The organism is Geodermatophilus sp. SYSU D00758, from assembly GCF_054049955.1.
In genome coordinates this window covers 1-112867 of sequence record NZ_JBJGYK010000017.1, presented here as the reverse complement: position 1 = coordinate 112867, position 112867 = coordinate 1, and the positions used below count along the sequence as shown (strand labels likewise).

Below are 112867 nucleotides of genomic sequence, written 5' to 3'. Positions count from 1 at the left end.
GATGAGCAGGAACGGCGCCTCGCGCATCAGCCGCTCGATCTCGTACTCCTTCGAGTAGCCGTACCCGCCGTGGATGCGGAAGGCCTGCGTGGTGACCTCGGCGCAGTACTCGCTGGCCAGCAGCTTGGCCATGCCGGCCTCGACGTCGTTGCGCGCCCCGGCGTCCTTGAGCTTGGCGGCGTTGACCATCATCAGGTGCGCCGCCTCCACCTTGGTGGCCATCTCGGCCAGCTGGAACGCGATGGCCTGGTGCTGGGCGATCGGCTTGCCGAAGGTCTCCCGCTGCTGGGCGTAGGCGACGGCCAGCTCGAAGGCGCGGATCGAGATGCCGCAGGCGCGGGCGGCCACGTTGACCCGCCCGACCTCGACGCCGTCCATCATCTGGGCGAAGCCCCGCCCGGGCGTGCCGCCGAGGATCGCGTCGGCGCCGATCCGGAAGCCGTCGAACACCAGCTCCGTGGTGTCCACGCCCTTGTAGCCCATCTTGTCGATCTTGCCCGGGACGGTGAGCCCCGGGAGCACCTCGCCGAAGCCGGCCGGCTTCTCGACCAGGAACGTGGTCAGGTTCTGGTGCGCCTTCTCGGCACCCTCGTCGGTGCGCACCAGCGCGGCGACCAGGGTCGAGGACCCGCCGTTGGTGAGCCACATCTTCTGCCCGTCGATGACGTAGCCGTCGCCGTCCCGCGTGGCCTTCGTGCGGATGCCGGCGACGTCGGAGCCCAGCCCGGGCTCGGACATCGAGAAGGCGCCGCGCACCTCGCCGGTGGCCATCCGCGGCAGCAGGCTCTCCTTCTGCTCCGGGGTGCCGTGCTGCATCACCATGTAGGCGACGATGAAGTGGGTGTTGATCACGCCGGAGACGCTCATCCAGCCCCGGGCGATCTCCTCCACGGCCAGCGCGTAGGTCAGCAGCGACTCGCCGAGCCCGCCGAACTCCTCGGGGATGGTGAGCCCGAAGATGCCCAGTTCCTTGAGGCCGTCGACGATCTCCTGGGGGTAGGCGTCGGCGTGCTCCAGCTCCTGGGCGTGCGGGATGATCTCCTTGTCCACGAACGTGCGGACGGTCGCCAGGATCTCCTGCTGGACGTCGGTCAGGTCGGCGGTCTGCGCCAGGCGGGCCATGGGGGTGCCTCCTCGGGACGGCTCTGTCCGTGGTTACCGGTGAGTATGGGCCACCGCCCCGCCCGACCCCCGGTGTCCCTCGTCACTCCCCCGGCGCGGTTACCGTCGAGCCGGTGGGGGTCCCGCGCGTCGCCGCCGTCGTCACCGCTGCCGTCCTCGCCACCGGGCTGCTCGGCGGCTGCACCGGGAGCGCCGGGGAACCGGCCGCGACCCGCACGGGGGAACCGGCCCCGGCGCGGGCCGAGCAGTCGGCCGCGGCGGCGGCCGACCCCGCGGCCGCCGGCACGGCCGCGGAGGCGGCGCTCGCCGTCGCCCTGCGCGCCTCCGACCTGCCCGAGGGGTGGCGGGTGCAGGCCAACCCCGTGCCGGACGGCGACCTGGCGGGCAGCCCGAGCCTCGCCGGGATCTGCGGCGTTCCCTTCGCCTCCGAGGCACGGCGCACGGCCAAGTTCCCGGTCGTGGGGGTGGATCCCGCCGGCCAGGCCGCGGTGGCCTCGGAGGCGATCGCCTACGACTCGCCCGAGGCCGGGGAGCTGGCCCTCACCGAGCTCCGCGACGCGCTGCGGTCCTGCCCGGCCGACGACCGCACCCTGGTCGAGCCCCCGCCCCTCGACGGGCTGACCGGCACCGTCGTCGCGGCCCGGTGGCAGCTCGAGGACGGCACGACCCAGGACCTCGTCGCCCAGGGGCGTGGCGCGGTGGTGTCCGTGCTGATCGCGGAGGATGCTGCGGCGGGCGCGACGGCGGCCCGGGGCATCGCCGCCCGGCTGGCCGCGCTGCCCACGGCCGCGGTCGGCAGGTGACCGGCGGCCCGGCGACGGGAGGACGGCATGGGCACCCACGACGACCGACGGCACGGCACCCCGCCGCCCGGCTGGGCGCAGGTGCCCGCGTACGGACCCCCGCCGGGGTCCGGCGTCCCGCCGGGGTACCCGTACGGCCCCGGGCCCTACCGGCGCCCGACGAACACCCTCGCCGTCCTGTCGCTGGTCATGGCCTTCGTCTTCGCGCCGGCGGGCCTGGTGCTGGGCATCGTGGCGCGGCGGCAGATCCGGCAGACCGGCGAGGAGGGCGACGGTCTCGCCCTGGCCGGCATCGTCGTCGGGGGCATCGCCTGCGCCCTCGTCGTCCTGCTGGTGGTGCTGTGGGTCGTCGCCCTCGTCGCCCTGGCCGGGGTCTCCTTCGCCCCGTGACGGCCCCCCTCAGGCCTCGGGTGGGGTGAAGGACGACGTCCGGCTCATGCCGGCAGCCCGGCCCTTGCCCGCGATGACCAGCGCCATCTTGCGGCTGGCCTCGTCGATCATCTCGTCGCCGAGCATGGCCGAGCCCTTCTTGCCGCCGGCCTCGGAGGTGTACCAGTCGTAGGCGTCGAGGATGAGCTCGGCGTGGTCGTAGTCCTCCTGGGACGGCGCGTAGATCTCGTTGGCCGCGTCGATCTGGCCCGGGTGCAGCACCCACTTGCCGTCGAAGCCCAGCACCGCCGAGCGCTTGGCCACCTCGCGGAAGGCGTCCACGTCGCGCACCTGGAGGAACGGCCCGTCGATGGCCTGCACGCCACGGGCGCGGGCGGCCATCAGGATCTGCATGAGGATGTAGTGGAACGGGTCGCCCGGGTAGTCCGGGTGCAGCGCACCAACCACCAGCGACTTCATGTTGATGCTGGCCATGAAGTCGGCCGGGCCGAAGATGATCGTCTCGATCCGCGGGCTGGCGAAGGCGATGTCGTTGACGTTGATCAGGCCCTGCGCGGTCTCGATCTGCGCCTCGATGCCGATCCGCCCGACCTCCAGGCCGTTGGCCTTCTCGATCTGGGTGAGCAGCAGGTCCAGCGCCGCGACCTGGGCGGCGTCGGCGACCTTGGGCAGCATGATGCAGTCGAGCTCGGCGCCGGCGCCCTCGACGACCTCGACGACGTCGCGGTAGGTCCACTCCGTCGTCCAGTCGTTGACCCGGACGGTGCGGATCTTCTCGCCCCAGCCGCCCTCGTTGAGCGCCGCGACGATGTTCTTGCGCGCACCGGGCTTGGCCAGCGGGGCGCAGGCGTCCTCCAGGTCGAGGAACACCTGGTCGGCGCCCAGCTCCTTCGCCTTCTCCAGGAACCGGGGGTTGCTGCCCGGCACGGCGAGGTTGGAACGGCGGGATCGGAGCTCGGCCACGGTGCCTCCGCGAGACGTCGACGTTGGGTTACCGGAGGGTAGCGACGGCTCAGGTGGCCGGTTCCACCAGCGTCGAGGGCCGCCCGGCACGCACCACGAGGGCCACCCCCGCCACGACCAGCGCCACCCCCGGCAGCGCCAGCAGCGGCGGCACCTGCTGCAGCAGCACGAGGGCGAACAGCAGCGCGCCGGGCACCTCGAGCAGCACGACCAGGCTCACCACGGTGGGGCCGACGGCGGAGAGCACCAGGTTGAGCAGCGTGTGCCCGAACAGCTGCGCGCAGACGGTGATGCCGGCGATGAGCAGCCAGTCGCGGGCCGGGAAGCCGACGAGCGGGGCGCCGACCACGGCCGCGGCGACGGCCACGACCACCGCGCAGGTGGAGTAGCAGACGACGGCGTAGGCCGACGTGGACAGCCGCTGCCGGGCCCGCGCACCGGCCAGCACGTAGCCGGCGGCGCAGATCGCACCCAGCAGCGCCAGCCCGTCACCGGCCAGGGCGCGCAGGCTCACGCGGACGTCGACGCCGGCGATGAGGACCACCCCCGCGACGGCCAGCACCAGCCCCCACCAGACCGCGGCCGGCAGGCGCACCCCGCCGGCCCGGGCGACCAGGGCGGTCCAGACCGGGGTCGTGGTGACAAGCGCGGTGGAAGCGGCCACCGTGGTCATCGACAGGCTGGGCAGCCACGCGGCGAAGTGCGCGGCGAGGAACAGCCCGGCCACCGCGGAGGTGCGCAGGTCGGCCGCCCGCAGCCCGGCCGGCGCGCGCCGCTCGCGCAGCAGCAGCACCGGCAGCAGCGCGGCGGCCCCCGCGGCGTTGCGCCAGAAGGCCAGCGCCAGCACCGGTGCGGCCAGCAGCGTCGTCAGCGGCGCGGACAGCGAGATGCCGACCACCGCCAGCGACATGACCCCGAGCTCCCGCCCGCCGGGCCGGTGCAGCGCCCACGCGGCGGCGGCGGAGGCGGATGCCGGGGCGGTCACGGGGCCCGACGGTAGCCTCGTCCCCCGTGACCACGGTGACCCGGGCGTACGTCTCACGCGTCGCCGGGCTGCCGGTGTTCGACCCCAACGGCGACCGCGTCGGCAAGGCCCGGGACGTCGTCGTCGCCCTGCGCGTGGGCACCGCCCCGCCGCGGGTCCTCGGCCTGGTGGTGGAGGTGGTCGCCCGCCGGCGCATCTTCGTGCCGATGGGCCGGGTGACCACCCTGGACCCGGGGGCCGTCGTCCTGGCCTCCGGCACCCTCAACCTGCGGCGGTTCGAGCAGCGCGCCGGGGAGACGCTGGTGCTCGGCGAGCTGCTCGACCGGTCGGTGCGGATCGCCGAGTCCGGGCGGCCGGCCACCGTCGTCGACGCGGGCATGGAGCAGACCCGCACCGGTGACTGGCTGCTCTCCCGGCTGGCCGTGCAGGAGCCCGGCCGGCTCGGCCGCCGCGGCCAGCTGCACCAGCTGGCCTGGGACGAGGTGACCGGGCTGGCGCTGCCCGAGACCGGGCAGGGCGCCGAGACGCTCATCGCCACCTACCGCGAGCTCAACGCCGCCGACCTCGCCCACGCGCTGCAGGAGCTGCCGGTCAAGCGGCGGCACGAGGTGGCCGAGGCCCTGGACGACGACCGGCTGGCCGACGTGCTCGGCGAACTGCCCGAGGGCGACCAGCTGTCGATCCTGGGGACGCTCAACGAGGGCCGCGCCGCCGACGTCCTGGAGGTCATGGACCCCGACGACGCCGCCGACCTGCTCGCCGAGCTGTCCAACGTCGACCGCAACCGGCTGCTCGAGCTGATGGAGCCCGACGAGGCCGAGCCGGTGCGCCAGCTGCTGCAGTACTCCGAGGACACCGCCGGCGGCATCATGACCAGCGAGCCGGTGATCCTCACCCCGGACGCGACGATCGCCGAGGCGCTGGCGCGGGTGCGCCAGCCGGAGCTGAGCCCGGCCCTGGCCAGCCAGGTCTACGTGTGCCGCCCGCCCGCGGCCACCCCCACCGGGCGCTACCTGGGCCTGGCGCACATCCAGCGGCTGCTCCGCGAGCCGCCGTCCAGCCTGGTCAGCGGCGTGCTCGACGACATGGACCCGCTGCGCCCCGGGGCGCCGCTGGGCGAGGTCACCCGCTACTTCGCCACCTACAACCTGGTCGCCGCCCCCGTGGTCGACCCGCAGGGCCGGCTGGTCGGCGCGGTCAGCGTCGACGACGTGCTGGACCACCTCCTGCCCGACGACTGGCGCGAGCGGGCCCGCCGTGGCTGAGGGCCGGCGGCTCGACGTCCCCCGCGGCGCGCGGACCTTCGGCAGCTTCCTGCGGCTGGACCCCGACGCGGTGGGCCGCTACGCGGAGGGGATCGCCCGGTTCCTGGGGACCGGCCGCTACCTCGCCGTCCAGACGCTGCTCGTCATCGTCTGGATCGCCCTCAACGTCTTCGCGGTCCGGCTGCGGTGGGACCCGTACCCGTTCATCCTGCTCAACCTGGCGTTCTCCACCCAGGCCGCCTACGCCGCCCCGCTGATCCTGCTGGCGCAGAACCGCCAGGCCGACCGCGACCGGGTGCAGGCCGAGGAGGACCGCGCCCGGGCGGCGGTGACCCGGGCCGACACCGAGTACCTGGCCCGCGAGCTCGCCGCCCTGCGCGTGGCGATCGGCGAGCTGGCCACCCGCGACTTCATCCGCGGCGAGCTCGGCCGGCTGACCGAGGAGACCGCGGAGGAGGCCGAGCGCCGGGAGCGCAAGGCGCGCAGGAAGCGCGAGCGGGAGGCCGCCGCGCAGGAGACCGCCGGCTGACCCCGACCGGTCGGCGACCTCAGCCGGTCAGCACGTGCACCAGGGCGCCGGCCGCCCCCGCGAGCAGGAGGACGACGACGAACGGGGCGCGCAGGGCCAGCGCCACCGCGGCCACGGCGAGCCCGGCCAGCCGGCCGTCGACGACGAGGGCCGCCCCGGCGGTGAGCGCCTGCACGGCGACCAGCGCGGCCAGGAGCGCGGCCGGGACGAAGTCCACCACCCGGGTCACCCACGGGTGCTGCACCCACGCGGCCGGCACCGACAGCCCGGCCAGCTTGAGCAGGTAGCACCCGACCGAGGCGGCGACCACCACGACCCACAGCGCGCCGCCGCTCACGCCCGCCCCCCGGCCGGGCGCGGCCGGCCCGCCAGCAGCACCGCCACCGCGGCGGCGAGGACCTGGACCCCCGGGGGCACGACCGGGGTCAGCAGCAGCGCGACCGCCGCCCCGCCCGCGGCCACCCGGCGCTGCACCGGGGCCTCGGGCGCGCCGCGCTGCAGCCGCGGCCAGAGCAGCGCCAGGAACGCCGCCGGGACGACCGCGTCGAGCGCGGCCCGCGCGGTCTCGCCGAGCGCGGCGGCGCCCAGCACGCCGGCCAGCGTCGCGGCGTTCCAGGTCAGGTACAGCGTGGCGCCGCCGGCCAGGAAGGCCAGCCGGGCCAGCCCGCGGTCGGGGGCGGCGACGGCGAGCGCGGTGGTCTCGTCGATGACCCAGTGCGCGGTGCCGGCGCGACGGAGGAACCCGCGGGGGCGCAGCAGCGGCAGCAGCCGCACGCCGTAGAGGGTGTTGCGGGTGCCCAGCAGGAGGGCCGAGCCGATCGCGGCCGGACCGCTCCCGCCGGCCCCCAGGACGCCGACCAGCGCGAACTGCGAGGCGCCGGTGAACATGACCGCCGAGAGGACGACGGCCTGCCACGGGGACAGCCCGGCCGCGTCGGCCGCCGCCCCGAAGGCGGCGCCGTAGAGACCGACCGCCAGCCCGAGGCCGATCGCGTCGCGCAGGGTCGCGGCACGCTCCGCAGTGGTCACCCGGCGACCCTAGGGAACGCCACCGACGGGCCGTGTGACCTCCCCCGAGCGCGGGCACGGGGACAAGGTCGGCCGGCCGAGACGAGGTGCTGATGACGCTGACGCAGCGGCTGGACCGGTTCCAGCGGCGCCACCGCTGGGCGGGCTTCCCGCTGGCGGTGCTCTACAAGTTCTTCGACGACACGGGGATCTACCTCGCGGCGCTGATGGCGTACTACGCGCTGCTGTCGCTGTTCCCGCTGCTCCTGCTGCTCACCACGGTGCTCGGGTACGTCCTGGCCGGCGACCCCGACCTCCAGGCGGACATCGTCGACACCGCGCTGGCGCAGTTCCCCGTCATCGGCGCGCAGCTGGAGGAGCCGGAGCGGCTCGGTGGCGGCGCGGTGGGCCTCACCATCGGCATCGCCGGCGCCCTGTACGGCGGCCTCGGCGTGGGGCTGGCCCTGCAGAACGCCATGAACACCGCGTGGGCCGTGCCGCGCAACCGCCGTCCCAACCCCTTCGCCGCCCGGGGCCGCAGCCTGCTGCTGCTGTGCACGGTGGGCCTGGCGCTGCTGGCCACCACGGCGCTGTCGACCTTCTCGGGCAACGCGACCGTCTTCGGGGCCGACCTGGGCACCGTCCTCCCGATCGTCATGATCGGCGTCTCGGTGCTGGTCAACGCCGGGTTCCTCGTGCTGGCCTTCCGGCTGGCCACCGCGCGCGACCTGTCGTTCCGCGACGTCGCCCCGGGGGCCCTGGCCGCCGCGGTCGTCTGGCAGCTGCTGCAGTCCTTCGGCGGCATCCTGGTCACCCGGGTGGTGCGCGACTCCAGCGCGACCAACGGGGTCTTCGCCCTCGTCCTGGGCCTGATCGCCTTCCTGTTCGTGGCCGCGATCGCCGTCGTGCTGTGCGTGGAGGTCAACGTGGTGCGGGTCGACCGGCTGTGGCCGCGGGCGCTGCTCACCCCGTTCACCGACGACGTCGAGCTCACCCGCGGCGACGAGCGGGTCTACACCCGCGCGGCCCGCGCGCAGCGCACCAAGGGGTACGAGCGGGTCGAGGTCCGCTTCGACAAGCGGCTCGACGAGGACACCTCCCCGGGTGTTCCGCTGCCGGGGGCGCCGGTGATCCCGGTGCTGCGCGAGCCGGACGACGGGCAGCCGCGGTGAGGGCCGGGTGAGGGGTACCTCACGGCCGCGGCCGCCGGTGCCCTCCGGGGCCGCCGTACAGTGGCGGTGGGCCGAGTGGGCAGGTCGTGGCCCGGATGCGGCCGTCCGCCCCCGGATCCCCCGACGGAGGAGACAGACGAGAACGATGCCCGACCAGCTGACCGGCACCCCCGCGCTGGACGCCGTCAACGCGGCGCTGGCGACCGTCCAGGACCCGGAGATCAACCGCCCGCTGCCCGAGCTGGGCATGGTCAAGGACGTCCAGATCGAGGCCGACGGCACCGTCCGGGTCGAGGTCTACCTCACCGTCGCCGGCTGCCCGATGCGCCAGACCATCACCGACCGGGTCACCGAGGCCGTCTCCAACGTCCCCGGGGTCACCGCGGTGCAGGTGGGCCTGGACGTCATGAGCGACGAGCAGCGCGCCGAGCTGCGCCGCACCGTCCGGGGGGACGCCGCCGACCCCGTGATCCCCTTCGCCCAGCCCGGCTCGCTGACCCGCGTCTACGCGGTCGCCTCCGGGAAGGGCGGCGTCGGCAAGTCCAGCGTCACGGTGAACCTCGCCGCCGCGCTGGCCAAGCGGGGCCTGTCCGTGGGCGTGGTGGACGCCGACATCTACGGCCACTCGGTGCCCCGCATGCTGGGCGTCGAGGACAAGCCGACCCAGGTCGACAACATGATCATGCCGCCGCAGGCCTTCGGCGTGAAGGTCATCTCGATCGGCATGTTCACCCCGGGCAACACCCCGGTCGTGTGGCGCGGACCGATGCTGCACCGGGCGCTGCAGCAGTTCCTCGCCGACGTGTGGTGGGGCGACCTCGACGTCCTGCTGCTGGACCTGCCGCCCGGTACCGGCGACGTCGCCATCTCGATCGCCCAGCTGCTGCCCAACGCCGAGATCCTCGTCGTGACCACCCCGCAGCTGGCCGCCGCCGAGGTCGCCGAGCGGGCCGGGGCGATCGCCACCCAGACGCACCAGCAGGTCGTCGGGGTCATCGAGAACATGAGCTGGATGGACCTGCCCGACGGCTCCCGGGTCGAGGTCTTCGGGTCCGGCGGCGGGCAGACGGTCTCCGACGCGCTGACCCGCACCCTCGGTGCCCGGGTCCCGCTGCTGGGGCAGATCCCGCTGGACACCCGGGTGCGCGAGGCCGGGGACGCCGGCGCCCCCGTCGTCCTGGCCGAGCCGGAGTCGCCGGCCGCGCAGGCGCTGAGCGCGGTGGCCGACGGTCTCGCCGTCCGCCAGCGCGGGCTGTCGGGCATGTCGCTGGGGCTGACCCCGGTCCGCCACTGAGCGCAGACGCCGAGAGGCCGGTCCCCGCGCGGGGGCCGGCCTCTCGTGCTGTCGGGGGTGGTACCGGGGCGTGGTCGGCACCGGCCGCGGCACCCCGCGCCGGCGCGGCATGGGAAGCTCTTCCCCCGTCTGCAGGCCGCGAACGCGGGAAAAGCTTCCTCTGCACTCGGGCCCGGGGCGGCTTCCCACGGCGCTGCCCCCGGCGGGAGCTGCCCGGCGGACCCGCTCGGCGCGGACCGGCGGATCAGGTCGCGTCGACGTCGAACGGCGGCGGGGTGGCGTGGTCGCGGGTGCGGACGGCGTCCCGGGCGGCCACCGCACCGCCGGTCTTGGTCAGCCCGACCGAGCCGGTGGCGCTGCCGCGGCGAGCCGGCGGGGCGTCGTCCTCGGCGAGCAGCTGGGTCCGGATGAAGGTCTTCGGGTGGTACTGGCGCAGGTCGAGGTCGCGCAGCCCGGCCAGGTCCTCCCCCAGCGACTCGTCCACCTGCGCCCGGACGCCGGTCACCGCCGTGCGCACCTTCTTCAGCCCGGCGGCGGCCTCCTTGGCCAGGTCGGGCAGCCGCTCGGGGCCGAAGATGAACAGCGCGGCGAGCGCGAGGACGACGATCTCGCCCCAGCCGATCGAGTCGAACACACCCGCTCCCGTCCTGCCGGCGCACGGACCGGTGCCGCGCGCCCCCAGCGTAGGTCTCCCGCCGCTGCGGGTCACCGCCCCCGAGGTGGTGCGGGGCGGGTCACGCCGCGTCGAGGGTCGCCTCGAGGGTGGTCGACGACCCGTTGCGGACCACCTCGACGGTCACCGTGTCCCCCGGGTCCCGGGAGTCCACGGCGACGACGAGTTCCTCGGAGCTGCCGACGGGCTGGTCGTCCACGGCGATGATGACGTCCTGCTCGCGGATGCCGGCCTCCGCGGCCGCGCTGCCCGGCTCCACGTTGACCACCAGGGCGCCGTCCCGGGTGCCGTCGGTCACCGACCGGGCGTTGACGCCGAGCGAGGCGTGCACGGCGCGGCCGGTGCTGATCAGCTGCTCGGAGACGTCGCGCACGGTGTCGATCGGGATCGCGAAGCCGAGGCCCACGCTGCCGCCGCCCAGCGAGGCGATGGCGGTGTTGATGCCGATGACCTCGCCGGCGCCGTTGACCAGGGCGCCACCGGAGTTGCCGGGGTTGATCGGCGCGTCGGTCTGCACGGCGCTGATGACGGCGTTGGTGTCGCTGCCCTCCCCGGCCAGCCGCACCGGCCGGTCGAGGGCGCTCACGATGCCGCTGGTGACCGTGCTCGCCAGGCCGAGCGGCGACCCGATGGCGACCACCGGGTCGCCGACCACGACGGAGTCCGAGCTGCCGAGCGCGGCGGTCAGCAGACCGGGCCGCTCGACCTTGAGGACGGCGAGGTCGCTGGCCGGGTCGCGCCCGACGATGCGCGCCGCCGAGCCGGTGCCGTCGTCGAACACCGCGCGGATCTCCGCTCCCTCGACGCCGTCGGCGCCGGAGACCACGTGGTTGTTGGTCACGATGTAGCCGTTCTCGCCGTCGATCACCACGCCGGAACCGGTGGCGCCGGCCTGGCCGATGCGCACCTCGACCGACACGACGGCGGGGGTCACCCGGGCGGCGATGTCGGAGACCGATCCGGGCTCGCGGGCGATGCCCTCGTCGGTCTCGTTGAGCTGGGTGCCCGGCGCGAGCAGCGGCGTCTCCTCCGCGGTGCGGGTCAGCAGGTAGCCGATCCCACCGCCGAGGGCGCCGGCGACGAGGACTGCGAGCAGCGCGAGCGCGGACACCCGGACCGACAGGTCACGCAGGCGCAGCCGCCGGCGGCCGCGCGCGTCGACGACCACGGGCCCGGGCTGCTCGGCCAGGTCGTCCTCGAACACGGCCGGCCCGGTGAGCCCGGCGGGGGCGTGGGGATCACGCCAGGGGTCGGTGCGGGCGTCGGGCTTCCACCACGGTCCGGCCGACGTGCGGCGGCGGCCCGGGCGGCCGCCCGGCGGCTCCTGGAGGCCCCGCGCGGCGCCCGGCGGCGGCGCGAAGGCCCGCAGGACCGCCTCCGGCGGCGGGGCCGGCACGGGCGGCGGCGGGGGCGGCGGACGGTCCCGGCCGAAACTGCCGTCGACCGCCGCGGGGCGGGAGAAGGCTGCGTGGTGGGGGGCGTCGGGCCGCGCGGCCCGGGGCAGCACGACGGGCCGGGTCGCGCCCGGCGGCGGGTCGAAGCCGCCCACGCCCTCCCGGGGGCGGGCGAAGGTCTCGTCGGGGACCTGCTCCGGCGCCGGGACGCCGTCCTGCGGGTCGCGCTCGTCCTCGGGGTCGGCGGGCAGCGGGTCCTCCCCGGGAGGTCCGGCGGTGGGGGTGGTCAGGGCGTGCCGCCCGCGGCAGCGGCGGGGGTGGGGGCGGCCGAGCCGTTGCCGGCGACCCGGGCGGCGAACGGCGGCACGATCTCGCTGCGCTGGTCACCGGACGGCCGGGCCACCGACGGGGGTGTCCCCCCGTCGCCCGCCCCGCCGGCCGGCAGGCTGAGCGCCATCAGGGTCACCCCGAGGCCGAGCCCGGCCAGGGCGCCGGTCATCCCGCGGCGCAACCACCGGGCCTGCCCGGGGCGCTCCTCCGGCCGCCGGGCGTCGAGGGGCACCGACCAGGAGCCCGACGCGCCGGAGACGGTGAGCTGCCCGGGGCCCGCGCTCAGCGAGCCGCCGCCGGACCCGGGGACGTCCGCGGTGAACGGGATCGCCTGCAGCCGGCTCAGCAGGTCGCCGGGGATGCAGACGTCGGAGGCCCGGTGCAGCGTCTCCTTGGCCTCGCGCTGCGCCTCCACGGCCATGCGGCACTGGGCGCAGCCGCCGAGGTGGCGGGCGGCCCGGGCGGCGGGGCCGCCCGACAGCTCACCGTCGACCAGGGCGGTGATCGCCTCCTGCGCCAGGTGGCTCTCGGGGATGTTCACCCCGCACTCCCCTCCGGGACCGGCGGCCGACGCGGGGCCAGGTGGGCCAGCGCCTCCCGCAGCTGCACGCGGCCGCGGTGGATGCGGCTGCGCACGGTGCCCAGCTTGATGCCGAGCGTGGCCGCGATCTCCTCGTAGGTCAGGCCCTCGATGTCGCAGAGGACGACGGCGACGCGGAACTCCGGGGAGAGGGCGTCGAGCGCCGCCTGCACCTGCGGGTCGAGGTGGGTGTCGGCGTAGACCTGCTCCGGGCTGGGCGCCGTGCCGGGCAGCCGCTCGGTGTCCTCCGGCAGCGCGTCGAAGCGGATGCGCTGCCGGCGGCGGACCATGTCGAGGAACAGGTTGGTGGTGATGCGGTGCAGCCAGCCCTCGAACGTCCCGGGCGAGAAGTCGGCCAGCGACCGGAACACCCGGACGAAGGTCTCCTGCGTGAGGTCCTCGGCGTCCTGGGCGTTGCCGGAGAGGCGGTAGGCCAGCCGGTAGACCCGGGCGGAGTGGTCGCGGACCACCTGCTCCCAGGTCGGCGCGACCCAGGGCTCGCCGCCCGCGGTGGTCGCGGGGGTGGGCACGTCGGGCTCGGGCACGGCTCCAGTATCGCGGACGGGGGCCGCGCCGGGCCGCCCGGCGTCAGCGGGTCGGGGGACGGTGGCTCGCTCGGGGCGCACGTACGGGTCAACGGGGCGGGATCGGGCCGGTGTTCCCGTTCACAGGGTGTTCACAGCTGCGCGGCGCCGCCGGGCGGAGCACCGCCCGGCCACTACCCTCGCCCGGTGATGACGGACGCGGGGACGACGGGCGGGCGGCCCTCGCCCCGAGGTTGGGCGGGCCGGTGACCGCCGGGGCGCCGCGGCCGGGCGTCGACGCCTGGGCCGACCGCTACGCCACCGAGACCACGGCGGTCGTGGCCGCCCGGTCGCGGGCCGCCCGGCTCGGCGGGCCGCCACCGGTCGAGCCCGCCGTGGGGGCCACGCTGGCCGTGCTGGCCGCCGGCGGGGGGGCCCGCGCCGTGGTGTCGATCGGCAGCGGGGGCGGCGTGGCCGGGCTGTGGCTGCTGCAGGGCATGCGGCCCGACGGCGTCCTCACCGCGCTGGACGCCGACCCCGAGCAGCTGCGCGCCGCCCGGCGTGCCTTCGGCGAGGCCGGGTACCCGGCCGGCCGGACGCGGATGATCTTCGGCACCCCGGCGGAGGTGCTGCCGCGGCTGTCCCCCGGCGCCTACGACATGGTGGTCTGCGCGGGGCCGCCGACCGAGTACGCCGGGCACCTCGCCGCCGTGCTCGACCTGGTGCGCGTCGGCGGCACGGTCACCTGCCACGGGCTGCTGGCGGACGGCCGGATCGCCGACCGCGCGGCCCGTGACGAGCAGACGGTGGCCTGGCGGGAGTTGGCCCGCACGGTGCGCGAGCACGAGGACCTCACCTCCGCCGTCCTCCCCATCGGGGCCGGGCTGCTCGTGGCCACCCGCCGCCGCTGAGCAGTTCGACAGCTCCTACCTGGTTCAACGGTCGCTGCTGGACTGCGCTGAGCCTCGTGAGGTGCTGAGCCTCGTGAGGTGCTGAGCCTCGTGAGGTGCTGAGCCTCGTGAGGTGAGGAGAGCGCATCGACCGTGGCAGCGATCCGTACACGCCGGACGCGGGGGCGCCACCTCGATTCCCGGTAGGACGACGCACCGAGGTCGACGACTTCCGCGTACTCCTGCAGCGACTCGCCCGCGGCTACACCGAGCAGTCCCTCGTGATCACCGGCCTGCGCGGCGTCGGCAAGACCGTGCTCCTCGGTCAGTACCGACGCATCACTGAAGAAAGTCGCGGGTGCCGATCGATGCCGAGGTCTCGAAGGACACGCCGTCCGGCCCCCAGATGGCCAACCTCGCGCGCAGAGCCCGCTTCTCCGTGTCGCCGTGGGCCCGATGGGGGGAGCCGCGCCACCGGGGCCGCGGGCGTTCTCGAGTCGTTGTCACCGACGGTTCACGCGGACGGCACCCTCACCGCGGGGCTGGACGTCGACCCGCAGTGGGGACGGGCGGACACGGGCCACCTCGGCGAGGACCTGGCCGATGTCTTCGCAGCCATGGGAGAGGCCGCCGTCGAACAGGACACCGGCATCGTCTTCCTCTTCGATGAGGTCCAGTTCGATGAGGTCCAGTTCCTGTCGAAAGCGGACTGGAAGCCCTCGGGGCGATCCACCGCACCGTTCAGCGTCAGCTGCCCATCACCTTCGCAGGGGCAGGACTCCCCCAGCTCCCCGGGTGGCCGGTGATGCCGAGTCCTACGCCGAGCGCCTGTTCGAGTTCCCGGTGATCGGGGAGCTGCCCGGCACCGCTGCAGCCGAGGCCTTGACCGCGCCCGCCCGGGCAGAGGGAGTCACCTCCGAGTACGACGCGGTCGGGGAGACCGTGACCTGCACCGAGGGCTGCCCGTACTTCATCCAGGGGTTGGATCTCGAACAGATCCCGCCCGCCTCACCACGGCCTCGCATGCCCGGAACGTCACGCCGATGCCTGCGTCACACCACCGAACGGGAACTCGGCGACCGGGTCCCACGGGCCGCCGGCGTAGCGCCACAACCCGAGGCCCCGCGCGGGCACCCGCTCGGGGACGAACGCGGCCGAGAGGTCGGCCAGCAGGGCGCGGGCGGCGGCCGGCTCCACCTTGTTCTGCACGGTGACGTGCGGCCGGTGCGGCTGCCGGTCCTGCGGGGTGAGCCGGTTCGCCCAGCGGGCGGCCAGCCCCGCACGCAGGGCGGCGAGCTCGGCGGACTCGAGGGTGTAGGCCACGCCGCGGCCCAGCGAGCGCAGCCCGGTGACGGCCACGTCGAAGGCCGGACGCGCCGCGGCGGCGGCGAGGCCGGCGGCGACGGTCTCGGCGTCCTCCCCGGGGAGCGCGTGGAAGAGCGTCACGTGCGCGGCGAGGTGGTTGCGCTCCGGCGGGAAGTGGGCGGCGCGCAGCCGGTCGAAGCGGCCCTGCGCCTCCGCCCCCAGCAGCAAGGTGACGATCAGGGGGCGCACGGCCGCCGTCCCCGAGCGGGCCTCACACGTGGGCCCGGGCTCCCTTGCCGAGGACGGTGACCCCGCCGGGGCTGACGTGGTAGCGGTCGGCGTCGCCGATGACGTCCACGCCGATCCGGGCCCACGCGGGGACGACGACGTTCTTGTCGAGGATCGCCCGCCGGACGTAGGCCCCTTCGCCGATGTGGACGCCGTCCATGAGCACGCTGTCCTCGACCCGCGCGCCCCGCTCCACCCGCACGCCCGGCGAGACGACGGAGTTGTGCACCGACCCGCCGCCGATGATCACCCCGGCGCTGACCATCGACTCCTCGGCGCGCCCGCCGAGGACGAACTTCGCCGGGGGCTGCTGCGGTGGGAGCGTGAGGATCGGCCAGCGGTCGTTGTAGAGGTTGAAGATGGGGGTCACCGACACGAGGTCCATGTGGGCGTCGAAGTAGCTGTCGATGGTCCCGACGTCGCGCCAGTACCCGTGGTCGCGCTCGGTGGCGCCGGGGACGACGTTGGTGGAGAAGTCGTAGACCCAGGCCCGGCCCTGGTCGGACAGCATCGGCATGATCGAGCCGCCCATGTCGTGCACCGAGTGCTGGTCCTCGGCGTCGACCCGCAGGGCCTCGAGCAGCGTGTCGGTGGTGAACACGTAGTTGCCCATCGAGGCGAAGCTCTCCTCGGGCGAGTCCGGCAGCCCGGGCGGGTCGGCGGGCTTCTCGAGGAAGCCGCGCACCCTGCCCTCGGCGTCGGCGTCGATGACCCCGAACCCGGTGGCCTCGGCCCGGGGGACCCGCAGCCCCGCGATGGTGACCCCGGCCCCGGTCTGCAGGTGCTGCTCGATCATCTGCGCCGGGTCCATGCGGTAGACGTGGTCGGCGCCGAAGACCACCACGATGTCGGGCCGGGCGTCGTAGATGAGGTTCAGGCTCTGGAAGATGGCGTCGGCGCTGCCCATGTACCAGCGCGGGCCGAGGCGCTGCTGCGCCGGCACCGGGGTGATGTAGTTGCCCAGCAGCTGCGAGAGCCGCCACGTGGTGGTGATGTGCCGGTCGAGGCTGTGGCTCTTGTACTGGGTGAGGACGGCGATCTGCCGGATGTCGGCGTTGACCAGGTTCGAGAGCACGAAGTCGATGAGCCGGTAGTTGCCCCCGAAGGGCACCGCGGGCTTGGCCCGGTCCTGCGTCAGGGGCGCGAGCCGCTTGCCCTCACCACCGGCGAGGACGATGCCGAGAACCCGAGGACCGCCGCGCATGTCCGCAACCTAGTCCCTGGCCAGGGCCGCCGCGCCCCCGCGGGGGACCAGCGCCCCGTTCAGGGGACTCCCCGGCGACCTGCGACGGGTCCGTGAGGTCCCGCCCCGAGCGTGCGAGGGGTGGGGAGGACGGGCGGCCCCGTCCAGGGCACCGCCCCGAGCGTGCGAGGGGTGGGGAGGACGGGCGGCCCCGTCCAGGGCACCGCCCCGAGCGTGCGAGGGGTGGGGAGGACGGGGTCCTTCTATGGTGACCGCGTGCACATCGGGATCGTGACCCGCGAGTGGCCCCCGGACGTCTACGGCGGGGCCGGCGTCCACGTCGAGCACCTCGCCGCCGCCCTCCGCGGGCTCGAGGGCGGGCCGCGCGTCGACGTCCACTGCTTCGGGGGGGATCGGGCCGACGCGGTCGGGCACGCGGTCCCGGCGGGCCTGCGCGAGGCCAACGGCGCGCTGCAGGCGCTCGGGGTCGACGTGGAGATCGCCGGTGCCCTGGCCGGGATCGACCTGGTGCACAGCCACACCTGGTACGCCAACGGAGCGGGGCTGTTCGCCGGGCTGGTGCACGGCACCCCGCACGTGGTCACCGCGCACTCGCTGGAACCGCGCCGGCCGTGGAAGGCCGACCAGCTCGGCGGCGGCTACCGGCTCTCCTCCTGGGTGGAGCGCACCGCCTACCTCGCCGCCGACGCGGTGATCGCGGTCAGCAACGGCATGCGCGCCGACGTCCTCGACGCCTACCCCGACCTGGACCCGGCGCGGGTGCACGTGGTCGGCAACGGCGTGGACGCCCAGGCCTACCGCCCGGTGGCCGACCCGGACGTCGTCCGGTCGCTGGGCGTGGACCCCGAGCGGCCCTACGCGCTGTTCGTCGGTCGGATCACCCGCCAGAAGGGCGTGGCCCACCTGCTCGCCGCCGCGGAGCAGCTGCCCGCCGAGGCCGGCCTGGTGCTGTGCGCGGGTGCGGCCGACACCCCCGAGGAGCGCCGCCAGGTCGCCGACGCGGTGGCCGCGCTGCAGGAGCGCCGGGACGGCGTGGTGTGGATCGAGGCGATGCTGCCGCGCGAGCAGCTCGTCCCGCTGATCACCGGCGCCACGGTGTTCGTCGTCCCGTCGGTGTACGAGCCGCTGGGCATCGTGAACCTGGAGGCCGCCGCCTGCGGGACCGCCGTGGTCGCCAGCGCGGTCGGGGGCATCCCCGAGGTGGTGGACGACGGCCGCACGGGCCTGCTGGTGCCCTACGACCCCGGGGACACCGCGGCCTTCGAGGCCGGGCTCGCCGCGCGGGTGGCCGAGCTGCTCGCCGACCCGGCGCGGGCCGCGGCGATGGGGGCGGCCGGGCGCGAGCGGGTGCTCGCCGAGTTCGGCTGGCCGGCGATCGCCCGGCAGACGGTGGAGGTCTACGCCGCCGTCCTCGCCGGCCGAGGCTGACCGGCGGCGCTGGTACCGTCGCCTGGCCGGCCCGAGGCCGGTGGCGCACCCGCAGCGAAGTCCGGTGGGAACCCGGCACTGTCCCGCAGCTGTGATGGCCCGAGAGCGGCCCGAGTCAGATCGCCTGCCTGCGCCGTGTTCCGACCCTCGCGGCAGGGGTCGCACACCCGGGCGCCCGGCGTCCGCGTGGGCGGCGCGTGCCGCCCCTCCGGAGAGGCCCCGTTGTCCCGCACCCCCCGCCGGCTCTCCGCCGCCGCGCTGCTCCTGCCCGTCGTGCTCGCCCTCCCCGCCTGCGGGGACGACGCCGAGCCGGGCGCCGTGGTCCCCGAGGCCCCGTCGTCGGGTGACGCCTTCCCCGTCACGGTCACCGGGGACGACGGCGAGCTGGCCCTCGACGAGCGGCCCGAGGACGTCGTGTCGATGTCGGCCACCGCCACCGAGATGCTGTTCGCCGTCGGCGCCGGGGACCAGGTCGAGGCGGTCGACAGCACCTCCGACTTCCCGGCCGAGGCCCCGACGACCGACCTGTCGGCCTTCACCCCGAGCGCCGAGGCGATCGCCGGGTACGAGCCCGACCTCGTCGTCCTCAGCGACGACCTGAACGGCATCGTCGACTCCCTCGACGCGCTGGGGATCCCCACGCTGCTGCTCGGCGCCGCCGACGACCTCGAGGAGGCCTACGACCAGATCCGGACCCTCGGCGCGGCCACCGGGCACCCCGAGGAGGCCGCGGAGGTCGTGGCGGAGGTGCAGGACCGCGTGGAGGCGGCGGTCGCGTCGGTGCCGGACGACGTCGCGGGGCAGCGGGTCTACCACGAGCTGGACCCCGGTTACTACTCCGCGACCAGCGACACCTTCATCGGCAGCGTCTACTCCCTGTTCGGCCTGGAGAACATCGCCGACGGCGCGGCCGGCACCGCCGGTGGCTACCCCCAGCTGTCGGCCGAGTACGTCGTGGGCCGGGCGCCGGACCTCGTGGTGCTCGCCGACACCGTGTGCTGCGGGGAGACCGCCGCGACGCTGGCCCAGCGGCCGGCGTTCGACACCGTCCCCGCCGTCCAGGAGGGCCGCGTGCTCGAGGTGGACGACGCGGTCGCCTCGCGCTGGGGCCCGCGGGTCGCCGACCTCGCCGAGGCGGTGGCCGGCGCGCTGCGGGGCTGAGCCGCGTGACGGCGACCGCCGGCGCCACCCGGGCTCCCGCTGCCCTGGCCGCCACCCGCCGCCACCCCGGGGCGGTGCTCGCCGGGGCCGCCACGGCCGTGGTCGCCGCGGTGCTGGCCGGGGTCTGGGTGGGCGCGCTGCCGCTGCCGCCGGGCGCGGTGGTGGCGACCCTGCTCGACCGTGCCGTGGCCCCGCTGGGGCTCGACGTCCCCGGCGGGCTGACCGGCACGGAGGCCGCGGTGTTGCTGCGGTTGCGGCTGCCGCGCGTGGTGCTGGCCGCGCTGGTGGGCGCGGCCCTCGCGGTCTCGGGGGCGGCCTACCAGGGGGTGTTCCGCAACCCGCTGGCCGACCCGTACCTGCTCGGCGCGGCGGCCGGGGCCGGCCTCGGCGCGACCCTGGTCATCGCCCTGGCGCCGGGCGCCTCGGTCGGCCCGGTCGGCGTGGTGCCGCTGGCCGCGTTCGCCGGGGCGCTGCTCGGCGTCGGGGCCGCGCTGGCGCTGGGGACGGCGGCCGGCGGGTCGCACACCGCCACCCTGCTGCTCGCCGGGGTCGCCGTCGCCTCCTTCCTGGCCGCGGCCCAGACCCTGGTGCAGCAGCAGAACACCGACGACCTGCGCGAGGTGTACGGCTGGCTGCTCGGCCAGCTCGGCCGCGCCACCTGGTCCGACGTCGTCCTCGTGCTGCCCTACCTGGGGGCGGCCGGCCTCGTGCTGCTGCTGTGCGCCCGCGCCCTGGACGTGCTCGCGGTCGGGGACGACGAGGCCCGCGCCCTGGGCGTGCACCCGGCGCGGGTGCGGCTGCTGGTGGTCGCCGCCGCCTCGCTGGCGACGGCCGCGGCGGTGGCGGTCAGCGGCCTGATCGGGTTCGTCGGCCTCGTCGTCCCGCACGTGGCGCGCCGGCTGGTCGGCGGGGCCAACGCCCGGGTGCTGCCGGTGGCGCTGCTGGCGGGCGCGGCGTTCCTGGTGCTGGCCGACCTCGCGGCCCGGGTCGTGCTCGCCCCGGCCGAGCTGCCCCTCGGGGTGGTGACGGCGTTCGTCGGCGCGCCGTTCTTCGCCGGCCTGCTGTGGGCGGGGGCGCGGCGCCGGTGAGCGGGGCCCGCCTGGAGGTGGTCGGGCTGTCGGCCGACCACGGCCGCACCCGCGTCCTCGACGACGTGCGGCTCACCGTCGAGCCCGGCGGTTGGACGGCGGTCATCGGCCCCAACGGTTCGGGGAAGACGACGCTGCTGCGCGCCGTCCTGGGCCTGCACCGGCACGCCGGCGAGGTCCGGGTCGACGGCCTCCCGGCCGCCGGGCTCGGCCGGCGCGGGCGCGCGCTGGTGCTGGCCTACGCCGCCCAGCAGCCAGTGCTGCCCGAGGGCGTCACCACCCGGGACTACGTGGGGCTGGGCCGCACGCCGCACCGCGGCCTGCTCGCCGCGCCCCGTGCCCGCGACGCCGCGGTGGTCGGCGACGTGATGGCGCGGCTCGGGCTCACCGACCTGGCCGACCGCCTGCTGGGGACCCTCTCGGGCGGCGAGCAGCAGCGCGCGGTGCTGGCCCGGGCCCTGGCCCAGCAGCCGCGGGTGCTGCTCCTGGACGAGCCCACGGCCGCCCTCGACCTGGGGCACGCCCAGCAGGTGCTCGACCTCGTCGACCGGCTGCGCCGCCAGGACGGCCTGACGGTCCTCTCGACGCTGCACGACCTCAGCCTGGCCGGGCAGTACGCCGGTCGGCTGGCGCTGCTGGCCGCCGGGCGGGTGGTGGCCGAGGGACCGCCCGCGCAGGTGCTGACCGACGCCGCGCTGGCCGCGCACTACGGCGCCCGCGCCCGGGTGGTCGCCGGCCCCGACGGGCCCGCCGTCCTCCCGCTGCGGCACCCGCCGGCGCCCGCACCGGGGGGTGCCGCGTGAGCGCCCCGCCGGCCACCCCGCTCGTCGAGCTCGGCCTGGTCCGCGGGCCCGGGGTCGCCGCCGACCTGGCCGACCGGCTGGCCGACGAGCTCGGCCGGGCGCTGGCCGAACGGCACCCGCAGGTGCGCTGGTCGGTCCGGACCGTCGAGGACCCGCTGGTCCGCCCGCCGGCCGACGACGACGACCTGGTCGACGCCGCGCGCCGCCGGTCGCTCGCCGAGGACTGGGACCTGGCCGTGGTCCTCACCGACCTGCCGCTCACCGTGGCCCGCCGCCCGGTCGTGGCCCACGCCAGCCCGCTGCACGGCGTGGGCCTGCTGTCGGTGCCGGCGCTGGGCGCGGTCGGCACCCGCCGCCGGGCCCTGGAGGTCGCCGTCGGGCTGGTCCGCACGCTGCTCGGCGACGAGGACGACGGCGACCGGGACGCCGTGGGGCGGCGGCTGCGGGAGCTGGCCACCGACCCGGCCGACGCCGGGGCGGGGGTGCGGTTCACCGCCCGGGTGCTGTCGGGCAACCTCACCCTGCTGCTCGGGATGGTGCGGGCCAACCGTCCCTGGCGGCTGGCGGTCCGGCTCTCCCGGGCCCTGACCGCCGCGGTCGCGGCCGGCGTCTTCGCGCTCATCACGCCCGACGTCTGGGTGCTGTCCGACACCTACGGCGGGGTCCGGCTGACCCTCATCGCCCTCGGGTCGGTGGCGGCGGTGGTCACCGCCCTGGTGGTCGGTGGCGCGCTCTGGGAGCGGGTTCCCCGGGGCCGGGGGCGCAAGCAGGTGCTGCTGTTCGACCTCGCCACGGTGGCGACCGTCGTGCTCGGCGTCCTCACCCTGCACGCGGCGCTGTTCGTGCTCGCCCTGGCCGGGGCGCTTCTCCTGGTGGTCGACCCGGTGCTCGCCGAGGGGCTCGGCCACCCGACCGGGTTCGGTGACCACCTGGCGCTGGCCTGGCTCACCTGCTCGCTGGCGACCGTCGGGGGCGCGCTGGGGGCGGGCCTGGAGTCCGACGACGCGGTCCGGGAGGCCGCCTACACCCGGCGGTCGGAGGCCTCCGGGACCGAGCCGGGCCCACCGGCGGCTGGGATGATTCAGCCGTGACCATCGCCGAGCGCTTCTCCGCCGCCCTGCACGAGGCGGCGGACCCGGGGCTCGGGGCCCCGGCCCTGCTGCCCGAGCGGCTGGCGCGGGTCTGCGCCCGGATCCTGCCCGTCGACGGCGCCGGGCTCAGCGCCGACGACGGCCGGGACCGGCGGCTCCCGCTGGGCGCCAGCGACCCGGTGGCGGCGCTGGCCGAGCGGCTGCAGTTCACCGCCGGCAGCGGCCCGTGCGGCACCGCCCAGCACGAGGAGCAGCCGGTGTTCGCCTCCGCCGACGACCTGGAGCGGAGGTGGCCGGCCTTCGCCGCGCTGCTGCTGGAGCAGACCCCCTACCGCGGGGTCGTGGCACTGCCCTTCGTCCGGACGCTGGCCGGCGCCGGCGCCCTCGACCTGTACTTCGCCGACGACTCCGCCATCCCCTCGCTCGACGTCTTCGAGGCGATGGCGGTCGCCGACCTGGTCGCCACCGAGCTCGCCGAGGCCGCGGTGTGGTCGACGTGGCCGGCCGAGCTGGGCCCGGCCTGGCTGCAGGCACCCCAGGCGCTGCAGCGGTCGGCGGTGTGGGAGGGGCTCGGGCGGCTGTCGCTGGCCCTGGACGTCGACGTCCCGGCGGCGCTCGACCTGCTGCGAGCCGCGGCCTGGTCGGCCGGCCGGCTGGTCGACGACCTCGCCGCCGAGGTCGCCGACGGCCGCCTGGACCCGGCCCGGCTCCGGCCCGCGGACGACGCGGCTGCCGACGGCGACGGGCACCTCGGGGATGGGCACGGTGGCGACCGGCACGGTGGCGACCGGCACGGCGGCGACCGGCACGGCGGCGACCGGCACGGCGGCGACGGGCAGCACGACGACGGGCACCGCGACGGCTGACCGGTCCGCCTTCCGGAACAGCGCGGTCCGGGCCGGTGCTGTACCCGGCGTGCCCGACGCCGTCCCCGCCGCCCCCACCGCCTCCGCGACCGACCCGGGCCGCCTGCTGCAGGTGCGCCGGGTCTACGCCGAGCCGGCTGCGCTGACCTCGACCCGGGGCCGGGAGGTGCTGGCGCGTTTCCCCTCCGCGGAGGTCGTGGAGGTCGACTCGCACTGGCGGATCCCCGAGCTGCACGGCAACGAGGGCAACGTGGACCGCTGGGTCCGGGTGAAGACCGAGACGCTCGTGCTCGGCGTCAAGAAGTCGCTGACCGCCCGCGCCAACGGCCGGTCGGCGGACTGGATCGCCCCGTCGACGGCCAACGGCTGCGCGATGGCCTGCGCCTACTGCTACGTGCCGCGGCAGAAGGGCTACGCCAACCCGATCACGGTCTTCACCAACATCGAGCAGATCACCGGCTACCTGCGCCGGCACGTGGCCCGGCAGGGCGTCAAGGCCGAGCCCGACCAGTGCGACCCGGTCAGCTGGGTGTACGACATCGGCGAGAACAGCGACTGCTCGGTCGACGCCCTGGTCAGCGACAACGTCGCCGACCTGGTGGCCACCTTCCGCGGGCTGCCGACGGCGAAGGCCTCGTTCGCCACCAAGTACGTCAACCGGCAACTGCTGGACCTCGACCCGCAGGGCCGCACGCGCGTCCGGTTCTCGGTGATGCCGGACGCCGACGCCCGGGTCGTCGACGTCCGGACCAGCCGGGTGGCCGAGCGGATCGCCGCCGTGGACGACTTCGTCGCCGCCGGTTACGAGGTCCACCTCAACCTCTCCCCCGTCATCCTCCGGGACGGCTGGGAGGCCGACTGGGCCGCGCTGCTCCGGCAGCTCGACGACGTGCTCGGTCCCGCCGCCAAGGCCCAGGCCGCCGCCGAGGTGATCATGCTGACGCACAACCGCGACCTGCACGCGGTCAACCTCGGCTGGCACCCGCGCGCCGAGGAGCTGCTGTGGCGACCGGAGCTGCAGCAGCCCAAGCGCAGCCAGAACGGCCAGTGGAACGTGCGCTACCGCAACGACGTGAAGCGGGCCGGGGTGGAGCGGCTGCGGGCCCTGGTCGCGGCGCACGCCCCCTGGCTGCGCATCCGGTACGCGTTCTGACGATCGTGTGACCTCGGTGTCCGGGCACTCGCCACCGGATACGGGTCCTCCCATGGCCGAACCCACCCTCGACGACCGCACCCGGGCCGAGCTGGCCGCGCTGGCCCGGGAGGCCGACCTGCCCGGACGCTCGTCCATGAACCGGGCGCAGCTGATCGAGGCGCTGCGCGACCGGGGATCCGGCGACGGGACCGGCCCGGCCGGGGACGGCGCCGGGCCGGCCGGGGACGGCGCAGCCGGACCGGAGCCGCCCGAAGAGGCGGCCCGCAGGACCGGCGAGCGCGGCGGGCGCTCGCCGGTCTCCCGCGTGGCGGCCTTCGAGGCCCTCGCCCGGGCCCGGGCGGAAGGCCAGATGGTGCTGGTCCCCCGCCAGCTCAGCGGCAACGACCGGCGGATGCACGTGCGGGAGACGATCCGCGAGGACCACCGCTTCCGCATCGACCGCAACGCCGAGGGCACGCAGGAGAAGTTCGACGTCCTCGCGGACTCGGCGTACGCCTTCTTCCGCGGCACCGCGCTGCTCTTCTACCGCGACATGGCCGGCGAGGACGCCCGCATGCCCACCGTGCTGGCCCTCGGTGACGTGCACCCGGGCAACTTCGGCGTCATGCCCAGCGCCGACAACGTGCCGATCTTCGGCGTCAACGACTTCGACGAGGCCTCCTACGCCCCCTTCACCTGGGACCTCAAGCGCGGGTCCACCGGGTTCCTGCTGGGCGCGGAGGTCCTGGGCGGCCGCAGCCCGGGGAAGGCCGAGGAGGTCGTGCGCTGCTTCGTGCGCGGCTACCTCGCCGGGATGGCCACCTTCGCCCGCCGCGGCGACGAGACCGACACGCAGGTGCGCCGGGACAACGCCCCGCCGCTGATCGCCGACCTCATCGCCGAGGCGGTCGCCCGGCCGCGCGCCGAGTGGCTCGCCGACAAGCACCTGAACCCGACCCGCACCGGCTTCAAGGTCAGCCGCAAGTGCGTGCCGGTCACCTCGCGGGTCGAGGAGTTCCAGGAGATCGTCGACCGGTACGTGGCCGAGAACGGCATCGACGTCCCGGCCCGCGCGAACGGGATGCGGGTCAAGGACGTCGCCCGCCGGCTCGGCAAGGGCACCGCCTCGATGGGGCTGACCCGCTACCACGTGCTCCTCGCCGGGCCCGCCGGGGACGGCACCGACGACCTGGTGCTGGAGTTCAAGCAGGCGCGGCGGTCGGCCCTGGCCGGGCTCGTCCCACCCTCGAACTTCCGCCTCGACGGGTACGGCGGCCGGATCCGCGACGCCCAGCGGGTCCAGCTCGTCGGCGGCGACGTCTTCTTCGGCGCCGCGGACGTCGACGGGCAGAGCTTCATGGTCCGCGAGCGGGCGCCCTACCGGGACGACCTCGACCTCGAGGACATCTCCGGCAGCGAGTGGCGCGAGTACGCGGGCATCTGCGGGCGGGTGCTGGCGCACACGCACTCGCTGTCCGACGACGCCGGTGAGGTCGACTACGACGTCGAGCCGGCCGTGCTCGAGGCCGCCGGGGAGCCGGAGCTGTTCGTCGACGACATGCTGCGCTTCGCCGGTGAGGCGGTGGACCGGCTGCGCGCCGACCACGCCGCCTTCCGCGCCGACCACGCCCTCGGGGCCTTCCAGCACCTGGAGCTGGTCTACGACTGACCCGCCCGCCGCCCGACCGCGGCGGTCGGCACGGTGGCGGGTCCCCCGGGCCCGCCGGGATACCGTGGCGCCGTGGCGCGGGTGGCGGTGGTCGGCGCCGGCCTGGGCGGGCTCGCCGCAGCCGCCCGGCTCGCCGCGCTGGGCCACGCGGTCACCGTCCTGGAGCAGGCACCGGAGGTCGGCGGCAAGCTGGGCTGGTACGCCCGCGACGGCCACGGCTTCGACACCGGGCCCAGCCTGGTGACCCTGCCGCAGGTGTACCGGGACCTCTTCGCCGCCACCGGCGCACCGCTGGAGGACGCCGTCGACCTGGTGCGCCTCGACCCCGCCGTCGCCTACCGCTTCCCCGACGGCACAGGGCTCGCCGTGCCGGGGGAGGCCGGGCGCATCCCGGCCGCGCTCGACGCCGCCCTCGGTGCGGACGCCGGGGCCCAGTGGGCCCGGCTGACCGCGCGCGCCGAGGCGATGTGGCGGGTCACCGAGCAACCGTTCCTCCGGTCCCCGCTGGCCGGCGCGGGCACCCTGGCGCGGCTAACCCGCAGCCCGCGGGACGTGGCCACCGTCGCGCCGTGGCAGACCCTGCGCGGCCTGGGCGCGGAGCTGCTGGACTCCCCCGCGCTGCGCATGCTGCTGGACCGCTACGCCACCTACTCGGGGTCGGACCCGCGGCGGGCCCCGGCGGTCCTGGCCACCGTGCCGTACGTGGAGCAGCGGTTCGGCTCCTGGTACGTGCGCGGCGGGCTGCGCCGGCTCGCGCTGGCGGTCGCCGACCGGGCCGCCGAGCGGGGAGCGGTGGTCCGCACCGGCTGCACGGTCGAGCGGGTGCTCGTCGAGGGCGGGCGGGCGGCCGGGGTGCGGCTGGCCGGCGGCGAGCTCGTTCCGGCGGACCTCGTCGTCGCCGCCGGGGACGCCGCCGGTCTGTACGCCGAGCTCCTGCCGCCCCGGCGGGCGACCCGCGGGGTGCGCCGCGACCTGGCCCGCAGCACCCCCTCCCTGTCGGGCTTCGTGCTGCTCCTGGCGCTGCGCGGCCGCACCCCCGGGCTGGCCCACCACACCGTGCTCTTCCCCGCCGACTACGACGCCGAGTTCGACGCGGTGTTCGGCGTCGGCCGGTGCGCCGGCGCGCCGCGCCCCGTGCCCGACCCGACGGTCTACGTCTCGGCGCCCGACGACCCCGCCACCCGGCCGGACGACGACAGCGAATCGTGGTTCGTCCTGGTCAACGCCCCGCGGCACGACCCGGCCGGCGGGGTGGACTGGGACGCCCCCGGCCTGGCCGACCGGTACGCCGCACGGGTGCTGGAGGTGCTGGCCGCCCGCGGGCTCGACGTCCGCGGGCGGCTGCGCTGGTCGGTGACCCGCACGCCGGCCGACCTCGAGCGCGCCACCCGCAGCGTCGGCGGCTCGATCTACGGGACGTCGAGCAACGGCGCCCGCGCGGCGTTCCTGCGCCCGGCCAACGCCTCCCCCGTGCCCGGGCTGCTCCTCGTCGGCGGATCGGCGCACCCCGGTGGCGGGCTGCCGCTGGTGACCCTGTCGGCCGAGATCGTGGCCGGTCTCGTCGGCCCGGCCTGACGACCGCGGTACCCCCGCGGCCGGTCGGGTCACCCGCGGGCGGCCCCGTAGCCGAGCAGCGCCGCCAGGCCGAGCGCGCTGCGCGGGGCGTAGGCGGCCCGCCACAGCCCGCCGTGCGCGGCGGCGAACGCCTCGTCCTCCCACGGGTGCGCGTGCGCCGGACCGCCCCCGGTGTGCAGGTCGTGCACGAGCAGGGCGGCCATGAGCACGTTCGACGTGGCCGGCTCGAAGACCTCCACGCCGAACCGGTGCGCCCCCGCGTAGGCCGCCGCCAGCGCGCGGTTGCGGACGACGGAGCGGGTGCGGGTCGGCGGGGCGACGTTCATCGACACCGTCGTCCCGGCGGCCCGGGCGACGGCGGCCCGCCAGCGCTGCAGCCGCTTGGCCAGCGCGTAGTTGGGGCCCTGCTGGGCGACCAGGCTGTCGGCGATGCCGGGCGCGCTGCCCGGCACGTAGGCCCGCTGCAGCAGCCGCCCCGCCGACAGCGTGCGCAGCGGCCGGCCGAGCAGCTTGGCCGTCCGCGAGCGCCCGGCGTAGGCCCGCACGGACTGCTCCACCGCGTCGGCCGGGACGGCGAAGACGTCGGTGGGGGTGGCGAGGAAGGCCAGCGCCAGGTCGGGCCGCTCGGCCGAGAGCCGGGCGGTGAGCGCGTCGACGGCCACCGACACCCGCACGTTGGTGGCGCCGTCGGCGTACACGTAGTTGCCGAGGACCGGCCGGCCCGGCAGCCCGGCCAGCCAGCCGGCCACCGCCGGGACCTCGGTCACCAGGTCGGCGCCGGCCCGCGCGGCGAGGTCGCCGCCGCCCCCGGACGCCGGCACGAGCAGGGTGCCCGCGCCACGGCGGGCGGTGTCGAGCACCCGCTCCCACAGCGGGCGGCGGGGCAGGTCCACCCCGGCCACCCGCGCGCCCCACCGCAGCAGCGCGGTCAGCGGGCCCATCTCCGCGCCCGCCCCGAGGACGGCGACCGTGGTGTCGGGCAGCGACAGCCACTCCGGGTGCGCCGCGACCGTCCGCACCGCCTCCGCGCAGGAGGGCTCGACCACCCCGGCCCCGACCCAGGCGTCGAGCCGGCGCAGCAGGTCGTCCCCGCGCAGCCGGCCGCCGTGGAAGGGCAGCGACAGCTCCCGCTCGGGCTCGGCGGTGCCGGTGACCTCGACGGTCCCCGGCGTGCGGCCGGCCGGTGCGGTGGCCAGCTCGCCGAGCCCGTGCTCGGTGCCGTCGGGCCCGGCCACCCGCATGCGCCGGTGCAGCGAGGCCAGCCCGGCGTCGGCGACGGCCAGCGCGGCCTCGCGGCTGGGCAGCCCCGCCTCGACCAGCCGGCGGAAGTGCACCAGGTACCCGGTCCGCCAGTTGGTCTCCCGCTCGGCGGCCGCGGCCCCGGTCGGGTCGACCGGTCGCAGCGCGTCGGCGACCACCGACCGGCCCAGCGCCGCGGTGCTGCGCCGCCCGTCCGGCCCGGCGGGGAAGACGACCCCGGTGCCCTCGCCGGTCATCGGACGGGGTCCTTCCACGGCGCACCGGCCTCCAGCCAGCGCAGCAGGGTGCGGGCCCCGAACCCGGTGCCGCCCTTGACCAGCTCCGCGTCGTCGGAGCCGGCGCGGGCCGGCCCGGCCACGTCCAGGTGGGCCCAGGGCAGGTCCCCGGCGAAGGGCCGCAGGAACAGCGCCGCCGTCGTCCCGCCGGGGTTGCCGGGGGCGTTGTTCGCGTCGGCGACGGCGCTCTCCAGCAGGTCGGCGTGCTCCTCGGCCAGCGGCATCCGCCAGACCGGCTCGCCGGCGTGCCCGGCGGCGGTGGCCAGCGCGTCGGCCAGCCCGTCGGTGGTGGCGTAGAGCCCCGCGGTGCGGGTGCCGAGGGCCACCTTCATCGCACCGGTGAGCGTGGCGACGTCGACGAGCACGGTGGCGCCGAGGTGCAGCCGGGCATGTGCCAGCCCGTCGGCGATGACCATGCGGCCCTCGGCGTCGGTGTTGAGCACCTCGGTCGTCCGGCCGCCGACGTGCCGCACGACGTCCGAGGGCCGGTAGGAGGAGCCGGAGACGGCGTTCTCCGCGGCCGGGACGACGGCGGTGACCGCGACCGGCAGCGCGAGGCGGGCCGCGGCGTCGACCGCGGCGAGCACGGCCGCCCCGCCGGCCATGTCGGTCTTCATCTCCCGCATGCCGGCGTTCGGCTTGATCGAGATGCCGCCGGTGTCGAACGTGATGCCCTTCCCGACCAGCACGGGGGTGGCCGGCCCGGCCCCGGGCGGCCGGTAGGCGGCCACCACCAGGCGCGGCGGGGACGACGAGCCGCCGCCGACGGCGAGCACACCGCCGAACCCCCCGGCCCGGAGCTCCTCGGGGCCGAGCACGGTGACGGTGACGTGCGCCAGCCCCGCGAGCCGCGCGACCGCCTGGTCGGCCAGCCACGCGGGGTCCTTGGTGTTGCTCGGGGTGTTGACCAGGTCGCGGGCCCAGGCGACCGACCGGCCGGTGACCTCGCCGGCGCGGGCCGCGGCGAGCACGGCCGGGTCGGCGCCGTCGGCGGCGACGACCGCGACGCTCGCCAGCCGGGGCGGGTGCGCCTTCGACGTCTCCCGGTACCGGTAGCCGGCCAGCAGGGCGGCCTCGACGGCGGCGCGGACCTCCTCGGCGCCGGCCGGGGCGGCCGGGTCGTCGACGGGCAGCACCAGCCGGCGGGCGCCGTGCTCGGCGAGGGTCTGCGCGCGGCGGACCGCGACGGCCGTGTAGCTGCGCAGGTCGGGCAGCGTGCCGTCGCCGACGCCCACCGCCACCACGCTGCGGGGGCGGCGGCCGGGCACCGGGAGGTTGGTGATCGTGCCGGGCTTGCCGGTGTTGCCGGTGTCGGCCAGCGCTCCGGCCAGCAGCGCGGCGTCCAGCGGGGCGCCGGGGTTCGACAGCCAGGACGGCAGGGCCGCCCCGGGGCCGACCGGCACCGCGAGGACGTCGTCCTCGGTGAGCGGGGGCAGGGCGGACAGGACCTCGACCCGCGGCAACGGCGCGGCCCCGGTCGCCGGGGAACCGGCGGCCGGGGCCGTGTCGTCCTGCGCGGGGCTGCCCGGGGGCAGGCTCGCGGGGGTGTTCAGCTGGTCGCGCCCTTCAGTGCCTCGGAGAGGGCCGCGGCCTCGTCGGGCGACAGCTCGACGACCAGGCGCCCGCCGCCCTCGAGCGGTACGCGCATGACCAGGCCGCGCCCCTCCTTGGTGACCTCCAGGGGACCTTCACCCGTGCGCGGCTTCATGGCCGCCATGCGTGCCTCCTTCGCAGACCACCCACGGCCGGTCGGCCGCGGTGTCGCTCTCGTCGATGCCGTGAGCTCCGCTCCCATGATCCCGTATCGGGGGTCGCTAGACCAACAGGAGGTCCCCCGCGCGGGGCCCGCGCCGCGGCGGGACCTGCACGGGGACCGGGTCAGCCGGTCGCGCGGAAGCAGTCGGCCACGTGGTCGTCGACCATGCCGGTGGCCTGCATGAGGGCGTAGGCGGTCGTGGGTCCGACGAAGACGAACCCCCGCCGCTTGAGCTCGCGGGCCATCGCCGTCGACTCCCGGCTGGTCGCCGGGACGTCGGCGAGCGTCGCCGGTCGGGGGCGGGGGCCGGCGGGCGCGAAGGACCACAGCAGCGCGTCGAGACCCTCGGGGAGCCGCTGGGCGACGCGCGCGTTGGTGACCGCGGCGCGGATCTTGGCGCGGTTGCGCACGATGCCGGCGTCGGCCAGGAGCCGGGCCTCGTCGTCCTCGGTGAAGGCCGCCACCGCGTCGATCGCGAAGCCGGCGAACGCGGCCCGGAACGCCGGGCGCTTGCGCAGGATGGTGATCCAGGACAGCCCGGACTGGAACGCCTCCAGGCTGAGCCGCTCGAACAGCGCGTCGTCGCCGTGCAGGGGGCGGCCCCACTCCTCGTCGTGGTAGGCCACGTACTCGGGGGCGCTGTCGCCCCAGGCGCACCGGACGAGCCCCGCGCCGGCGGCGGGGGCTGCGCCCGGGACGGGGTCTGCGCTGCGGGTGGGGTCCACGGCCGGCAGGCTAGACCCGCCCGCCGACAGGTCGGCGCCGCTCAGGGGACGGCGGTGTCCACCGGGGGCGGGACCTCGGTGGCCCGGCGGGGCCGGCCCCGCCGGGTGGCCAGCACGCAGCCGAGCACCACGAGCGGGAGGCCGACCGCCAGGCCGAGGGTGAGCGGCTCGTCGAGCAGCAGCACGCCGAGCAGGACGGCCACCGCCGGGTTGAGGAAGGTGATGACCAGCGCGCGCTGCGGCCCGACCTCCCGGATGAGCGCGAAGAACAGCGCGAGCGCGACCGCCGTGCAGAGCACCCCCAGCAGCGCGACCGACGCCAGCGCCGTCGCCGGTGCCCGGGCGGCCTCGTCGAGCCGGGGCAGAGCGAACGGGGCGTAGACCACGGTGGTGACCGTGAGCGCGATCGCGCTGGCGGCCACCCCGGGCACCTCCGCCAGCGCCCGGCTGACGACCAGCGGGGCCGTGGCGTAGCCGATCACGGTGAGCGCGACGGCGAGCAGGGGCAGCAGCGCCACCCGCTCGACGTCCAGGCCGAGCAGGACGGCGATGCCGACCACCCCCACCCCCATGCCCACCAGGCGCACCGGGGTGAGCCGCTCCTCCTCCCCCGCGAGCCGGCCGGCCAGCGCGGCGACGAAGGGCACGCCCGCGACCAGGAGGCCGGTCAGCGAGCTGGAGAGGGTCTGCTCGGCGTAGGAGAGCAGCAGCCACGGCCCGGTCATCTCGAGCACCGTGAACAGCAGGAGGGCCCGCCAGTGCCGCAGCGCCGGCCGCAGCTGCCCGCGGGCGACGGTCCAGGGCAGCAGGAGGGCGGCGCCGAGCAGGCACCGGCCGAAGACGACGGTCACCGGCGAGAGGTCGGTGACGGCGACCTTGATGAGCAGGTAGGGCACGCCCCAGATCACCGACATCGCGAGGAACAGTGCCCAGCCGCGCCGGCTCACCGCTCCCCGCGCGCACCGTCGCACGCCCTCACGGGGACATCCTGCCCCGGGCCCTAGGCTGGACCGGTGGCGGGGTACGGCGCGTTCGTCGCCTTCGCGGTGGTGCTGGTCCTCGTCCCGGGGCCGGACTTCGCCGTCGTCGTGAAGAACACGCTGTCCGGCGGCCGGCAGCGGGGCGCCTGGAGCGCGGTCGGGGTGACGTCGTCCAACGCGGTGCAGGGGGTCGCGGCCGCGGCCGGGCTGGCGGCGCTGGTCGTGCGGGTCGAGCCGGTCTTCCAGACCGTGCGCTGGCTGGGCATCGCCTACCTCGCCTGGCTGGGCGTGCAGGCCCTGCGCTCGGCGGTGCGGGGCCGGTACCCGGTGCTCCCGTCCGGGGGGTCCCTGCCGGGGCAGGCCCTGGCCGGCTGGCGGCAGGGGTTCCTGTCCAACATCACCAACCCCAAGGTGCTGGCGTTCTACCTGGCGGTCCTCCCGCAGTTCCTCGGTCCCGGCGCCCCCGTGGCGGTCCTGGCCGCCTTCGCCCTGACCCACGCCGTGCTGTCGCTGGCCTGGCTGCTGGTCGTGGTGACCGGGCTGCACCGGGCCCGGGCGGTGCTGTCGCGCCGGCCGGTCCGGCGGGCCCTGGACGCGGTCACCGGGTGCGCCCTGCTCGGCTTCGGCGCGCGGCTGGCGGTCCAGCGCACCTGACCCGGCACCCCCGGTCCCGTGCGGGAGGGGCTCGGCGTCAGGCGGGGTGGCGGCGGGCGAAGTCCCGGAACCGGTTGAGCGAGAGCCGGACACCGGCGACCACGAACGGGCGGGCGAGCGGCCAGCCGAGCCGGCCGAGCAGCCCGAACGGCAGGTGCAGCCGCTCCGTCCACACGAAGGTGGAACCGGCCGCCCGCGGGCGGATCTCGAAGATGCCGGGGCCGCGGACGATCCGCCCGGTGTGCTGCACCGTGACCCGGTGCGGCGGCTCCCACTCGGTGATGACCATGGTGTCGAGGACGCCGAGGTGCCGCCCGCGCCGCACGGGGACGCCGGTCCGGGCCGCCAGCCGCCCCCCGACGCCCTGGGCCGGGCCGCCGACGGTCTCGACGTCGGTGAGGAGCATCCACTCGCCCTGCCGGGTCCAGTCGGTGAGCGCCGCCCACACCTGCGCGGGGGGCGCCTCCACGTCGACCGACAACTGCAGCTCAGGCATCCGTGCGCGCTCCGTCCGCTGGGGCCGGCGGCGGGACGTCGTCCGGACCGGGCGCGGGTGGACGACGGCGCAGCGCGGCGATCTCCTGGTCCCGCTCCTCGATCGTGCGGGCCAGCTGCTCGAGCAGCCAGTCGACCTCGGTCATCCGGTAGCCCCGCGCGGTCACCGAGATGCGCACGCCCCGGACGTCGTCGGCGGTCACCGGCCGGTCGGCGGGCAGCTCCACCGTCGAGCGCTCCGGGTCGGCCGGGGGCCGGGTCTCCCCCCGGCCGAGCAGCAGCGACCCGCCGAGGAACAGCAGGCCCCCGACGACCAGCACGCCGAGCACGAAGACGGCGAACGACAGCACGGTGGCTCAGGCGTCGCTGGGTGCGGCGTCGAGGCGCAGCGTGCGCATCCCGCCGCCGTTGTCCCCGGCCTCCCGCGCGGCCTCGGCCTCCTGGACGATCCGCACGACCTCGGCGACGTCGTCGGTGACCGTGAACAGGTCCAGGTCGCTCTCCTTGATCGTGGCCGCGGGCACCATCGTGCTGCGGATCCACTCGACCAGGCCCGACCAGTACGCCGACCCGAAGAGCACCACGGGGAAGCGGGTCACCTTGCGGGTCTGCACCAGCGTCAGCGCCTCGAACAGCTCGTCGAGGGTGCCGAACCCGCCGGGCAGGATGACGAAGGCCTGCGCGTACTTCACGAACATCGTCTTGCGGACGAAGAAGTAGCGGAACGCGATACCCACGTCGACCCACTCGTTGAGCTCCTGCTCGAACGGCAGCTCGATGCCCAGGCCGACCGACATCCCGCCGGCCTCCGAGGCGCCCCGGTTGGCCGCCTCCATGGCGCCGGGCCCCCCACCGGTGATGACCGCGTAGCCGGCCCGGGCCAGCGCCGCGCCGATCTCGACGCCCGCCGCGTAGTGCTCGTGGTCCCGGGGGGTGCGGGCGCTGCCGAACACGCTCACCGCGCGGGGCATCTCGGCGAGCAGCCCGAAGCCCTCGACGAACTCGCTCTGGATGCGCAGCACCCGCCACGGGTCGGTGTGCACCCAGTCGGTCGGGCCGCGCCGGTCGAGCAGCCGCTGGTCGGTCGTCGTCCCGGCGTCGCGCGGGTCGGGCTCGCCGCCGCGCAGCATCACCGGGCCGCGGTGCCGGGTGGGGCGGGGCTTGCGCGCGTCGGTGGGCTCGGGCGTCGTCGTCATGCGTCCCCTCCGGAGAGGTAGGCGACGAGCGCGTCCTCGGCCGGCTCCAGCCGGTCGACCAGGACGTGCTCCTCGCGGGTGTGGGCGAGCTGGGGGTCACCCGGGCCGTAGTTGACCGCGGGGATGCCGAAGGCGGCGAAGCGGGCCACGTCGGTCCAGCCGAGCTTGGCCCGCGGCGGCCGGCCGACCGCGGCGACGAAGGCCGCGGCGGCCGGCTCCCCCAGGCCGGGGAGCGCGCCGCCGGCGTTGTCCACCACCGTGAGGGTGCTGCCGGCGGCCAGGGCGTCGGCGAGGACCTCGCGGACGTAGGCCTCGGCGGCGTCCTCGTCGCGGTCCGGCGCGTAGCGGAAGTTCACCTGGACGCGGCAGACGTCGGGGATGACGTTGCCCGCCACCCCGCCCTCGATGCCGACCGCGTTGAGCCCCTCCCGGTAGGTGCAGCCGTCGATCTCCACCGTGCGGGCCTCGTGGGCCGCCAGCGTGGCGAGGACGCCGGCCGCACCGTGGATGGCGTTCTCCCCGAGCCAGCTGCGCGCGCTGTGCGCCCGCCGGCCCGGCACCTCGAGGACGGCGCGCAGCGTGCCCTGGCAGCCGGCCTCGACCTCGCCGTCGGTCGGCTCGAGCAGGACCGCGAGGTCGCCGTACAGCCAGCCGCGGTGCTCGCGGGCCACCCGGCCGAGGCCGTTGAGGGCGGAGTCGACCTCCTCGTTGTCGTAGAAGACGAACGTGAGGTCGTGGGCCGGCTGCGCGCCGGGGACGCCGAAGCGCCCGGCCAGCCGCAGCATCACCGCGTCGCCGGCCTTCATGTCGCTGGTGCCGCAGCCGTAGAGCCGGCCGCCGGCCTCGTCGAGCCGGCTGGGCAGGTTGTCGGCGACCGGCACGGTGTCGAGGTGCCCGGCGAGCACCACCCGGGTGGGCCGGCCCAGGTCGGTGCGGGCCAGCACCGCGTTCCCGACCCGCTCGACCTCCAGCCCGCCGAGCCGGCGGAGGGCCGCCTCGACCGCGTCGGCCAGGGGCCCCTCGCCGCCCGAGACCGAGCGGGTGTCCACCAGCGCCCGGGTGAGGGTCAGCACGTCGGCGGAGAGGTCGAGTCCCGGCAGGTCGGTCACGGCTGCCGAGCCTACGGGCGCCCGCCGGGTGCCCCTCGCAAGCCCGCGCCCGGTTCTCCGGACGGTCACCTGCCGTCCACCGGCGGTCCGGGCGCCCGGCCGGGCTGGGTAGCGTCGGGGCGTGACTGCCGCCGCCCCGCTCTCCGCCGTCGCCGCCGGCCTGGCCACCGTGACGCCCTCCGGCACGGTGCTCGACACCTGGTACCCCGAGCCCCGCCTCGGCGCGCCCGAGGGGGCGCCGGCCGGGACGACCCGCCTGGGCGCGCTCGAGCTCTCCGGTGAACTGGGCCCCGACTACGGCGGCCTCGTGCGGCGCGACGAGGCCCGCGGGGTCGAGGTGATCGCCGTCCGCACCGTCGTCCCGGACCTCTCCGCCCCGCCCGTGGACACCCACGACGTCTGGCTGCGCCTGCACCTGCTGTCGCACCGGCTCGTCCGGCCGCACGGGGTGGACATGACCGGTGTCTTCGGGCTGCTGACGAACGTGGCGTGGACCAGCGCCGGCCCGGTCGAGGCGGCCACGTTCAACCCGCACCGGCTGCGGGCCGCGTACGGGCAGGTCACCGTGCACGGCGTGGACAAGTTCCCGCGGATGGTCGACTACGTCATCCCCTCCGGGGTGCGCGTCGCCGACGGCAGCCGGGTGCGGCTCGGGGCGCACCTGGCGGAGGGGACGACGGTCATGCACGAGGGCTTCGTCAACTACAACGCCGGCACGCTCGGCCCGTCGATGGTGGAGGGCCGGATCAGCGCCGGCGTGGTCGTCGGCGCCGACAGCGACATCGGCGGCGGCGCGTCGATCATGGGCACCCTCTCCGGCGGCGGCAAGGCGGTCATCTCGATCGGCTCGGGCTGCCTGCTCGGCGCCAACGCCGGCATCGGCATCTCCCTGGGCGACCGGTGCGTCGTGGAGGCCGGCTGCTACGTCACCGCCGGGGCGCGCGTCGCGCTGCCGGACGGCTCCACGGTCAAGGCCGCCGAGCTCTCCGGCCGGGACGGGCTGCTGTTCCGCCGCAACAGCGTCACCGGCGCGCTGGAGGCGCTCCCGCGGGACGGCGACTGGGGTGCGCTGAACGCCGAGCTGCACGCCAACTGACCCCACCGCCCGGTCGCGGCGCGCTGCGGTCGTCCTCCTCCGCGTTCGCCGCTCTGCCCAGGTCCGGCGGCGGGCGGTGCGCCGGCCCGGGGCCTTTCCGTGGGAACGTCCCGGTCCGGCCACCGACGCCTGAGCCTGGGGCGTTCCCGCGGGAACGCGGGTCGTGGACGACGAGGACCCACGGGGCGGGCGGGCACCGGCCGCGTTCCGCGCGGCCTCCCACGCCGCCGGGCCGTCTAGGCTCGGCGCACCCTCGTGGACCCGGCCCGGAGGAGACGGCATGGCGGCGTTGCAGCACAAGATCCTGCTGGACGAGTCCCAACTGCCGACGCAGTGGTACAACGTCGTCCCCGATCTGCCCGGACCACCGCCTCCACCGCTGCACCCCGGGACCCTGCAGCCGGTCGGTCCGGACGACCTGGCACCGCTGTTCCCCGAGGCCCTGATCGCCCAGGAGGTCACCGGTGAGCGGTACGTCGACATCCCCGGTGAGGTCCTCGACGTGTACCGGCTCTGGCGGCCGGCGCCGCTGTACCGCGCGCACCGCCTCGAGAAGGCGCTCGGCACGCCGGCCCGGATCTACTACAAGTACGAGGGCGTCTCGCCCGCCGGCTCGCACAAGCCGAACACGGCCGTACCGCAGGCCTTCTACAACGCGCAGGCCGGGATCCGGAAGCTGACCACCGAGACCGGCGCCGGCCAGTGGGGCACCGCCCTAGCCTTCGCCGGTGCGCTGTTCGACCTGGACGTCGAGATCTGGCAGGTCGGCGCCTCCTACGACCAGAAGCCCTACCGGCGGACGATGATGGAGGTCTTCGGGGCCCGGGTGCACCGCTCCCCGTCGGACCTCACCAGCGCCGGGCGGGGGATCCGGGCCGAGGACCCGCAGCACCCGGGGTCGCTCGGCATCGCGATCAGCGAGGCCGTGGAGGTGGCCGCCGCGGACCCGGGCACCCGGTACGCCCTCGGCAGCGTCCTCAACCACGTCCTGCTCCACCAGACGGTCATCGGGGAGGAGGCCCTCCTCCAGCTGGCCGCCGTCGAGGAGGCGCCCGACGTCGTCGTCGGCTGCACCGGCGGCGGCTCGAACTTCGGCGGGCTGGTCTTCCCCTTCCTGCGGGAGAAGCTGGCCGGGCGGATGTCACCGACGATCCGCGCCGTCGAGCCGGCGTCCTGCCCGTCGCTCACCCGTGGCGTCTACGCCTACGACTTCGGCGACACCGCCGGCATGACCCCGCTCATGAAGATGCACACCCTCGGCCACGACTTCGTGCCCGACCCCATCCACGCCGGGGGGCTCCGGTACCACGGGATGGCCCCGCTGCTGTCGCACGTCTACGAGTTGGGCCTGCTGGAGGCGATGGCGCTGCCGCAGACGGAGTGCTTCGCGGCCGCCGTGCAGTTCGCCCGGACCGAGGGGATCGTGCCGGCCCCGGAGCCGACCCACGCGCTGGCCGCCTGCATCCGCGAGGCGCTGGCCTGCCGGGAGTCGGGCGAGGAGAAGGTGATCCTCACGGCGCTGTGCGGGCACGGCCACCTCGACCTCGGGGCCTACGACGCCTACCTGTCCGGCCGCATGGTCGACGAGGCCGTGACCGAGGAGCGGCTGGCGCCCGCGCTGGCCGGCCTGCCCCCGGTGCCCGCCTGCTCCTGAGCCGGCGCGGACCGCCCGGGACGCCCTGCCCGGGACGCCCGCGCGACGGCGGACGTCCCGGGGCAGGCATCACGGGACGCGGGCGTCCGGGAGCGCATCGAGCGCAGGCGTCAGCCCACGTCCCCCGGGCCCGGCGTCTCCGGCGTGTTCGAGGGCACCAGCGCCGGCCGGTCCAGGTGCTCGAGCAGCGCGACGGTGAACTCCTGCGGGCGCTCCACGTGCGGCGAGTGCCCGACCCCGGGCAGCACGACCTCGCGGTAGGCCCCGCCGGTCGCGGCGTACCGGTCGAGCACCGCGCGGGTCTGGGTCACCATCGGCTGCGGCGGGCAGACGTGCTCCCCCGGCCAGCCGGGGACCGCGCCCAGCACCCCCAGCTGCGCCAGGTCGAACACCGACGCGTCCGAGACGATGGCGTCGGCGTCCCCGCGGACCCAGAGCACCGGGGGCTTGCCGGCCAGGTCGACGATCCCCGAGACGTCGAAGACCGTGGGCGCCATCGTGTTGAGCACCCCCCGGGTGCCCGGCGCCAGCCCCGGCCAGGCGCTCGCGGGCCGGCTGTCCCCCGGGTAGTGGTCCTCGCCGGTGCGGGTCGAGAGCATCGCCGCGACGAAGACGTCCTCCAGCCGCGGGTCGAGCGGCAGGGAGCCCGGCGCCACGTAGAAGGCGCGCAGGATCGAGCGCGGGCTGGTCGGCGCCGCGTCGCCGGTGTCCCCGGCCGCCAGGGCGGCGACGAAGTCGGGGTTGGCCGCGCCGCCGCCGGAGCCGGCGCCGTCCTCCGACAGCCGCCGCCCCTCCGGGCCGGCGGTGCCGCCGAAGCCGTACGGCGAGACGGGGGCGACCAGCGCGACCGACGCCACCCGCTCCGGCGCGTCGAGCAGGTGCTGGAGGACGACGCCGGCGCCCATGCTCCAGCCGACCAGGTGCACCCGGTCCAGGCCCAGGGTGTCGACGAGCGCGCCGAGGTCGTCGGCCCAGTCCCGGACCCCGCGGGTGGCGTCCACGGGCAGCGGGTCGGTGTCGCCGTAGCCGCGCAGGTCGACCGCGAGCGGCCGGGCCCGCCCGACCTCGGCGACGGCGAGCATCGTGGGCTGCCAGAACAGCGCCGAGCTCACGTTGCCGTGCACGAACAGCACCGTCTCCCCCGGCCCGGCCGGGTCGACGCCCTCGGGGTGCAGCACGTTCTGGGTCAGGCGGGGGGTGGTCACCCGCGTGGCGGTGATGCCGGGCAGCAGGACGTCGGCCATGGGTCTCCTCGCAGGCGGTGGCGGCGACACCGTAGCGAGCGACACCTCCCCCGCGACACCGCCGAGAGCGCACCCCGGCCGCCTACAGTCGGCCGGGTGAGCGGACGAGGCGGCAGCGCGACGGCGGTCCGCCGGAACCCGGGGGCCCGGGGCCGCAGCGGCACCACGTCCCGGAGGCCCGCGCGCCGGCCGGCCCGCGGGCGCCGCCCGAACCGGCGCGACCTGGCCGGCTGGGTCTGGGTGGGCGTCGTCGTCCTCGTCGTCGTCCTCCTCGCCGTCTCCGCCCGGGCCACCCGCGACGACCTGCCGATGGCGACGGCGGAGTGCACCCTGCCCGCGACCGGGATGCGGCTGACCGGCGAGCAGGTCGGCAACGCCCGCACCATCGCGCAGGTCGGCTTCGACCGCGGCCTCCCCCACCAGGCCGTGGTCATCGCCCTCGCCACGGCCATGCAGGAGTCCAGCCTGCGCAACCTCCCGTACGGTGACCGCGACTCCCTCGGCCTCTTCCAGCAGCGCCCCTCGCAGGGCTGGGGGACGCCGGAGCAGGTGCAGGACCCGGTCTACGCGGCCGGCATCTTCTACGACCGCCTGGTGCAGGTCCCGGGCTGGGAGGGCCGCCGGGTCACCGACGCCGCGCAGATCGTGCAGCGCTCGGCGTTCCCCGAGGCCTACCAGCGCTGGGCCACGATGGCCGAGGAGCTCACCGCGGCGCTCTCCGGCGGGGACCGGGGCTGCCCCTGACCCGACCAGCGAGTGGGCCCGGGCTCGCCTGCCGCTACCCCGGCGGACGAGGGCAGAGCGTGGCCGCGGGAGCGCACCGGCTCCCCACGAGGGGTGGCGGTACGGCGCTCCCGGCCGCGGAACCGGCTGGTCCGGACCTACCCTGCGGGGCGTGTCGAGCGGCGGCCCCCCGAGTGCCTGTTCGGCGGCCCGGCTGACCCGGCGGGTGGCCGTCGTGGCAGCGGTGGTCACCATCGGGGTCACCGCCCTGCCGTTCCTCGACTTCGCCTACCGCTCTCCTGCACTGCACGTGGCGCTCGAGACGGGCAACGCCCTGGTCGCCCTCCTCGTGGGGTTCCTCGTCTACGGGCGCTTCCGCGAGCACCGGCGGCTGCAGGAACTCCTCCTCGTGCTGGCGCTGGTCACCGTCGCGGTCGCCAACCTGGGGCTCAGCGCGGTCCCCGGGGCGCTGACGTCGGGGGGCGACGAGGAGCACAGCCGTTGGGCCGCCCTGGCCATCCGGTTCCTCGGGACGGTCCTGCTGGCCACCGCCGCCGTGCTCCCCCGGACGGCGCTGGTCGGGCGCCGCCGCACGACGGTGGGGGTGCTGGCCGCGGCGGGCACCGTGGTGGCCGTCGGCATCCTGGCGCTGTGGCACGGTTCGGCCCTGCCGCCGACGGTCGACCCCGGTGTCGCACTGGACGACGCCAGCCGTCCTCTCCTCGCGGCCCACCCCGCGGTCCTGACGGTGCACGGGCTCGGAGTGGTCCTGTACGCGATCGCGGCGGCGGCCTTCACCCGGCAGGCGGGCCGCACCGGGGACGAGCTCCTGCGCTGGTTCGGGGCCGCCTGCGTGCTGGCCGCCGTGGCGCGGGTGCACTACCTGCTCTTCCCGTCCCTGTACTCGGAGTACGTCTACACCGGGGATCTCTTCCGGCTCGGCTTCTACGTGCTCGTGCTCGTCGGGGCGTCCCGGGAGATCCGCTCCTACTGGGAGCTCCGGGCCCGGACCGCCGTGCTCGAGGACCGGCGCCGGATGGCTCGCGACCTGCATGACGGCCTGACGCAGGAGCTGGCCTACATCGCCGCGCGGTCCCGGTGGCTGGCCGCCCACCCGGGTGACACGCGCACCGCCGAGCGCATCGGCGCCGCGTCGGGGCGGGCCCTGGACGAGGCGCGGCGGGCGATCGCCGCCCTCACCCGGCCGCTGGACGAGACCTTCACCCGGACTCTGCAGCAGCTCGCCGACGACATGGCCGCCCGCCACGACATCGAGGTGGTCACCGACCTCGACCCCGCAATCGGTCTGCCACCGGCGGAGCGGGAGGATCTCCTGCGGATCGTCGGCGAAGCCGTGACCAACGCCGTCCGGCACGGCAGGGCCCGACAGGTGCGGGTGCACCTGCGCGCCGAGCCCCTGTGCCTGACGGTCGCCGACGACGGGCGGGGCTTCGATCTCGCAACGCCACGCACCCGGCCGGACGGCGGCTTCGGGCTGATCAGCATGCGGGAACGCGCACGGGCGCTGGGGGCCGAGTGGCGCATCGAGTCGGCGCCCGGGAGAGGAGCGACGGTGCAGGTGACCCGGCGGTGAGCGGCGTCCTCCGCGTGGTGGTCGCCGACGACCACGCCCCCGTTCGCGAATCGGTGCGGGAGGCCCTGGAGTCGGGATCCTGCGAGGTCGTGGCGGAGTCCGCGGACGCCGCCGGCGCGGTGACGGCGGCGAAGCACCTGCGGCCGGACGCCTGCCTCCTCGACGTGCACATGCCCGGCAGCGGGATCACCGCCGCCTGGGAGATCACCCGCGCCCTGCCGGACACCGCGGTCGTCATGCTCACCGCGTCCGCCGATGAGGACGACCTCTTCGACGCCCTGCGCGCCGGCGCCTCCGGCTACCTGCTCAAGGACATGGACCCCGACCGGCTGTGCGACAGCCTGCGCCGCATCCTGGCGGGAGAGACCGTGCTGCCGCGGTGGCTGGTGCACAAGATGGCCGAGGAGTTCCACGCGCGCCCGCGCCGCCGGCTGACCCCGAAGGCGAGGGCGGCGCTGGAGCGGCTGACCGCCCGGGAGGCGGAGGTCCTGGACCTCATGGGGTCCGGGCTGTCGACCGAGGGCATCGCCCGGGAGCTCCACGTCGCGCCGGTGACCGTGCGGACCCACGTCTCCGGGATCCTCCGCAAGCTCCGGGTGCCCGACCGCGAGGCCGCGGTCGCCCTGGCGCGCGGCGGCCCAGGCAGGAGCTGAACTCCCCCCAGGGGGTGTGTTGAGACATCTCAACGCGTCACGAGGTTCCGGCCCGGTCGCACGCGACCTACCGTTCCGCTGTCACACCGTGACGCACTGATCCGGGACCTGTACGTGGTCGCTTGGGCCCCGGGGAGCGAGTAGCGAAACCGACGCGGGTGGTCTTGGACACCTGTACGGGAGCACCCGGCCGCCTCCGGCGGCGGTGGCACGTGCCCGTACCGGCCACTGCGACGCAACGGGGAGCACACCAGCATGACCACGCACGCACACCGGCCCACGCCGACCTCCGGAGCCCGCCGGGCAGCCCGGGCACTCGTCATCCCGATGGTCTTCGCCGGCGTGCTGAGCACGAGCCCCGCGCACGCGGCGCCCGCCGCCCCTGCCGACGGGATCTGCACCGGGGTCGTGAACCAGCTGGCGCACCGGGGGTCGGTGCAGGAGAACCTGCTCCGCGCGGCGGCCCGCCGGAACGCCGAGCTGATCAGCCGGCTGCAGGCCGAGCGCGCCGCTCTTCAGGCGACCGCCGACCGGCTGACCGCGCAGATCTCGGCCGCCCATGGCGACATCGCCGCCCTCGACGCGGAGCGCGGCCGGATCGACGCCGACCTGGAGGCGGCCGAGAACGAGCTCGCCACGCTCCTGAGCACGACGGAGTCCACCACCCGGGCCGTCGAGGACGCGCAGCGGGCGCTGCAGGACCTCCAGGGGCAGCAGACCGCCGTGCAGGAGCAGGTCGCGGCTCTCCAGCGGCAGCTCGAGGACGCCGAGCAGGCCGCCGCCCGGCTGCGCGCGCAGGCCGCCACGGTGGACGAGGACATCGCCGCCAAGAACGCCGAGATCGCGGCGGCCGAGCAGCGGCTGGCCCAGCTGCAGGCCGGCGCGGCCGGTGCGGCGGAGACGCTGGCCCGCAAGGACCAGCAGCTCCAGACCGCCCGGACCGAGCTCGCGACGCTCACCGCGGAGGCGCAGCGGGCCTCCGCCGCCGTGACCGGGGCCGAGCAGTCGGTCCGCGACGCCGAGGCCGAGCTGCAGCGGCTGCAGGACGAGGGCACCGCCGCCCAGGCGGAGCTCGACGCCCAGGTGGCCGCGGTCGAGGAGGCCCGGACGACGCTCACCGGGCTCCAGGCGGACGCCGCCGCGGCCGCGGACCTCGTCACCGCGAAGCAGACCGAGATCGGGCGTGCCGAAGCCGAGCTCTCGGCCCAGCGCGAGGACGCCGCCGCTGCCGCGGAGGCGCTTGCGACGCTGACCGCGGCGGTGCGCACGGCGCAGGGCCGGCTGGCCACCCTGCAGGCCGACGCCCAGGACGCCGCCGACGAGCTCGCCGCGCACACGGCGCGGACCGAGGCCCTGAACGCGCAGATCGCCGACCTGCAGCAGCAGGTCGACGCGGCCGGCGCCCAGGTCGCCGCGAAGCAGGCCGAGCTGGAGCGGGCCCGGGCCGAGCTGTCCGGGCTCCAGGTCCGCAAGTCGTTCCTGGAGGCCGAGGTCGCCCGCCTGTCGGCGATCAACGGCGGCAAGAAGGAGGAGCGGGAGGCCCGGGAGGCCGCGATCGCGTCGTACCGGGCCGAGCTCACCACGGTGACGAACCGGATCACCGACACGACGACGCAGATCGCCGGCCTCTCCGGCGACCTGGCCCGGCTCAAGGCCGACGTCGACGCCCTCAACGCCCAGCTCGCCGCCAAGAAAGCGGAAAGCGCCGCCCTGCAGCAGCAGGCCGCACCGCTGCAGGCCCAGCTGACGGCCGCCAACGCCGCGGTGACCACCGAGCAGGCCCGGATCACCGCGCTCCAGGAGCAGCTCCCGGCGCTGCAGGCCGACGTGGCCACCGCCGACCAGGCCGTCGCGGCCGGGACGACCGAGCTCGACCGCCTGCGAGCCGAGCTGGCGGGGCTGCAGGTCGCGGAGCGGGACGCCCGCCAGCCGGTCACCGACCAGGAGGAGCTGGTCGCCGGCCTGGAGGACGCACTCCCGACGCTCGTGGACGGCGTTGCCGCTGCCCAGCAGGAGATCGCCGACCAGCAGGCGGTGCTGGAGAGCCGGCGGAGCGACCTCACCCGGGCCGAGGCCGCCCTCGGGGACGCGATCGCAGCGGTCGCCGCTCAGGAGGCCGAGGTCGCCGGGCTGGAGGGCGAGCTCGCCGAGCTGCAGGAGAGCCTGGACGCGGCCGACGCCGCCGTGATCGCCCAGCAGGGGGAGGTGACCACGCTGAACGCCGACCTCGACCGCCTGGCGGCCGCCCTCACCGATCTGAACGGCAGGATCACGGCCAAGGAGGCCGAGGTCCTCGGCCTGCAGACCCGCGTGGCCCCACTGCTGGACCAGCTCAACCGTCTCAACGACGAGGTCAGCGAGACGGAGTCGCGGCTGCGCACGCTCCAGGGCGAGGTGACCGCGCTCGACGGCAAGGTCACCGCGGCGCAGCGTGTGCTCCGCGACCTGGAGGCGCAGAAGAAGCAGAACCGGGACGCCATCGCCCGGCAGCGCGCGGTGGTGAACGACCTGGAGAGCCAGCTGGGCGCCGTGCAGCGGCAGATCAGCGCGATCGACGCCCAGATCGCGCTGGGCGGGTGCGTGGCCTGACCCGAGGCGACGCGCGGCCGGATCGAGCAGGGAGGGACCGGGTCACCCGGGCTCGGTCCCTCCCTGCGCCCGCCCCCGGCACGCAGTCCGCGACCGCGGCTACCCCACCCGACGAGCTGCCTGAGAACCGCTGTGAGCGACCGGCGCCGATCGCACCCCGCGCAGCGGGGGGCCGGGTCAGGGCAACGGGCCGGCCAGCGCGCGGGCCAGGGCGATCAGGTCCGGATCGGCGCGGCCGGTCTCCTGGGCGCCCCACAGCAGACCCACCGCCGCGCTCACGAACCCCCACGCCCGGGCCCGCCCCGGCGGCACCCCCAACCCCGCCGCGAGCAGCGCCACCCGCCGGTCGACCAGGCCGGCCAGGCCGGCCAGCGCCGCCCACGGCCGCGGCGGGTTGTGCAGCGCCGTCCCTCCGTCCAGCGCGGGCTCGCCCCACACGCCGTGCGGGTCGACGGCGACCCAGCCGTCGCCGTCGCGCAGCACGTTGGCGCCGTGCAGGTCGCCGTGGCAGAGCACGGCGGGCGCCGCGGTCCCGAGCAGGTGCTCGAGCGTGCCCGCCGCGCGCGCGGTCAGGTCCGCGGGCACCAGCGGGGAGCCGGCCCGCAGCAGCGGCACCCGTCGCCGGCTGTCCGGCACGCCCGGCGGCCGGGCCGCGCCCGAACGGTGCAGCCGCCGCGCGACCGCGGCCAGCACGGGCAGCGCGGCGGCGTCGGGGAGGCCGGACAGGTCGGTGCCGGGGACGGCGGCGGCCAGCAGCAGCGCCGTCCCCTCCGCGTCGGCGGCCACGTCGAGCAGCCGGACCGCACCCCGGCCGTCCCAGGCGGCCAGCGCCGCCGCCTCCCCGGCGAGGGTGGGGTCGCCGGCGGCCCCCGCCTTCACCACCACCGCGGTCCCGTCCGCACGCCGGGCCGGCGCCACGAACCGGCCGCTGGTCGGGAACGGCCGCCCCAGCCGCAGCCCCCAGCGGGCCGCCGCCCGGGCGCCCACGGCGGCGGGGGTCACCCCGCCAGGCGCCCCGCGGCCGCGGCGATCCGTTCGTCGGTGGCGGTCAGGGCCAGCCGCACGTGCCGCGCGCCGGCCGGGCCGTAGAAGGAGCCCGGTGCGGCGACGATGCCCCGGTCGGCCAGCCAGTCGATGGTCGCCCAGCAGTCCTCGTCGCGGGTGACCCACAGGTACAGCCCGGCCTCGGAGTGGTCGATGCGCGCCCCGGCGGCCCGGACGGCGGCCGCCAGCCGCTCGCGGCGGGCCCGGTAGCGCTCGCGCTGCTCGTCGACGTGCGTGTCGTCGGCGAGCCCGGCGGCCATCGCCGCCTGCACCGGGCCGGGCACCAGCAGGCCCAGGTGCCGGCGGACCTCCCACACCCGCCGGACCAGCGACGGGTCCCCCGACAGCAGCCCGGCGCGGTAGCCGGCCGCGGTGGACTGCTTGGACAGCGAGTGCACCGCCAGCAGGCCGGTGTGGTCCTCCCCCGCCACCGCCGGGTGCAGCACCGACCGGGGCTCGACGTCCCAGCCCAGGGTCACGTAGCACTCGTCGGCGACGACCGGGACGCCGTGGGCCCGGCCCCAGGCCACCCAGGCCCGCAGCTGCGCGTCGGGGAGCACCCGGCCGTGCGGGTTGCCCGGGGAGTTCAGCCAGACGAGGACGACGCCGGCCGCGTCGTCCGGCGGGGTGTCGGTGCGCCGGACCGCGAGGCCGGCCAGCACCGCCCCCACCTCGTAGGTCGGGTAGGCGACCTCGGGCACGAGCACGGTGCCGGCGCCGCGCAGCCCCAGGAGGGTCGGCAGCAGGGCGACCAGCTCCTTGGAGCCGACGGTGGGGATGACCGACGGGTCGGCGCCCAGCGGGTCGGCCAGGCGGACGCCCAGGCGCCGCTGCAGCCAGCCGGCCGCGGCGCGGCGCAGATCGGGCGTGCCCAGCGCGGTCGGGTAGCCGGGGGCGTCGGCGGCGCCGGCCAGCGCGTCCTGGAGCACCGCCGGGGTGTCGTCGACCGGCGTCCCGATGGACAGGTCGACGACACCGCCGGGGTGCCGGGCCGCCTTGGCCCGGGCACCGGCGAGGGAGTCCCAGGGGAAGTCGGGCAGCCGGCCGGCCGCCGTCCCCGCAGCGGTGGTCGTCAGTGGCCCTCGCCCTGCGGCGGCAGGGCGGCCACCAGCGGGTGGTCCTTGCCGATCTTCCCGGTCTTGGCCGCACCGCCCGGGCTGCCCAGGTCGGAGAAGAACTCCACGTTGGCGTTGTAGAAGTCCTTCCACTTGTCGGGGACGTCGTCCTCGTAGTAGATGGCCTCCACCGGGCAGACCGGCTCGCACGCACCGCAGTCGACGCACTCGTCGGGGTGGATGTAGAGCATCCGCTCGCCCTCGTAGATGCAGTCGACCGGACACTCGTCGATGCACGCCTTGTCGAGGACGTCGACGCAGGCCTGGGTGATGACGTAGGTCACGGGCTTCCTCCGAGGCGGACGAGCGGCGCTCCCGGGGGCTCCCCCGGGTGCGCAGGAACAGCGTTCAGTATGTCGTGCGACCGGGGCCCCGCGTGCGACGGGGGCGGCCGGGCTGCCCCCGTGGAGGGGCCCGGGCGGGACCGGCGAGGATCGCGGGCATGGGACAGAGCCGCAGCCCTGTGGGGGTGGCCGAGCTGGAGCGCGTGGCCGCCCGCGGCTGGCGCGGCACCGAGGAGGAGCCGCTGGGCGACTGGGTGTTGCGTGCCGGGGGCGGGTTCACCGGACGGGCCAACTCCGCCCTCGTCGTCGGCGACCCCGGGATGCCGCTGCCGGAGGCGGTCGCGGCGGTGACCGCCTGGTACGCCGCCCGGGACCTGCGGCCCGCCGCGCAACTGCCGGGCGTCGCGTCGCGCGCGGCGGACGCCGCGTTCGCCGCCGCGGGCTGGGAGCGGGACGAGGACGTCCTGGTGCTCACCGCCCCGCTGGCCGTGCCCCCGGCGGACGACGCCGTCGCCGTCGACCTCTCCCCCGCGCCCGACGAGGCCTGGCTCGCCGGGTACCGGCACCGCGGGCGCCCGCTGCCGGCCACCGCGCGCTCGGTCCTCACCAACGCGGACGAGGTCGCCTTCGCCTCGGTCCGGCGGGAACCGGAGCCGGCGCCGCTGGCCGCCGTCGGCCGCGGGGTGGTCACCGGCGAGTGGCTGGGGGTGGCCGCGGTGACCGTCGAGGAGGCGCACCGCAGGCAGGGCCTGGCCACCGCGGTGATGGCCGCGCTGCTGCGCTGGGGGGCGCGGCGCGGCGCCCGGTGGGTCTACCTGCAGGTGACGGCGTCCAACGCGCCGGCCCGGGCCCTGTACCGGCGGGCCGGGTTCATCGAGCACCACCGGTACCACTACCGGCTGGCCCCGGGCTGACCCGCGGCGCGGCGAGCACCCGGCCCACCGCGAACGCCGCCGCGACGACGCCCAGCAGCAGGAAGGCGAGGTTGACCACCCCGGTGACCCCGCCACCGGTGATGACGAGGTCCCCCTCCGGCCGGCGGGTGCTCGCCGCCAGGGCCACGGCCAGCCAGGCCAGCGCCGGGAGGACGGCGGCCGCGCGGGAGCCGGTCAGCCGCGCGGCCAGCGGGACCAGCAGCAGGTTCCCGGCCACCGCCGCGGCCACCGAGACCGGGGCCGGCACCCCGCCGACCCGCAGGGGCAGCCAGAAGACCTCGACGAGGGCCAGCCAGGTGGCCAGTGCGACGACGAGCAGCCCGCCGGCGACCCGCGCCGCCGCCCTCATCCGTCGATGCCGGCGAACAGGTCGTCCTCCCAGCCGTTCGCCCCCTGCCCGGCCGGACCGCGCTCGCCCCGCACCAGGCGGTAGTACTCGACGCCGAGCACCTCCTGGCCGAGGTTGTTGGACAGCGCGAAGAACGGCCCGTCGACGGTGATCTGGGTGGCGTGCGCGCGCATGGCGGCGTCCTTGCGCCCGGCGTGGGCCCGGCCGTCGACGGCGGCGGTGACCACCTCGTCGGGGACGGCGAAGGGCACCTGGTCGAGGTCGCCGAGCGAGTCGAACGGCGACTCCTCGCCGAGCGCGGCCATCGCCTCGACCCCCTGCCGCAGCACCGAGCGGGGCATGCAGCACCAGTAGACCTTGGCGACGTCCCACGCCTGGCCCAGGTCGGGCCGGTAGGCCGGGTCGGCGGCCCGCTCGACCGCGGCCATCGCCACCCGGTGCGCCTGGATGTGGTCGGGGTGGCCGTAGCCACCCTTCTCGTCGTAGGTGACGACGACCTGCGGGCGCACCTCGCGGACGAGGGCCACGGCGTGCGCGACCGCCTCGTCGAGGTCGGCCCGCCAGAACGCGCGGGGCTTGTCGTTGGCCGGGGTCCCCATCATCCCGGAGTCCCGGTACCGCCCCGGACCGCCGAGGAAGCGCCAGTCGGTGACGCCGAGCGCCTCCATCGCCGCCCGCAGCTCGGCGATCCGGTACCCGCCGAGCTGGTCGGCGTGCTCGGGGCCGAGCAGCTCCAGCTCGGGCACGAGCACCTCGCCCTCCTCGCCGAGGGTGCAGGTGAGCAGGGTGACCGAGACGCCCTCGGCGACGTAGCGCGCCATCGTCGCGCCGTTGTTGATCGTCTCGTCGTCGGGGTGGGCGTGCACGAGCAGCAGGCGGCGGTCAGCGGTCACGGTGGGCCATTCTCCCCGGACCGCCCGGACCGGGGTCCTGCGACCCCACCGCCGAGTCGATCACGGGGGTGGTGCACGCGGCCCGGGCCGACGCGCCGGGGACCTCGGCCGGATCCCCGTGATCACGGCGGCCCGGGCCGGGAACACCTCACTCGGCGTCGACGGGGACGACCTCACGGGCCTCGGCGAAGTGGCAGGACGACGGGTGCCCCTGGCCGCGGTCGACCAGGGCCGGCGGCTCCTGCGCGCAGATGTCCTGGGCCTTCCAGCAGCGGGTCCGGAACCGGCAGCCCGAGGGCGGGTCGGCCGGGCTGGGGACGTCGCCCTGGAGCAGGATGCGGTCCTTCTGCCCCCGCAGGTGCGGCTCGTGCAGCGGCACCGAGGAGAGCAGCGCCTGCGTGTAGGGGTGCGAGGGCGATCCGTACACCTGCTCGTCGGTGCCCTCCTCGACGATGCTGCCGAGGTACATGACCGCCACCCGGTCGGAGATGTGCCGGACGACGGACAGGTCGTGGGCGATGAAGAGGTAGGAGAGCCCGAACTCCTGCTGCAGGTCCTCGAGCAGGTTGACCACCTGGGCCTGGACCGACACGTCGAGGGCCGACACCGGCTCGTCGCAGACGATGATCTCCGGCCGCAGCGCCAGGGCGCGGGCGATCCCGATCCGCTGCCGCTGCCCGCCGGAGAACTGGTGCGGGTAGCGGTTGACGTAGTCGGGGTTGAGGCCGACCCGGTCGAGCAGCTCCTGGGTCCGCTGCAGGCGCCCCTTCTTCGGGGCCACGTCGTCGTGCACCGACCAGCCCTCGGCCACGATGTCGCCCACGGTCATCCGCGGGTTCAGGGAGGCGTACGGGTCCTGGAAGATGATCTGGACCTCGCGGCGGTACTCCTTGAGGGCCTTGCCGGAGAGCCCGGTGACGTCGCGGCCCTTGTAGACGATCGACCCGCCGGTGGGCTTCTCCAACGCCACGATCAGCTTCGACACCGTCGACTTGCCGCAGCCGGACTCGCCGACCAGGCCCACCGTCTCCCCGCGGCGCAGGGTGAGGTTGACGCCGTCCACGGCGCGGACGTGCCCGATGGTGCGCTTGAAGACGACGCCCTGGGTCAGCGGGAAGTGCTTCTGCAGGTCCCGGATCTCCAGCAGCGCGTCGCCGGTGGGCGGGGTGGACGGACGCGGCGCCCCCGTGGCGAGGGACGTGCCCTCGGCGAGCGGCGTCCCCTTGGAGAGGGATGCCGCCGTGGCACCGGAGCTGTCGTCAGGCCGTGTCGCCCGGCCCGACTCCGCGCCCCGGTCCGCTGCTCGCTCGTTCCCCGCTGCGGTGCTCCCGGGGCTGTCGTCAGGCACCGAGGACCTCCTCGCTGTAGTGGCAGGCCGCCTCGCGGCCGGGCACGACCAGCCGCAGCGGCGGGACATCGGTGTCGCACACCCGGCCCGGCAGCGCGTCGGCCCCGAGCCGGCGGCGCGAGCAGCGCGGGTGGAAGGGGCAGCCGGGCGGGATCGCGGCCAGGTTCGGCGGCTGGCCGACGATGGGCAGCAGCCGGCCGCCCTTGTGCTCTACCTGCGGCACCGAGCTCATCAGGCCGTCGGTGTAGGGGTGCGCCGGGTCGCTGAACACGTCGTCCACGGTGCCCCGCTCGACGATGCGCCCGGCGTACATGACCGCGACGTTGTCGGCGACCTCGTTGACCACGCCGAGGTCGTGGGTGATGAGGATCAGGCCCATGCCGGTGTCGCGCTGGAGGTCCTTGAGCAGGTCCATCACCTGGGCCTGCACCGTGACGTCGAGAGCGGTGGTGGGCTCGTCGGCGATGAGGACGCGCGGGTCGAGGGCGATGGCCATCGCGATCATGACCCGCTGCCGCATGCCCCCGGAGAACTGGTGCGGGTAGTCGTTCACCCGCGCCCGGGCGCCGGGGATGCGCACCCGGTCCATCAGCTCGATGGCGTGCTGCTTGGCCTCCTTGCGCGAGGTGCCGCGGTGCGCGCGGAACATCTCGCCGATCTGGAAGCCGACGCTGTAGACCGGGTTCAGCGAGGACAGGGCGTCCTGGAAGATCATCGAGATCCCCGGCCCGCGGACCTTGCGCTGCTCCTCCTCCGGCATCGTCAGCAGGTCGCGCCCCTGGAAGAAGATGCCCCCGCCGTTGATCCGCGCCGGCGGGGAGTCGAGGATCCCCATGATCGCCTGGGCGGACACGGACTTCCCGGACCCGGACTCCCCGAGGATGGCCAGGGTCTCCCCCTCGGCGAGGGAGTAGCTGACCCCGTTGACGGCGTTCACGACGCCGCTGCGGGTCCGGAACTCGACGTGCAGGTCGTCGACCTCGAGCACGGGGGTGCCGGTGGAGCCCGACGCCGGGGTCGGCTCGGACAGGTCGGGGCGGGTCATGCGCGCTGCCTCGGGTCGAGGGCGTCGCGCAGGGCGTCACCCAGCATCACGAACGCCATCACGGTCAGGGTCAGGACGAGGCTCGGGAAGAGCACCAGGTGCGGCGAGACGCGCAGCAGGTTCTGCCCGGCGTCGATCTGCAGGCCCCAGGAGATCGCCGGCCGCTGCAGGCCCACGCCGAGGTAGGTCAGCGTGGCCTCCGCGGCGATGAGCACGCCGATCGTGATCGTCGTGTACACCAGCACCGGCGCCACCGCGTTCGGCAGGATGTGCCGGACCAGGATGCGCCCGTTGGACGCGCCCATGGCCCGGGCCGCCGCGACGTAGTCCGAGCTCTTCACCGCGATCACCTGGGACCGGACCAGCCGCATCGCGGTCATCCAGCCGAACGCGGCCAGCGCGATGGCGACCGCCACCACCCCGCGGCCGAGGGTCCCGCTGCGCAGCACCACGAGGGCGCCGAGCACCAGGGGCAGGGCGTAGAAGATGTCGGTGATCCGGGAGAGCAGGCTGTCGACGCCGCCGCCGAAGAACCCGGCGACCGCCCCGACGAGGACCCCCATCACGAGGACCACCGCCACGGCCAGCAGGCCGATGATCAGCGAGTTGCGCGCGCCGTAGACGACGTTGGCGAGGTAGTCGCAGCCCTGCTGGTCGAACCCGAACCAGTGCTCGGCCGAGGGCTTCTGCTGGCTGTTGGCCAGGCTGCAGTCCCGCGGGTCGGCGCCCCGGGCGAACAGCGACGGGAACAGCGCCATGAGCACGAACCCCAGGGCGAGGAGCGAGCCGATCCAGAACAGCGGGTTGCGCTTGAGCTCGCCCCAGGCATCGCTCCACAGGCTGTTCTGCCGGGCGTCGGTGACGTCGACGTCCGGGTCCTCCAGCCCGGTCTGCGTCCCGGCCTGGACCTCGTCGTGGCGCAGGTCGGCCTGCTGCTGGTCGGTCACCGTGGACCGCCGGGTCGGGTCAGTCATAGCGGATCCTCGGGTCGAGGACGGCGTAGAGCACGTCGACCACCAGGTTGAAGAAGATGAAGAAGAAGACGAAGAGCGTCACGATGCCGACCACGACCGCGCCCTCCTGGGCACGGATCGCGTCGTAGACCGCCCGCCCGAGACCCGGCAGGTTGAACACCGACTCGGTGACGATCGCACCGCCCATGAGCGTGCCGATGTCGGCGCCGATGAAGGTGACCACCGGGATGAGGCTGTTGCGCAGCGTGTGGCGGACGATGACCGTCCGCCTCGGCAGGCCCTTGGCCCGCGCCGTCCGCACGTAGTCCCCGCGCAGGTTCTCCGCCACGCTCGTGCGGGTCAGCCGGGCCACGTAGGCCAGCGAGCCGGCGGCGAGCACCATGCCCGGGAGCAGGTAGCTGTACCAGCCGTCCCCGATGCCGGCGATGGGGAACCAGCCGAACTGCAGGCCGAACACGAACTGCGCGACGAAGGCCAGCACCAGGATCGGGATCGAGACGACCAGCGTGCTTGACACCAGGACCAGGTTGTCGAGGAACCCGTTGCGGCGGATGCCGGCCAGGACCCCCGCGATGATCCCGATGACCGCCTCGATCGCGATCGCGACCACGGTCAGCCGGACGGTGACCGGCAGCCGCTGCTCGATCGTGTCGAGCACCTCGCGGCCGCGGAAGTCGGTGCCGAAGTCGCCCTGGACCAGGTCGCCGAGGTACTTGACGTACTGGATGACGAACGGGTCGTTGAGGTTGAACTCCTCGCGGAGCTCGGCCTGCACGGCCGGGGAGAGCGGGCGGTCACCGCCGAGCGCGCGGATGGGGTCGCCGGGCAGGGCGTACACCAGCGCGAAGATCAGGAAGGAGGCGCCGATCAGGACCGGGATGGTCAGCAAGAGGCGGCGCGCGACGTAGCGGCCCATGTCCCCCCTCGGGTGTGTGCGCCGGCCTGACGGGCGGGCGCCGGATCCATCGTGCTCTGTCGAGGGCACACGCGCCGCCGGGGGCGACCGTCCTGGCGTGGACGGCGCCCCCGGCGGGTGGTGCGTTCCCTACAGGGTCAGCCGACGACCTGAACGTCCGCGACGCGGACGCGGCCGAAGGCGTCGATGATGACGTTGTCGACGTTCTCCGAGTGCGCACCCTGGTTCAGCCGGTAGAACAGCGGCGCGGCGGGGAGGTCCTCGAGGAGGATGTCCTCGGCGTTCTGGTACGCCTCGATCGCCGCGTCGTTCGACTCCGCGGAGTTACCCGCGGCCAGCGCCTGGTCGAACTCCGGGTTGCTGTAGAAGGTCACGTTCGACCCGGCCGGCGGGATGGCGGCGGTGGAGTACAGCGGGCCGAGGAAGTTCTCGGCGACCGGGTAGTCCATGATCCAGCCGGACCGGAACGGGCCGGTCATGCCCTGCGCGTCCTGCAGCGGCAGGTACTCGGAGAAGTCCAGGTTGCCCTGCAGGTTGTAGTCGACGCCGAGGTTCTCCCGGATCTGGTTGCCGATGGCCTCCATCCAGGCGTCGTGGCCGGCGCCGGCGTTGAACCACAGGTCGACCGGCTGGCTGCGGTCGAAGCCGGCCTCGTCGAGCAGCCGGTTGGCCTCCTCGACGTCCAGGTCGCAGACCTGGCAGGCGTCCTCGCGGAAGCCGTCGACGACCGGGCTGATGTAGGAGGTCGCCGGGGTGCGGGTGCCGTTGAAGATGGCGTCGCTGATCGCCTGCCGGTCGATCGCCATCGAGAACGCCTTGCGCACGTTCGGGTCGGCGAAGCGCTGGTCGTAGGTCGGGAAGCCCAGCGAGGTGATGTCGCCCTGCGCCGTCTCGATGTACCGGTCGCCGAACTCACCCTCCGCCGAGGCGATGACCTCCGGCGGCAGCTGGTCGACGATGTCGACGTTGCCGGCCTGGAGGTCGGTGTAGGCGGTGTTCTGCTCGGTGTAGATGCGGTACTCGACCGAGTCGGCGTTGCCCTCGGTCTCGCCGGCGTAGTCCTCGTAGCGGGTCAGGGTGATGCCCTGGCCGGGGACGAGGGCCTCCTCGGCCTGGAACGGGCCGTTGCCGATCGGCTGCTCGCCGAAGCCCTCCGGGTCCTCGAAGAACGCCTCCGGCAGCGGGGCGAACGCGGTGTACCCGGTGGTGGTCGGCCACTGCGCGTACGGCGAGGTGAGCTCGACCTCGAAGGTCTGGTCGTCGATGACGCGCAGGCCCGACATCTCCGTGGCGGCCGGCTCACCGGTGACGTTGCCGGCGTCGTCGGTCGGCGCCTGCAGCTGGTCGTAGCCCGCGATGTTCGAGAAGAAGTACGAGTTGCCCTGCGCGTTCGGGCTGTACGCGGTGTAGTTCCACGCGTCGACGAACGACTGCGCGGTGACCGGCGTGCCGTCGTGGAAGGTCCAGCCCTCCTTGAGGTTGACCGTCCAGGTCTGCTGGTCCTCGGACTCGATCGACTCGGCGACCCCGGTGAAGACCGCCTCGTTGGTCTCGACGTCGTACTGGACCAGCCGGGTGAACAGCGAGTCGACGATCTGGCCACCCTCGGTCTCGTTGGTGTTGCCGGGGACCAGCGGGTTCTCCGGCTCACCGATGTAGACGCTGAAGGACCCGCCGTCGCCCCCGGCCGCGCCGGTGCCGCCCTCGTCGTCCCCGCCGCCACAGGCGGACAGCACCATCGCGCCGGACAGCCCGGTCGCGATGAACGCCGCGGATCGCTTGCTCAACCTCACGTGCAATGCCTCCCTCGTCCCGCGCTGCGGGGGGAATGGTCTCGTTCTCCGGCGGCCGGGCGCGCGGCCGGGCCGGCGGGATCGTGCGGACAGGTACCGGTCGGTCGGTACGTCGGGAAAACCTAGGCGCGTAGCGCACCGGCCGCCACGACCGACACCGACTTGTGACCTCGGCTCACCGTCTCACAGCGTGGAATCGTGGTTGCGGGCGGAGGGGTCGACCCCCTCGGGAGGAGTTGCGGCCCGCGCTCCGTACCGCCGCAAGGAGTCCGCCTCCTCGCGGCGGGCGCCACAGGGTCCACAGGGTCCGGTCAGCGGCGCCCGTCGAGCAGCCCCCGGACGGCCGGCAGCAGCGGCCGATCGGCGGGGATCCAGTCGAGGTCGTCGAGGTCGGCGGCACCGACCCAGCGCAGCTCGGCGTGCTCGTGGGCGGTCGGGGCCGCTCCCCCGGCGGCGGTGGCCGACCACAGGCGCAGGGTGGACCCCCCGGGCGCGCCCCCGGCGACGACACCGTCGAGCACCACCTCGCCGAGGAAGGCACCGGGCACCACGGTGAGCCCCAGCTCCTCCTCGAGCTCGCGGACCAGCCCGGCGCGCTCGTCCTCGCCCGGCTCGACCTTGCCGCCGGGGAACTCCCAGCAGCCGTCGTAGGGGCCACCGGAGCGCTGGGCGACCAGCACTCGGTCGCCGTCCACGAGGGCCGCACCGACCACCTGGACGACGTCGCGCGCCCGCCGGGCGGCCACCGCGGCGTAGGCGTCCAGCCGGGCGGACGCGGCCCGGCCCAGCCGGCGGACGCGCAGCCGGTCGGCCACCCGGCCGAGGGCGCCGGGCAGCCGGCCGGCCCACTCGAGCTCGTCGTCGACCCGCGTCCCCGCGCCGGTGGCGGCGAACCGGCGGGTGCGCCGCAGGCCGCCGCGGGCGTGCACCACGCGCTCCGGTCGCACCGCCTCGACCTCCTCGAGCGGGGGCGACCAGGAGCCGTCGGGGCCGCGGGCGACGTCGAAGGCCACCGTCAGCGGCGCCTCCACCAGGGTGGTGAACCGCAGTCGTGGCACCCGCCCAGGGTCGCAGACCGGGCAGGATGGGCCCCGTGCGCATCACCGCCCGCGTCGACTACGCCGTCCGCGCGGCCGTGGAGCTGGCGGCGGTCGCCCCCGGCGCGCTCACCTGCGACCGGATCGCGACCGCCCAGCAGATCCCCTCGCGCTTCCTCCAGTCCATCCTCGGCGACCTCCAGCACGCCCGGCTGGTCACCAGCCAGCGCGGCCGCGAGGGCGGCTACCGGCTCGCGCTGCCGCCGGAGGAGGTCTCGATCGCCCGGGTGATGCGGGTGGAGCAGGGCTTCCTCGCCGAGGTGCACGGGCAGCGCCCGGAGGACGTCGAGTACCCGGGCACCGCCGGACCCCTCGCCTCGGTGTGGGTGGCCGCCCGGGAGGCCTACCGGCGGGTGCTCGAGGAGGTGACGCTGGCCGACGTGGTGGCCGGGAAGCTGCCGGGCGCGGTGGCGGAGCTGGCCGCGCTCGAGGAGGCGTGGCGCTCGTTCTCCTCCGAACCGCGGGGGTGACCCGGCCGCCGGGACGCCCGACCGACCGCGACCGCGACCGGCTGGGCCAGGATGGCGGCATGAGCGCGCCGCACCGGGGTGTCACCGTGTTCCTCACCGGCCTGTCCGGGGCCGGGAAGTCGACCATCGCCGACGCGCTGATCGCCGAGCTGGAGGCCGAGGGCCGGCCGGTGACGGTTCTCGACGGGGACGTCGTCCGCACCCACCTCTCCAGCGAGCTGTCCTTCTCCAGGGAGCACCGCGACCTCAACATCCGCCGGATCGGCTTCGTCGCCGGCGAGGTGGTCAAGCACGGGGGGACGGCGGTCGTCGCGGCCATCGCCCCGTACGAGGCCGCCCGCGAGGAGGCCCGGGCGCTCGTCGAGCGGCACGGCCGGTTCGTGCTGGTGCACCTGGCCACCCCGCTGGAGGTCTGCGAGGAGCGCGACGTCAAGGGGCTGTACGCGCGGGCCCGCGCCGGGGAGATCCCGGTCTTCACCGGGGTGAGCGACCCCTACGAGCCGCCGCTGCACCCCGAGCTCGTGATCGACACGTCGGTGACCCCGCTGGCGCGGTCGGTGGCCCTCGTCCGCGCCGCGATGGAGGACCGACCCCTGGAGGGACCCCGCGCCCGGGGCGGGGCCGGTGCCCCGGCTCGCTGATCCCCCGTCGTGTGGGACGATGGGCGGGTGACCGGTCGTGGCCTGCTGCTCGTCGAGCGCCGCCACATCGACCTGGCGCTGGTGAGCAGCGCCGTCTGTCGCCCGGAGCGCTGACCCCGGTCCCCTCGCGCAGCACCCGCTGCGCCACCCCGATCCGGCAGCGCCCTCGTGCCCGGGTGCCGTCCCGGCGGAGGGGCGCAGGAAGAAGACGACGTGACCACCCCCCGCACCAGCAGCCGTCCCCAGCGTGGCCAGGGCCAGTGGGCGCTCGGCTACCGCGAGCCGCTCAACCCCAACGAGCGGATGAAGAAGGACTCCGACGGCCTCGAGGTCCGCCAGCGGATCCTCGACATCTACGCGCACACCGGCTTCGACGGCATCGACCCCTCCGACCTGCGCGGCCGGATGCGCTGGATGGGCCTCTACACCCAGCGCGCCCAGGGCATCCCCGGCGGGAAGACCGCCGTGCTGGAGCCCGAGGAGCTCGAGGACTCCTACTTCATGCTGCGCGTGCGCATCGACGGCGGGCAGCTCACCAGCGAGCAGCTGCGCGTCATCGGCGGCATCAGCACCGAGTTCGGCCGCGACGTCGCCGACGTCACCGACCGGCAGAACGTGCAGCTGCACTGGATCCGCATCGAGGACGTGCCCGAGATCTGGCGGCGGCTGGAGGCGGTGGGCCTGTCCACCATGGAGGCCTGCGGCGACACCCCGCGCGTGATGCTCAACTGCCCGTTGGCCGGCGTCCTCGAGGACGAGGTGATCGACGCCACCGACGTGGTCGCCGAGACGGTGGCCAAGTACGTCGGCAGCCCGGAGTTCAGCAACCTGCCGCGCAAGTGGAAGACGTCGATGTCCGGGTGCGCCGACCACTGCACCGGGCACGAGATCAACGACGTCTCCTTCGTCGGGGTCCTCGACGACTACGGCACGCCGGGCTACGACCTGTGGGTCGGCGGCGGGCTGTCGACCAACCCCAAGCTGGCCCAGCGGATCGGCGTGTTCGTCCGGCCCGAGGAGGTCACCGAGGTGTGGGCCGCCTGCACGGCGGTCTTCCGCGACTACGGCTACCGCCGGCAGCGCAACCACGCCCGGATCAAGTTCCTCATGGCCGACTGGGGCCCCGAGCGGTTCCGCCAGGTGCTCGAGGACGAGTACCTGCACCGGCAGCTTCCCGACGGCCCCGCGCCCGCGCCGCCGAAGCACGACCAGCGCGACCACGTCGGCGTCATGCGGCAGAAGGACGGCCGCAACGCCGTCGGCTTCGCCCTGCGCACCGGCCGCATCGGCGGTGAGCTGCTGGCCCGCGTGGCCGACCTGGCCGACGAGTACGGCGCGGGCCGGATCCGGACGACGGCCCAGCAGAAGCTCGTCGTCCTCGACGTCCCCGACGACCGGGTGGAGGGCCTCGTCGCCGCGCTCGCGGAGCACGACCTGCAGGTCCGGCCCTCGGCCTTCCGCCGCGGCACCATGGCCTGCACCGGCCTGGAGTTCTGCAAGCTGGCCATCGTGGAGACCAAGGGCCACGCGCAGGACCTGTACGCCGAGCTCGAGAAGCGGCTGCCGGACTTCGACGAGCCCGTCTCGATCAACGTCAACGGCTGCCCCAACAGCTGCGCCCGCTTCCAGACCGCCGACATCGGGTTCAAGGGGTCGATGGTCCGCGACGACTCGGGCGAGATGGTCGAGGGCTTCCAGGTGCACCTCGGCGGGCACCTCGGCGTCGAGGCCGCGTTCGGCCGGAAGTTCCGCGGCCACAAGGTGACCAAGGCCGAGACGGCCGACTACTGCGAGCGCGTGCTGCGCGGGTACCTCGAGCGGCGCGAGCCGGGCGAGCGGTTCGCCGCCTACGTCGCCCGGGCCGAGGAAGCGTGGCTCGTGTGACCGAGGACACGCCCTCGGGCCGGACGCGGCAGCTGCCGGTCTTCTGTTGCCCCTACTGCGGGGACGAGGAGCTCACCCCGCACGGGGACGGGGGCGAGTGGCACTGCGCCGCCTGCCTGCGGACCTTCACCGTCCGGCTGACCGGGACAGGAGTGCAGCACCCATGACGACCGCCGTCGCGCCGACCCCCGAGCTGGCCGCCGAGGCCGACGCCCGCTTCGAGGCCGTCGCCGACCCGGTGGAGCAGGCCCTGGCGGTGCTGCGCTGGGCCGGGGAGACCTTCGGCGAGGGCTTCGCGATCACGTCGTCCATGGCCGACGGGCTGCTGGCGCACCTGGCCTCGCGCGCCGTCCCGGGCGTGCACGTCGTCTTCCTGGACACCGGCTACCACTTCGCCGAGACGATCGGCACCCGGGACTGGATCAGCGGGGTCCTGCCGATCACCCTGGTGAACGTCACCCCGGAGCGGACGGTCGCCGAGCAGGACGCCGAGCACGGCCCGCGGCTGCACGACCGGGAGCCGGACCTGTGCTGCGCGCTGCGCAAGGTGCAGCCGCTGGCGCGGGCGCTGGCCGGGTACGCGGCGTGGGGCTCGGGGGTGCGCCGCGACGAGTCGCCGACGCGGGCCGGCACCCGCCTGGTCGACTGGGACACCAGGCGTGGCATGGTCAAGGTCAACCCGATCGCCGCCTGGACCCAGGCCGACGTGGACGCCTACATCGCCGAGCACCAGGTGCCGGTCAACCCGCTGCACGAGGTCGGCTACGCCTCGATCGGCTGCGCGCCGTGCACCCGGCCGGTGGCCCCGGGCGAGGACCCCCGGGCCGGTCGCTGGGCCGGCCGCGGCAAGACCGAGTGCGGCCTGCACGCCTAGAAGGACCTCGTTCCTCCCCACGGCACGCTCCGCGCGCCGCGGGCCCCTGGAACGAGGCCGTCAGACCCCACGGCACGCTCCGCGCGCCGCTGGAACCAGGCCGTCGGACCCCACGCCACGCTCCGCGCGCCGCTGGAACCAGGCCGTCGGACCCCACGCCACGCTCCGCGCGCCGCGGGCCCCTGGAACGACGCCGTTCCGGCACGTCACCATGGACGAGTGCCCCGACCTCCGCGCCTGTCCCCCGACGAGCTCTCCGCCGCCCTCGCCGGGCTGCCGCTGTGGTCGGGGGACGGCGAGGGGATCCGGCGCTCGATCGAGCTGCCCGGCTTCCCGGACGCGGTCGCCGCGCTGGTCCGGATCGCCTTCCTGGCCGAGCAGCTGGACCACCACCCGGACGTCGACCTGCGCTGGCGGACCCTGCACCTCTCGCTGGTCAGCCACTCGGCCGGCGGGGTGACCGAGCTGGACCTGGACCTGGCCCGCCGCATCGACGCACTCTTCCCCGCCTGAACCCGGCGATCACGGCGCCGTGACCGCGGACCGGGTCGATCCGGTGGTCACGGCGCCGTGATCACGCCGACGGGGCCCTCAGCTCCCGACGCGCCCGCCGTCGCGCCGGTAGGCCACCGCGACGCTGGGCCGCGGGAACGGCCGCCGGGGCAGCCGGTCGGGCCAGGTGCTCGTCGGCGCGTCCCGGGTCGAGCCCGTGGTCTCGCCCGGGTGCTGGACCGACACGAACACCGACCGGCCGTCCGCGGGGATCATCGGGCCGCTGCACTCCGCCCCGATCGGGACGGTGAGGAAGGCCTTGAGGTGCCCGCGCTCCGGCCCGTCGGTCGGGACGGCGAAGAGGCCGTCGTTGGTGCCGGCGAAGGTGCCGACCTCCTGGTTGCGCTCGGAGAGCACCGTCCCGTCGGTGGAGATCCACAGGTTCCCGGCCGGGTCGAACTCCAGGTTGTCGGGGCAGGAGATGGCGCTGACCTGCAACTTGTCGTACCCGGCGAAGTACGTGCCGGGGAACTCCGGGTCGCCGCAGAGGATGAAGACCCGCCAGGTGAACCGGTCGGAGGTGGCCGAGCCGGTCTCCTCCCACTCGATGACGTGCCCGTTGCGGTTGCCCGGCTGCTCCTCGAAGGTGGCCGCCGTGCCCGCCGCCTCGTCGGCGGGCTCGAAGGCGTACGAGCGGGTCAGCGGGTTGGCCTCGTCGGCTCCCGGCTGCCCCTCGACCCCCGTCCGGCGCGAGTTGTTGGTCAGCGCGGCGTAGACCCGGCCGTTGACCGGGTTGACCTGGATGTCCTCGGGCCGGTCCATCTTGGTCGGCAGCACGGTCCCGTCGACCACCACCGGGTTCTCCGGGTCCGGGAAGTCGCCGTTCTCGTCCAGCTGCTTGCCGAGCCGGTCGGCGGCCAGCCGGGTGAAGGTCAGCACCCAGGCGACGTCCTTGCCGGGGATCATCGACCTCCCGTCCTGGACCAGCGGGAGCCAGCGGCCGGTGCCGTCGAACGCGCCGTCGCCCGGCAGGGCACCGCTGCCGTCGATCTCGGCGGCCGGGGAGTCCCCCTCGAAGCGGGCGACGTAGAGGTCGCCCTCCTCGAGCAGGGTCATGTTGTGCCGGCGCGCGGCCCGCCCCCCGCCCGGGTCGAAGGTCTTCTTCGAGACGAACTTGTAGATGTAGTCGAAGCGCTCGTCGTCCCCGGAGTAGGCGACGACCCGGCCGTCCTCGGCGATGCGGACGTTGGCCGCCTCGTGCTTGAAGCGCCCCAGGGCGGTGTGCTTCCGCGGTGTCGAGGTCGGGTCGTAGGGGTCGACCTCGACGACCCACCCGTGCCGGTTGACCTCGTGGGGCTCCCGGGCCAGGTCGAACCGCGGATCGACCTCGTGCCACGCGCGTCCGGGCGGCTCGTCGGTGCTGATGCCGTAGCGGCCCAGCCGCGGCTCGCGGGGGTCCTCGGTGATCGGCACCGTGGTCCCGAAGTACTGGTTGAAGTTCTCCTCGCCGTGCAGGGTCGTCCCCCACGGCGTGACACCGCCGGCGCAGTCGTTGAGGGTGCCGAGGACGGTGGCGCCCTCGGGGTCGGCCGTCGTCCGCACGTACCCCGACCCGGCCGCGGGGCCGGTCAGCCGGAACTCCGTCGCGGGGGTGATCCGGCGGTTGCGGCTGCGGTCCCGCGCGGGACGCCACCGGCCGGTCCGGCCCACCCGCTGGACCTGCACCACCGAGATGCCGTGGGCCATCATCGCGATGCGCTTCTGCTCGTCGGTGGTGGGCGCGTCCTCGTCGGCCACCCCGGAGAACATCAGCTGCTCGTTGGTGTACTCGTGGTTGACCACGAGCATCGCGTTCCGGTCGTCGAGGGGCAGCCAGCCGATGAAGTCGCAGTTGTAGCCGAACTGCCGGGCCTGGGCCTCCGGCGTCTGGGCGTCCACGTCGAAGTCGGGTGCGCCCTCCTCCACCGGGTCGCCCCAGCGCATGACCACCGAGCAGGCGTAGCCCGCGGGCACGACCAGCTCGTCGAGGAGGTTGCGCTGCACCGGCTCGAAGGTGAGCGCACCGTCCCCGCCCGCCCCGTGGCGGCGGCCCGGCGTGGCCAGGGCCGGCTCGGGGAGCAGCGGGCCGGCCGCCACCACGAGCGCACCGGCGCCGGCCACCTTGAGCAGGCTGCGCCGGCTGACCGCGGCCTGGACGACCGAGTCGAAGGTGGGGTTGTCCGTGCGGTTGGGGACCGCGGCGTCGCAGGCGTTGCCGCACTTGTAGTAGCAGGTGGTGTGGCTGCGGGTGCCGTGCCGGACGGAGTTCAGCAGGGGCAGGAGCAGACGGCGGCGGGGACTGGTGTCCGTCATGGTGTCCTCGGGCTCTGGTGGACGTGCTGTGGTGTAGGGGGCGCCCGGACGCTAAGGAGCCGGGACGACCGCCGGATGGCCCGCGGGAGAGCAGCCCGTGAAGCAGTCGGCCACCCCCCGTTCACCCGGGTGGCGTACGGGGCGTCGGTGCGGCGAGCAGGCCGGTCCACCTCCGCGCCCGCTCGCAGGGCCCGCCGGGGCTGCGCCCGGGACCGTCAGCCGGCGACGGGCAGCACCAGCAGCCGCAGCAACCGGTCGGCCTCGCCGTCCGGGTCGTCGGTCAGCCCGGTGTGCACCGGCCCGGGCTGGACGACGGTGCTGCGCGGCGCGGTGAGCCAGCGGAACCGCGAGCCCAGCGTCTCCCGGCCGGCCGCGCCGGAGGCCGGGTCGGCGCTGCACACCTCCGCGGCGGCCTGCAGCGCCCGGGCGATCGCCTCCGGGTCGGCGGTCGGGTCCAGGACCCGCAGCCGGTCGACGTCGAGGTGCACCCGCGAGCCGAGGTAGTCGCGCTGCCGGCAGTACACGAGGACGCCGGCGTTGATGGCCTCCCCGCGCTCCACCCGCGGCACGACCCGCAGGACGGCGTACTCGAAGGTGTCCCGGCTCACCGCTGGCTCATCCCCGGGGGCGGGGGCGGCCCGAGCCAGGCCGGCCGGTTCTCCCCCCGCCGGGCCCGGCGGCGGGGCCGGCCGGCGCGGGCGGCCTCGACCAGCGGCGGCAGCCAGGCGTCCCGGGCGTCGAGCCGGGCCAGCAGCTGCCCGGTGTAGCGGGCGCGGACGGCCTCCGGGGGCTCGTCCGGCGACGGGCCCTCGCACCACTCGTCGGGCACCTGGGCGAGCGCGCCCTCGAGCAGCTCCCGGGTGACCCGCGGGGCGAGCGCGGTGTCGGCCGCGCGGACGTCCGGCTCGCACTCGACCAGGGCGTGCTGGCCGGCGTCGTAGGGCCGGGCCACCGCGGCGGGCGCCCCGGGCCACGAGTGGTGGAAGGTCAGCGCCGCCCCGTGGTCGATCAGCTGCAGCCGACCGTGCCAGAACAGCATGTTCGGGTTGCGCCACGACCGGTCGACGTTGCCCACGAGCGCGTCGAACCACAGCACCCGGCCGGCCAGCTCCCGGTCCACCGTGGCGACCCCCGCCTCGAAGTCCAGCGCGCCGGGCAGGTAGTCCAGCCCGAGGTTGCGCCCCGCCGAGCGCTGCAGCAGCTCCTGCACCTCGGGGTCGGGCTCCCCCACGGCCAGCTCGGGGACGACGTCGACGGTCACCAGGGCCGGCACCGGCAGCGACAGCGCCCGCGCGAGCTCCCCGCAGACCACCTCGGCGACGAGCACCTTCACGCCCTGGCCGGCGCCGCGCCACTTGACCACGTAGGTGCCGAGGTCGTCGGCCTCCATCAGCCCGGGCAGCGAGCCCCCCTCGCGCAGCGGGGTGACGTAGCGGGTGGCGGTGACGGCGGGCAGCACAGTGGCCGCGACCCTACCGGCGCCGGAGACTGGCCGGCGTGGGCCTGTTCCGCGCGCTGACCCCCGCCGACCTCGCCGGCGTCCCGCTGACCTACCCGGAGGTCGGCGCGACGCGGGACGGCCGGTGGCCACCCCCGGGCTACCGCAGCGACGAGCGCACCGCGGTCGTCGGCTCCGGCGCCGCGGCGTTCGAGCGGGCCGCCGCCGCGGTGTTCGGCTGGCGCATGCAGCGCAGCGTGGGGCTGCGGGTGCGGGCCGACGGGCCGCCGACCGAGCCGGGGACGGTCGTCGTCCTCACCGCGGGGTTCGCCCGGCCGGGCTACGACATCCCCTGCCGGGTGGTCTGGGCGCAGCCGGACGGCGACGAGCGCGGCTTCGGCTACGGCACCCTCCCGGGGCACCCGGAGACCGGCGAGGAGGCCTTCCTCGTCCGGCTGCACCCGGACGGCGCCGTGGAGTTCCGGCTGCGGGTGTTCTCCCGGCTGGCCACGCCGGCGGCGCGCCTGGCCGGGCCGGCGTCCTGGGCGGTGCAGCGGCTGGCCACGGCCCGCTACCTCTCGGCGGTCCGCCGGGCCGCCGCGGGCTGAGCCGATCAGCCGATGACGGCGGTGTTTGCGATCCCGTGACACCGGGCCCGGACCGGGGTCCGGCCCGGCCGGCCGGGTAGCGCACCGGGTGCCAGGACCTGCACGGACACGTGCGGACGGGACGGGGCCTGCGGCCGACGCCGGCGTCAGCACGTGCCCGACCACGCACCCGGAGGAGGCAGTCGTGGCAGGACGGGTCGAGGGCGAGGTCGCCTCCATCACCGGTGCCGCACGCGGCCACGGTGCACCCGACCGGCGTGGCCACCGACATGATCTTCGGCAAGTCGGCGTACGGGCCCTACCTCCCCGGGGCCGAGCACCCCACCGAGGAGGAGGCGGCCCGGCGTACCAGGAGACCAACGCCCTGCCCGTCCCGTGGGTGGAGCCGGTCGACCTCAGCAAAGCCCTGCCCTTCCTCGCGTCCGACGAGGCCCGCTACGTCACCGGGACGGAACTCGCGGTCGACGCCGGCTCCACCCTCCGGTGACGCCCGGGCCCCGAGGAGAGGACAGCGATGGCGAACGAGTGGTTCGAGACCGTCACCGAGGCACGGCGGCTGGCGAAGAGGCGGCTGCCCCGGTCGGTGTACCTGGCCTGCGTCGCCGGGTCCGAGGAGGGGGTGACCCTCCGGGACAACTGCGACGCGTTCAGCGAGCTGGGGTTCGCCCCGCACGTGGCGGGGCTGTCCGCGGAGCGGGACCTCTCCACCTCGGTGATGGGCCAGCCCATCTCGATGCCGGTGATGATCTCGCCGGTCGGCGTCCAGGCGGTGCACCCCGACGGCGAGGTCGCCGTCGCCCGCGCGGCGCACGCCAAGGGCACCGCGATGGGGCTGTCCTCCTTCGGCAGCCGTCCCGTCGAGCAGGTCGTCGAGGCCAACCCGCAGACGTTCATCCAGACCTACTGGGTGGGCGGCCGGGAGGCCATGGCCCGTCGGCTGGAGCGGCACCGCAGAGCCGGGGCCAAGGGGCTCGTCCTCACCCTCGACTGGTCGTTCGCCACCGGCCGGGACTGGGGCAGCCCGGACATACCCGAGCAGCTCGACCTGCCGACGATGGCGAGGTTCGCCCCCGAGGCCGCGGTGCGCCCGCGCTGGGCGCTGCGGTACGCGCGGCGGCTGCAGCTGCCCCGGCTGGCGGTGCCGAACATGGCCGTCGACGGCGAGGAGCCGCCCACGTTCTTCCAGGCCTACGGCGAGTGGATGCAGTCCAAGAGGCCGGACTGGGAGGACGTCGCCTGGCTGCGCGAGCAGTGGGACGGCCCGTTCATGCTCAAGGGGGTCACCCGGGTCGACGACGCCCGGTGCGCGGTGGACGCCGGCGTGACCGCGATCTCGGTGTCCAACCACGGGGGCAACAACCTCGACGGGACCCCGGCCACCATCCGGGCGCTGCCCGCGGTGGCCGAGGCCGTCGGCGACCGGGTCGAGGTCGTGCTGGACGGCGGCATCCGCCGCGGCAGCGACGTGGTCAAGGCCCTCGCCCTCGGTGCCCGCGCGGTGATGATCGGCCGCGCCTACCTGTGGGGGCTGGCCGCCAACGGGCAGGCGGGGGTCGAGAACGTCCTCGACGTGCTCCGGAGCGGGATCGACTCGGCGCTGCTCGGGATGGGCCACTCGAGGGTCACCGAGCTGGGCCGCGAGGACGTCGTGGTCCCGCCCGGGTTCACCCGGCGGCTCGGCGTGGAGGGTCCCGCGGTCCGCTGACGGCGCACCGACGGGCGCGCTCCGATGAGTCCGCGGCCGCCGGCCGGTCGGATCCGGGGAGGACCCGATGCGAGGAGGCGGCCGTGGGACTGGCGGAGGACGTCGCGACGGTGGTGGGCGACCACGTCGCGGCCGGGGCGGTGCCCGGGGCGGCGTGGTGGGTGCGCCGGGACGGCGAGGCCGCCCGCGGCGCGGCGGGGGTGCACACCCCCGGCGGGGAGGACCCGGTGCGGCCGGACACCGTCTTCCGCATCGCCTCGATCACCAAGCCGGTGGTGGCGGTCGCGGCGCTGTCCCTGGTCGAGCAGGGGCTCCTCGGCCTCGACGACCCGGTCGACGGCGCCCTCCCCGAGCTGGCCGGACGGCGGGTGCTGGCCGACCCGGCCGACCCGGCGGCGGGCACCGTGCCGGCGGAGCGGCCGATCACGGTGCGCGACGTCCTCACGTCCCGGCTGGGCCTGGGCATCGACTTCACGGTGCCGTGGCCGTCCCCGACCGTGGCCGCGGCGCTGGCCGCAGGGCTCCCGCTGGGCCCGCCCGCCCCGCAGGCCGCGCCGGAGCCGGACGAGTGGCTGCGCCGCCTGGCCACCCTCCCGCTGGCGCACCAGCCCGGCCGGCGCTGGCTCTACCACACCGGCGCGAGCGTGCTCGGCGTCCTCGTCGCGCGGGTGGCCGGGCGGCCGCTGCCCGAGGTCCTGGCCGAGCGGGTGCTCGGGCCGGTGGGGATGACGAGCACCGGGTTCGGCGTCCCCGACGGCGCCCGCGACCGGCTGGGTCCGCACTGGACCCCTCCGGGGGAGGACGGGCGCCGGGCGCTCCACGACCCGGCCGACGGCCAGTGGGCGCGCCCCCCCGCCTTCCCCGACGGCGGCGACGGGCTGGTCTCGACCGTCGACGACCTCGCCGCCCTCGCCGGCGTCCTCGCCGCCGGAGGCCGCACGCCGGGCGGGGTGACCGTGCTCCGCGCCGGCACGGTGCGCGCCATGCTCACCGAGCAGGCCGGCCCGGTCGACGGCGAGGGCGGCGGCTGGGGGCTGGGCATCGGCGTCCGGCGCGAGGACGAGCCGGGCGGGCGGCACGCGGGCTCCTGGGGCTGGGACGGCGGCCTGGGCTCCTCCTGGTGGACCGACCCGGTCTCCGACGCCACGGCGGTCCTGCTGACCAACCAGACGTGGTCCTCCCCGGAGCCGCCGGCGGTGTTCGGCGACCTCCGCGCGGTCGTGTTCGGCTAGCGGACCCGCGCCGGACCCCGCCGGCGCCGGGCACAGTGGGGTCGTGCGCGACGCCCACTCGGGTCCCGTCCCCGACAGCGCCTGGGCGGCGGACGCCGCGGCCCGCGCCCGGGGCCGGGTGGTGGTGTTCAACGCCACCCGGCCCGGCGGCCTCGACGGCTGGACCATGGACCTGCGCCAGTACGAGCTCCTGCGCGCGCACGTCCTCGACGCCGTCGACGAACTGGCCGGCCCCGACGGGACCGCGCTGCTGCGCGACGTGGTGGCCCTGGGGCAGGACCGGTACGGCCGGCACGAGCTCTTCCCCGGCGGGCGGCTGCGCAACTACGTGACCTGCACCAAGGTCGACCTCGAGGCCCGCGGGGAGATCGAACGGGTCCCGGGGTCGAGCCCGCAGCGCATCCGCCGTCGGGCCCCGGAATGCTGACCGCCGGTCAGGACCGTGCCGACCTCAGGACCGTGCCGACGCGCGCTCCTGCTGGATGAGCTCCTTGCTGCGGACCAGGCGCAGGGCGGTCACCACCAGCAGCCCGCCGACCAGGTTGAGCAGGGCGACGTACCAGAACCAGGCCAGCCAGTCGCCGTAGCCGAACGGCGCTCCGGCGTGCAGGGCGGCGAAGAGGATCAGCGAGTCCAGGATCGAGTGGAACAGCACCAGGCCGGCCAGCAGGAAGCCACCGACCACCGAGGCCACCAACTTCCCGGCCTCCGAGACCGCGCCGTGCTGCATGCGGGTCATCAGCGTGATGACGATGCCGGCGAGCAGCGCGAGGCAGACCGCGCGCAGGTCCAGCGGGGCGTCGACGAACGCGGCCGAGGACTCGATCGCGATGCCGCCCAGCTCGGGCAGGGCGTGGACGACCAGCCACATGACCAGCCAGCCGCCGACGAGGTTGGCCACCAGGGTCCCGCCCCAGAGCTTGGCGAGCATCGTGGCGCTCGCGCGGCCGGCGACCACCGCGGTGACGGGGACGAGGAACCCCTCGGTGAACAGCTCGCTGCGCGCCAGCGCGAGGGCGATGAAGCCGACGCTGAAGGCCAGCCCCGCCAGCAGGTGGCTGCCGGTCTCGCCGTAGACGGCCAGCAGCGCGACGACCCCGGTGGCGATCTCGATCCCGCCCGCCAGGCCCGTGGTGATGACCTCCCGCCACGAGCGGTGCAGCCGCTGCGCGCCCTGGTCGACGATCCGGTCGAACGCCTCGACCACCTCGTCCTCGGCCGGGGCGTCGGTCTCCCCCAGTTCCTGCCGGGTGTCCTGGACCACGTGCCCTCCTCGGTGACGGGCCGACCGGGCTCCCGGCGGAGGCCCACGGCGACGGCGGTGGGGACTACCCGCTCCGCGCCCGTCCGCACACCCGGAGCACGGCAGCGGGTGGCGCTCGTCGGGGAGGATCGGTCGGGTGACCAGCCGCCGGATCGCGACCCTGCACGTCTGGGGCGTGCCGACCCGGGCGGTGCCCGGCGCGCTGCTGCGCATGGCCGCCGACCGCCGGGCGCTGCGCCGCACCCCCGGGCTGCGGTTCGCCAAGCTGCTCGGCACCGGCAGCGGCCGCACCTTCACCCTCTCCGACACCGACCCCCGCCGCTGGGCACTGCTCGCCGTCTGGGACGACGCCCGGGCGGCCGAACGGTTCGCCCGGGGCCCGGTCCCCGGGCGGTGGCGCCGGCTGGCCGACGAGGAGTGGTCGGTCCGGCTGCGCCCGCTGACCGCCCGCGGGCTGTGGTCGCGGCAGGAGCCCTTCGGCCGGCCGTGGCCGCAGCGCTGGGACGGCCCGGTCGCCGCGGTCACCCGCGCCCGGTTGGTCCCGCGCAAGGCGCTGTCGTTCTGGCGGGCCGTCCCGCCGGTCTCGGCCGACCTGCACGCCAGCCCCGGGCTGCGGCTGGCGATCGGCATCGGTGAGGCGCCCCTGGGCCTGCAGGGCACGTTCAGCCTGTGGGACTCCGCAGCGGCCCTCGGCGCCTTCGCCCACCGCCGCGCCCCGCACCGTGAGGTCGTCGCCCGCACCGCCCGGGAGGGCTGGTACGCCGAGGAGCTGTTCGCCCGCCTCGGGGTGCTCGACGCCGAGGGCACGATCGGCGGCCGGGACCCGCTGGGCTGACCGCGAGGGGGCCGCCGGCCTCACCCCGCCGGCCTCACCCGACGGCCCCGTCCCGGCGTCCTCAGAGCCGGCAGGTGAGGTGCAGCTCGTCGCGGTCGTCGCCGGGCGCGACCCGGATCGCGCCGGCCATCCGGCCGAACTCCCGGTAGCCCAGGCGCTCGTAGAAGGACTCGGTCCCGGTGCCGCCGCGCACGGTCAGGTGCAGGAACTCCAGCCCCCGCGCGCGGGCGAGGTCGTGCACGCCCTCGATCAGGACGCGACCCAGGCCCTCCCCCTGCCGGTCCGGGTGCACCTGCACCCGGAGCACGGTCGCCCAGTGCTGCCGCAGCGGGCTCTGCGAGAGGGAGAGGACGGCGAAGCCGGCCCGCTCGCCGTCCACCTCGAGCACGGCGAGCACCTCGCGCCCCTGCTCGACCCGGCAGAGGAGCGCGTCCAGGACGGGGGCGACCTCGTCCGGGGTCACCGGGGGGACGAAGCCGACCGCCCCGCCGGCGTTGCTGACGTCGGTCCAGCAGGCGAGCAGCCAGCCCCGCAGCTCCTCGTCGACGGTCGACACCGCGCTCACCCGGGCGTTCATGCGGCTGATTCTCCCGGTGGGTCCCGGCGGCCTGGACAGGGGGACGGCGGCGCGCGAGGCCGGTGCCCCCCCGGGGCGCCGGTCAGCCGCTGGGGCCGAAGCGCTCCACCCGGATCGACGTCGCCGGCACGCCCAGGCCGAGCAGCAGCTGGGAGGCCGCCTCGGCGAAGGCCGACGACCCGCAGACGTAGCAGGTCTGCCCCGGCTCCCACAGCGGCACGAGGTCGGCCGGGGTGAGCCGGCCGGCGGGCCGGATGCCGTGCGGCTCGCGGGTGGTGACGACCAGGGCACCGGCGGCGGCCAGCTCGTCGGCGTAGGCCAGCTCGGCCAGCGTCCGCGTGGAGACGGCCACGCGCAGCAGGTCGGTGCGGCCGAGCTCCGCGGCGGTGCGCACCATCGACACGAAGGGCACGACACCGACCCCACCGGCGACCAGCAGCGCCGGGGTGGCGCCGTCCCACACGAACCAGCCGCCGATCGGACCGCGCACCTCCAGCTCGTCGCCGGGCTCCACGACGTCGGCGAGGAACGTGGAGACCTCCCCGTCGTCCAGCCGCTCGACGAACAGCTCGACCAGCGGGTCGCCCGGCGCGGAGGCCACCGAGTAGGACCGCTGCGCGGTGTAGCCGTCCGGCGCGGTGAGCCGGACGACGTAGTGCTGCCCCGGCAGGTGGTCGACCCGGTCGGCGACGTCGAGGCGCAGCTGGACCGAGCGCGGCACCGGGCGGCGGACGCCGGCCACCGTCGCCGTCCGCCACCCCGGTACGGCCCCCTCCCGAAGCTCACCCCGGGTCTGCGAGGGGTCTGACGGCCTCGGTGCAGGGTCCCGCCGCGAGCTTGCGAGCGGTGGGGGGCAGCGAGGTCCTTCCCGGGGTCCGTTCTCAGTCACCCTGGTAGCGCTGCTGGCGCCACGGGTCGCCGAGGTCGTGGTAGCCGTTCTGCTCCCAGAAACCCGGCTGGTCGCGGGAGAGCAGGGTCAGCCGGGTGACCCACTTGGCGCTCTTCCAGAAGTACAGGTGCGGGACGAGCAGCCGCACCGGCCCGCCGTGCTCCACCGGCAGCGGCCGGCCGTCGTACTCCCAGACCAGCCAGGCCTTCCCGCCCAGGACGTGCTCGAGGGGCAGGTTGGTGGTGTACCCGGTCGTGGAGGTGGCGACGACGAAGCGCGCCTCGGCCGTCGGGCGGGCCGCCTCCAGGAGCGTGTCGACGCTGACACCGGCGAACCAGGTGTCGAACTTCGACCAGGTGGTGACGCAGTGGATGTCGCCGCGGTACTCCGAGCGCGGCAGCCGGTGCGCCTCCTCCCAGGTCCAGGTGGTCGGGGACTCCACCCGGCCGTCGACGGTGACGCTCCAGGTCTCCGGGGCGATCCGCGGCGTCGGCTCGGCCGTGAGCACCGGCCAGTCCGCGCCGACGTCGTACTGGCCGGGCGGGAGACGGGGGTCCCGGTCGCGGCGTCGGCCCAGGAAGCCCCGCGTGGGTCCGGCCATGTCGTCCTCCCTCGGGTGGGTCTCGGGCCGCTGCATACCACGGATGGGTTAGGACAGCCTTACGAGAGCTTTTTCACCGGGTGTCTACGTGGCCGACGACACGGTCGCGGCCTAGCTTTGTGCTCGTGGTGACGGTGACGCAGCCGGGTCAGCGCAGGACCCCGAAGGCAGCGAAGACGAACTCGGTCGCGAAGAAGGCGATCATGGCGGTCAGCGGCATCGTGATGGTGCTGTACCTGATCGTGCACATGATCGGGAACCTCAAGGCGTTCTCGGGTGCGGAGGCCTTCAACTCCTACTCCGGCTGGATCCGCACCGTCGGCAACCCCGCCGTCCCCGGCGAGACGACGCTGTGGGTCATCCGGATCGTGCTGCTGGTGGCGGTGGTCGCGCACTTCTGGGCGGCGATCTCGTTGTGGCGCCAGGCCAAGCGCGCCCGCCCGCAGGGCTACGTGACCAAGAAGCCCGTGGCCCAGAGCTACGCCTCGCGGACCATGCGCTGGGGCGGGGTGATCGTCGGGCTGTTCATCATCTACCACATCCTCGACCTCACCCTGGGTGTGGCCAACCCGGAGGGCTACGACAGCACGCCCTACGAGCGGCTGGTGGCCAGCTTCTCGAACCCCTTCGCCACCGCGTTCTACATCATCGCGCTGGTCCTGCTGGGCATGCACCTGCGCCACGGCATCTGGAGCGCCACGCAGACCCTCGGTCAGAGCAACAAGCGGCGCGAGCGGACCGTCAACGCCTTCGCCCTCGTCTTCTCCGTGGTGCTGATCGGCGGTTTCCTGCTCACCCCCTTCGCCGTCCTGTTCGGCGTCATCGACTGACCGGAGGCCACGATGCCCCTCGAGCTCTTCACCGTCGGCGACCCGATCGCGGACACCAAGGCGCCCATGGACGTGCCGATCGCCGAGCGCTGGAGCACCCGCCGGTTCCGCGCCCGGCTGGTCAACCCGGCCAACCGGCGCAAGATGACCGTGATCGTGGTCGGCACCGGCCTGGCCGGCGGCTCGGCCGCCGCGACGCTCGGCGAGGCCGGGTACCGGGTCAAGTCCTTCTGGTACCAGGACAGCCCGCGCCGGGCGCACAGCGTCGCGGCCCAGGGCGGGATCAACGCGGCCAAGAACTACCGCAATGACGGCGACAGCGTGCACCGGCTGTTCTACGACACCGTCAAGGGCGGTGACTTCCGCTCGCGCGAGAACAACGTGCACCGGCTGGCCGAGGTCAGCGTCAACATCATCGACCAGTGCGTGGCCCAGGGCGTCCCGTTCGCCCGCGAGTACGGCGGCCTGCTGGACAACCGCTCCTTCGGTGGCGCGCAGGTGTCGCGGACCTTCTACGCCCGCGGTCAGACGGGCCAGCAGCTGCTCTACGGCGCCTACCAGGCCCTGGAGCGGCAGATGGCGGCCGGCAACGTCGAGCAGCACGCCCGCACCGAGATGCTGGACCTCGTCGTCGTCGACGGCCGGGCCCGCGGCATCGTCGCGCGCGACCTGGTGAGCGGGGAGATCAGCACCCACTTCGCCGACGCCGTCGTCCTCGCCACCGGCGGGTACGGCAACGTCTTCTACCTCTCGACGAACGCCAAGGGCTCCAACGCCACGGCCATCTGGCGGGCCCACAAGCGGGGCGCGTACTTCGCCAACCCCTGCTACACGCAGATCCACCCGACCTGCATCCCGGTCAGCGGCGACTACCAGTCGAAGCTGACCCTGATGAGCGAGTCGCTGCGCAACGACGGCCGCGTGTGGGTGCCCAAGGAGCGTGGGGACACCCGCGACCCGCGGGACATCCCCGAGGAGGACCGCGACTACTACCTGGAGCGGATCTACCCGTCGTTCGGCAACCTGGTCCCCCGCGACATCGCCTCGCGGCAGGCCAAGAACGTCTGCGACGAGGGCCGCGGCGTCGGGCCCAACGGCCTGGGCGTCTACCTGGACTTCGGCGACGCGATCCAGCGGCTCGGCCGCTCGGCGGTCGAGGCCAAGTACGGCAACCTCTTCGACATGTACAACCGCATCACCGGGGAGAACGCCTACGAGACCCCGATGCGGATCTACCCGGCCGTCCACTACACGATGGGTGGGCTGTGGGTCGACTACGACCTGCAGTCGACCATCCCGGGCATGTTCGTGATCGGCGAGGCCAACTTCTCCGACCACGGCGCCAACCGCCTGGGCGCGTCGGCGCTCATGCAGGGCCTGGCCGACGGCTACTTCGTCCTGCCCAACACCATCGCCGACTACCTCGCCGACGCCCCGTTCGAGAAGATCGACGACAGCCACCCGGCCGCCGTCGAGGCCCTCACCGGGGTCCGCGAGCAGATCGACCGGCTGCTGGCCATCCAGGGCACCCGCACCCCGGCGTCCTTCCACCGGGAGCTCGGTCGCCTGATGTGGGACCTCTGCGGCATGGAGCGCTCGGAGGAGAGCCTGCGCAAGGCCCTCGACCGGATCCCGGAGATCCGCCAGGAGTTCTGGACCAACCTCAAGGTCTCCGGCGACTGGTCGGGCTTCAACCAGACCCTGGAGCACGCCGGCCGGGTCGCCGACTTCATCGAGCTCGCCGAGCTGATGTGCATCGACGCCCTGCACCGCAACGAGAGCTGCGGCGGCCACTTCCGCGCGGAGAGCCAGACCCCCGAGGGTGAGGCGCTGCGCGACGACGAGGACTTCGCCTACGTCGCCGCCTGGGAGTGGACGCCGGAAGGCGCCCCGCCGGTGCTGCACCGCGAAACCCTCGAGTACGAGTACGTCCACCTCGCCCAGCGGAGCTACAAGTGACAGCCACACGTGAGGACACCACCCACGTCGGGTCGACCGTCGAGCCCGGCCGGGGGATGCACCTGACCCTGCGGGTCTGGCGGCAGCCGAACCCCTCGGTCAAGGGCAAGATGGTGACCTACGAGCTCGACGACATCTCGCCGGACATGTCCTTCCTGGAGATGCTCGACGTGCTCAACGAGCGCATCATCATGGAGGGCGGCGACCCCGTCTCCTTCGACCACGACTGCCGCGAGGGCATCTGCGGCATGTGCGGCGTCATGATCAACGGCATCGCGCACGGGCCGGAGCAGACGACCACCTGCCAGCTGCACATGCGGTCGTTCAAGGACGGCGACTCGATCGACATCGAGCCGTGGCGGGCCACCGCCTTCCCGGTGATCAAGGACCTCGCCGTCGACCGGCGGGCGTTGGACCGGATCATCCAGGCCGGCGGCTACATCAGCGCCCCGACCGGGACCGCCCCCGAGGCGCACTCGGTGCCGGTGCCCAAGAAGGACGCCGACGCGGCCTTCGACGCGGCCACCTGCATCGGCTGCGGCGCGTGCGTGGCGGCCTGCCCGAACGCCTCGTCGATGCTGTTCACCGCGGCCAAGGTGACCCACCTGGGCCTGCTGCCGCAGGGGCAGCCCGAGCGCAACGACCGGGTGGTCAACATGGTCGCCCAGCAGGACCGCGAGGGCTTCGGCGGCTGCACCAACATCGGCGAGTGCTCCGCGGCCTGCCCGAAGGGCATCTCGATGGAGACCATCTCCCGGCTCAACCACGACCTGCTCGGCGCCCTGCGCGCCGGCGCGCGGCCCAAGAGCTGAGAAGGGGCCCCGTCAGGGGCCGGCCGGCGATCATGGCGCCGGGACCACCGCGGGCCTCGCCCGGGCGGTCCCGGCGCCATGATCGTTCGCGGGCGCGTCCTCGCGGCGGCAGGCGCCCCTGCCTCGACCCGCTGAGTTCGGTGTGCGAACCTAGACCGGTGACGACCTCCGAGGCCCTCCCCGAGTCCCTGCCCGAGCCCGCTCCCGCCGCCTGGGGCGAGCCGCGCTCCCGCACGGTGACCTGGCACGACCCGATGGTGGTCGCCGCCGGCGCCCTCGAGCGCAGCGGGCTGGAGGCGCTGCGCGCGATCGCCGACGGCACCCTCCCCCCGCCGCCCATCGCCCGGCTGTTCGCCATGGACGTCGTCGCCGTCGAGGAGGGCCGCGTCGAGTTCTCCTGCGCCCTGGACGAGTCGGCCTACAACCCGATCGGCGTCGTCCACGGCGGGCTGGTGTGCACGCTGCTGGACACGGTCGCCGGCTGCGCGGTGCACACCACGCTGCCGCGCGGCACCGGCTACACCTCCATCGAGATCAAGGTGAACTACCTGCGGGCGGTGCACGCCTCGAGCGGGCCGCTGACCGCGGTCGGGCGGGTCACCAAGCCCGGCCGGCGCGTCGCCTTCGCCGAGGGCGAGGTCACCGACGCCGCGGGCCGCACGGTCGCGACGGCGTCGAGCTCGCTGCTGGTCTTCCCCCTGGCGGGGTGACGCGACCGCGCCCCGGCGTCAGCGCCGGGGCGCGCCCGCCCCGCTCGGCCGCCGGTCCCGCAGGCGGCCCCAGGCGGCCGCTCCCGCCAGCGGCACCAGGACGACGAAGGCGCCCAGCACGAACGGCGCCGGCGAGCCGGTCGGGTCCAGCCCGGCCGCACCGGCCGCGGCCGCGGTCACGGCCAGGAGGGCGAGGACCAGCCCGGCGGTGCCACGGGCGTCGGCGGACTCGTCGGCGGCGTCGTCCCGGGGCACCCGGGACCGGGCCATCAGCACCCCCGCACCGGCCGCGAGGACCGCCGCCACGAGGAGCAGGAGCACGCCGAGGGTGGCCATGACCCCACGGTCGCGCGGCCCGGGACGGCGGTGCCAGCGCCGCAACGCGACCTCAACGGACTGTTCACGGCCCGGTCGTGGAGCGACGGCGGGATCCCCCGCGCGGGTGAGCCCGCGGCCGCCCTGCGTCCAGTGCGGGCGGCGCCCTGCCGTCCCCTGCAGCAGCCGCCCCGGCCGGGAGCGGCAGGCTCCGGGAGGAGAGGTGGCGAGCACCGTGCCGCGGACGTCGTTGCGCCGGCTGCGCCGGCACCTGGCCCGGCCGACCGAGCTGGTCGGGCGCACCCGGTGGCTGTTCCACCTGCTCGCCGTGCTGTCCCTGCTGCTCACCGTGCCGGCCGCCCTCCCCGTGGCGGGCCCGGCAGGCCCGGCGGGGCCGGCGCTGCTCGCCTGGGCCCTGGTCGCCCAGCTCGCACCGTGGACCCGCCGCTACGCCACCGGCCGGGTGACCCCGGCGCTCGACGCCCTCGAGGTGACGGGGCTGGCCGCGCTGGCCGTCGTCTGCCCCGGCCCGTCGGTCGCGTTGGCGACCGCCTTCCCGGCGCTGTGGTCGCGGGCCGTGTACGGCACCGGCCGTCAGCTCGCCGGCTACGTCACCGGGGTCTGCGCGGCCCTGGTGACCGCGATGCTGGCCGGCCCCGCGGTGCCGGGTCACCCGCCCCTGGAGACCTCGGTGCTCGGCGCGCTGCCCATCGTGGTCATCACCACGGTCGGCGCGCGGCACCTGGCCCGGGTGCTGTTCGCCGCCGAGCGGACCCGCGAGCGGGACGCCGCCCTGGCCACGCTGGGCGCCGGGCTGATCGGGGTCACCGACGCCGTCGAGATCCGGCAGCGCGCGTGGGCGGCGACCCGGGAGATCTGCCGGATGACCCCCGGCCTGCGCGCCCTGGTGGTCGTCGAGGACGGCCCGGGCCCCCTGCGGGTCAGCGGCTGCGCGGGCGGCTTCGCCGAGGAGCCGGCCGACCTCCCCCGCACCGTCCTGCCCGTCGGCCCGGACGACGGCCTGCCGCGGGTCGTCCCCGACCCCGCGTCGCTGACCGAGGCGGCCGGGTTCGGCGCGGACTGGCTCTGCCTGGCCCTGCCCGCGTCGCCGGGCCGGTGGATGCTGCTCGGCGCCCCCGAGGGCGTGCCCGCCGACGCGGTCACGGCGATCCGGTCGATGAACAACCAGGCGGCCCTCGCGCTGCGGGTGAGCGCCGCCCACCGCGACCTCGCCGACCTCGCGCTCACCGACCCGCTCACCGGGCTGGCCAACCGCACGGCCTTCACCTCCGCGCTGGAGGACGCCGCCCGCACCCCCGGGCCCGGCACGTGGGTGCTCTTCCTCGACCTCGACGACTTCAAGCGGGTCAACGACGAGCTCGGGCACGCCGCCGGCGACCAGCTGCTGCGCCGCGCGGCCGCCCGGGTGGTCGGCGCGCTGCGGGCGCAGGACCTGTGCGCCCGGCTCGGCGGCGACGAGTTCGGCGTGCTGCTGCGCGACGCCGCCGAGGACGAGGCCGCGGCGATCGGGCACCGCCTGGTCGAGCTGCTCAGCGCCCCCGTCCGGCTGGACGGGCAGGTGGTGCGGGTCGGCGCCAGCGTGGGGCTGGCCGCCCTCGCCGCCGGGACGTCCGGGAGCGACGCCGTCCGGGCCGCCGACCTGGCGATGTACGCGGCCAAGGGCGCCGGCAAGAACCGGGTGCAGGCCTTCACGCCCGACCTGCTCGAGACCCCCGCGCCGGCGCCGGCGGCCGCCGAGCTGCGCGCGGCCCTGGACGACGGCGACGTGGTCGTCCACTACCAGCCGGTGGTCGCCGCCGACGGCGGCCGCTGCACGGCGGTGGAGGCGCTGGTCCGCTGGGCGCACCCGGTCCGCGGCCTGCTGGGCCCGGGCGCCTTCCTGGACGTGGCCGAGCAGACCGGCCTCGTCGTCCCCCTGGGCGAGCAGGTGCTGCGGCAGGCCTGCGCCGACGTCGCCGCCTGGTCCGACGGCGGGCTGCCGGTGGCGGTGCACGTCAACGCCTCCCCCTCGCAGCTGGCCTCCCCCCGGTTCGTCCCGCTGGTGCGGGCCTGCCTCGCCGAGCACGACCTGGCACCGGAGCGGCTGGTCGTGGAGATCACCGAATCGACGGTGCTCGACTCGGCGGCCGCGCGGTCGACGCTCACCGCCCTCGACGCGCTCGGCGTGGGCCTGGCGGTCGACGACTTCGGCACCGGCTGGTCGGCGCTGACGACCCTGCGCACCTACCCCGTGGACGTGGTGAAGATCGACCGGTCCTTCGTCGTGGGCGCGGTCTCGGAGACCGCCGACCTCGCCGTGCTGGAGGCGGTGACGCAGATGGCCCGCCGGCTCGGGCTCACCACGGTCGCCGAGGGCGTCGAGGACCCCGCCCAGCTGCGCGTCGTGCAGCAGGCCGGCGTGGACGCCGTCCAGGGCTACCTGCACCTGCCCGCGGTGCCCGCCGACGAGCTGACCGCCTGGCTGGCCCGGCGGCGGGTGCTCGCCGTCCCGCTGCCCCGGTAGCCGCCCCCTCCCCCGCCGCCCCGGCGGCGGGCATGCTGGAGGGCGGCCGGCGAGGGGAGACCACCGTGCAGCGATCCGAGGCCCCGGCACTGCCGCTGCGCTACGCCGACACGGCCTGCCTGGCCTCCGTGCACGCCGCCTCCCTCGCCGCCGTGGCGGACGTGCTGCCCAGCGACCGGCTGCGCCCGGTCCGCTGGACCGGTGGGCGGGCGCTGGTCTCGGTGGCCGCGTTCCGCTACCGGGCCGTGGCGACCGCGGGCGACCCGCCGGGCTGGCTCACGCCCTACGGTGAGGTCTCGGTCGCCGCCGTCGTCACCCGGGGCCCGGCGCTCCCGGTGCTGCCCGTGCTGCGCCGCCGGCTGTCGCTGTTCGTGCTGCACCTGCCGGTCACCACCGCCGAGGCGCGCGACGCCGGCCGGGAGCTGTGGGGGTTCCCGAAGTTCGTCGCCGACGTGGCCTTCACCGAGGGGCCCGGGCCGCGGCGGGCGCAGCTGTCCGAGGGCGGCCGCCGCGTGCTCACGCTGACCGGGAGGGGCCGCGGACCGGTGCTGACCGACCGGCGGCCCGCGGTGATGTACACCGAGCACGGGGGCCGGCTGGTGGAGACGGTGGTCTCCACGACCGGGCAGCTGCGGCTCGGGTGGGGCCCGCGGGCCGGCCGGCTGGAGCTGGGCGACCACCCGGTCGCCGACGAGCTCCGCACCCTGGGGGTCGACCCGGCCCCGCTGGCGGTCTTCGACTACCTCGCCCACGCCAGCGTGCTCCCGGCCGGGCGGCCCGTGGGGCCGGCGCGCCCCTGGCCCGGGCACGCGGGGGACGCGACCGCCGGCCGCTGCACGGTTCGGTGGCCGGGGATGCCGCCGCTGGACCTCGCCCCCGGCCCTCAACCGGTGGCGGCCAGCGACCGGTAGAGCTCCAGGTGGGCGAGCGCCGCCGCCTCCCAGCCGTGCCGCCCGGCCAGCACCTGGCCGGCGAGGCGGCGCACGGGGCAGTCCTCGGCGGCCGCGCGCAGCAGCGCGGCCGCCAGCGCGGCGGGCCCGCGGGCGGCCAGGGCCGCATCCCCGAACGCCCCGCGCAGCTCCGGCCGGTCGCCGGTCACCAGCGGCACCCCGGCCGCCAGGGCCTCCAGCGCGGCGGGCCCCCACCCCGGTGAGGGGTCGGGCAGCGCGAAGGCGTCGGCAGCGGCGACCAGGGCCGGCAGCTCGGCGTCCGGGACGGGGGGCAGCAGCACCGGGTAGACGTCCCGCTCGGCGGCCCGCACCTCGACCCGGGTGCGGACGGCGTCCTCGAGCGTCGCCCCGTCGAGCAGCACGAGCGCCAGGTCCGGTCGCTCGGCCTGGAGCCGGGCCGTGGCCGCCACCAGGTCGAGCACGCCCTCGGCCGAGCGGGGGTGGGCCGGGGCGAGCACGTACCGGCCCAGCCGGGCCCGCCAGCGGCCGCGCCGCGCCGCGCCCGCCGCGGTGGAGGCCGCGGTGAAGGCGTCGACGTCCACCCCGGCGGGCACCACGGCGACCGGGCGGCGGAGGCCGGGCGGGACGTCGCCCCCCGGGGTGGTGCGGACGAGGGCCCGGGCGCCCGCTCCCCCGAGGTCGTCGGCGTCGGCGGGGTCGGGGGTGTGCACGCCGGAGGGTGCGGCGGCGGCGCTGACCGCGTCCTGCGTGTGCACCACGTCGTAGCGCTCCCCTGCCCGGGCGAGGGCGGCGCCGAGGGCGGCCACGGCGCGCGCGTGGCGGGCCGCCGGGGATCCACCGGGCAGCTCCGGGAGGGGCACCGGGCACAGCCGGACGCCGGCCGGCGCCGCGACGGGCGCGACGGCCAGCACCCAGGCGGTGACCTCGGCCCCGGCCCGGGCGAGCGCGCCGGCCAGTGCCAGGGTCCGGCCCGGTCGGGTCGATCCGGTCAGCAGGGCGATCCTCATCCGCGGGCCTCCGCACGGGCCCGGCCGGTGCGCCGGGACGTCGGGCCCCAGGGTGGCCGACGTCCGTGACCGCCCGGTTTCCGCGCCGTTGCACCGCCGCAGCACCCGCCGGTCGCCGTGCACCTCTCGGTGAGGTCGTCGGTGCAGGACCGGGGTCGAACAGGCGGCCCCGGGCCGAGGCCCGAGCCCCGCAGGCGTCCCGTGACCTCCGTCCCCTCGATCCACCACCGTCCCGGTCGGGGTCCCCGACCCGTCCTCCCAGCCGCGAGGACGTCGGCCTCGCGATCGGACGGGCCCGCACCGAGGTCGACCGGCTGCAGGCCGACCTGGCCGAGGCCGGCGAGACGGTGCGCGACCTCCGGACCCGGTGACCACCGCCCGTACCCTGCCTGCGACGCTCTGCTCCGTGCAGGTCGGGACGCGGTGAGCGGGGAGGTCCGTGCCCGGGCCGGGCGGTCGACGCCGTCGGCGGGCTTCACCCGGCCCGGCCGGGTCATCGCCACCGCCTTCGCCGGGGCGGTCGCCGTCGGCACCGGCCTGCTCTCGCTGCCGGTGGCGACGGCCGGCCCGGGGCGGGCCAGCCTGCTGGACGCGCTGTTCACGGCCACCTCGGCGGTGTGCGTGACCGGGCTGGTCACGGTCGACACCGGCACCTACTGGTCGGGCTTCGGCCAGGTCGTCGTGCTGCTGCTCATCCAGGTCGGCGGGCTGGGCATCATGACGCTGGCCAGCCTCTTCGCCCTCCTCCTCTCCCGGCGGCTGGGGCTGCGGGCCCGGCTGGTCGCGCAGGCGGAGACCCGGTCGCTGTCGGCCGCGGACGTGCGCCGGGTGGTCCGCACGGTCGTGGTGTTCAGCCTCGCGGCCGAGGCGGTGGTGGCGGCCGTCCTGACCGCGCGGTTCGCGGTCGGCTACGAGCTGCCCCCGCCCACCGCGCTCTGGTACGGGGTGTTCCACGCGGTGTCGGCGTTCAACAACGCCGGCTTCGGGCTGGACGCGGCCAGCATCATCCCCTGGGTCGCCGACCCGTGGATCTCGCTCACCCTCTGCACGGCGGTGGTGGTGGGCGGCCTCGGCTTCCCGGTGGTCTTCGAGCTGGCCCGCTCGTGGCGCCGCCCGCGCTCCTGGTCGGTGCTCACCCGCATCACCGTCCTCGTCACCGCCGTCCTGCTCGTGGTCGGCACCGCCGGCTACCTGCTCGCCGAGGGCGGCAACCCGGGCACGCTGCGCCCGCTCGGCGCCGGGGCGACCGTGCTGGCCGCCTTCACCGCCTCGGTCATGGCGCGCACCGCGGGGTTCAACAACATCGACTTCGGCGCGGCGCAGCCGGAGACGCTGCTGCTCACCGACGCGCTGATGTTCATCGGCGGCGGCAGCGCCGGGACGGCGGGCGGCATCAAGGTGACCACGTTCGGGCTGCTGGCGGCGGTCCTCTGGGCGGAGATGCGGGGGGACCCCGACGTGGAGGTGGGCCGCCGCAGGGTCCCGGCCGGCAACCAGCGGCAGGCCCTGGCGGTCGCGCTCCTGGGCATCGCGCTGGTGGCCGTGGGCACCTTCGTGCTCCTGGCCGTCACCGACGTGGCCTTCGACCGGGTGCTGTTCGAGACGGTGTCGGCGTTCGCGACCGTGGGGCTGTCGACCGGCATCACCGCCGACCTGCCGCCGTCGGCCCAGGTCGTGCTCGTCGTCCTGATGTTCGTGGGCCGGATCGGACCGCTCACCCTGGCGTCGGGGCTGGCCCTGCGCGAGCGGGCCCGGCGCCACCAGCTCCCCGACGAGAGGACCATCGTTGGCTAGGCACACCGAGCCCGTCGCCGTCATCGGCCTGGGCCGCTTCGGCACGGCGCTGGCCCTGGAACTGGCCCGCGAGGGCACCGAGGTGCTCGCCGTCGACCGCCGTCCGGAGATCGTGCAGCGGATGTCCGGCCGGCTGGGCCAGGTGGTGGTCGCCGACTCCACCGACATCGAGGCGCTGCGCGAGATCGGGCTGGCCGACTTCCAGCGGGTCGTGGTCGCGATCGGCACGGACCTCGAGGCCAGCATCCTCACCACGGCGCTCCTGGCCGAGCTCGAGGTGCCCGACATCTGGGTGAAGGCGCTGACCAGCCAGCACGCCCGCATCCTCGAGCGCATCGGCGCCCACCACGTGGTCTTCCCCGAGCTCGAGATGGGCGAGCGGGTGGCGCACCTGGTATCGGGCCGGCTGCTGGACTGGGTCGAGGTCGACGACGAGTGGGTGTTCGCCCGGACGAAGCCGCCCCGCGAGCTGGTCGGCGTGCCGCTGGGCCGGTCGGGCGTGCGGGCCCGGCACCGGGTGACCGTGGTGTCGGTGAAGCCGCAGGGCTCGGACCGGTGGACGCACGCGGACACCGGGACCGTGCTCAGCTACGGCTGCGAGATCGTGCTCGCCGGCCGGCCGGCCGACGTCGAGCGGTTCGTCGACCGCCCCTGAAGGGGGCCGGTCCGCCGGATCCCGGTGGCGGGCCGGTGCCGGGGGCGGGGAGGGAGGAAGATGAGGGGGTGACCCTCGATGACCCGGTGATGACCCTCGGCGCTGAGGCCGCACCGGGAGTCCTGCTCCTGCACCCCTGGTGGGGCGTGACCCCCGCCGTCCGGCTCTGGGCCGAGCACCTGGTGGCGGTGGGCCGCCGGGTGCTGGTCCCCGACCTCTTCGGCGGCCGCCGCACCTGCCAGGTGCACGAGGCCGAGCAGCTGGCGCAGGCGGCGATCGCCGATCCGGAGGTGCAGGCGCTGGTCGACCGCTGCGCCGACCGGCTGGCCGCCGGCGGCCGCCCCTGGGTGGCCATGGGCTTCTCGCTCGGCGCGTTCCTCGCCTGCCGGCTGGCCGCGCGGGGGACGACGGCGCCCGAGGAGCTCGAGCTCCTGTACGGCGGCCAGCCCCCGACGGGCCCCGACGTCGGGACCCGCCACGTCGAGCTGCACGTCGTCCCCGACGACCCGTGGTTCCCCGAGGCGGAGCTGACCCCGGTCGAGGAGGGCTTCCGGGCCGCCGGCGCCGAGGTCGTCGTGCACCGCTACCCCGGCTGCGGGCACTGGTTCGCCGAGGAGGGCTCCACCGGGTACGACCCGGTGGCCGCGACGGTGGTGCGCGACCGGGTGCTCGACCGGCTCCGGGTGGACTGACCCGCCGCACCCCGCCGCGCGGGGTCAGGCGCCCCGCCGCGCCGGGTCAGGGGACGACGTCGGGGACGATGTTCTGGCTCTCCTTGGGCGGCCGGACGTAGTCGTCGGTGATCGGCGGGCGCGGCGGGAGCTCGGGGACCCGCGGCGTGAGGTCGAGGTAGGGCACCTGGGCCAGCAGGTGGTGGATCACGTTGAGCCGGGCCCGCTTCTTCACGTCGGCCTCGACCACCCACCACGGCGCCTCGGGGATGTCGGTCGCGGCGAACATCGCGTCCTTCGCGCGGGAGAACTCGACCCACCGGTTGCGGGCCTCGAGGTCCATCGGGCTGAGCTTCCAGCGCTTGGTGGGGTCCTTCAGCCGGGCCTGGAAGCGCTTCTCCTGCTCGGTGTCGCTGACCGAGAACCAGTACTTGAGCAGCTTGGTGCCGCTGCGGACGAGCATGCGCTCGAACTCCGGGCACGAGCGGAGGAAGTCCTCGTACTCCTCGTCGGTGCAGAAGCCCATCACCCGCTCGACGCCGGCGCGGTTGTACCAGGAGCGGTCGAACAGGACCATCTCGCCCCGGGCGGGCAGGTGCTCGACGTAGCGCTGGAAGTACCACTGCCCCTTCTCCCGCTCGGTGGGGGCGGGCAGGGCGACGATGTGGGCGTAGCGCGGGTTGAGCGACTCGGTGATCCGCTGGATGGCGCCGCCCTTCCCGGCGGCGTCGCGGCCCTCGAAGACGACCACGACCTTCAGGCCGTGGGCACGGACGTACTCCTGCTGCTTGACCAGCTCGATCTGGAGTCGGGCGAGCTCCTTCTCGTAGTAGGCGTTGTCCACCTTGGCGGTCGACTGGGGCGCCTCCTCGACGGAGGTCCCCGACCGGCGGCGTGCTGCGGCCATGGCGGGAGGATCGACCCCCGCGGCGGCCTCGGCAACCCGGTGGGCCCGGTCCCCTCGTGTTCGAGGGGACGCCGAGCGGTCAGGCGCCGGGCTCCGAGGGCAGGCGGCCGCGGGCGACGGCGGTCACGAGGCGCTCGTGGTCGCGCTCGGTCTGGTCGGCGTAGGCGCGGGCGAACCGGCACAGGGCCCGGTCGAGCTTCCCCTTGCCGCCCACGTAGCCGGCGATCATCGACGCCCCGCTGGTGCGCGCGTGGCCCTTGGCCAGCAGCCGGCCGCAGATCCCCGCGTAGTCGGTCAGCGCGGGGGCGTCCAGCGAGTCGACGGCGATGGTGCCCTTCATGTTGCGGAACTGCCGGACGTAGAACTGCCGGCCCGCGACGGTGGTCCAGCCGAGCAGCGGGTCGCTCACGGTCTGCAGCGCCTGCTGGTATTCCACCACCCGCTGCCCCTGGTGGGCGTGCCACGCGGACTCCCCGTGCACGTGCCGCGCCAGCACCGACCTGCGGGCCTGCTTCAGCTGCAGGAACAGCACGTCGTCGGCGCTGCTGCCCTCGCACAGCGCCACGTAGGCCCGCAGGCCGACGCTGCCGACGCCGACGACCTTGTGCGCGACGTCCACGAGCGTGTAGCCGCCGAGCAGGCGGCGCCAGTGGCCGCGGAGCGTCCCGAGGTAGTCGTCCAGGGCGCGGGCCACCTGGTCGGCCTCCTCCGCGTCCAGCCGGGTGATCAGCGGCGGCTCCTCGACGATCCGCCGGCCCCGCTCGGACTCCTCGGTGAAGCGGGGCAGCGCCCGGTCGCTGACCCGCCTGCGGGCCCGCTTCGCGGCGCGCTCGATGGCCGTGCGCAGGGACCGGTCGCTCGCCGTCGTGTGCAGCCCGGGGACGTCGAGCCGCTCGAACGACCGCAGGAACAGGGGCTCGCCGGCCAGCCACCGCACGTGCTCCCGGTACCGCCGGGCCATGGAGGCGACGGCGTCGCCGCACTGGTCCTCGGTGGCGGAGTTCTGCCGGCCGGCGACCCAGATGCTGGCGGCCAGCCGGCGCAGGTCCCACTCCCAGCCGCCCGGGTGCGCCTCGTCGAAGTCGTTGAGGTCGATGACGAGGTCCCGCTCCGGGGAGGCGTAGAAGCCGAAGTTGCCCAGGTGCGCGTCACCGCAGACGACCGGCCGGATGCCGGTGGCCGGGAGGGCGGCGAGATCCGCGGCCATGACCACCGCGCTGCCGCGCAGGAACCCGTAGGGGGAGGCGGCCATCCGGGCGACCCGCACCGGCACCAGCCGGTCCACCCGGCCGGCGTGCGACTCCACGATCTGGTCCACCACGTCCACCCGGCCCGCCGGCGGTGCCCAGTCCCCGAGCGCGGACCGGGGCACCTGCTGCCGCAGCCGCCGTCCGAGCGCGTACCGCTCCGCCCGGGGCGTCGGGCGGCGCCGCAGCGACGCGTAGGCCCCGCCGTCGGCCGCCTCGAGCACCACGTGCCCGTCGGCTCCGACCTCTGCACCGCCGACCCCCGCCATGAGCTGCTCCTGGCACCCGCCGGAGGCCGGTCAGCCGACCCCGGGGGCGGGCAGGTCGCGGCTGCGCTGCTCGGCCCCCACCCCGCCGTAGGGGTAGTCGGCCGCGCCCGGATCGCTGACCGCGTCGAGGCGGTCGGTCTCCTCCGGGGTGAGCGCCAGGCCGGCGGCCCCGAGGTTGCCGCGCAGCTGGTCGGTGGTCCGCGCGCCGAGGATCACCGAGGTGACGGCGGGGCGGGCGGCCAGCCAGGCGAGGGCGACCTGGGCCATCGACGTCCCCCGGGCCTCGGCCACGTCCTGGACCGCCTCCAGGACGTCCCAGGTCCGCTGCCGCGTGCTGACCCGGTCGTAGGCCTCCATGCCGCGCCCGGGGTCCTCGCCGAGCCGGGTGGCGCCCTCCGGCCGCTGGTCGCGGGTGTACTTGCCCGACAGCCACCCGCCCCCGAGCGGCCCCCACGGCAGCAGGCCGAGCCCGTTGTGCAGGCACGCGGGCACGATCTCGTACTCGGTCTCGCGGGTGAGCAGGCTGTAGCTCGGCTGCAGGGTGACCGGGACGGCGAGGTGCTCGCGCTCGGCGAGGTCCACGGCCTTCTGCACCTGCCAGCCGGTGAAGTTGGACAGCCCCGGGTAGCCGACCTTCCCGGCGCGGACGGCGTCGTCGAGGAAGCGGAGGGTCTCCTCCAGCGGGGTGAGCGGGTCCCACGCGTGCAGCTGGTAGAGGTCGACGTGCTCGACCCCGAGCCGGCGCAGCGAGTCGTCGAGCGCCCGCCGCAGGTGGCGGCGGGAGCTGCCGACGGCGTTGGGCTCCGCCCCCATCGGCATCCGGCCCTTCGTGGCCAGGACGACGCGGTCGCGGACGTCGGCCGGCCGCGCGGCCAGCCACCGGCCGACGATCTCCTCCGCCGCGCCGGCCGAGTAGACGTCCGCGGTGTCGACCAGCGTGCCGCCGGCCTCGACGAACAGGTCGAGCTGCTCGTGCGCGCCGGCCTCGTCGGTCTCGGCGCCGAAGGTCATCGTGCCGAGGCAGAAGGCCGAGACCGCGCAACCGCTGCGGCCGAGGGTGCGGAAGTCCATGGCGGCGACGATGCCGCACCCGGCCGGACCCCACCACGCGGGGCGGCCTGCTCCCCGGCCGGCGCCGGCGGTGCCCCCGCGACCGTGCTCCCGCGACCGTGCTCCGGCGACCGGGCTCCCGGGCGCACGGTCAGGAGGGCGACGGCACGGGCACCCGGCGGCTGAGCCGGCGCCACAGCCAGCCCGACGGGACCCGCCGCCCGGTGACCAGGTACTCGGGCACGGCGTCGTCGAAGAGCGTGCCGGTCAGGGCCCGGCGCACCCGCGGGCGGCCGGCGAGCAGCAGCTCGTCCCCGTCCTCGAGCGGGAGGTCACCGTCCGGGGCCATCAGGTGCTCGCTCCCGCGGCGGAGCAGCAGCGGCACCGCTGCCAGGGGCCGGTCCCGGTCGGCCGGGCTGCGCAGGAGGTCCCCGAGCCGCAGCCCGCCGTCCCCGAGCCAGGGTCGCAGCGACGGGGCACCGGCGTCGTCCAGCCGCACCTTCCACAGCGGGTCGAGGTGGCGCCCGCACCGCTCGGCCAGGCGGGTGGTCAGCGCGGCGGCCCACTCGTCGTCCTCGTCGAGCAGGCCGCGCAGGAACCGCCACAGCAGCGGCGTGCTCAGCCGGGCGTAGGCGTCGTGCGCCACCACCGCGGTGGGCTCGAGCAGGGCGTCGGCCTCGATGGCGGCGAACAGCGGCGCGCTGGCCGGCTCGTTCTGGCGCGCGGCGACGAACAGCCCGGGGTTGGCCCGCCGCGCCTCGGCGACCAGCGACAGGTTGGTCGTGTCGTTGCCGGTCCCCGCCACGAACCCCACGGCGCCCCGGAGGGCGGCCCGGTCCAGGACGCCGGGTTCCGACGCGTCGCCGACCACGCCCGGGGGGTCCTCGCCCTCGCGGGTGCGGGGGTCGATGGTCGTCACCTCCAGGCCCTCGGCGCGCAGGTCCGCGGCGAAGTGCCGGCCGAAGCGGCCGTAGCCGGCCAGCACCCAGCGGCCGGGCCCCGGCGGCTCCTGCAGCGGGGGCAGCTCGGCGCCGGGGCCGCTCTCCAGCCAGGTCATGAGCCGGTAGGACGACGGCTGGCGCAGGGCCAGTCGCAGCCGGTCGCCGAACCGGTCGAAGGGGTTGACGACCGTCGGGTCCCCGAAGGCCCGCATGCGCTCGGCGATCACGGCGGAGGTCACCCGCGCCACCACCGGCAGCCCGGGCCGCAGCAGCGCGGCCGCCATGGTGACGGCCAGGTTGGCCTCGTCGTCGTTGGTCAACGCGACGACCCCGTCGCAGTACGGGTGCTCCAGCCCGACGACGCGCAGGTCCTGCAGGTCGCGGGCGTCCCCGACCAGGCCGGGGACGTCGGCGTGGGAGGTGTTCAACTCGAGGTCGTCGATGCGCGCCTCGGAGAGGTCGACCACCGTGAAGCGCCGGCCCAGCACGTCGAGGGACCGGCCGAGCAGCGCGCCGGTCTGGCCGTACCCGGCGACGAGCAGGAAGGGCTCGCGCAGCCGGGCCACCTTCCGGGCGACGTGCCGTCGGGAGAGCGCCCGGCGGAAGGCGCTGTCCTGGAGCAGGGTGAGGACCGAGCCGATCGCGTAGGCCCAGCCGATGACGGTGAGGTAGATCGATGCGGACACCCAGAGCCGCTGGGCGTAGGTGAAGGTGTTCGGGAGCTCGCCGAAGCCGATGGTCGTCGCGGTGTAGCTCATGAAGTAGAACGCGTCGAACGCGCTCATGCGGGTGGGGTTGCCGGCGGCGTCCTGACCCGGGACCAGCATGAGCCCGAGCACGCTGACCGAGAAGACCAGGAGCAGGGTGATCAGCGGGGCCCGCAACCGCCGGAGGACGACGAAGACCGCGCTCGACTCGGTGGTCCGCGGGACGGCGGCGGTCCGACGGCGCCCGCGGGGCGGGAGCGGCTCCCGGCGCCCGACGGCCCGCCCCCGCGCGCCCCCGGTCGGCTCTCCCACCCCGCTCCCCTAGGGCCGCTGGAACGAGACGGTCTCGATGACCAGCAGCACGAGCGAGACCAGGTTGGCCAGCAGTGCGCCCCCGGAGAGGGAGACGACGCTGGCGGTGGCCCCGGCGGTGAGGCCCTCGGCGCTGACGTGGACGGCGACGACCCAGACGACGGTGGCCGCGAGCAGCTGCAGGTCGGCCACCAGGCTGGAGGCCAGGTGCACGGCGCCGATCTGGGTGCGGTCGCCGAACTTCAGCACGGTGGCGACCAGGTTGACGACCACGGCCGCGAACAGCTCGTACTCGTTGTGCACGACGGGGTCGTCGATGTCGCCGATGAAGAAGCCGAAGTTGAGCGTGGCGGCGAGCAGCACGAAGAACCCGAAGACCACCTTCTCGAGGTTCATGCGTCCGGACCTCCACGGTCGGGTCACCGGCGGTGGCCCCGGCGCGGTGCCCGACGGGGCCCGGCCGTAAACCGGGACCGCCCGGAGCGGTACCGGCGTGGCGCAGGCCCTTCACGCGCGCCGACGTCCGTGGTCGACTGCGCTCACCCCCCACGGCGGCGTTCCCAGCTGGAGCTGGAGGCAACGATGTCGGTGACCCAGGAGCCGGCGGCTCCCCCACCTCCCCCCGTCGCGCCGGGCCGCGGGTCACGATGACCGCCACCGCGCCCCGCGGCACCGGATCGGTCGACCCGCGCGGCGGCGACGGGACGGCCCCACCGGGCCGGGCGGCCATCCCCGCCCGGACGCTGCGGACCGACCGGTGGTGGGTGCAGCCGCTGGTCACCGTCGTCGTCCTGGTGCTGTTCATCGCGTACGCGACGTTCCGGGCGTTCCAGAACGCCTACTACTACGCCTCGCCCTACATCTCGCCGTTCTACTCGCCCTGCATCACGACGCGGTGCGAGGGCGACAGCTTCCCCGAGTTCTTCACCGGCCCGGTCTGGATCTCCCCGGCGATCTACATCCTCGTGCTGCCGCTGGGCATCCGGCTCACCTGCTACTACTACCGGAAGGCCTACTACCGGTCGTTCTGGCTGTCCCCGCCGGCCTGCGCGGTGGCCGAGCCGCACCGCCGGTACACCGGGGAGACGCGGCTGCCGCTGGTCGGGCAGAACGTGCACCGGTACTTCCTGTACGCGGCGCTGCTGTTCAACGTCATCCTGTTCTACGAGGCGTTCCGCGGCTTCCGGGACGCGACCGGCGAGTGGGGCCACATGGGCCTGGGCACGCTGGTCCTGCTGGTCAACGCCGTCCTGCTGTTCCTGTACTCGATCTCCTGCCACTCCTGCCGGCACATCGTCGGGGGCCGGTTGAACAACTTCTCGGCGCACCCGCTGCGCTACCGGGCCTGGACGGCGGTGTCGAAGCTGAACGCGCGGCACATGCAGTACGCCTGGGTCTCGCTGTTCAGCGTGGCGTTCGCCGACCTCTACGTCTTCCTGCTGGCCACCGGAACGATCACCGACCCGCAGTTCTTCTGATGACCCGCCCCCGTGGTGGGGCAGCCCCTCGGACAACGGAGCCCTGATGGTGGAGCTCGAACGGCACGAGTACGACGTCGTGGTGGTGGGCGCCGGCGGCGCCGGCCTGCGCGCCGCGATCGCGGCCCACGAGAGCGGGGCGCGCACGGCCGTGGTGTGCAAGTCCCTGCTCGGCAAGGCGCACACGGTGATGGCCGAGGGCGGGATCGCCGCGGCGATGGCCAACCTCTACCCGGAGGACAACTGGCGGGTGCACTTCCGGGACACCATGCGCGGCGGGAAGATGCTCAACCACTGGCGCATGGCCCAGCTGCACGCGCAGGAGGCACCGGACCGGGTCCGCGAGCTGGAGGACTGGGGCGCGCTGTTCGACCGCACCCCGGACGGCCTGATCAGCCAGCGCGACTTCGGCGGGCACCGGTACGCCCGGTTGGCGCACGTCGGTGACCGCACCGGACTGGAGCTCATCCGCACCCTGCAGCAGCGCACCGTCGCGCTCGGCATCCACGTCTACATGGAGTGCACCGTCACCCGGCTGCTCACCGGGGAGGACGGCGTGGCCGGCCCCGGGCAGGTCACCGGCGCGTTCGGCTACTGGCGGGAGTCCGGGCGGTTCATCGCCTGGCAGGCGCCGTCGGTCGTGCTGGCCACCGGGGGCATCGGCAAGTCCTACAAGGTCACGTCCAACTCCTGGGAGTACACCGGCGACGGTCACTCGCTGGCGCTCCGGGCCGGGGCCGGGCTGGTCAACATGGAGTTCGTCCAGTTCCACCCGACGGGGATGGTCTGGCCGCCGTCGGTGCGCGGCATCCTGGTCACCGAGAGCGTCCGCGGGGACGGCGGCGTCCTGCGGAACTCCGCGGGCAACCGCTTCATGTTCGACTACATCCCCGACTTCTTCCGCAAGGAGACCGCCGAGACCGAGGCCGAGGCCGATCGCTGGTACGACGACAAGCGGAACAACCGGCGCCCGCCGGAGCTGCTGCCCCGCGACGAGGTGGCCCGTGCGATCAACAGCGAGGTGAAGGCGGGCCGGGGCTCGCCGCACGGCGGGGTCTTCCTCGACATCGCCACGCGGCGGGACGCCGAGTACGTCCGCCGGCGGCTGCCGTCGATGTACCACCAGTTCAAGGAGCTGGCCGAGGTCGACATCACCGCCGAGGCCATGGAGGTCGGCCCCACCTGCCACTACGTGATGGGCGGGGTGGAGGTCGACCCGGACACCCAGGCCTCGCGGGTGCCGGGCCTGTTCGCGGCCGGTGAGGTCGCCGGCGGCATGCACGGGTCGAACCGGCTGGGCGGCAACTCGCTGTCGGACCTGCTGGTGTTCGGCCGCCGCGCCGGCCTGGCCGCGGCCGAGCACGCCCGGGCGCGCAGCGCGGACCGGGTCGAGCTGTCCGAGGCGGAGCTGGCGGCCGCGGCGCGGGCGGCCCTCGCGCCGTTCGAGCGGGAGGGCGGGGAGAACCCGTACGCGGTGCAGCTGGAGCTGCAGCAGACGATGCACGACCTGGTCGGCATCATCCGCACCGCGCCGGAGATGGAGCAGGCGCTCGAGCGGATCGCCGTCCTCCGGGAGCGCGTCGCCGCCCTCTCGGTCGAGGGGCACCGGCAGTACAACCCGGGGTGGCACCTGGCCCTCGACCTGCCGCACATGCTGCTGGTGAGCGAGTGCATCGCCCGCGCGGCCCTCGAGCGGCAGGAGAGCCGGGGCGGGCACACCCGCGACGACTTCCCGGCCACCGACGCCGAGTGGGGCCGGACCAACCTCGTCTGCTCCCGCGCACCGGACGGGTCGGTGGCCCTGGCCCGCCAGCCGCTGCCGCAGATGCCGGCCGAGCTCGCGGAGGTCTTCGAGGAGGTGCCGGCATGAGCCACCGGGCGACGTTCCGGGTCTGGCGCGGGGACGCCTCCGGCGGCGAGCTGCGGACCTACACGGTGGAGGTCAACGAGGGCGAGGTGGTCCTCGACGTCATCCACCGGCTGCAGGCCACCCAGGCGGGCGACCTCGCCGTCCGCTGGAACTGCAAGGCCGGCAAGTGCGGGTCGTGCAGCGCGGAGATCAACGGCCGCCCCCGCCTCATGTGCATGACCCGGATGAGCACGTTCGGCGAGCACGACACGGTGACCGTCACCCCGCTGCGGACCTTCCCCGTCGTCCGCGACCTCGTCACCGACGTCTCCTACAACTACGAGAAGGCGGCGCGGATCCCGGCGTTCACGCCCCGGCCGCGCGACCCCGACGGCAACCACCGCATGCAGCAGGTCGACGTCGAGCGGCCGCAGGAGTTCCGCAAGTGCATCGAGTGCTGGCTGTGCCAGGACACCTGCCACGTCATCCGGGACCACGAGGAGAACAAGCAGGCCTTCGCCGGTCCGCGGTTCCTGATCCGGCTGGCCGAGCTCGACATGCACCCGCTCGACGTCGCCGACCGCCGGGACGCGGCGCAGGACGAGTTCGGCCTCGGGTACTGCAACATCACCAAGTGCTGCAGCGAGGTGTGCCCCGAGGGGATCCACCTCACCGACAACGGGATCATCCCGCTCAAGGAGCGGGTGGTGGACCGCAGGTTCGACCCGCTCACCTGGCTCGGGTCGCGGATCCGGCGGCGGGCCGGCTCGTGAACGCGGGCCCGGGACCGGGTCAGTCGTCCCGGTCGGCGGCCGCCCGGCGCTCGGCCCCGGTCTCCTCCGCGTAGCCGGCGTCCTGGCCGGCGACCCGGCCGACGAACGACTCGCCCTCCGCCGTGCCGGTGGTGCCGGCGGCGTCCGGCGCGTCGGGCGCGTCGGACGGGCCGCCGGTCGCCCGGGACAGCGCCTGGGCGTCGTCGCGGTCGACGTCGCCCTCCCCCGGCCGCGGATCAGGCTCCACCGCCGTCCTCCGTCCCGCCGTCCTCCGTCAGGCGGTCGCCCGTCCCGACGACGCCCGTCCCGCGGGTGCGGGGGTCGGCCGGCGTCACGGCATGCCGTCGCCGACGACGGCCCCGGCCGGGGGCAGCGGGCGGCGGACCACCGGGCGGACCTTGCGCGCGGCCGGCAGCCGGGTCGTGTAGCTCTCGGCATTGCCCCGGATGTGCGCGAGGTCGTCGTCGGTGGCCTCGCGGACCACCTTGGCCGGCACCCCGGCCATCACCGACCGCGGGGGCACGGACATGCCGGGGGGCACCACCGCGCCGGCGGCCACGATCGACCCGGCGCCGATGTGCGCGCCGTTCATGACGATGCTGCCCATGCCGACGAGGACGTCGTCGTCGACCCGGGCACCGTGCAGCACGACCCGGTGCCCGACGGTCACCCCGCGGCCGACCAGCAGCGGGAAGCCCGGGTCCGAGTGCAGCGTGCAGCCGTCCTGGACGTTGGTGCCCGGCCCGAGGACGATCACCTCCTCGTCGGCCCGCGCCACGGCGCCGTACCAGATGCTCGACCGGGCCTCCATGGTCACCGCGCCGACGACCACCGCCGTCGGCGCGACGAAGGCCTCGTCGTCGATCTTCGGTGCACCGAAGTGCAGTTCCGCGATGTAGTTGTCGCCCACCCCGCGCCTCCGTCCGGCCGCTCGCGGTACGCCGGACCGGGACCCGCGCTCCCGCCGACGTCCTCGCCGCAGAGTGTCCCGGATCGGGGCGGGATGGACGAGGGGCTGCGCCCCGCCGTCCGCCGCGGGGTCCGCCGGGGGCTCAGCGCCCCGGCACGGCGAACGGCCTGCAGCGTCCCCCGCCCGGCCCGGTCGTGGCGAGGGAGGCGGCGGGGCGGCACGGCACGGCCGTCAGCGGACCCGCTGGTGACCGAAGAAACCGCGCTTCTTGATCACCTCGCAGACCTCGGCCGGGACCATCGACTCCCAGCTGTCGTCGTCCTCGGCGATCCGCCGGAGCACGTCGCGGCTGAGGATCGGGAGGTAGTCGGGCTTGTAGTCGGCGAGCCCGACGAAGCTGCCCCGCCGGTAGAGGTAGTCGTAGAGCGGCCGCAGCTCGTCGCGCACCTCGACCGTGTCGACGGTGACGACCTCGCCGTCGCGCAGCATCGGGTAGACGAACAGCCGCAGGTCGTTCTTGAACAGCCGGCCGAAGCTCTCGAGGATGCCGCCGGGCAGGCTCGCGTGGGTCGCCTCGTCGAACAGGTCGACCAGGCTCGGGACCCCCATCACCATCCCGATCCGGCCGTCGGTGCGCCAGGCGAGGTAGGCGGCCAGCCGGTGGTAGGCCACGTAGTCGGAGATCAGCACCGTCATCCCGCAGGCGGCCAGCAGGTCGGCGCGGGCGAGGAAGTCCCTGCGGTCGACGACGTCCCCACCGGCCCGCAGGTTGGCCATCGTGAGCTCGGTGAGCAGCAGGATCTCCCGGCCGGCGACGGCCGGGTCCTGCGCGAAGGCGGCGCGGGCGGCCTCGAGCATGTCGATGTTGACCACGGTGGGCGGCCGGAAGCTGCCGCGCTCCACCAGGATGGCCTTCTTGCGCAGCACCTCGCTCGGCTGCAGCACCTGGCGGTCGGGGCCGAACATCGCCGCGCCGCTCAGGCCGAGCTGGACGAGCTTGAGCGCCATGAGCCGGTTGTCGACCGCGCGGAACTCGATGCCGATGAGCTCGATCATGTCGATCTCGACCCGGCCGGTGGTGAGCCGGTCGAGCAGGCTCTCGACCAGGCGGTCGGGCTCGTGGTGGTGGAAGAACGCCGCGTGCAGCAGGTTCACCCCCACCACCCCGAGGGCCTCCTGCTGCTGCTGCGCCTCGTCGTCGAGCATCCGCACGTGCAGGACCACCTGGCTCGGCTCGTCGCGGGGGTGCGACTGGAACTCCACTCCCATCCAGCCGTGGCACTCGTTGCCGCCGCGGAAGCTGCGGGCCACGACGGTGTCGGCGAAGGCGAAGAAGGCGGTCTCGTCGCCCCGGTCGTCCCCGAGCCGCTCCAGGTTGAGCTGGTACTCGCGGTCGAGCATCGCCTGGAGGCGGCCCTTGGAGACGTACCGGTCGGCCTTCCCGTAGATGGCGTCGCTGACCGCCATGTCGTAGGCCGACATCGTCTTGGCGACGGTGCCGGCCGCCCCACCGGCCCGGAAGAACCAGCGGGCGACCTCCTGCCCGGCACCGATCTCGGCGATGGTGCCGTACCAGCGGGGGTCCAGGTTGATCTGGAGGGCCTTCTGCAGGGTGTCCGCACCGGCGTCCATGACCGCTCCCTCCGGCTGCGCGGCTGGGATGGCGGCGAGCCTAGTGCCGCCGGGTGAGCAGCCGCGCGAGGAACCACGCGAGGACGACGGCGAGGGCGACGCGGACCAGGACCCGGGTCGCGTCGAACCCGCCCTCGAGGACCTCGTGGACGGCGATGGCCGCGGTGAGCCAGGCCAGCACGACGGCGAACACCCACGGCCGGGCACGTCGCCCCGGCCGGTGCGCCGACGGGCGCCCGGTGGCCACGGCCCCATGGTGCTCCTCCGGCACGGCCTCCTGCGATCCTGCGGCGCGTCCGGGTTCGCCGGTCGGGGGTTGCCCCGGTCCCGGAGGGTGCCGCCGGGCCCGCGCGGGCACCGCAGAATCCCGGACGACCGTGGCGGAACGGGTATCAGGACGATCCCGTCCGCGCTCATCATCGAGGACGGCTGCCGTCTCACACGGCAGAGGGGGACCGATGATGAACATCTTCGTCAGCTATTCCCGCAAGGACGAGGGCGAGGTGCGGCACCTCGTCGCGGACCTGGAGCGGGCGCCCGCCTCGGTGTGGCACGACCGGGAACTCCGCGGCGGGGACCCGTGGTGGCAGGACATCCTGCGGCGGATCCGCGAGTGCCACGTCTTCGTCCTCGCCTTGTCCGAGGACTCCCTGGCGTCGAAGCCCTGCCAGGCGGAGCTCTCCTACGCCCGGAGGCTGGGTGTGCCGATCCTGCCGGTGCAGATCGGCCACGTGGGCAAGCTCCGGCTCACGCCCGTGGCCGACATCCAGGTGATCGACTACCGGGAACGCTCGCTGGCCACGGGCATGGCGCTGCTGGACGCGGTGCACGACTCCGCCCGGCAGCGGGGTGCGTTGCCCGACCCCCTCCCGGAGGCACCTCCCGTTCCCTTCGAGTACCTCTTCCGCCTGGGCTCGGCGATCGGCGCGGCGCAGCTGACCCCGGACCAGCAGGGGGAGTTCATCCGGCAGCTGCGGGAGTGCCTGGAGACCGAGGACGACGACGCCGCCCGGGACGACGCCCGTGCGCTCCTGCGGGCACTCCGCCGGAGGCCGGACATCACCCTCCGCAACGCGCGGGCGGTCGACGACCTGCTCGCCGAGCTGGACGACACCTCCGGTGCGGGTCCACCTCCTCCCGCCGAGGACCCGAGGCCCCGGACCGGCAGCGGAGCTCCTGGTCCGGGGACGGCCGACGCCGCCGACCCGTCGCACCAGGATCAGCCGGTGGTCGAGCTGCTGGACGGGAGGCGTTCCCGGCTCCGGACCCGTCTCCTCGTTGGCGGGCTGGTGCTGGCAATCCTCACCGCCGTGACGACGGGAGCGCTGCTCGTCCTGACCACTTCGGTCGTCGCCCAGCCGGCGGGCACACCGGGGCCCCTCCCGTTCACCGATCCTCCCGGCGCCGAGGACGCACAACCGGCCGAGACCACCGCGGACGGCTCGGTGCCCGGGGACACCCGGGGCCTCTACGACGGCTCGGGAGCGGACACCTGTGACGCCGGGGGCCTCGCGACTTTCCTCGACACCGACCGGCGGGCGGCGGCGGCTTGGGCTGCCGTCCTGGGGATCCGGGTGGACGACGTCCGCCGTGTGCTGGGGACGTTCACGCCGGTAACCCTCCGGACCCACACCGCGGTCACCAACCACGGCTACCGCGACGGCCGGGCCACGCCCTTCCAGGCGGTCCTGCAGGCCGGGACGGCCGTGCTCGTCGACGAGCGGGGCGTCCCGCGGGTGCGGTGCGCCTGCGGCAACCCTCTGCTCGGGCCGGAGACTCGATACCTGACGCGCTTCGAGGGCCGTGTGTGGCGGGGGCTGTCCTCCGAGACCGTGACCGTCATCGCACCGGCACGCGAGTCCCTGCAGGAGTTCGTCCTCGTGAAGTCGGACGGCGAGCAGGTCGTCGTCCGTCCCCGCGGGACGCCCGGCGACCAGGACGTCCCCGCCTCCGCCGAGGACGCCGCGGCGGCCCGCGGCATGTCCGATGCGCGGAAGGCCGAGGAGCCCTCGGATCCGGCCGACACCCCTGACCCGGGGGACGACACCGACCCCGGCGACGGCGAGGGCGAGGGCACCGACCCCGGCACCGACCCCGGCACCGGCGGCACCGGCGACGGCGAGGGCACCGACGGCACCGGCGACGGCACCGGCGAGGGCACCGACCCCGGCACCGGCGACGGCGAGGGCACCGACGGCACCGACCCCGGCACCGGCGAGGGCACCGACCCCGGCACCGGCGACGGCGAGGGCACCGACGGCACCGGCGACGGCGAGGGCGAGGGCACCGACGGCACCGGCGACGGCGAGGGCACCGACGGCACCGGCGACGGCACCGGCGAGGGCACCGACCCCGGCACCGGCGAGGGCACCGACGGCACCGGCGACGGCACCGGCGAGGGCACCGACGGCACCGGCGAGGGCACCGACCCCGGCACCGGCGACGGCGAGGGCGAGGGCGAGGGCACCGACCCCGGCACCGAACCCACCGAGAGCGCCGGTGACGGCACCGACGAAGGCTGAAGGAACCGCACGCCATGCAGATGACGCGAGGACACCGCCGTGGGCCCGGCCGGGTCGGGTCGTGACCGGGAAGCGGGCACGTCGTCCCGCACCGATGGCCCGGCCGTCGCGGCGGAGGACGTCCCCGCCTACGCCAGTGCCTTCACCGTCGCCGACCGCACCGCCGCGTGGGGTCAGCGGCTGCACCTCCGCCTGACGAGGATCGAGCTCCTGCTGTTCATCGGCGCGGCAGCGGTCAGCTTCGTGGACCTCCCCGTGGGCCGGCGCGGCTTCGACCTCGGTGGGCTCGTCGCGACCGTCCTCTTCGCCTCGACGCTCGCCGTCCGCACGTACCGGACGGCGATGCGTCCGAACATCGTCTGGCAGGAGGCCCGCGCCGGTGCCGAGTCGATCAAGACGCTCTGCTGGCGGTACGCCGCGGGCAGCAAGCTGTTCCCGGTCGGCATGGACCCCGCCGAGGCCGACCGCCTCTTCATCGAGCGCCTTCAGGAGGTCCTGGGCGGCCTGCGCCACCTGCCGTCGATCCGGGCGGACGGGGTCGCCGGTCAGGTGCAGATCACCCCGTGGATGCTGTCCCTGCGCGCCGCACCCCTCGCCAGGCGACGCGCCGTCTTCGACGAGGCGCGCCTCGCCGACCAGCAGCGCTGGTACGCCGCCCGCAGCGTTCTCAACACCCGCCAGCTCTGGCGGTGGAACCGCATCGTCATCGGTCTGGAGTTCCTGGGGGTGTGCGCCGCAGCGGTGAAGGCCCTGGACGTCATCGACGTGACCTGGGGCAGCGGTGACCTCGTGGGGCTGGTCGCCACCCTCGGCGCAGCCGCCGCCGCCTGGGCTCAGACACGGCAGTACGTGGCCCTCTCCGCGGCCTACACCATCGCCAGCGAGGAACTCTCGGCGATCCGCGCACTGCTCGCCCACGTCTCGAGCGAGACCGAGTGGGAGGAGTTCGTCGACTCGGCCGAGGGCGCCATCTCGCGGGAGCACACGATGTGGCGCGCGTCGCGCACGGCCTGACGATCCCCCCGCGCGGCAACCGGCGGAGGGCCGTCGGGGGCCGAACGGTCGGCGATGCGGCCACCGAGCGGACCGCTCGGTTCCGGTCCGGCGTGCCGGGTCTGGTCGGCGCCCCTCCGTTGTTCGTACAGTGCGCCGCGTGGACGCCCCGGACGGTCGAGCGCGGCAGCGAGGGCCCGGGGCGGCCGGGACCGACGAGGAGGGGTCCCCGGCGGGGAACCCGCTCGGGGACGGGCCGTCGCCCGAGGAGCTGGCGCGCTACCGCCGGGCCGTCGAGGAGATCGTGCAGGGCCTGCCCGACTCGGCCACCGACACCGTGGTGACGGCGTCGGCCGGCCGCCCGGAGGTGCGCGCGGTCCTCGACCGCCTGCCGGGGGGCGCCGAGGTCGCGCTGGGACGGCTCGCGCAGGAGGTGCGCGACTTCCGGCCCAGCGCCCGGTCCAACGCGTCGACCGCCGCGCGCATGGTGAAGATCGTGCTGCTGCAGCAGGTCGACGTGGTGTGGTGGTCGGCCGTCCCGCCCTTCCCCGACGGCGACGCCGTCCTGCGGTCCCCGGAGCTGGTGCCGCTGGCGGCCCTGCGCCGCCGCGGGCAGCTCGCCTTCCGCTACCGGGTCGGGACGGACGCCTGGCCGCGCCGGGCGCGCGACCACGTCGTCCGCCGGTGCGTGCCCGGCCGGGAGCCGCGGTCGTCCGGGCTGAGCCACCCGCTGGCCCGGCCGGCGGTGGTGGCCCTGCTCAACGAGGTCGCCGGCAGGTTCGCCGAGGCGGTACCGGCCTGGCGGAGGGGGCTGTGGGTGAACTGCATCGTCCGCAGCACCGTCGACCAGCTGCGGCTCCGGCAGCTCGGCTACTCGGCGCTGCTGCCGAGCGCCCACTGCACCGGCTGGGCCGCCGACATCGAGGTGAGCTGGCTGCACCGGCACGGTGTGGCCACGCCCCTGCAGGAGATCCTGACCGGCTACCGCGACGACGGGGTGCTCAACGTGATCGACGAAGGCCAGGCCTGGCACGTCTGCCTCAACCCCGCCGCGGTGGGCCGCTACGGGGCGGCGGTCCGGCCCGCCGTCCGGGGAGGCCGCTGATGTGCGGGATCGCCGCCGTCCTCGGGCCCGGCGCCGACCGGGAGCTGTTCCGGGGGATGCTCGCCGCCATCTCCCCTCGCGGCGAGGTGGACGAGGTGCTCTGCGACGAGGAGGCCCTGCTCGGCACCGCGCGGCTGCGCATCGTCGACCGCGAGCACGCCGTCCAGCCGTGGCCGTCGGTGGACGGGCGGTGGGCGCTGTGCTTCAACGGCGAGGTGTTCAACCACGGGGAGCTGCGCGACCGGCTGCACGCCGAGGGCCGCTCGACGCGGTCGGTCGGTGACACCGAGGTCGTCCTCGAGACGGTGCTGGCCTGGGGCGAGGAGGCGCTGCTCCGGATGCGCGGCGAGTTCGCCTTCGCCCTCGTCGAGCGCGCCACGCGCCGGGTGTTCCTGGCCCGCGACCCGGTCGGGGTCAAGCCGCTGTACTGGGGGCGGGCGGGCGGTCGCCTGCACGTGGCCTCGGAGGTGAAGGCCCTGGTCCCGCTGGGGGTGCCGGTCTCCGAGGTGCCGCCGGGGCACTGCGGGTGGGCCGCGCCGGACGCCGACCCGCAGCTGCACCCCTACCTGGACCTGTACCGCCTGGGCGAGGGCGAGCGCGAGCTGTCCGACGTCGAGGAGGCCGCCGCGGCGCTGCGGACGACGCTCACCGACGCCGTGCGCATCCGCGTGGACACCGACCTGCGCGTCGGCGTCGTCCTCTCCGGGGGGCTGGACAGCTCGCTGACCCTCCTGCTCGTCCGGCAGCTGCACCCCGACTGCGTCGCCTTCACGGTCGGCGCCGAGGGCAGCGAGGACCTCGCCTACGCCCGCCGGCTGACCGCCGACCTGGGGGTCGAGCACGTCGTGGTCCCGGTGCGGCCGAAGGACCTCGGGCTGCGCGACGTCCGGGAGGCGATCCGGGTGTCGGAGCTGACCGAGTACGGGGACATCATCAACGCCGTCGTCTCCCAGCGGCTGTTCGCCGCCGTCCACCGGGCCGGGGTCAAGGTGGTGCTGACCGGCGACGGCTCCGACGAGCTGTTCGGCGGCTACGCGATGTACCGCCGGATCGGCGGGGCCGACCTGCGCCGGCTCTTCCTGCACAAGATCGCCCACCTCAGCCGCACGGAGCTGCAGCGGGTCGACCGGACGTCGATGGGGCACGGCGTGGAAGCCCGGGTCCCCTTCCTCGACGTGACGATGCTCGACCTGGCGATGCGGATCCCGCAGGAGCTCAAGCAGCGCGACGGCTACGAGAAGTGGATCGTGCGGCACGCCTTCGCCGACCTGCTCCCCGGCTACGTCGCCGCCCGGCACAAGAACCCGATGTCGCACTCCAGCGGCCTGCACGAGCGGATCCGGCTGTTCCGGCCGCTCTTCCCGCGCATCTACCGCGGCTACGGCTACGGCTGCGCGGCACCGCTGCAGCGGGACTTCTCCGAGGTGCTCAAGGACCACGGCTACGACCTCGACGCCGCCGTCGCCGCGGCCCGGGCACCGCGGGACCTGACGCTCGCCGAGCACGCCCGCGACCTCGCCGGAGCGGTGCGCTGGAACCTGGCCGCGGCGGTGCGCCGCTGAGTTCAGGCGTCGCGGCGGGCCGTGATCGCGGCCTACGGGTCCGGGCTCGTGCCCCTCCCCTGAGCGGCCGGCGGCGGCTCGGGCCCGGGGCTGCCCGGTGGCGGCGGTGCGGCCTGGGTGACGAGCCGGACGAGGATCACCTGCCACACCACGAAGCAGGTCAGCGCGCCGAGCCCGAGGACCGGGCCGACCTCGGTGCGGACCGTGCGCGGCACCGCCGCGACGGAGCACAGGACGAGGACGCCCACCAGCCAGACCTCCACGGCCCACCTGCGGGACGCGAGCCCCGGGTCGGGTCGCACCGTGACGCCCAGGGCCGACAGGTCGTCCGGAGGGTGCCGCTGCAGCATGTCGCGGCGGGATCGGTAGACCTGCACCCGGGGGTAGCGGTCGCGCAGGACGCGTTCATAGCACTCCCGCCGACGCGGCCGGAACCGGGTCCCCAGGGGGAGCGTGACGGCCTCGATGCGGGCGGCGGCGGCGCGGAACCCGTGGTCGGCGAGGATGACGCGGCCGCGCGCGGCGACCACCGCGGTCACGTTCCCCCAGCCCGAGCCGGACCCGGTGAAGCTGGGGTGGTACCAGCCGTACAGCCCGCACGCGCACCCCCACACCGGTGGCGCGTGCGTGTCGTCGGACAGGCACCGGGCGTGCTCGACCTCCCCGCTCCACGGGCCGGCGGTCACCTGCACCGGGGGGCGGAGACCCTGCTCGGTGAGGCGGAAGCGCCGGAAGCCACGCACCTCACCGGCGACGAGGGCCGGGGACCGCTCGGGAGGTGCCGGCGGCGGTGTCACGCCGGAACGGGTTTCGCCGGTACGGGCGGCGCCGGCGCGGGGGTCGGCGCGGCGGGGGCCGGGTCGGCCACCGGCTCGCACTCGATCTCCCGACGTTCGCGGCCGATGTTGCCGGCCACGCACGGCCGCGCCCGCGGCACGGAGGTGGTCGACGCCGGTGCAACGGTCAGCACGTCCATGTCGCACTCCTGAGCCGGTGGGGTCCAGCCGTGGCGGTCGCGGCTCTCCCGGTCACGGGACCGCCCGCGCCCGCCTACCGCCAGTGAAGCAGCACCGGTCCCGCCGGGTAAGGCGTTCCGTCGCCCCCCGTTCCCCGGGCCCCTGGTGGGGTGCTGCCTCCGGCACCAGCCCCCCCGGGACCAGCCTGGAGGTGGCCGACGCCGCGGTGCGCCACCGCTGACGAGGCAGGGCGCCGGGCCTCGGGGTGTCACACCCGAGGCGCGGCCGGTGTCCCCATGTCGACACCGCCGCACCCCACTGGAGGAGACATGGCCAGCAGCACCCGGGTCCCCCCGACCGAGATCACCGGCCTCTACGGGACCCTGGTCACGACGATGAGCCGCAGGATGCTGGGCCAGGTGCCGGAGAGCCTCGGGGTGATGTGGCACCACCCGGCCGTGCTGAAGGACCTGGTGCGGCTGGGGCGGAGGGCCGAGTCGTGGAACCGGCTCGACCCCTCCCTCGCCTCGTTCGCGACGATGGCCGCGGCCGGCACGATCGGGTGCAGCTTCTGCCTCGACCTGCACTACTTCCTGACGCGCGACCGCGGGCTCGACGAGGCCAAGGCGCGGGAGGTGCCGCGGTGGCGGGAGTCCGCCGCCTTCACCCCGCTGGAGCGACGGGTGATGGAGTACGCCGAGGCGATGTGCTCCACCCCGCCGACCGTGACCGACGAGATGTCGGCCGCCCTCCTCGAGGAGCTCGGAGCCCCCGCGCTGGTGGAGCTGACCGCCAGGATCGGCCTCATGAACGCCACCGCCCGGAGCAACGTCGCGCTCGGCATCCGGTCGCAGGAGTTCTCGGCGTCCTGCGGCCTGCCGCCGCTGGCCACCCCGTCGGCGGGCGGCGTGACCTCGGCATGACCGCCGCGACATGACCGACGACCCCTTCCTCGCCCACCGCAGCCTGCTGTTCACCGTCGCCTACGAGCTGCTCGGCTCGGCCGCCGACGCCGACGACGTGGTGCAGGAGACCTGGCTGCGGTGGGCCGAGGTCGACCACGCGGCGGTGCGCGACCCGCGGGCCTACCTGGTGCGGATCGTCACCCGGCAGGCGCTCAACCGGCTGCGCACCGTGGCCCGCCGCCGCGAGGACTACGTCGGCGAGTGGCTGCCCGAACCGCTGCTGACCAGCCCCGACGTCGCCGAGGACGTCGAGCTCGCCGAGAGCGTCTCGATCGCGATGCTCACCGTGCTCGAGACCCTGACCCCGGCGGAGCGCGCCGTCCTCGTGCTGCACGAGGTCTTCGCCGTGCCGTACGAGGAGATCGCCGAGGCGGTGGGGCGGTCGAGCGCCGCGGTGCGGCAGATCGCGCACCGGGCCCGCCGGCACGTGGCCGCGCGCCGCCCGCGGACGGCGGTCAGCCGCACCGAGCAGCAGCAGGTCGTGGACCGGTTCCTCGCCGCGGTCACCGCCGGGGACGTGCAGGGCCTGCTGGACGTGCTGGCGCCCGACGTCGTGGTGGTCGCCGACAGCGGCGGCCTGGCGCCGGCCGCCCGGCGCCCGGTCGCCGGCCGGGAGCGGGTGGCCCGGGCGCTGGTCCGGTTCGCGGAGTTCGCGCCCGGGGTGGAGATCACCACGCCGCTGGTCAACGGCACGGTCGCCGCGCGGATCGACGCGGGCGGCGAGTTCGACACCGCGATCAGCTTCGTCGTGGCGGACGGCCGGATCACCCGCATGTACGCGATGCGCAACCCGCGGAAACTCGGCAGGCTCGACACCGTGGCCGAGCTGCGGCGGTGACGGAGGTCCGCGGCCTGTCTTCGGGAGCGACGTGGAGCCTGACCTAGGGAACGACGTGGAGCCTGACCTCGGGAACGACGTGGAGACCGTCCTCGGGGACGACGTGGAGCGCAGCGAGGTCCTGATCGTCGGTGCCGGCAACGCCGGCATCTCCCTGGCGGCGCGGCTGCTGCGCGACGGCGCCCGGGACGTCACCGTCGTCGCCCCCCAACCGGTGCACCGGTACAAGCCGCTGCTCAACTACGTCGCCGGCGGGGAGGCGGCGATGCCGGACCTCGAGCGCCCGATGGCCGACGTCGTCCCCGACGGGTGCCGGTGGGTCCGCGACGCCGTCGAGTCGGTCGACCCGGCCACCCTGACCGTGCGCACCCGCACGGGCCGCACCCTGCACGGCTCGACCCTCGTGCTGTGCCCCGGACTCGTCGAGGACTGGGCGGCCACGCCCGGGTTGCAGTCGGCGTACACCGACGGGTGGGCGGCGTCCTCGTACGTCCCAGGCAGCGCGCCGCTGGTGTGGCCGCGGCTGACGTCGCTGCGCAGCGGCTCGGTGGTCTTCACCGTGCCCCCCGAGCCGGCGTCGTGCGGGCCGACCGCGCTGAAGCCGCTGCTCATGGCGTGCGACCACTGGCGGCGCGCAGGGGTCCTGCCGGACCTCGAGGTCCGGCTCCTCCTGCCCGAGCCGACCGCGACCGGCGTCGCGGAGGCCGACGAGGTCCTCGAGCGCGCCTTCGCCGGCTACGGCGTCGAGGTGCTGCGCGAGGCGCGGGTGGAGCGGGTGGAGTGGGACACCCACGCGATCACCGTCCGGACGCCGAGCGGCCGGGTCCTGCTCGGGGACGTGACCTTCGCCCACGCCGTCCCGCACTACCGGGCTCCGCGGTGGATCGCCGAGGGCGGCCTCGCCGTCGACCCGTCGCCGGGGCTGGTCGACATCGACCCGGAGACGCTGCGGTCCCGCCGGCACGAGCGGATCTGGGCGATCGGCGACGCCGCTGCCGTGGCGACCCGACCCTCGGGCGGAGCGCTGCGCAAGCAGGTCCACGTGCTGGCCCGGAACCTGCGGGCCGCCCGGGACGGGAAGCCGATGCAGCGGTACGACGGGTACACGGTCATGCCGATCACCCTGAGCAAGCGGAAGCTGGCGCTCAACGAGGTCGACCGCGACGGCCGGCCGGAGCCGTCGGTGCCCTTCCTGGACCCCTTCCGGCCGCGCCGCGCGACCTGGCTGTTCGACCGCTACGGCCTCCCGCAGGTCTACTGGCGCCGCATCCTGCGCGGACGGGTCTGACCCGCGCGACGAACCCTTGACAGGCAAGTCGCCACTTGCCTATAACGGTCCGCGTGGAGGCGGACGCCGACCTGTTCAGGGCCATCGGCGATGCGACGCGCCGCACGATCCTCGACGAGCTGACCGCCCACGACGGGCAGACGCTGTTCGAGATCTGCGGGCGGCTGACCGTGAAGCACGGCCTGTCCTCCTCGCGCCAGGCCATCTCGCAGCACCTCGCCGTGCTGGAGCAGGCCGGGCTGGTGCACACCCGGCGGCAGGGCCGGTACAAGTTCCACCACATCGACACGAGCCCGCTGCGCTCGATCGTCGAGCGGTGGCCCACCCACCGAGAGGACCCGAACCCGTGATCCGCATCAACATCACCAGCGTGCTCGTCGACGACCAGGCCAAGGCGCTCGCCTTCTACACCGAGAAGCTCGGCTTCACCAAGAAGACCGACGTGCCCGCCGGCGAGGCCCGCTGGCTCACCGTGGTCTCGCCCGCCGACCCGGACGGCGTCGAGCTGCTGCTGGAGCCCGACGGCCACCCGGCGGCGGGTCCGTTCAAGGAGGCCCTGGTCGCCGACGGCATCCCGTTCACCCAGTTCGCCGTCGACGACGTGTACGCCGAGGTCGAGCGGCTCAAGGGGCTGGGTGTCCAGTTCACCCAGGACGCGACCGACCTGGGCCCGGTGGTCACCGCCGTCCTCGACGACACCTGCGGCAACCTCGTCCAGATCGCCACGATGAAGTAGCCGCTCCCCCGCCGACCGCTCCGCGCCCCGAGGTCCCCGTTCGCGGGTGTTGGCTGGCATCCTGCGTGCCTCGCCAGCGGACAGGGGGACCGACGTGGACGGCGGTTTCAGCTTCCCGAAGCCGGAGTTCGACCTCGAGTCGACGGTCGAGCGCGCCATGGCCGTGATCAACCGGACGCTCCAACCCTCCCTCGAGGAGGCCCGGGAGGTCGTCGGCAAGGCGCGCGCGAGCAGGCCCCTCGTCGCACCGGGAGAACTCGTCGGCCAGGTGACGCGCGGCAACCGGATCCGGGCGGCGCGCGCGGTCTCCTACTCCCTCCCCTCGATCCTCCCGGGTTACGGGACGGCGCTCTCGGCCGCCGCGCTACCGGTCGCGTTGCGCGAGGCCCTGAAGGAGGCGGTCAGCGCGACGATCAAGGTCGGGCTGCTCCACGACAGGGACCTCACCGACCCCGAGCTCACCCGCATCGCCGTCCTCCTGGTCCTCACGGAGGGAGCCGTCCGGCTCGACAAGACCGGGAGGATCCGACCCGAGGCGGTCCTGGGGCCGCACGCGTCGCTGGTGGGGCAGGCCGCTGCGTTCGACGCGCTGGCCGCCCTGACGGCCGAGGAGCGGCAGGAGCTCGCCGCCTCGCAGTCGGAGATCCTCCGGGCATGGGCGCTGGCGGTCGGACCGCCCTTCCTGGCCGGGTTGCTGCCCTTCGGCCTGGGCCCCATGGCCGCCGCCAACTTCATGCAGCACGTCCTCAAGGGCACCATCGCGGCTGCGGGAACGGTCTTCGGGCCCGCCGCACCCGTGCCGGTGGCCGTCGAGGACCTTTCCGACCGCGAGGTCCAGCGGGACGGTTCCGGGGCCTGAGCCGCACGCCGGCCGGTGCCGGGGGGACCGGCGGGATCCGGTCGGCGCGGGGGCCCGCCAGGTCCGGCCGGTGGGAACGGCGTCGGACGGTGCAGCCGGACGGCGTCGGCGGGCCTGAGCGTGGTCGCGGTCCAGGCGGACGCCGCGGTCGACCAGCACGTCCGTCGACGGCCCGTACCGGCTGCCGGCGGCGTGGGACGGCCGGTCCCGCAGCTCGTGTGACGGGTTCTTGACGAACGGGCGAAAGCCCCGGTCGCCCTCTGCGCCGTGGGCAGGAGGAGGACCGATCGTCGGGCCAGGTGGGCCCGTGAGGTGGGAGGAGAACGGTGCCCGGCCGGCCGGAGGTCGAGGGCACGCGCGTCACCCCCTCCGCAGCAGACGAGCGAACGGAGTAGCGGCACATGTCGACGAAGAGGCGCGACGAGGCGACCGAGCAGGGCCACGGCGGCAAGCTGTCGCACGAGACCAAGATGTACCTGCGTTTCGCGGCCATGATCCTGACGGCCATGGTCGTCATGTACTGGACCATGTTCGTCAGCTCGTGGGAGTGGAGCCATGTCCGCTTCAGCGAGAGCCGCGTGTTCATGGCGCTCACCATGGGCGGCACCATGGGCCTGGTCATGCTCGCGTGGATGCTCAACATGTACAAGAACGTGAAGGGCAACATCGCGATCGTGGTGGCGAGCCTCCTGCTGTTCGGTGGCGCCGTGTTCCTCGACCGCAGCCAGACGACCGTGCAGGACGTCTCCTGGATGAAGGCGATGATCCCGCACCACTCCCTGGCCATCACCCGCTCCGAGCGCGCCGAGATCACCGACGTCCGCGTGTGCCGGCTGGCCCGGGAGATCAGCGAGGCGCAGCGGCGGGAGATCGACGAGATGAACTGGCTGATCGAGGACATCGAGGAGAACGGGGAGGCCGAGACCCTCGCCGAAGCCCAGGCCCGGCCCGTTCCCGAGTTCGCGGCGGAGGCGTTGCGCGACTGCCCGGGGAGCTGAGCCGGGAGGACGGGGCCGGGCGTCCGGTCGCACCGGAGCGAGCGGACGCCCGGGGTCGGGCTCACACGTTGAAGCGGAACATTGACCCGGGGTTATCTGACCTGCACGGACTCGGCGACATCCCACCTGACCTGGGAAAACAACTCTCGTCGTTTCCGGTTGTTGACGGGGGTTCCTCGTCGTCCCGTGCCATCGATGTGCCATCGGCACGCGCCGGGTGGGCGCAGATCGGCGCAGCCACCTAGCCGCGCACCCCAAGACTCCCCGCGGCGCCCGCTGCGGGGCGGCCCCGAACCGGCGTCGGAAGCACCGGCCGGGGCCTTGACCCCTCACCTACACGAAGGCGAGAGACCCATGTCGAACCGTACTGTTCACGCCCGCCCACTTCCCCGGCTCGTGTCGCCACGCCTGCCCATCGGGCGCCGCCTGGCCCACTTCCGTCGTCGGGCTGCCGGCGCGTGGACCACGCCGACCCGCTCGGACCTTCTCACCGTGCTGTGGCCGGTGGGGACCTACCTCGCGGGGCTGACCATCGGCGCGCAGTTCCTCTGAGCGCCGCTGCTACCGGCGCCTGCAGGTCGCGGGCGCCCGTAGTCGGCCGGTAACGGTCGGCTACGTTCCACTGACGCAAGACGGCCCCGGCCCGGTGGTGAGAGACCGGGACGGGGCCTCGAATCCCAACCCCTGCGTGGAGGGCTAGGACCGTGAGCAACCGTAGCGAAGAACTGACCGCTGATATGCCTCCCGTGACGCGGTGCCCGGATTGGTGTGCGCTGGGCTGGCACCCGTGGGAGCCGGACGGGAGTGAGTGGGGGCGGACCCATGAGGGGCCGGCGGCGCCGGGGTCGCTCGACGTCGAGCTGTACGGCGTGGAGGCGTATCAGGGTGGCGTCGTTGACGCTTCTGAGCCGCCCCAGGCCGTGATCGACGGTGTGCTGCTGGGCCCAGAGGAGCTGCGCACGTTGGCGGCAGCTGCCTTCCACCGGGCCGCAGTGCTACTGACCGCGGCCGAGTACGCGGAGCGCCCCCTGCGGTAGGCGCGCACCGGCAGCAGCGCCCCCATCGGCTACGAGCCCGGTGGGGGCGCTGTGTTGTCTAGGCCCGGGGGCGCTGCTCGGTCCCGCGGAACGTGTCCGCCACCTCGTGCACCAGCAGGTGGCACCCTGCCGTGCAGTCGAACTCGACCAGGCCCTCCTGTATCGCCCCGTTCGTACCTGATTCCGGTTGCCACCCTGCGGCGGCCCGTTGCCCGCACGACGGGCACCGCTCCCAGCTCACTCGTTCGCTCACGGACATCCACTGTCGTCGCTAAGCAACTGTTGGTGCCAGTGCTGTCACCGAACCGTCACAGCCTGATTGCAAGCGCCTATGCCGCGGCCTGCCGCCTGGCTGGCCGCTCGCACCTCGCGGCGCTCCTCACGCGGCAAACGTGGTCTGTACCGACCGGTTGGTCGACGGATGGGCTGGCCTTTCGTCACAGACTTATGCACAGCGGTGGACGGCAGCTTAGTGGTCACGGTGTGGCGCAGGGTGACGGCGCTCAAGCGGCGTTGAGCGCTTCACAATTATTCGATGGACACCGTTGATGGCTAGGGAGGAGCCTTCGGTCTCGTCCGCATCGACCAGCGCGCCCAACGAGACAGTGCGAGCAGTGGCGCGAGCTGTCATGGAGGTAGCGTCATGTCGGATGATCTAGACGCCGCAGAGTATTTTCGCCGAGCGAACCGGGCTGCGAAGAGAGAGTTTGGGGGCGTCGGGGGGTTCCCCACGTTAAAAGTGAGTATGGGACCCAACGGTGCCGTGAACTGCCCGGTAGTCGTGGTTCCCTCCCCGGGCGCGCAGTGGCTAGATGTGCCGCTGAAAGAGCTGCAGGAGCCGGGCGCCCCTTCCCCCCTGGATGACTTCGGTGAGCGAATGCGAGCCGCTGCGCGGTACGCGTCGAGAAAGGGTTTCGCCGGAGCGTTCCCAACCTTCTACCACGCCGAACGAGACGGGAGGACGGTACTCGGGATCGTCCTGCTGAAATCGGACGTCGCCGCGTGGGATGACGTGCCGGCCAAAGACTTGGGGAACCCGGTTCACGACTCGATTGAGTCTCGTTGCAAGGCGGCGCAGAGGTACGCCCAGGCGCGTGGCTTTGCAGGCGGGTTCCCGACCTTCTTCCATGCCGATAAGCCAGGAGGTCGCGAGTACGGCACTACTTTGATCAAGAAGGGCAAGGCGAAGGTCGTGACCGCGACGTTGTGGCAACTTGTCCGCTGATTGAAGCAGGTATGTGGCCTGGCTCGCCGGTGACGGTGACTTGTGGGGCAGCCCCGCCCGGCGCTACGGGGGTGAACCGGGCGAGGCGCCGCTGCGCAGGTGCCCCGTGGTTCTGCAGCCATAACGGGGCCTACAACCCGGCGGGGCGGCCCTAGTTGCACCGGGTCAACCGCCGGGTCCTGCAAGCGGCCTCAATCAGGGGGACTGCCCCCGGTTCGGTTGACTCCTTGCCTGTGAGGCCCTGGGCCTCGCTGGAAGGATCAGCATCGTGCCCAAGCCGTTCCCGGCGGAGTTCCGTCGTGACGTCATCGCCGTGGCCCGCAAGGG

114 protein-coding genes and 1 riboswitch (1 of these 115 cut by a window edge) are annotated in these 112867 nt (G+C 75.3%); of the genes, 62 read left to right on the top strand and 52 right to left on the bottom strand.

Annotated features, from left to right (window positions below; all coding sequences use genetic code 11):
* Positions 1 to 1122: the 5' portion of an acyl-CoA dehydrogenase family protein gene (locus ACI8AC_RS14530; RefSeq protein ID WP_456898500.1), read on the bottom strand. 75 nt of this gene lie to the left of the window's left edge; only the first 1122 of its 1197 coding nucleotides appear in the window; the start codon lies at positions 1120 to 1122; the stop codon falls past the left edge of the window.
* A gap of 113 nt (positions 1123 to 1235) precedes the next feature.
* Here ACI8AC_RS14530 and ACI8AC_RS14525 point away from each other — a divergent pair, with 113 nt between their 5' ends.
* The gene (locus ACI8AC_RS14525; RefSeq protein ID WP_456898499.1) at positions 1236 to 1925 is read left to right on the top strand and encodes a hypothetical protein; all 690 of its coding nucleotides are present in this window, start codon (positions 1236 to 1238) and stop codon (positions 1923 to 1925) included.
* A 27-nt stretch (positions 1926 to 1952) separates the two neighbouring features.
* Complete coding sequence (locus ACI8AC_RS14520; protein ID WP_456898498.1) at positions 1953 to 2315, top strand: DUF4190 domain-containing protein; 363 nt, start codon at positions 1953 to 1955, stop codon at positions 2313 to 2315.
* A gap of 9 nt (positions 2316 to 2324) precedes the next feature.
* Here the strand turns inward: ACI8AC_RS14520 and ACI8AC_RS14515 are convergent, their stop codons facing one another.
* Together ACI8AC_RS14515 and ACI8AC_RS14510 are read right to left on the bottom strand one after the other, a co-directional pair.
* Positions 2325 to 3278: an HpcH/HpaI aldolase/citrate lyase family protein gene (locus tag ACI8AC_RS14515; protein WP_456898497.1), complete on the bottom strand. Its 954-nt coding sequence runs from the start codon at positions 3276 to 3278 to the stop codon at positions 2325 to 2327.
* A 49-nt stretch (positions 3279 to 3327) separates the two neighbouring features.
* Positions 3328 to 4263 (bottom strand): DMT family transporter, encoded by a 936-nt coding sequence (locus ACI8AC_RS14510; RefSeq protein ID WP_456898496.1) that lies wholly within the window; start codon positions 4261 to 4263, stop codon positions 3328 to 3330.
* A gap of 26 nt (positions 4264 to 4289) precedes the next feature.
* Here ACI8AC_RS14510 and ACI8AC_RS14505 point away from each other — a divergent pair, with 26 nt between their 5' ends.
* Together ACI8AC_RS14505 and ACI8AC_RS14500 are read left to right on the top strand one after the other, a co-directional pair.
* On the top strand, positions 4290 to 5528 hold the full coding sequence (locus tag ACI8AC_RS14505; RefSeq protein WP_456898495.1) for a magnesium transporter MgtE N-terminal domain-containing protein: 1239 nt from the start codon (positions 4290 to 4292) through the stop codon (positions 5526 to 5528).
* Positions 5521 to 6057: a DUF1003 domain-containing protein gene (locus tag ACI8AC_RS14500; RefSeq protein ID WP_456898494.1), complete on the top strand. Its 537-nt coding sequence runs from the start codon at positions 5521 to 5523 to the stop codon at positions 6055 to 6057. Before ACI8AC_RS14505 ends, ACI8AC_RS14500 begins: the two co-directional genes overlap by 8 nt.
* Positions 6058 to 6076: 19 nt before the next feature.
* Here the strand turns inward: ACI8AC_RS14500 and ACI8AC_RS14495 are convergent, their stop codons facing one another.
* Together ACI8AC_RS14495 and ACI8AC_RS14490 are read right to left on the bottom strand one after the other, a co-directional pair.
* Entirely contained in the window at positions 6077 to 6394 is a 318-nt protein-coding gene (locus tag ACI8AC_RS14495; RefSeq protein WP_456898493.1) for an AzlD domain-containing protein, read from the bottom strand.
* Positions 6391 to 7086, bottom strand: a complete 696-nt coding sequence (locus ACI8AC_RS14490; protein WP_456898492.1) for an AzlC family ABC transporter permease — start codon at positions 7084 to 7086, stop codon at positions 6391 to 6393. The genes ACI8AC_RS14495 and ACI8AC_RS14490 overlap by 4 nt, the downstream gene beginning before the upstream one ends.
* 92 nt (positions 7087 to 7178) lie before the next feature.
* Between ACI8AC_RS14490 and ACI8AC_RS14485 the strand changes: the two genes are divergently transcribed.
* Entirely contained in the window at positions 7179 to 8237 is a 1059-nt protein-coding gene (locus ACI8AC_RS14485) for a YihY/virulence factor BrkB family protein (protein WP_456898491.1), read from the top strand.
* Positions 8238 to 8382: 145 nt separating this feature from the next.
* Complete coding sequence (locus ACI8AC_RS14480; RefSeq protein ID WP_456898490.1) at positions 8383 to 9531, top strand: Mrp/NBP35 family ATP-binding protein; 1149 nt, start codon at positions 8383 to 8385, stop codon at positions 9529 to 9531.
* Positions 9532 to 9775: 244 nt separating this feature from the next.
* Here the strand turns inward: ACI8AC_RS14480 and ACI8AC_RS14475 are convergent, their stop codons facing one another.
* From ACI8AC_RS14475 to sigE, 4 genes are all read right to left on the bottom strand, one after another.
* A complete protein-coding gene (locus ACI8AC_RS14475) occupies positions 9776 to 10165 on the bottom strand; it encodes a twin-arginine translocase TatA/TatE family subunit (RefSeq protein ID WP_456898489.1) in 390 nt (129 codons plus the stop codon).
* A 100-nt stretch (positions 10166 to 10265) separates the two neighbouring features.
* Entirely contained in the window at positions 10266 to 11753 is a 1488-nt protein-coding gene (locus tag ACI8AC_RS14470; protein WP_456898488.1) for a S1C family serine protease, read from the bottom strand.
* A gap of 131 nt (positions 11754 to 11884) precedes the next feature.
* On the bottom strand, positions 11885 to 12469 hold the full coding sequence (locus ACI8AC_RS14465) for a zf-HC2 domain-containing protein (protein ID WP_456898487.1): 585 nt from the start codon (positions 12467 to 12469) through the stop codon (positions 11885 to 11887).
* Positions 12466 to 13053 (bottom strand): RNA polymerase sigma factor SigE, encoded by a 588-nt coding sequence (gene sigE, locus ACI8AC_RS14460; protein WP_456898486.1) that lies wholly within the window; start codon positions 13051 to 13053, stop codon positions 12466 to 12468. The genes ACI8AC_RS14465 and sigE overlap by 4 nt, the downstream gene beginning before the upstream one ends.
* Before the next feature lie 245 nt (positions 13054 to 13298).
* Here sigE and ACI8AC_RS14455 point away from each other — a divergent pair, with 245 nt between their 5' ends.
* Both ACI8AC_RS14455 and ACI8AC_RS14450 read left to right on the top strand, forming a co-directional pair.
* Complete coding sequence (locus ACI8AC_RS14455) at positions 13299 to 13943, top strand: O-methyltransferase (RefSeq protein WP_456898485.1); 645 nt, start codon at positions 13299 to 13301, stop codon at positions 13941 to 13943.
* A gap of 125 nt (positions 13944 to 14068) precedes the next feature.
* The gene (locus tag ACI8AC_RS14450; protein WP_456898518.1) at positions 14069 to 14728 is read left to right on the top strand and encodes an ATP-binding protein; all 660 of its coding nucleotides are present in this window, start codon (positions 14069 to 14071) and stop codon (positions 14726 to 14728) included.
* Between the two features lie 229 nt (positions 14729 to 14957).
* On the opposite strand, the gene ACI8AC_RS14445 is transcribed toward ACI8AC_RS14450, so the two are convergent.
* Together ACI8AC_RS14445 and glgC are read right to left on the bottom strand one after the other, a co-directional pair.
* Entirely contained in the window at positions 14958 to 15476 is a 519-nt protein-coding gene (locus tag ACI8AC_RS14445; protein ID WP_456898484.1) for a 2'-5' RNA ligase family protein, read from the bottom strand.
* Positions 15477 to 15498: 22 nt separating this feature from the next.
* A complete protein-coding gene (glgC, locus tag ACI8AC_RS14440; protein ID WP_456898483.1) occupies positions 15499 to 16719 on the bottom strand; it encodes a glucose-1-phosphate adenylyltransferase in 1221 nt (406 codons plus the stop codon).
* 255 nt (positions 16720 to 16974) lie between these two features.
* Here glgC and glgA point away from each other — a divergent pair, with 255 nt between their 5' ends.
* From glgA to ACI8AC_RS14395, 9 genes are all read left to right on the top strand, one after another.
* Entirely contained in the window at positions 16975 to 18147 is a 1173-nt protein-coding gene (gene glgA, locus ACI8AC_RS14435; protein WP_456898482.1) for a glycogen synthase, read from the top strand.
* 222 nt (positions 18148 to 18369) lie between these two features.
* On the top strand, positions 18370 to 19308 hold the full coding sequence (locus ACI8AC_RS14430; RefSeq protein ID WP_456898481.1) for an ABC transporter substrate-binding protein: 939 nt from the start codon (positions 18370 to 18372) through the stop codon (positions 19306 to 19308).
* Between the two features lie 5 nt (positions 19309 to 19313).
* A complete protein-coding gene (locus ACI8AC_RS14425) occupies positions 19314 to 20396 on the top strand; it encodes a FecCD family ABC transporter permease (protein ID WP_456898480.1) in 1083 nt (360 codons plus the stop codon).
* Positions 20393 to 21199, top strand: a complete 807-nt coding sequence (locus ACI8AC_RS14420; protein ID WP_456898479.1) for an ABC transporter ATP-binding protein — start codon at positions 20393 to 20395, stop codon at positions 21197 to 21199. The genes ACI8AC_RS14425 and ACI8AC_RS14420 overlap by 4 nt, the downstream gene beginning before the upstream one ends.
* Entirely contained in the window at positions 21196 to 22290 is a 1095-nt protein-coding gene (locus tag ACI8AC_RS14415; RefSeq protein ID WP_456898478.1) for a hypothetical protein, read from the top strand. The genes ACI8AC_RS14420 and ACI8AC_RS14415 overlap by 4 nt, the downstream gene beginning before the upstream one ends.
* On the top strand, positions 22287 to 23156 hold the full coding sequence (locus ACI8AC_RS14410) for a GAF domain-containing protein (RefSeq protein WP_456898477.1): 870 nt from the start codon (positions 22287 to 22289) through the stop codon (positions 23154 to 23156). The genes ACI8AC_RS14415 and ACI8AC_RS14410 overlap by 4 nt, the downstream gene beginning before the upstream one ends.
* A gap of 49 nt (positions 23157 to 23205) precedes the next feature.
* A complete protein-coding gene (locus ACI8AC_RS14405; protein WP_456898476.1) occupies positions 23206 to 24309 on the top strand; it encodes a spore photoproduct lyase family protein in 1104 nt (367 codons plus the stop codon).
* A 52-nt stretch (positions 24310 to 24361) separates the two neighbouring features.
* Positions 24362 to 25960, top strand: coding sequence for a DUF2252 domain-containing protein (locus tag ACI8AC_RS14400; RefSeq protein ID WP_456898475.1), 1599 nt, complete (start codon positions 24362 to 24364; stop codon positions 25958 to 25960).
* A gap of 72 nt (positions 25961 to 26032) precedes the next feature.
* Entirely contained in the window at positions 26033 to 27535 is a 1503-nt protein-coding gene (locus ACI8AC_RS14395; protein ID WP_456898474.1) for a phytoene desaturase family protein, read from the top strand.
* 29 nt (positions 27536 to 27564) lie between these two features.
* Here the strand turns inward: ACI8AC_RS14395 and ACI8AC_RS14390 are convergent, their stop codons facing one another.
* The 5 genes from ACI8AC_RS14390 to ACI8AC_RS14370 all read right to left on the bottom strand — a co-directional run bounded on the left by ACI8AC_RS14390 (position 27565) and on the right by ACI8AC_RS14370 (position 32498).
* Entirely contained in the window at positions 27565 to 29031 is a 1467-nt protein-coding gene (locus ACI8AC_RS14390; protein ID WP_456898473.1) for a hypothetical protein, read from the bottom strand.
* Entirely contained in the window at positions 29028 to 30533 is a 1506-nt protein-coding gene (locus tag ACI8AC_RS14385) for a leucyl aminopeptidase family protein (RefSeq protein ID WP_456898472.1), read from the bottom strand. Before ACI8AC_RS14385 ends, ACI8AC_RS14390 begins: the two co-directional genes overlap by 4 nt.
* Before the next feature lie 86 nt (positions 30534 to 30619).
* Positions 30620 to 30787, bottom strand: coding sequence for a DUF3117 domain-containing protein (locus ACI8AC_RS14380; RefSeq protein WP_012947303.1), 168 nt, complete (start codon positions 30785 to 30787; stop codon positions 30620 to 30622).
* 161 nt (positions 30788 to 30948) lie between these two features.
* Positions 30949 to 31551, bottom strand: coding sequence for a DNA-3-methyladenine glycosylase I (locus ACI8AC_RS14375; RefSeq protein ID WP_456898471.1), 603 nt, complete (start codon positions 31549 to 31551; stop codon positions 30949 to 30951).
* 41 nt (positions 31552 to 31592) lie between these two features.
* Complete coding sequence (locus ACI8AC_RS14370; RefSeq protein ID WP_456898470.1) at positions 31593 to 32498, bottom strand: DMT family transporter; 906 nt, start codon at positions 32496 to 32498, stop codon at positions 31593 to 31595.
* A gap of 66 nt (positions 32499 to 32564) precedes the next feature.
* Here ACI8AC_RS14370 and ACI8AC_RS14365 point away from each other — a divergent pair, with 66 nt between their 5' ends.
* A complete protein-coding gene (locus tag ACI8AC_RS14365; RefSeq protein WP_456898469.1) occupies positions 32565 to 33185 on the top strand; it encodes a LysE family translocator in 621 nt (206 codons plus the stop codon).
* A gap of 37 nt (positions 33186 to 33222) precedes the next feature.
* Here ACI8AC_RS14365 and ACI8AC_RS14360 read toward each other — a convergent pair whose 3' ends face one another.
* From ACI8AC_RS14360 to dapE, 4 genes are read right to left on the bottom strand one after another with little or no spacing between them, the layout of a single operon-like run.
* The gene (locus ACI8AC_RS14360) at positions 33223 to 33681 is read right to left on the bottom strand and encodes an SRPBCC family protein (protein WP_456898468.1); all 459 of its coding nucleotides are present in this window, start codon (positions 33679 to 33681) and stop codon (positions 33223 to 33225) included.
* Positions 33674 to 34030 carry a DivIVA domain-containing protein gene (locus ACI8AC_RS14355; RefSeq protein ID WP_456898467.1) on the bottom strand — a complete coding sequence of 119 codons (357 nt, stop codon included), beginning with the start codon at positions 34028 to 34030 and terminating at the stop codon, positions 33674 to 33676. Before ACI8AC_RS14355 ends, ACI8AC_RS14360 begins: the two co-directional genes overlap by 8 nt.
* Positions 34031 to 34036: 6 nt before the next feature.
* Positions 34037 to 34876: an LOG family protein gene (locus tag ACI8AC_RS14350; protein WP_456898466.1), complete on the bottom strand. Its 840-nt coding sequence runs from the start codon at positions 34874 to 34876 to the stop codon at positions 34037 to 34039.
* Positions 34873 to 35985 carry a succinyl-diaminopimelate desuccinylase gene (gene dapE, locus ACI8AC_RS14345; protein WP_456898465.1) on the bottom strand — a complete coding sequence of 371 codons (1113 nt, stop codon included), beginning with the start codon at positions 35983 to 35985 and terminating at the stop codon, positions 34873 to 34875. The genes ACI8AC_RS14350 and dapE overlap by 4 nt, the downstream gene beginning before the upstream one ends.
* Positions 35986 to 36106: 121 nt before the next feature.
* Between dapE and dapD the strand changes: the two genes are divergently transcribed.
* Together dapD and ACI8AC_RS14335 are read left to right on the top strand one after the other, a co-directional pair.
* A complete protein-coding gene (gene dapD, locus ACI8AC_RS14340) occupies positions 36107 to 37081 on the top strand; it encodes a 2,3,4,5-tetrahydropyridine-2,6-dicarboxylate N-succinyltransferase (RefSeq protein ID WP_456898464.1) in 975 nt (324 codons plus the stop codon).
* Positions 37082 to 37361: 280 nt separating this feature from the next.
* Positions 37362 to 38735 (top strand): TrpB-like pyridoxal phosphate-dependent enzyme, encoded by a 1374-nt coding sequence (locus tag ACI8AC_RS14335; protein WP_456898463.1) that lies wholly within the window; start codon positions 37362 to 37364, stop codon positions 38733 to 38735.
* 110 nt (positions 38736 to 38845) lie between these two features.
* On the opposite strand, the gene ACI8AC_RS14330 is transcribed toward ACI8AC_RS14335, so the two are convergent.
* Positions 38846 to 39979 (bottom strand): alpha/beta fold hydrolase, encoded by a 1134-nt coding sequence (locus ACI8AC_RS14330; protein WP_456898462.1) that lies wholly within the window; start codon positions 39977 to 39979, stop codon positions 38846 to 38848.
* Positions 39980 to 40075: 96 nt separating this feature from the next.
* Between ACI8AC_RS14330 and ACI8AC_RS14325 the strand changes: the two genes are divergently transcribed.
* From ACI8AC_RS14325 to ACI8AC_RS14310, 4 genes are all read left to right on the top strand, one after another.
* Positions 40076 to 40723, top strand: a complete 648-nt coding sequence (locus ACI8AC_RS14325) for a hypothetical protein (RefSeq protein ID WP_456898461.1) — start codon at positions 40076 to 40078, stop codon at positions 40721 to 40723.
* Positions 40724 to 40874: 151 nt separating this feature from the next.
* Complete coding sequence (locus ACI8AC_RS14320) at positions 40875 to 42296, top strand: sensor histidine kinase (protein ID WP_456898460.1); 1422 nt, start codon at positions 40875 to 40877, stop codon at positions 42294 to 42296.
* Positions 42293 to 42949 (top strand): response regulator, encoded by a 657-nt coding sequence (locus ACI8AC_RS14315; protein WP_456898459.1) that lies wholly within the window; start codon positions 42293 to 42295, stop codon positions 42947 to 42949. The genes ACI8AC_RS14320 and ACI8AC_RS14315 overlap by 4 nt, the downstream gene beginning before the upstream one ends.
* An 80-nt stretch (positions 42950 to 43029) precedes the next feature.
* Positions 43030 to 43112: riboswitch (cyclic di-GMP riboswitch) on the top strand.
* A gap of 92 nt (positions 43113 to 43204) precedes the next feature.
* On the top strand, positions 43205 to 45538 hold the full coding sequence (locus ACI8AC_RS14310; protein WP_456898458.1) for a hypothetical protein: 2334 nt from the start codon (positions 43205 to 43207) through the stop codon (positions 45536 to 45538).
* A 177-nt stretch (positions 45539 to 45715) separates the two neighbouring features.
* Here the strand turns inward: ACI8AC_RS14310 and ACI8AC_RS14305 are convergent, their stop codons facing one another.
* The 3 genes from ACI8AC_RS14305 to fdxA are packed head-to-tail and all read right to left on the bottom strand — an operon-like array spanning position 45716 to position 47981.
* On the bottom strand, positions 45716 to 46540 hold the full coding sequence (locus tag ACI8AC_RS14305; RefSeq protein ID WP_456898457.1) for an aminoglycoside phosphotransferase family protein: 825 nt from the start codon (positions 46538 to 46540) through the stop codon (positions 45716 to 45718).
* Positions 46537 to 47622 carry a succinyldiaminopimelate transaminase gene (gene dapC, locus ACI8AC_RS14300; RefSeq protein WP_456898517.1) on the bottom strand — a complete coding sequence of 362 codons (1086 nt, stop codon included), beginning with the start codon at positions 47620 to 47622 and terminating at the stop codon, positions 46537 to 46539. Before dapC ends, ACI8AC_RS14305 begins: the two co-directional genes overlap by 4 nt.
* A 32-nt stretch (positions 47623 to 47654) precedes the next feature.
* A complete protein-coding gene (gene fdxA / locus ACI8AC_RS14295; RefSeq protein WP_117376009.1) occupies positions 47655 to 47981 on the bottom strand; it encodes a ferredoxin in 327 nt (108 codons plus the stop codon).
* A 158-nt stretch (positions 47982 to 48139) separates the two neighbouring features.
* Between fdxA and ACI8AC_RS14290 the strand changes: the two genes are divergently transcribed.
* Positions 48140 to 48895 carry a GNAT family N-acetyltransferase gene (locus ACI8AC_RS14290; protein WP_456898456.1) on the top strand — a complete coding sequence of 252 codons (756 nt, stop codon included), beginning with the start codon at positions 48140 to 48142 and terminating at the stop codon, positions 48893 to 48895.
* Here ACI8AC_RS14290 and ACI8AC_RS14285 read toward each other — a convergent pair.
* The 8 genes from ACI8AC_RS14285 to ACI8AC_RS14250 all read right to left on the bottom strand — a co-directional run bounded on the left by ACI8AC_RS14285 (position 48852) and on the right by ACI8AC_RS14250 (position 57292).
* The gene (locus ACI8AC_RS14285) at positions 48852 to 49265 is read right to left on the bottom strand and encodes a hypothetical protein (RefSeq protein WP_456898455.1); all 414 of its coding nucleotides are present in this window, start codon (positions 49263 to 49265) and stop codon (positions 48852 to 48854) included. The two genes, ACI8AC_RS14290 and ACI8AC_RS14285, sit on opposite strands and share 44 nt — an antisense overlap.
* Positions 49262 to 50158 (bottom strand): N-acetyl-1-D-myo-inositol-2-amino-2-deoxy-alpha-D-glucopyranoside deacetylase, encoded by an 897-nt coding sequence (mshB, locus tag ACI8AC_RS14280; RefSeq protein WP_456898454.1) that lies wholly within the window; start codon positions 50156 to 50158, stop codon positions 49262 to 49264. The genes ACI8AC_RS14285 and mshB overlap by 4 nt, the downstream gene beginning before the upstream one ends.
* Before the next feature lie 148 nt (positions 50159 to 50306).
* Positions 50307 to 51506: an ABC transporter ATP-binding protein gene (locus ACI8AC_RS14275; RefSeq protein ID WP_456898453.1), complete on the bottom strand. Its 1200-nt coding sequence runs from the start codon at positions 51504 to 51506 to the stop codon at positions 50307 to 50309.
* Positions 51499 to 52551 carry an ABC transporter ATP-binding protein gene (locus ACI8AC_RS14270; protein ID WP_456898452.1) on the bottom strand — a complete coding sequence of 351 codons (1053 nt, stop codon included), beginning with the start codon at positions 52549 to 52551 and terminating at the stop codon, positions 51499 to 51501. Before ACI8AC_RS14270 ends, ACI8AC_RS14275 begins: the two co-directional genes overlap by 8 nt.
* Complete coding sequence (locus ACI8AC_RS14265; RefSeq protein ID WP_456898451.1) at positions 52548 to 53525, bottom strand: ABC transporter permease; 978 nt, start codon at positions 53523 to 53525, stop codon at positions 52548 to 52550. The genes ACI8AC_RS14270 and ACI8AC_RS14265 overlap by 4 nt, the downstream gene beginning before the upstream one ends.
* On the bottom strand, positions 53518 to 54441 hold the full coding sequence (locus ACI8AC_RS14260) for an ABC transporter permease (protein WP_456898450.1): 924 nt from the start codon (positions 54439 to 54441) through the stop codon (positions 53518 to 53520). The genes ACI8AC_RS14265 and ACI8AC_RS14260 overlap by 8 nt, the downstream gene beginning before the upstream one ends.
* A 137-nt stretch (positions 54442 to 54578) precedes the next feature.
* Positions 54579 to 56234, bottom strand: a complete 1656-nt coding sequence (locus tag ACI8AC_RS14255) for a peptide ABC transporter substrate-binding protein (protein ID WP_456898449.1) — start codon at positions 56232 to 56234, stop codon at positions 54579 to 54581.
* A gap of 311 nt (positions 56235 to 56545) precedes the next feature.
* Positions 56546 to 57292 (bottom strand): (deoxy)nucleoside triphosphate pyrophosphohydrolase, encoded by a 747-nt coding sequence (locus tag ACI8AC_RS14250; protein WP_456898448.1) that lies wholly within the window; start codon positions 57290 to 57292, stop codon positions 56546 to 56548.
* A gap of 26 nt (positions 57293 to 57318) precedes the next feature.
* Here ACI8AC_RS14250 and ACI8AC_RS14245 point away from each other — a divergent pair, with 26 nt between their 5' ends.
* The 6 genes from ACI8AC_RS14245 (at position 57319) to ACI8AC_RS14220 (ending at position 61713) form a co-directional block, all read left to right on the top strand.
* Entirely contained in the window at positions 57319 to 57801 is a 483-nt protein-coding gene (locus ACI8AC_RS14245; protein WP_456898447.1) for an RrF2 family transcriptional regulator, read from the top strand.
* Positions 57802 to 57860: 59 nt separating this feature from the next.
* Complete coding sequence (gene cysC, locus ACI8AC_RS14240) at positions 57861 to 58442, top strand: adenylyl-sulfate kinase (protein ID WP_456898446.1); 582 nt, start codon at positions 57861 to 57863, stop codon at positions 58440 to 58442.
* 213 nt (positions 58443 to 58655) lie between these two features.
* Complete coding sequence (locus ACI8AC_RS14235; protein WP_456898445.1) at positions 58656 to 60326, top strand: nitrite/sulfite reductase; 1671 nt, start codon at positions 58656 to 58658, stop codon at positions 60324 to 60326.
* Positions 60323 to 60493: a hypothetical protein gene (locus tag ACI8AC_RS14230; protein WP_456898444.1), complete on the top strand. Its 171-nt coding sequence runs from the start codon at positions 60323 to 60325 to the stop codon at positions 60491 to 60493. The genes ACI8AC_RS14235 and ACI8AC_RS14230 overlap by 4 nt, the downstream gene beginning before the upstream one ends.
* Positions 60490 to 61200 carry a phosphoadenylyl-sulfate reductase gene (locus tag ACI8AC_RS14225; protein WP_456898443.1) on the top strand — a complete coding sequence of 237 codons (711 nt, stop codon included), beginning with the start codon at positions 60490 to 60492 and terminating at the stop codon, positions 61198 to 61200. The genes ACI8AC_RS14230 and ACI8AC_RS14225 overlap by 4 nt, the downstream gene beginning before the upstream one ends.
* Before the next feature lie 219 nt (positions 61201 to 61419).
* A complete protein-coding gene (locus tag ACI8AC_RS14220) occupies positions 61420 to 61713 on the top strand; it encodes a 4a-hydroxytetrahydrobiopterin dehydratase (protein ID WP_456898442.1) in 294 nt (97 codons plus the stop codon).
* A 78-nt stretch (positions 61714 to 61791) separates the two neighbouring features.
* On the opposite strand, the gene ACI8AC_RS14215 is transcribed toward ACI8AC_RS14220, so the two are convergent.
* The 3 genes from ACI8AC_RS14215 to ACI8AC_RS14205 all read right to left on the bottom strand — a co-directional run bounded on the left by ACI8AC_RS14215 (position 61792) and on the right by ACI8AC_RS14205 (position 65503).
* Entirely contained in the window at positions 61792 to 64044 is a 2253-nt protein-coding gene (locus ACI8AC_RS14215; RefSeq protein ID WP_456898441.1) for a PhoX family protein, read from the bottom strand.
* Between the two features lie 215 nt (positions 64045 to 64259).
* Entirely contained in the window at positions 64260 to 64652 is a 393-nt protein-coding gene (locus ACI8AC_RS14210; RefSeq protein ID WP_456898440.1) for a DUF3037 domain-containing protein, read from the bottom strand.
* Positions 64649 to 65503 carry a HipA family kinase gene (locus ACI8AC_RS14205; protein ID WP_456898439.1) on the bottom strand — a complete coding sequence of 285 codons (855 nt, stop codon included), beginning with the start codon at positions 65501 to 65503 and terminating at the stop codon, positions 64649 to 64651. The genes ACI8AC_RS14210 and ACI8AC_RS14205 overlap by 4 nt, the downstream gene beginning before the upstream one ends.
* A 38-nt stretch (positions 65504 to 65541) precedes the next feature.
* Between ACI8AC_RS14205 and ACI8AC_RS14200 the strand changes: the two genes are divergently transcribed.
* From ACI8AC_RS14200 to ACI8AC_RS14180, 5 genes are all read left to right on the top strand, one after another.
* Entirely contained in the window at positions 65542 to 66090 is a 549-nt protein-coding gene (locus tag ACI8AC_RS14200; RefSeq protein ID WP_456898438.1) for a DUF1990 family protein, read from the top strand.
* A 379-nt stretch (positions 66091 to 66469) separates the two neighbouring features.
* Positions 66470 to 66577 (top strand): SDR family oxidoreductase, encoded by a 108-nt coding sequence (locus ACI8AC_RS14195; RefSeq protein WP_456898437.1) that lies wholly within the window; start codon positions 66470 to 66472, stop codon positions 66575 to 66577.
* A 27-nt stretch (positions 66578 to 66604) separates the two neighbouring features.
* Positions 66605 to 67795 carry a pre-mycofactocin synthase MftD gene (mftD, locus tag ACI8AC_RS14190; RefSeq protein ID WP_456898436.1) on the top strand — a complete coding sequence of 397 codons (1191 nt, stop codon included), beginning with the start codon at positions 66605 to 66607 and terminating at the stop codon, positions 67793 to 67795.
* 83 nt (positions 67796 to 67878) lie between these two features.
* The gene (locus tag ACI8AC_RS14185; RefSeq protein WP_456898435.1) at positions 67879 to 69027 is read left to right on the top strand and encodes a serine hydrolase domain-containing protein; all 1149 of its coding nucleotides are present in this window, start codon (positions 67879 to 67881) and stop codon (positions 69025 to 69027) included.
* A gap of 43 nt (positions 69028 to 69070) precedes the next feature.
* On the top strand, positions 69071 to 69454 hold the full coding sequence (locus ACI8AC_RS14180) for a DUF6958 family protein (RefSeq protein ID WP_456898434.1): 384 nt from the start codon (positions 69071 to 69073) through the stop codon (positions 69452 to 69454).
* 24 nt (positions 69455 to 69478) lie between these two features.
* On the opposite strand, the gene ACI8AC_RS14175 is transcribed toward ACI8AC_RS14180, so the two are convergent.
* Positions 69479 to 70291, bottom strand: coding sequence for a formate/nitrite transporter family protein (locus tag ACI8AC_RS14175; protein ID WP_456898433.1), 813 nt, complete (start codon positions 70289 to 70291; stop codon positions 69479 to 69481).
* Positions 70292 to 70427: 136 nt separating this feature from the next.
* On the opposite strand from ACI8AC_RS14175, the gene ACI8AC_RS14170 reads away from it, so the two are divergent.
* Positions 70428 to 71126 (top strand): monooxygenase, encoded by a 699-nt coding sequence (locus ACI8AC_RS14170; RefSeq protein WP_456898432.1) that lies wholly within the window; start codon positions 70428 to 70430, stop codon positions 71124 to 71126.
* A 61-nt stretch (positions 71127 to 71187) separates the two neighbouring features.
* Here the strand turns inward: ACI8AC_RS14170 and ACI8AC_RS14165 are convergent, their stop codons facing one another.
* From ACI8AC_RS14165 to ACI8AC_RS14155, 3 genes are all read right to left on the bottom strand, one after another.
* Positions 71188 to 71703: an N-acetyltransferase family protein gene (locus tag ACI8AC_RS14165; RefSeq protein WP_456898431.1), complete on the bottom strand. Its 516-nt coding sequence runs from the start codon at positions 71701 to 71703 to the stop codon at positions 71188 to 71190.
* 82 nt (positions 71704 to 71785) lie between these two features.
* Positions 71786 to 72445 (bottom strand): FAD-binding oxidoreductase, encoded by a 660-nt coding sequence (locus tag ACI8AC_RS14160; protein ID WP_456898430.1) that lies wholly within the window; start codon positions 72443 to 72445, stop codon positions 71786 to 71788.
* Between the two features lie 139 nt (positions 72446 to 72584).
* Entirely contained in the window at positions 72585 to 73193 is a 609-nt protein-coding gene (locus tag ACI8AC_RS14155; protein WP_456898429.1) for a sulfite oxidase-like oxidoreductase, read from the bottom strand.
* A 125-nt stretch (positions 73194 to 73318) separates the two neighbouring features.
* On the opposite strand from ACI8AC_RS14155, the gene ACI8AC_RS14150 reads away from it, so the two are divergent.
* The 4 genes from ACI8AC_RS14150 to ACI8AC_RS14135 all read left to right on the top strand — a co-directional run bounded on the left by ACI8AC_RS14150 (position 73319) and on the right by ACI8AC_RS14135 (position 77504).
* Complete coding sequence (locus ACI8AC_RS14150; RefSeq protein ID WP_456898428.1) at positions 73319 to 74023, top strand: succinate dehydrogenase cytochrome b subunit; 705 nt, start codon at positions 73319 to 73321, stop codon at positions 74021 to 74023.
* A gap of 12 nt (positions 74024 to 74035) precedes the next feature.
* Entirely contained in the window at positions 74036 to 75982 is a 1947-nt protein-coding gene (locus tag ACI8AC_RS14145; protein WP_456898427.1) for a fumarate reductase/succinate dehydrogenase flavoprotein subunit, read from the top strand.
* Positions 75979 to 76794, top strand: coding sequence for a succinate dehydrogenase/fumarate reductase iron-sulfur subunit (locus ACI8AC_RS14140; RefSeq protein ID WP_456898426.1), 816 nt, complete (start codon positions 75979 to 75981; stop codon positions 76792 to 76794). Before ACI8AC_RS14145 ends, ACI8AC_RS14140 begins: the two co-directional genes overlap by 4 nt.
* A gap of 158 nt (positions 76795 to 76952) precedes the next feature.
* Positions 76953 to 77504, top strand: a complete 552-nt coding sequence (locus ACI8AC_RS14135; RefSeq protein WP_456898425.1) for a PaaI family thioesterase — start codon at positions 76953 to 76955, stop codon at positions 77502 to 77504.
* An 18-nt stretch (positions 77505 to 77522) separates the two neighbouring features.
* On the opposite strand, the gene ACI8AC_RS14130 is transcribed toward ACI8AC_RS14135, so the two are convergent.
* Entirely contained in the window at positions 77523 to 77840 is a 318-nt protein-coding gene (locus ACI8AC_RS14130; protein WP_456898424.1) for a hypothetical protein, read from the bottom strand.
* A 202-nt stretch (positions 77841 to 78042) separates the two neighbouring features.
* Here ACI8AC_RS14130 and ACI8AC_RS14125 point away from each other — a divergent pair, with 202 nt between their 5' ends.
* Both ACI8AC_RS14125 and ACI8AC_RS14120 read left to right on the top strand, forming a co-directional pair.
* The gene (locus tag ACI8AC_RS14125) at positions 78043 to 80343 is read left to right on the top strand and encodes a putative bifunctional diguanylate cyclase/phosphodiesterase (protein ID WP_456898423.1); all 2301 of its coding nucleotides are present in this window, start codon (positions 78043 to 78045) and stop codon (positions 80341 to 80343) included.
* Positions 80344 to 80408: 65 nt separating this feature from the next.
* Positions 80409 to 81254, top strand: coding sequence for an acetoacetate decarboxylase family protein (locus tag ACI8AC_RS14120; RefSeq protein WP_456898422.1), 846 nt, complete (start codon positions 80409 to 80411; stop codon positions 81252 to 81254).
* Here ACI8AC_RS14120 and ACI8AC_RS14115 read toward each other — a convergent pair.
* Positions 81227 to 82261, bottom strand: a complete 1035-nt coding sequence (locus ACI8AC_RS14115; protein WP_456898421.1) for a glycosyltransferase — start codon at positions 82259 to 82261, stop codon at positions 81227 to 81229. The genes ACI8AC_RS14120 and ACI8AC_RS14115 overlap by 28 nt on opposite strands.
* A gap of 423 nt (positions 82262 to 82684) precedes the next feature.
* Between ACI8AC_RS14115 and ACI8AC_RS14110 the strand changes: the two genes are divergently transcribed.
* The 3 genes from ACI8AC_RS14110 to ACI8AC_RS14100 all read left to right on the top strand — a co-directional run bounded on the left by ACI8AC_RS14110 (position 82685) and on the right by ACI8AC_RS14100 (position 85402).
* A complete protein-coding gene (locus ACI8AC_RS14110) occupies positions 82685 to 84055 on the top strand; it encodes a TrkH family potassium uptake protein (RefSeq protein WP_456898420.1) in 1371 nt (456 codons plus the stop codon).
* The gene (locus ACI8AC_RS14105; protein ID WP_456898419.1) at positions 84048 to 84710 is read left to right on the top strand and encodes a potassium channel family protein; all 663 of its coding nucleotides are present in this window, start codon (positions 84048 to 84050) and stop codon (positions 84708 to 84710) included. The genes ACI8AC_RS14110 and ACI8AC_RS14105 overlap by 8 nt, the downstream gene beginning before the upstream one ends.
* Positions 84711 to 84778: 68 nt before the next feature.
* The gene (locus ACI8AC_RS14100; protein WP_456898418.1) at positions 84779 to 85402 is read left to right on the top strand and encodes a dienelactone hydrolase family protein; all 624 of its coding nucleotides are present in this window, start codon (positions 84779 to 84781) and stop codon (positions 85400 to 85402) included.
* Positions 85403 to 85448: 46 nt separating this feature from the next.
* Here ACI8AC_RS14100 and ppk2 read toward each other — a convergent pair whose 3' ends face one another.
* From ppk2 to ACI8AC_RS14075, 5 genes are all read right to left on the bottom strand, one after another.
* Positions 85449 to 86288, bottom strand: a complete 840-nt coding sequence (ppk2, locus tag ACI8AC_RS14095) for a polyphosphate kinase 2 (protein ID WP_456898416.1) — start codon at positions 86286 to 86288, stop codon at positions 85449 to 85451.
* Between the two features lie 79 nt (positions 86289 to 86367).
* On the bottom strand, positions 86368 to 87804 hold the full coding sequence (locus ACI8AC_RS14090) for a DUF2252 domain-containing protein (RefSeq protein ID WP_456898415.1): 1437 nt from the start codon (positions 87802 to 87804) through the stop codon (positions 86368 to 86370).
* A 30-nt stretch (positions 87805 to 87834) separates the two neighbouring features.
* Complete coding sequence (locus ACI8AC_RS14085; RefSeq protein ID WP_456898414.1) at positions 87835 to 88875, bottom strand: aldo/keto reductase; 1041 nt, start codon at positions 88873 to 88875, stop codon at positions 87835 to 87837.
* Positions 88876 to 89005: 130 nt separating this feature from the next.
* Positions 89006 to 90814, bottom strand: a complete 1809-nt coding sequence (locus tag ACI8AC_RS14080; protein ID WP_456898413.1) for a potassium channel family protein — start codon at positions 90812 to 90814, stop codon at positions 89006 to 89008.
* Between the two features lie 9 nt (positions 90815 to 90823).
* A complete protein-coding gene (locus tag ACI8AC_RS14075; RefSeq protein WP_456898412.1) occupies positions 90824 to 91210 on the bottom strand; it encodes a DUF6394 family protein in 387 nt (128 codons plus the stop codon).
* Between the two features lie 251 nt (positions 91211 to 91461).
* Here ACI8AC_RS14075 and ACI8AC_RS14070 point away from each other — a divergent pair, with 251 nt between their 5' ends.
* The 3 genes from ACI8AC_RS14070 to ACI8AC_RS14060 are packed head-to-tail and all read left to right on the top strand — an operon-like array spanning position 91462 to position 94914.
* A complete protein-coding gene (locus tag ACI8AC_RS14070) occupies positions 91462 to 92292 on the top strand; it encodes a hypothetical protein (protein WP_456898411.1) in 831 nt (276 codons plus the stop codon).
* A 46-nt stretch (positions 92293 to 92338) separates the two neighbouring features.
* Positions 92339 to 94162: a fumarate reductase/succinate dehydrogenase flavoprotein subunit gene (locus ACI8AC_RS14065; protein ID WP_456898410.1), complete on the top strand. Its 1824-nt coding sequence runs from the start codon at positions 92339 to 92341 to the stop codon at positions 94160 to 94162.
* Positions 94159 to 94914, top strand: coding sequence for a succinate dehydrogenase/fumarate reductase iron-sulfur subunit (locus ACI8AC_RS14060; RefSeq protein WP_456898409.1), 756 nt, complete (start codon positions 94159 to 94161; stop codon positions 94912 to 94914). Before ACI8AC_RS14065 ends, ACI8AC_RS14060 begins: the two co-directional genes overlap by 4 nt.
* A gap of 19 nt (positions 94915 to 94933) precedes the next feature.
* Here ACI8AC_RS14060 and ACI8AC_RS14055 read toward each other — a convergent pair whose 3' ends face one another.
* The 4 genes from ACI8AC_RS14055 to ACI8AC_RS14040 all read right to left on the bottom strand — a co-directional run bounded on the left by ACI8AC_RS14055 (position 94934) and on the right by ACI8AC_RS14040 (position 97703).
* The gene (locus tag ACI8AC_RS14055) at positions 94934 to 95161 is read right to left on the bottom strand and encodes a hypothetical protein (RefSeq protein WP_456898408.1); all 228 of its coding nucleotides are present in this window, start codon (positions 95159 to 95161) and stop codon (positions 94934 to 94936) included.
* Positions 95162 to 95245: 84 nt separating this feature from the next.
* Complete coding sequence (locus ACI8AC_RS14050) at positions 95246 to 95824, bottom strand: gamma carbonic anhydrase family protein (RefSeq protein WP_456898407.1); 579 nt, start codon at positions 95822 to 95824, stop codon at positions 95246 to 95248.
* Positions 95825 to 96055: 231 nt separating this feature from the next.
* Complete coding sequence (locus ACI8AC_RS14045; RefSeq protein WP_456898406.1) at positions 96056 to 97456, bottom strand: TonB-dependent receptor; 1401 nt, start codon at positions 97454 to 97456, stop codon at positions 96056 to 96058.
* Positions 97457 to 97496: 40 nt separating this feature from the next.
* Positions 97497 to 97703, bottom strand: coding sequence for a hypothetical protein (locus ACI8AC_RS14040; RefSeq protein ID WP_456898405.1), 207 nt, complete (start codon positions 97701 to 97703; stop codon positions 97497 to 97499).
* A gap of 211 nt (positions 97704 to 97914) precedes the next feature.
* Between ACI8AC_RS14040 and ACI8AC_RS14035 the strand changes: the two genes are divergently transcribed.
* From ACI8AC_RS14035 to ACI8AC_RS14020, 4 genes are all read left to right on the top strand, one after another.
* On the top strand, positions 97915 to 99978 hold the full coding sequence (locus tag ACI8AC_RS14035) for a DUF6777 domain-containing protein (RefSeq protein WP_456898404.1): 2064 nt from the start codon (positions 97915 to 97917) through the stop codon (positions 99976 to 99978).
* Between the two features lie 39 nt (positions 99979 to 100017).
* The gene (locus tag ACI8AC_RS14030) at positions 100018 to 100992 is read left to right on the top strand and encodes a DUF4231 domain-containing protein (RefSeq protein WP_456898403.1); all 975 of its coding nucleotides are present in this window, start codon (positions 100018 to 100020) and stop codon (positions 100990 to 100992) included.
* 139 nt (positions 100993 to 101131) lie between these two features.
* Positions 101132 to 102076, top strand: a complete 945-nt coding sequence (locus ACI8AC_RS14025; RefSeq protein WP_456898402.1) for a hypothetical protein — start codon at positions 101132 to 101134, stop codon at positions 102074 to 102076.
* Positions 102076 to 103638 carry an asparagine synthetase B family protein gene (locus tag ACI8AC_RS14020; protein ID WP_456898401.1) on the top strand — a complete coding sequence of 521 codons (1563 nt, stop codon included), beginning with the start codon at positions 102076 to 102078 and terminating at the stop codon, positions 103636 to 103638. The genes ACI8AC_RS14025 and ACI8AC_RS14020 overlap by 1 nt, the downstream gene beginning before the upstream one ends.
* Before the next feature lie 32 nt (positions 103639 to 103670).
* Here the strand turns inward: ACI8AC_RS14020 and ACI8AC_RS14015 are convergent, their stop codons facing one another.
* Positions 103671 to 104435, bottom strand: coding sequence for a hypothetical protein (locus ACI8AC_RS14015; RefSeq protein WP_456898400.1), 765 nt, complete (start codon positions 104433 to 104435; stop codon positions 103671 to 103673).
* Complete coding sequence (locus ACI8AC_RS14010) at positions 104432 to 104614, bottom strand: hypothetical protein (protein WP_456898399.1); 183 nt, start codon at positions 104612 to 104614, stop codon at positions 104432 to 104434. The genes ACI8AC_RS14015 and ACI8AC_RS14010 overlap by 4 nt, the downstream gene beginning before the upstream one ends.
* 309 nt (positions 104615 to 104923) lie before the next feature.
* On the opposite strand from ACI8AC_RS14010, the gene ACI8AC_RS14005 reads away from it, so the two are divergent.
* From ACI8AC_RS14005 to ACI8AC_RS13965, 9 genes are all read left to right on the top strand, one after another.
* A complete protein-coding gene (locus ACI8AC_RS14005) occupies positions 104924 to 105517 on the top strand; it encodes a carboxymuconolactone decarboxylase family protein (protein ID WP_456898398.1) in 594 nt (197 codons plus the stop codon).
* A gap of 10 nt (positions 105518 to 105527) precedes the next feature.
* Complete coding sequence (locus ACI8AC_RS14000) at positions 105528 to 106397, top strand: RNA polymerase sigma-70 factor (RefSeq protein WP_456898397.1); 870 nt, start codon at positions 105528 to 105530, stop codon at positions 106395 to 106397.
* Positions 106398 to 106452: 55 nt separating this feature from the next.
* The gene (locus ACI8AC_RS13995; RefSeq protein WP_456898396.1) at positions 106453 to 107685 is read left to right on the top strand and encodes an NAD(P)/FAD-dependent oxidoreductase; all 1233 of its coding nucleotides are present in this window, start codon (positions 106453 to 106455) and stop codon (positions 107683 to 107685) included.
* A gap of 53 nt (positions 107686 to 107738) precedes the next feature.
* On the top strand, positions 107739 to 108035 hold the full coding sequence (locus ACI8AC_RS13990) for an ArsR/SmtB family transcription factor (RefSeq protein WP_456898395.1): 297 nt from the start codon (positions 107739 to 107741) through the stop codon (positions 108033 to 108035).
* Positions 108032 to 108421 carry a VOC family protein gene (locus ACI8AC_RS13985; RefSeq protein WP_456898394.1) on the top strand — a complete coding sequence of 130 codons (390 nt, stop codon included), beginning with the start codon at positions 108032 to 108034 and terminating at the stop codon, positions 108419 to 108421. Before ACI8AC_RS13990 ends, ACI8AC_RS13985 begins: the two co-directional genes overlap by 4 nt.
* Before the next feature lie 94 nt (positions 108422 to 108515).
* Complete coding sequence (locus ACI8AC_RS13980) at positions 108516 to 109280, top strand: hypothetical protein (RefSeq protein WP_456898393.1); 765 nt, start codon at positions 108516 to 108518, stop codon at positions 109278 to 109280.
* A 401-nt stretch (positions 109281 to 109681) separates the two neighbouring features.
* On the top strand, positions 109682 to 110278 hold the full coding sequence (locus ACI8AC_RS13975; RefSeq protein ID WP_456898392.1) for a DUF305 domain-containing protein: 597 nt from the start codon (positions 109682 to 109684) through the stop codon (positions 110276 to 110278).
* A 396-nt stretch (positions 110279 to 110674) separates the two neighbouring features.
* Positions 110675 to 110830 (top strand): hypothetical protein, encoded by a 156-nt coding sequence (locus tag ACI8AC_RS13970; RefSeq protein WP_456898391.1) that lies wholly within the window; start codon positions 110675 to 110677, stop codon positions 110828 to 110830.
* A 1128-nt stretch (positions 110831 to 111958) separates the two neighbouring features.
* A complete protein-coding gene (locus ACI8AC_RS13965; RefSeq protein ID WP_456898389.1) occupies positions 111959 to 112540 on the top strand; it encodes a hypothetical protein in 582 nt (193 codons plus the stop codon).
* The last annotated feature ends 327 nt before the right edge of the window (positions 112541 to 112867 follow it).

Coding starts and splice junctions, on each gene's coding strand:
- ACI8AC_RS14520 (WP_456898498.1), top strand. CDS start 1,953: ATGGGCACCCACGACGACCGACGGCACGGCACCCCGCCGCCCGGCTGG.
- ACI8AC_RS14485 (WP_456898491.1), top strand. CDS start 7,179: ATGACGCTGACGCAGCGGCTGGACCGGTTCCAGCGGCGCCACCGCTGG.
- ACI8AC_RS14480 (WP_456898490.1), top strand. CDS start 8,383: ATGCCCGACCAGCTGACCGGCACCCCCGCGCTGGACGCCGTCAACGCG.
- glgC (WP_456898483.1), bottom strand. CDS start 16,719: ATGCGCGGCGGTCCTCGGGTTCTCGGCATCGTCCTCGCCGGTGGTGAG.
- ACI8AC_RS14400 (WP_456898475.1), top strand. CDS start 24,362: ATGGCCGAACCCACCCTCGACGACCGCACCCGGGCCGAGCTGGCCGCG.
- ACI8AC_RS14390 (WP_456898473.1), bottom strand. CDS start 29,031: ATGACCGGCGAGGGCACCGGGGTCGTCTTCCCCGCCGGGCCGGACGGG.
- ACI8AC_RS14380 (WP_012947303.1), bottom strand. CDS start 30,787: ATGGCGGCCATGAAGCCGCGCACGGGTGAAGGTCCCCTGGAGGTCACC.
- ACI8AC_RS14360 (WP_456898468.1), bottom strand. CDS start 33,681: ATGCCTGAGCTGCAGTTGTCGGTCGACGTGGAGGCGCCCCCCGCGCAG.
- ACI8AC_RS14350 (WP_456898466.1), bottom strand. CDS start 34,876: ATGACGACGACGCCCGAGCCCACCGACGCGCGCAAGCCCCGCCCCACC.
- ACI8AC_RS14335 (WP_456898463.1), top strand. CDS start 37,362: ATGGCGGCGTTGCAGCACAAGATCCTGCTGGACGAGTCCCAACTGCCG.
- ACI8AC_RS14330 (WP_456898462.1), bottom strand. CDS start 39,979: ATGGCCGACGTCCTGCTGCCCGGCATCACCGCCACGCGGGTGACCACC.
- ACI8AC_RS14310 (WP_456898458.1), top strand. CDS start 43,205: ATGACCACGCACGCACACCGGCCCACGCCGACCTCCGGAGCCCGCCGG.
- ACI8AC_RS14290 (WP_456898456.1), top strand. CDS start 48,140: ATGGGACAGAGCCGCAGCCCTGTGGGGGTGGCCGAGCTGGAGCGCGTG.
- ACI8AC_RS14285 (WP_456898455.1), bottom strand. CDS start 49,265: ATGAGGGCGGCGGCGCGGGTCGCCGGCGGGCTGCTCGTCGTCGCACTG.
- ACI8AC_RS14270 (WP_456898452.1), bottom strand. CDS start 52,551: ATGACCCGCCCCGACCTGTCCGAGCCGACCCCGGCGTCGGGCTCCACC.
- ACI8AC_RS14265 (WP_456898451.1), bottom strand. CDS start 53,525: ATGACTGACCCGACCCGGCGGTCCACGGTGACCGACCAGCAGCAGGCC.
- ACI8AC_RS14260 (WP_456898450.1), bottom strand. CDS start 54,441: ATGGGCCGCTACGTCGCGCGCCGCCTCTTGCTGACCATCCCGGTCCTG.
- ACI8AC_RS14245 (WP_456898447.1), top strand. CDS start 57,319: ATGGGCCCCGTGCGCATCACCGCCCGCGTCGACTACGCCGTCCGCGCG.
- cysC (WP_456898446.1), top strand. CDS start 57,861: ATGAGCGCGCCGCACCGGGGTGTCACCGTGTTCCTCACCGGCCTGTCC.
- ACI8AC_RS14225 (WP_456898443.1), top strand. CDS start 60,490: ATGACGACCGCCGTCGCGCCGACCCCCGAGCTGGCCGCCGAGGCCGAC.
- ACI8AC_RS14215 (WP_456898441.1), bottom strand. CDS start 64,044: ATGACGGACACCAGTCCCCGCCGCCGTCTGCTCCTGCCCCTGCTGAAC.
- mftD (WP_456898436.1), top strand. CDS start 66,605: ATGGCGAACGAGTGGTTCGAGACCGTCACCGAGGCACGGCGGCTGGCG.
- ACI8AC_RS14165 (WP_456898431.1), bottom strand. CDS start 71,703: ATGAACGCCCGGGTGAGCGCGGTGTCGACCGTCGACGAGGAGCTGCGG.
- ACI8AC_RS14155 (WP_456898429.1), bottom strand. CDS start 73,193: ATGGCCGGACCCACGCGGGGCTTCCTGGGCCGACGCCGCGACCGGGAC.
- ACI8AC_RS14145 (WP_456898427.1), top strand. CDS start 74,036: ATGCCCCTCGAGCTCTTCACCGTCGGCGACCCGATCGCGGACACCAAG.
- ACI8AC_RS14130 (WP_456898424.1), bottom strand. CDS start 77,840: ATGGCCACCCTCGGCGTGCTCCTGCTCCTCGTGGCGGCGGTCCTCGCG.
- ACI8AC_RS14115 (WP_456898421.1), bottom strand. CDS start 82,261: ATGAGGATCGCCCTGCTGACCGGATCGACCCGACCGGGCCGGACCCTG.
- ppk2 (WP_456898416.1), bottom strand. CDS start 86,288: ATGGCCGCAGCACGCCGCCGGTCGGGGACCTCCGTCGAGGAGGCGCCC.
- ACI8AC_RS14090 (WP_456898415.1), bottom strand. CDS start 87,804: ATGGCGGGGGTCGGCGGTGCAGAGGTCGGAGCCGACGGGCACGTGGTG.
- ACI8AC_RS14085 (WP_456898414.1), bottom strand. CDS start 88,875: ATGGACTTCCGCACCCTCGGCCGCAGCGGTTGCGCGGTCTCGGCCTTC.
- ACI8AC_RS14075 (WP_456898412.1), bottom strand. CDS start 91,210: ATGAACCTCGAGAAGGTGGTCTTCGGGTTCTTCGTGCTGCTCGCCGCC.
- ACI8AC_RS14070 (WP_456898411.1), top strand. CDS start 91,462: ATGACCGCCACCGCGCCCCGCGGCACCGGATCGGTCGACCCGCGCGGC.
- ACI8AC_RS14065 (WP_456898410.1), top strand. CDS start 92,339: ATGGTGGAGCTCGAACGGCACGAGTACGACGTCGTGGTGGTGGGCGCC.
- ACI8AC_RS14060 (WP_456898409.1), top strand. CDS start 94,159: ATGAGCCACCGGGCGACGTTCCGGGTCTGGCGCGGGGACGCCTCCGGC.
- ACI8AC_RS14045 (WP_456898406.1), bottom strand. CDS start 97,456: ATGGACGCCGGTGCGGACACCCTGCAGAAGGCCCTCCAGATCAACCTG.
- ACI8AC_RS14035 (WP_456898404.1), top strand. CDS start 97,915: ATGATGAACATCTTCGTCAGCTATTCCCGCAAGGACGAGGGCGAGGTG.
- ACI8AC_RS14020 (WP_456898401.1), top strand. CDS start 102,076: ATGTGCGGGATCGCCGCCGTCCTCGGGCCCGGCGCCGACCGGGAGCTG.
- ACI8AC_RS14010 (WP_456898399.1), bottom strand. CDS start 104,614: ATGGACGTGCTGACCGTTGCACCGGCGTCGACCACCTCCGTGCCGCGG.
- ACI8AC_RS14005 (WP_456898398.1), top strand. CDS start 104,924: ATGGCCAGCAGCACCCGGGTCCCCCCGACCGAGATCACCGGCCTCTAC.
- ACI8AC_RS14000 (WP_456898397.1), top strand. CDS start 105,528: ATGACCGACGACCCCTTCCTCGCCCACCGCAGCCTGCTGTTCACCGTC.
- ACI8AC_RS13975 (WP_456898392.1), top strand. CDS start 109,682: ATGTCGACGAAGAGGCGCGACGAGGCGACCGAGCAGGGCCACGGCGGC.
- ACI8AC_RS13965 (WP_456898389.1), top strand. CDS start 111,959: ATGTCGGATGATCTAGACGCCGCAGAGTATTTTCGCCGAGCGAACCGG.